At 36.9% G+C, this 115,343-nt stretch carries 85 protein-coding genes, 4 tRNA genes, 2 other RNA genes and 4 pseudogenes (1 of these 95 running past the window's edge); 43 read left to right on the forward strand and 52 right to left on the reverse strand.

Annotated elements, in window-relative coordinates:
- Nucleotides 1-477: 477 nt before the first annotated feature.
- The gene (locus H710_RS04725; protein ID WP_041849686.1) at nt 478-1,893 is read right to left on the reverse strand and encodes a DEAD/DEAH box helicase; all 1,416 of its coding nucleotides are present in this window, start codon (nt 1,891-1,893) and stop codon (nt 478-480) included.
- A 153-nt stretch (nt 1,894-2,046) separates the two neighbouring features.
- On the reverse strand, nt 2,047-2,565 hold the full coding sequence (locus H710_RS04730) for a hypothetical protein (RefSeq protein WP_041849809.1): 519 nt from the start codon (nt 2,563-2,565) through the stop codon (nt 2,047-2,049).
- Nucleotides 2,566-2,808: 243 nt separating this feature from the next.
- On the opposite strand from H710_RS04730, the gene H710_RS04735 reads away from it, so the two are divergent.
- The 4 genes from H710_RS04735 to H710_RS04750 all read left to right on the forward strand — a co-directional run bounded on the left by H710_RS04735 (nt 2,809) and on the right by H710_RS04750 (nt 8,561).
- A tRNA-Leu gene (locus H710_RS04735) sits at nt 2,809-2,894 on the forward strand.
- A 1,058-nt stretch (nt 2,895-3,952) separates the two neighbouring features.
- On the forward strand, nt 3,953-4,249 hold the full coding sequence (locus H710_RS04740; protein ID WP_052472914.1) for a hypothetical protein: 297 nt from the start codon (nt 3,953-3,955) through the stop codon (nt 4,247-4,249).
- Nucleotides 4,250-4,330: 81 nt separating this feature from the next.
- Nucleotides 4,331-6,835: a protein translocase subunit SecD gene (secD, locus tag H710_RS04745; RefSeq protein ID WP_041849688.1), complete on the forward strand. Its 2,505-nt coding sequence runs from the start codon at nt 4,331-4,333 to the stop codon at nt 6,833-6,835.
- Nucleotides 6,836-7,607: 772 nt separating this feature from the next.
- A complete protein-coding gene (locus H710_RS04750; RefSeq protein ID WP_041849689.1) occupies nt 7,608-8,561 on the forward strand; it encodes a lysylphosphatidylglycerol synthase transmembrane domain-containing protein in 954 nt (317 codons plus the stop codon).
- 259 nt (nt 8,562-8,820) lie between these two features.
- On the opposite strand, the gene H710_RS04755 is transcribed toward H710_RS04750, so the two are convergent.
- The gene (locus H710_RS04755; RefSeq protein ID WP_041849690.1) at nt 8,821-10,386 is read right to left on the reverse strand and encodes a TerC family protein; all 1,566 of its coding nucleotides are present in this window, start codon (nt 10,384-10,386) and stop codon (nt 8,821-8,823) included.
- 473 nt (nt 10,387-10,859) lie between these two features.
- On the opposite strand from H710_RS04755, the gene H710_RS04760 reads away from it, so the two are divergent.
- Nucleotides 10,860-10,935, forward strand: a tRNA-Lys gene (locus H710_RS04760).
- Nucleotides 10,936-11,342: 407 nt separating this feature from the next.
- Here H710_RS04760 and H710_RS06210 read toward each other — a convergent pair.
- Nucleotides 11,343-11,561 (reverse strand): hypothetical protein, encoded by a 219-nt coding sequence (locus tag H710_RS06210; RefSeq protein WP_155367628.1) that lies wholly within the window; start codon nt 11,559-11,561, stop codon nt 11,343-11,345.
- A gap of 29 nt (nt 11,562-11,590) precedes the next feature.
- Between H710_RS06210 and H710_RS04765 the strand changes: the two are divergent.
- The 3 pseudogenes from H710_RS04765 to H710_RS04775 all read left to right on the forward strand — a co-directional run.
- Nucleotides 11,591-12,019: pseudogene (locus tag H710_RS04765) on the forward strand (lambda exonuclease family protein); the annotation flags it as partial.
- Nucleotides 12,020-12,138: 119 nt separating this feature from the next.
- A pseudogene (locus tag H710_RS06555) lies at nt 12,139-12,337 on the forward strand (hypothetical protein).
- 58 nt (nt 12,338-12,395) lie between these two features.
- Nucleotides 12,396-12,894: pseudogene (locus H710_RS04775) on the forward strand (tyrosine-type recombinase/integrase); the annotation flags it as partial.
- Between the two features lie 76 nt (nt 12,895-12,970).
- Here the strand turns inward: H710_RS04775 and H710_RS04780 are convergent.
- Together H710_RS04780 and H710_RS04785 are read right to left on the reverse strand one after the other, a co-directional pair.
- Nucleotides 12,971-13,060: transfer RNA gene (locus H710_RS04780), tRNA-Ser, on the reverse strand.
- 651 nt (nt 13,061-13,711) lie between these two features.
- The gene (locus tag H710_RS04785) at nt 13,712-17,599 is read right to left on the reverse strand and encodes a Vomp family autotransporter (protein WP_041849691.1); all 3,888 of its coding nucleotides are present in this window, start codon (nt 17,597-17,599) and stop codon (nt 13,712-13,714) included.
- Between the two features lie 991 nt (nt 17,600-18,590).
- On the opposite strand from H710_RS04785, the gene H710_RS04790 reads away from it, so the two are divergent.
- Nucleotides 18,591-19,991, forward strand: a complete 1,401-nt coding sequence (locus H710_RS04790; RefSeq protein ID WP_041849692.1) for an amino acid permease — start codon at nt 18,591-18,593, stop codon at nt 19,989-19,991.
- Nucleotides 19,992-20,064: 73 nt separating this feature from the next.
- On the opposite strand, the gene ilvC is transcribed toward H710_RS04790, so the two are convergent.
- The 4 genes and pseudogenes from ilvC to miaA all read right to left on the reverse strand — a co-directional run bounded on the left by ilvC (nt 20,065) and on the right by miaA (nt 24,904).
- Nucleotides 20,065-21,084 carry a ketol-acid reductoisomerase gene (ilvC, locus tag H710_RS04795; RefSeq protein WP_041849693.1) on the reverse strand — a complete coding sequence of 340 codons (1,020 nt, stop codon included), beginning with the start codon at nt 21,082-21,084 and terminating at the stop codon, nt 20,065-20,067.
- A 689-nt stretch (nt 21,085-21,773) separates the two neighbouring features.
- The gene (locus tag H710_RS04800) at nt 21,774-22,508 is read right to left on the reverse strand and encodes a pyridoxine 5'-phosphate synthase (RefSeq protein ID WP_041849694.1); all 735 of its coding nucleotides are present in this window, start codon (nt 22,506-22,508) and stop codon (nt 21,774-21,776) included.
- Nucleotides 22,509-22,602: 94 nt separating this feature from the next.
- Nucleotides 22,603-23,724 (reverse strand): ATP-dependent DNA helicase, encoded by a 1,122-nt coding sequence (locus tag H710_RS04805; RefSeq protein WP_041849695.1) that lies wholly within the window; start codon nt 23,722-23,724, stop codon nt 22,603-22,605.
- A gap of 308 nt (nt 23,725-24,032) precedes the next feature.
- Nucleotides 24,033-24,904, reverse strand: a pseudogene (miaA, locus tag H710_RS04810) (tRNA (adenosine(37)-N6)-dimethylallyltransferase MiaA).
- 125 nt (nt 24,905-25,029) lie between these two features.
- Between miaA and H710_RS04815 the strand changes: the two are divergent.
- Complete coding sequence (locus tag H710_RS04815) at nt 25,030-25,290, forward strand: hypothetical protein (RefSeq protein WP_244875593.1); 261 nt, start codon at nt 25,030-25,032, stop codon at nt 25,288-25,290.
- Nucleotides 25,291-25,434: 144 nt separating this feature from the next.
- On the opposite strand, the gene H710_RS04820 is transcribed toward H710_RS04815, so the two are convergent.
- The 5 genes from H710_RS04820 to H710_RS04840 form a co-directional block, all read right to left on the reverse strand.
- The gene (locus tag H710_RS04820; RefSeq protein ID WP_041849697.1) at nt 25,435-26,925 is read right to left on the reverse strand and encodes a Do family serine endopeptidase; all 1,491 of its coding nucleotides are present in this window, start codon (nt 26,923-26,925) and stop codon (nt 25,435-25,437) included.
- A 219-nt stretch (nt 26,926-27,144) separates the two neighbouring features.
- Complete coding sequence (gene hflC / locus H710_RS04825) at nt 27,145-28,017, reverse strand: protease modulator HflC (protein WP_041849698.1); 873 nt, start codon at nt 28,015-28,017, stop codon at nt 27,145-27,147.
- Between the two features lie 2 nt (nt 28,018-28,019).
- Nucleotides 28,020-29,165 carry an FtsH protease activity modulator HflK gene (hflK, locus tag H710_RS04830; protein WP_041849699.1) on the reverse strand — a complete coding sequence of 382 codons (1,146 nt, stop codon included), beginning with the start codon at nt 29,163-29,165 and terminating at the stop codon, nt 28,020-28,022.
- A gap of 120 nt (nt 29,166-29,285) precedes the next feature.
- Nucleotides 29,286-29,795 (reverse strand): dihydrofolate reductase, encoded by a 510-nt coding sequence (locus tag H710_RS04835; protein WP_041849700.1) that lies wholly within the window; start codon nt 29,793-29,795, stop codon nt 29,286-29,288.
- Complete coding sequence (locus H710_RS04840) at nt 29,792-30,586, reverse strand: thymidylate synthase (protein WP_041849701.1); 795 nt, start codon at nt 30,584-30,586, stop codon at nt 29,792-29,794. Before H710_RS04840 ends, H710_RS04835 begins: the two co-directional genes overlap by 4 nt.
- Before the next feature lie 213 nt (nt 30,587-30,799).
- Between H710_RS04840 and H710_RS04845 the strand changes: the two genes are divergently transcribed.
- Nucleotides 30,800-32,107, forward strand: coding sequence for an MFS family transporter (locus H710_RS04845; protein WP_041849702.1), 1,308 nt, complete (start codon nt 30,800-30,802; stop codon nt 32,105-32,107).
- A gap of 89 nt (nt 32,108-32,196) precedes the next feature.
- On the opposite strand, the gene H710_RS04850 is transcribed toward H710_RS04845, so the two are convergent.
- Nucleotides 32,197-32,502 carry a DUF2853 family protein gene (locus tag H710_RS04850; RefSeq protein ID WP_041849703.1) on the reverse strand — a complete coding sequence of 102 codons (306 nt, stop codon included), beginning with the start codon at nt 32,500-32,502 and terminating at the stop codon, nt 32,197-32,199.
- Between the two features lie 93 nt (nt 32,503-32,595).
- On the opposite strand from H710_RS04850, the gene ssrA reads away from it, so the two are divergent.
- The 4 genes from ssrA (at nt 32,596) to H710_RS04865 (ending at nt 36,646) form a co-directional block, all read left to right on the forward strand.
- Nucleotides 32,596-32,950, forward strand: a transfer-messenger RNA (tmRNA) gene (gene ssrA / locus H710_RS06110).
- Nucleotides 32,951-33,116: 166 nt separating this feature from the next.
- Nucleotides 33,117-33,650 (forward strand): SspB family protein, encoded by a 534-nt coding sequence (locus H710_RS04855; protein ID WP_041849704.1) that lies wholly within the window; start codon nt 33,117-33,119, stop codon nt 33,648-33,650.
- Nucleotides 33,651-33,660: 10 nt separating this feature from the next.
- Complete coding sequence (locus H710_RS04860; RefSeq protein ID WP_041849705.1) at nt 33,661-33,843, forward strand: DUF4169 family protein; 183 nt, start codon at nt 33,661-33,663, stop codon at nt 33,841-33,843.
- A 349-nt stretch (nt 33,844-34,192) separates the two neighbouring features.
- Nucleotides 34,193-36,646, forward strand: coding sequence for an ATP-dependent helicase (locus tag H710_RS04865; RefSeq protein ID WP_041849706.1), 2,454 nt, complete (start codon nt 34,193-34,195; stop codon nt 36,644-36,646).
- A 68-nt stretch (nt 36,647-36,714) separates the two neighbouring features.
- On the opposite strand, the gene H710_RS04870 is transcribed toward H710_RS04865, so the two are convergent.
- Nucleotides 36,715-37,344: a DapH/DapD/GlmU-related protein gene (locus H710_RS04870; protein ID WP_041849707.1), complete on the reverse strand. Its 630-nt coding sequence runs from the start codon at nt 37,342-37,344 to the stop codon at nt 36,715-36,717.
- Between the two features lie 235 nt (nt 37,345-37,579).
- Between H710_RS04870 and H710_RS04875 the strand changes: the two genes are divergently transcribed.
- The 3 genes from H710_RS04875 to H710_RS04885 are packed head-to-tail and all read left to right on the forward strand — an operon-like array spanning nt 37,580 to nt 40,901.
- Nucleotides 37,580-38,158, forward strand: coding sequence for an SCO family protein (locus H710_RS04875; RefSeq protein ID WP_041849708.1), 579 nt, complete (start codon nt 37,580-37,582; stop codon nt 38,156-38,158).
- 26 nt (nt 38,159-38,184) lie between these two features.
- The gene (locus H710_RS04880) at nt 38,185-39,060 is read left to right on the forward strand and encodes a 50S ribosomal protein L11 methyltransferase (protein WP_041849709.1); all 876 of its coding nucleotides are present in this window, start codon (nt 38,185-38,187) and stop codon (nt 39,058-39,060) included.
- A gap of 17 nt (nt 39,061-39,077) precedes the next feature.
- Nucleotides 39,078-40,901 carry an aminopeptidase P family protein gene (locus H710_RS04885; RefSeq protein WP_041849710.1) on the forward strand — a complete coding sequence of 608 codons (1,824 nt, stop codon included), beginning with the start codon at nt 39,078-39,080 and terminating at the stop codon, nt 40,899-40,901.
- A gap of 214 nt (nt 40,902-41,115) precedes the next feature.
- Here the strand turns inward: H710_RS04885 and ligA are convergent, their stop codons facing one another.
- The 22 genes from ligA to ettA all read right to left on the reverse strand — a co-directional run bounded on the left by ligA (nt 41,116) and on the right by ettA (nt 69,734).
- A complete protein-coding gene (ligA, locus tag H710_RS04890) occupies nt 41,116-43,272 on the reverse strand; it encodes an NAD-dependent DNA ligase LigA (RefSeq protein WP_041849711.1) in 2,157 nt (718 codons plus the stop codon).
- A 114-nt stretch (nt 43,273-43,386) separates the two neighbouring features.
- Nucleotides 43,387-45,054, reverse strand: a complete 1,668-nt coding sequence (gene recN, locus H710_RS04895) for a DNA repair protein RecN (RefSeq protein ID WP_041849712.1) — start codon at nt 45,052-45,054, stop codon at nt 43,387-43,389.
- Nucleotides 45,055-45,060: 6 nt separating this feature from the next.
- The gene (locus H710_RS04900) at nt 45,061-45,954 is read right to left on the reverse strand and encodes an outer membrane protein assembly factor BamD (protein WP_041849713.1); all 894 of its coding nucleotides are present in this window, start codon (nt 45,952-45,954) and stop codon (nt 45,061-45,063) included.
- 169 nt (nt 45,955-46,123) lie between these two features.
- The gene (gene lpxC / locus H710_RS04905) at nt 46,124-46,987 is read right to left on the reverse strand and encodes a UDP-3-O-acyl-N-acetylglucosamine deacetylase (RefSeq protein ID WP_196295857.1); all 864 of its coding nucleotides are present in this window, start codon (nt 46,985-46,987) and stop codon (nt 46,124-46,126) included.
- 222 nt (nt 46,988-47,209) lie between these two features.
- Nucleotides 47,210-48,988 carry a cell division protein FtsZ gene (gene ftsZ, locus H710_RS04910; protein WP_041849715.1) on the reverse strand — a complete coding sequence of 593 codons (1,779 nt, stop codon included), beginning with the start codon at nt 48,986-48,988 and terminating at the stop codon, nt 47,210-47,212.
- A gap of 69 nt (nt 48,989-49,057) precedes the next feature.
- Nucleotides 49,058-50,356, reverse strand: a complete 1,299-nt coding sequence (gene ftsA, locus H710_RS04915; RefSeq protein ID WP_041849716.1) for a cell division protein FtsA — start codon at nt 50,354-50,356, stop codon at nt 49,058-49,060.
- Nucleotides 50,356-51,282 (reverse strand): cell division protein FtsQ/DivIB, encoded by a 927-nt coding sequence (locus tag H710_RS04920; RefSeq protein WP_196295855.1) that lies wholly within the window; start codon nt 51,280-51,282, stop codon nt 50,356-50,358. The genes ftsA and H710_RS04920 overlap by 1 nt, the downstream gene beginning before the upstream one ends.
- Nucleotides 51,249-52,169: a D-alanine--D-alanine ligase gene (locus H710_RS04925; RefSeq protein ID WP_041849718.1), complete on the reverse strand. Its 921-nt coding sequence runs from the start codon at nt 52,167-52,169 to the stop codon at nt 51,249-51,251. Before H710_RS04925 ends, H710_RS04920 begins: the two co-directional genes overlap by 34 nt.
- A 235-nt stretch (nt 52,170-52,404) precedes the next feature.
- A complete protein-coding gene (murB, locus tag H710_RS04930; RefSeq protein WP_041849719.1) occupies nt 52,405-53,373 on the reverse strand; it encodes a UDP-N-acetylmuramate dehydrogenase in 969 nt (322 codons plus the stop codon).
- On the reverse strand, nt 53,351-54,778 hold the full coding sequence (gene murC, locus H710_RS04935) for a UDP-N-acetylmuramate--L-alanine ligase (protein ID WP_041849720.1): 1,428 nt from the start codon (nt 54,776-54,778) through the stop codon (nt 53,351-53,353). Before murC ends, murB begins: the two co-directional genes overlap by 23 nt.
- On the reverse strand, nt 54,762-55,898 hold the full coding sequence (gene murG, locus H710_RS04940; protein ID WP_041849721.1) for an undecaprenyldiphospho-muramoylpentapeptide beta-N-acetylglucosaminyltransferase: 1,137 nt from the start codon (nt 55,896-55,898) through the stop codon (nt 54,762-54,764). Before murG ends, murC begins: the two co-directional genes overlap by 17 nt.
- A complete protein-coding gene (locus tag H710_RS04945) occupies nt 55,888-57,045 on the reverse strand; it encodes an FtsW/RodA/SpoVE family cell cycle protein (protein WP_196295858.1) in 1,158 nt (385 codons plus the stop codon). Before H710_RS04945 ends, murG begins: the two co-directional genes overlap by 11 nt.
- 121 nt (nt 57,046-57,166) lie before the next feature.
- Nucleotides 57,167-58,573: a UDP-N-acetylmuramoyl-L-alanine--D-glutamate ligase gene (gene murD, locus H710_RS04950; protein WP_041849723.1), complete on the reverse strand. Its 1,407-nt coding sequence runs from the start codon at nt 58,571-58,573 to the stop codon at nt 57,167-57,169.
- Between the two features lie 4 nt (nt 58,574-58,577).
- Nucleotides 58,578-59,648 carry a phospho-N-acetylmuramoyl-pentapeptide-transferase gene (gene mraY / locus H710_RS04955; RefSeq protein WP_041849724.1) on the reverse strand — a complete coding sequence of 357 codons (1,071 nt, stop codon included), beginning with the start codon at nt 59,646-59,648 and terminating at the stop codon, nt 58,578-58,580.
- Between the two features lie 21 nt (nt 59,649-59,669).
- Nucleotides 59,670-61,088, reverse strand: a complete 1,419-nt coding sequence (locus H710_RS04960; protein ID WP_041849725.1) for a UDP-N-acetylmuramoyl-tripeptide--D-alanyl-D-alanine ligase — start codon at nt 61,086-61,088, stop codon at nt 59,670-59,672.
- Nucleotides 61,085-62,536: a UDP-N-acetylmuramoyl-L-alanyl-D-glutamate--2,6-diaminopimelate ligase gene (locus tag H710_RS04965; RefSeq protein WP_041849726.1), complete on the reverse strand. Its 1,452-nt coding sequence runs from the start codon at nt 62,534-62,536 to the stop codon at nt 61,085-61,087. The genes H710_RS04960 and H710_RS04965 overlap by 4 nt, the downstream gene beginning before the upstream one ends.
- A gap of 33 nt (nt 62,537-62,569) precedes the next feature.
- Entirely contained in the window at nt 62,570-64,288 is a 1,719-nt protein-coding gene (locus H710_RS04970; RefSeq protein WP_041849727.1) for a peptidoglycan D,D-transpeptidase FtsI family protein, read from the reverse strand.
- Nucleotides 64,288-64,692, reverse strand: a complete 405-nt coding sequence (gene ftsL / locus H710_RS04975) for a cell division protein FtsL (RefSeq protein ID WP_041849728.1) — start codon at nt 64,690-64,692, stop codon at nt 64,288-64,290. The genes H710_RS04970 and ftsL overlap by 1 nt, the downstream gene beginning before the upstream one ends.
- On the reverse strand, nt 64,689-65,687 hold the full coding sequence (gene rsmH, locus H710_RS04980; protein WP_041849729.1) for a 16S rRNA (cytosine(1402)-N(4))-methyltransferase RsmH: 999 nt from the start codon (nt 65,685-65,687) through the stop codon (nt 64,689-64,691). Before rsmH ends, ftsL begins: the two co-directional genes overlap by 4 nt.
- A gap of 239 nt (nt 65,688-65,926) precedes the next feature.
- Nucleotides 65,927-66,310: RNase P RNA component class A (gene rnpB, locus H710_RS05995), an RNA gene on the reverse strand.
- Nucleotides 66,311-66,784: 474 nt separating this feature from the next.
- A complete protein-coding gene (locus H710_RS04985) occupies nt 66,785-67,144 on the reverse strand; it encodes a hypothetical protein (protein WP_041849730.1) in 360 nt (119 codons plus the stop codon).
- Between the two features lie 940 nt (nt 67,145-68,084).
- A complete protein-coding gene (gene ettA, locus H710_RS04990; RefSeq protein WP_041849731.1) occupies nt 68,085-69,734 on the reverse strand; it encodes an energy-dependent translational throttle protein EttA in 1,650 nt (549 codons plus the stop codon).
- 564 nt (nt 69,735-70,298) lie between these two features.
- Between ettA and pncA the strand changes: the two genes are divergently transcribed.
- The gene (gene pncA, locus H710_RS04995; protein WP_041849732.1) at nt 70,299-70,907 is read left to right on the forward strand and encodes a bifunctional nicotinamidase/pyrazinamidase; all 609 of its coding nucleotides are present in this window, start codon (nt 70,299-70,301) and stop codon (nt 70,905-70,907) included.
- 44 nt (nt 70,908-70,951) lie between these two features.
- On the opposite strand, the gene H710_RS05000 is transcribed toward pncA, so the two are convergent.
- The gene (locus H710_RS05000) at nt 70,952-72,004 is read right to left on the reverse strand and encodes a DUF475 domain-containing protein (protein ID WP_041849811.1); all 1,053 of its coding nucleotides are present in this window, start codon (nt 72,002-72,004) and stop codon (nt 70,952-70,954) included.
- 318 nt (nt 72,005-72,322) lie between these two features.
- Between H710_RS05000 and H710_RS05005 the strand changes: the two genes are divergently transcribed.
- Nucleotides 72,323-72,862: a helix-turn-helix domain-containing protein gene (locus tag H710_RS05005; protein WP_041849733.1), complete on the forward strand. Its 540-nt coding sequence runs from the start codon at nt 72,323-72,325 to the stop codon at nt 72,860-72,862.
- 377 nt (nt 72,863-73,239) lie between these two features.
- Nucleotides 73,240-73,419: a YegP family protein gene (locus H710_RS05010; protein ID WP_041849734.1), complete on the forward strand. Its 180-nt coding sequence runs from the start codon at nt 73,240-73,242 to the stop codon at nt 73,417-73,419.
- Nucleotides 73,420-73,656: 237 nt separating this feature from the next.
- Here H710_RS05010 and H710_RS05015 read toward each other — a convergent pair.
- Nucleotides 73,657-73,733: transfer RNA gene (locus H710_RS05015), tRNA-Ile, on the reverse strand.
- A gap of 170 nt (nt 73,734-73,903) precedes the next feature.
- Between H710_RS05015 and H710_RS05020 the strand changes: the two genes are divergently transcribed.
- Nucleotides 73,904-74,644 carry an SIMPL domain-containing protein gene (locus tag H710_RS05020; RefSeq protein WP_041849812.1) on the forward strand — a complete coding sequence of 247 codons (741 nt, stop codon included), beginning with the start codon at nt 73,904-73,906 and terminating at the stop codon, nt 74,642-74,644.
- A gap of 230 nt (nt 74,645-74,874) precedes the next feature.
- Here H710_RS05020 and rpoD read toward each other — a convergent pair whose 3' ends face one another.
- Together rpoD and dnaG are read right to left on the reverse strand one after the other, a co-directional pair.
- Nucleotides 74,875-76,875 carry an RNA polymerase sigma factor RpoD gene (rpoD, locus tag H710_RS05025; protein ID WP_041849735.1) on the reverse strand — a complete coding sequence of 667 codons (2,001 nt, stop codon included), beginning with the start codon at nt 76,873-76,875 and terminating at the stop codon, nt 74,875-74,877.
- Nucleotides 76,876-77,211: 336 nt separating this feature from the next.
- Nucleotides 77,212-79,149 (reverse strand): DNA primase, encoded by a 1,938-nt coding sequence (gene dnaG, locus H710_RS05030; protein WP_041849813.1) that lies wholly within the window; start codon nt 79,147-79,149, stop codon nt 77,212-77,214.
- A gap of 133 nt (nt 79,150-79,282) precedes the next feature.
- On the opposite strand from dnaG, the gene H710_RS05035 reads away from it, so the two are divergent.
- The 5 genes from H710_RS05035 to carA all read left to right on the forward strand — a co-directional run bounded on the left by H710_RS05035 (nt 79,283) and on the right by carA (nt 85,416).
- Nucleotides 79,283-80,512 (forward strand): mechanosensitive ion channel family protein, encoded by a 1,230-nt coding sequence (locus H710_RS05035; RefSeq protein ID WP_041849736.1) that lies wholly within the window; start codon nt 79,283-79,285, stop codon nt 80,510-80,512.
- A gap of 64 nt (nt 80,513-80,576) precedes the next feature.
- Nucleotides 80,577-82,265, forward strand: a complete 1,689-nt coding sequence (locus H710_RS05040) for a Na/Pi cotransporter family protein (RefSeq protein WP_041849737.1) — start codon at nt 80,577-80,579, stop codon at nt 82,263-82,265.
- A 146-nt stretch (nt 82,266-82,411) separates the two neighbouring features.
- The gene (locus H710_RS05045) at nt 82,412-82,663 is read left to right on the forward strand and encodes a GlsB/YeaQ/YmgE family stress response membrane protein (protein WP_041849738.1); all 252 of its coding nucleotides are present in this window, start codon (nt 82,412-82,414) and stop codon (nt 82,661-82,663) included.
- Between the two features lie 357 nt (nt 82,664-83,020).
- Nucleotides 83,021-83,536, forward strand: coding sequence for a chorismate lyase (gene ubiC, locus H710_RS05050; RefSeq protein ID WP_041849739.1), 516 nt, complete (start codon nt 83,021-83,023; stop codon nt 83,534-83,536).
- 680 nt (nt 83,537-84,216) lie between these two features.
- A complete protein-coding gene (carA, locus tag H710_RS05055) occupies nt 84,217-85,416 on the forward strand; it encodes a glutamine-hydrolyzing carbamoyl-phosphate synthase small subunit (RefSeq protein WP_041849740.1) in 1,200 nt (399 codons plus the stop codon).
- 161 nt (nt 85,417-85,577) lie between these two features.
- On the opposite strand, the gene H710_RS05060 is transcribed toward carA, so the two are convergent.
- Nucleotides 85,578-86,798: a tetracycline resistance MFS efflux pump gene (locus tag H710_RS05060; RefSeq protein WP_041849741.1), complete on the reverse strand. Its 1,221-nt coding sequence runs from the start codon at nt 86,796-86,798 to the stop codon at nt 85,578-85,580.
- A 1,001-nt stretch (nt 86,799-87,799) separates the two neighbouring features.
- Here H710_RS05060 and carB point away from each other — a divergent pair.
- From carB to H710_RS05075, 3 genes are all read left to right on the forward strand, one after another.
- Nucleotides 87,800-91,285, forward strand: a complete 3,486-nt coding sequence (carB, locus tag H710_RS05065) for a carbamoyl-phosphate synthase large subunit (protein WP_041849742.1) — start codon at nt 87,800-87,802, stop codon at nt 91,283-91,285.
- A 249-nt stretch (nt 91,286-91,534) separates the two neighbouring features.
- Nucleotides 91,535-91,744 carry a cold-shock protein gene (locus H710_RS05070; protein WP_041849743.1) on the forward strand — a complete coding sequence of 70 codons (210 nt, stop codon included), beginning with the start codon at nt 91,535-91,537 and terminating at the stop codon, nt 91,742-91,744.
- Between the two features lie 434 nt (nt 91,745-92,178).
- Nucleotides 92,179-93,381, forward strand: a complete 1,203-nt coding sequence (locus tag H710_RS05075) for a pyridoxal phosphate-dependent aminotransferase (protein ID WP_041849744.1) — start codon at nt 92,179-92,181, stop codon at nt 93,379-93,381.
- A 738-nt stretch (nt 93,382-94,119) separates the two neighbouring features.
- On the opposite strand, the gene H710_RS05080 is transcribed toward H710_RS05075, so the two are convergent.
- Nucleotides 94,120-95,025 (reverse strand): LysR family transcriptional regulator, encoded by a 906-nt coding sequence (locus tag H710_RS05080; protein WP_041849814.1) that lies wholly within the window; start codon nt 95,023-95,025, stop codon nt 94,120-94,122.
- Between the two features lie 51 nt (nt 95,026-95,076).
- A complete protein-coding gene (gene trxB / locus H710_RS05085) occupies nt 95,077-96,030 on the reverse strand; it encodes a thioredoxin-disulfide reductase (RefSeq protein ID WP_041849745.1) in 954 nt (317 codons plus the stop codon).
- A gap of 304 nt (nt 96,031-96,334) precedes the next feature.
- Here trxB and H710_RS05090 point away from each other — a divergent pair, with 304 nt between their 5' ends.
- Nucleotides 96,335-97,723 (forward strand): TrkH family potassium uptake protein, encoded by a 1,389-nt coding sequence (locus tag H710_RS05090; protein WP_041849746.1) that lies wholly within the window; start codon nt 96,335-96,337, stop codon nt 97,721-97,723.
- 206 nt (nt 97,724-97,929) lie between these two features.
- Here the strand turns inward: H710_RS05090 and H710_RS05095 are convergent, their stop codons facing one another.
- Nucleotides 97,930-98,988, reverse strand: coding sequence for a glycosyltransferase family 4 protein (locus H710_RS05095; RefSeq protein ID WP_041849747.1), 1,059 nt, complete (start codon nt 98,986-98,988; stop codon nt 97,930-97,932).
- Nucleotides 98,989-98,994: 6 nt separating this feature from the next.
- On the reverse strand, nt 98,995-99,468 hold the full coding sequence (greA, locus tag H710_RS05100; protein ID WP_005767489.1) for a transcription elongation factor GreA: 474 nt from the start codon (nt 99,466-99,468) through the stop codon (nt 98,995-98,997).
- Nucleotides 99,469-99,735: 267 nt separating this feature from the next.
- Here greA and H710_RS05105 point away from each other — a divergent pair, with 267 nt between their 5' ends.
- From H710_RS05105 to H710_RS05115, 3 genes are all read left to right on the forward strand, one after another.
- A complete protein-coding gene (locus H710_RS05105) occupies nt 99,736-100,110 on the forward strand; it encodes an SH3 domain-containing protein (protein WP_080772767.1) in 375 nt (124 codons plus the stop codon).
- A 402-nt stretch (nt 100,111-100,512) separates the two neighbouring features.
- Complete coding sequence (gene uvrB / locus H710_RS05110) at nt 100,513-102,687, forward strand: excinuclease ABC subunit UvrB (RefSeq protein WP_196295859.1); 2,175 nt, start codon at nt 100,513-100,515, stop codon at nt 102,685-102,687.
- Between the two features lie 450 nt (nt 102,688-103,137).
- Nucleotides 103,138-103,659 (forward strand): BA14K family protein, encoded by a 522-nt coding sequence (locus tag H710_RS05115; RefSeq protein ID WP_041849749.1) that lies wholly within the window; start codon nt 103,138-103,140, stop codon nt 103,657-103,659.
- A 50-nt stretch (nt 103,660-103,709) separates the two neighbouring features.
- On the opposite strand, the gene H710_RS05120 is transcribed toward H710_RS05115, so the two are convergent.
- Nucleotides 103,710-104,354 carry an MBL fold metallo-hydrolase gene (locus tag H710_RS05120; RefSeq protein ID WP_041849750.1) on the reverse strand — a complete coding sequence of 215 codons (645 nt, stop codon included), beginning with the start codon at nt 104,352-104,354 and terminating at the stop codon, nt 103,710-103,712.
- Nucleotides 104,355-104,503: 149 nt separating this feature from the next.
- Here H710_RS05120 and H710_RS05125 point away from each other — a divergent pair, with 149 nt between their 5' ends.
- Together H710_RS05125 and H710_RS05130 are read left to right on the forward strand one after the other, a co-directional pair.
- A complete protein-coding gene (locus H710_RS05125) occupies nt 104,504-105,208 on the forward strand; it encodes a response regulator (protein WP_041849751.1) in 705 nt (234 codons plus the stop codon).
- Nucleotides 105,209-105,215: 7 nt separating this feature from the next.
- The gene (locus H710_RS05130; protein ID WP_041849752.1) at nt 105,216-106,556 is read left to right on the forward strand and encodes a sensor histidine kinase; all 1,341 of its coding nucleotides are present in this window, start codon (nt 105,216-105,218) and stop codon (nt 106,554-106,556) included.
- Between the two features lie 59 nt (nt 106,557-106,615).
- Here H710_RS05130 and H710_RS05135 read toward each other — a convergent pair whose 3' ends face one another.
- Complete coding sequence (locus tag H710_RS05135; protein WP_041849753.1) at nt 106,616-107,116, reverse strand: YbjN domain-containing protein; 501 nt, start codon at nt 107,114-107,116, stop codon at nt 106,616-106,618.
- Nucleotides 107,117-107,496: 380 nt separating this feature from the next.
- Complete coding sequence (locus H710_RS05140; protein ID WP_041849754.1) at nt 107,497-107,763, reverse strand: accessory factor UbiK family protein; 267 nt, start codon at nt 107,761-107,763, stop codon at nt 107,497-107,499.
- A 263-nt stretch (nt 107,764-108,026) separates the two neighbouring features.
- Between H710_RS05140 and lgt the strand changes: the two genes are divergently transcribed.
- The 6 genes from lgt to pth all read left to right on the forward strand — a co-directional run bounded on the left by lgt (nt 108,027) and on the right by pth (nt 113,839).
- Nucleotides 108,027-108,884, forward strand: coding sequence for a prolipoprotein diacylglyceryl transferase (gene lgt, locus H710_RS05145; RefSeq protein WP_041849755.1), 858 nt, complete (start codon nt 108,027-108,029; stop codon nt 108,882-108,884).
- Complete coding sequence (locus H710_RS05150; RefSeq protein WP_041849756.1) at nt 108,884-109,984, forward strand: class I SAM-dependent methyltransferase; 1,101 nt, start codon at nt 108,884-108,886, stop codon at nt 109,982-109,984. The genes lgt and H710_RS05150 overlap by 1 nt, the downstream gene beginning before the upstream one ends.
- A gap of 58 nt (nt 109,985-110,042) precedes the next feature.
- Entirely contained in the window at nt 110,043-110,834 is a 792-nt protein-coding gene (gene pgeF, locus H710_RS05155) for a peptidoglycan editing factor PgeF (RefSeq protein WP_041849757.1), read from the forward strand.
- Between the two features lie 360 nt (nt 110,835-111,194).
- Nucleotides 111,195-112,127: a ribose-phosphate pyrophosphokinase gene (locus H710_RS05160; protein WP_041849758.1), complete on the forward strand. Its 933-nt coding sequence runs from the start codon at nt 111,195-111,197 to the stop codon at nt 112,125-112,127.
- Nucleotides 112,128-112,560: 433 nt separating this feature from the next.
- Nucleotides 112,561-113,178: a 50S ribosomal protein L25/general stress protein Ctc gene (locus H710_RS05165; protein WP_041849759.1), complete on the forward strand. Its 618-nt coding sequence runs from the start codon at nt 112,561-112,563 to the stop codon at nt 113,176-113,178.
- Between the two features lie 79 nt (nt 113,179-113,257).
- A complete protein-coding gene (gene pth / locus H710_RS05170) occupies nt 113,258-113,839 on the forward strand; it encodes an aminoacyl-tRNA hydrolase (RefSeq protein ID WP_041849760.1) in 582 nt (193 codons plus the stop codon).
- 163 nt (nt 113,840-114,002) lie between these two features.
- Here pth and H710_RS05175 read toward each other — a convergent pair whose 3' ends face one another.
- On the reverse strand, nt 114,003-114,701 hold the full coding sequence (locus tag H710_RS05175; RefSeq protein ID WP_041849761.1) for a L,D-transpeptidase: 699 nt from the start codon (nt 114,699-114,701) through the stop codon (nt 114,003-114,005).
- 266 nt (nt 114,702-114,967) lie between these two features.
- Here H710_RS05175 and ychF point away from each other — a divergent pair, with 266 nt between their 5' ends.
- Nucleotides 114,968-115,343 carry the beginning of a redox-regulated ATPase YchF gene (gene ychF, locus H710_RS05180; RefSeq protein WP_041849762.1) on the forward strand. It continues 728 nt past the right edge of the window, so only the first 376 of its 1,104 coding nucleotides appear in the window; the start codon lies at nt 114,968-114,970; its stop codon lies off the right edge, out of view.

Here is a 115,343-nt window from a genome sequence, read left to right on the forward strand (position 1 = left end):
AGAAGGAGATCATAGAAGAGGCAATAGACAATTACCAAGAGCTTCTTTGCTTAATCAGTGTGGCAGTGGCAGATGTGCGATTCAATAAAAATTAAAGAGTACTGCAACAATAAAAAAATTTTATGAATCTAAATATGCTGTTTTTAATCTTAATAATTTGATTTTATTTATTTTTCTTTAATATAGAAGCAACAGTGCATCACATTTAAGTTTATTAATAATCACATGGTATGCATTGATTTAGTGCATACCATTAAAGCTTCTTAAAAAACTTCACCATAATCATATACAATGATAATCATCGCTATCCTTCTTATCCCATTGATATTATTCTTCTAAAGAAAAACACCAACTTAATATGAAATCACACAATTTTTCAACATAGAGCTTTGCTTTGTAGTTAAGAGAGAAATGTTAGATATATAACCACCAAGAACGCGTGTGAATTAGTGTTCTTAATTTACAACCTTCACAATTTTAAGCCACCTTCTTTACTGATTTACGAAAACGAAAGAACTTAGCACGTTTTGCAGTCACTTTTGCTTTTTCATGTCTTTCACTTTTATTAAATGAAGGTTTTCTCGTGTGTAACTTTACAGCCTTATCTGAGCGATTAGAAGTCTGCTTATAGCTTTTAGATTTTTTAAAACTCCGTTCTTTACTATTCTCTTTCTCATCACTTTCTAGCATAAATGGCTTTTCTGGATATACTTCAGATTGTAAAGGAATATTTTCACGCGTTAACTTCATACGAATTATGCGCTCTACAGCACATAAACGTGACTTTTCTGACTCTTCATCAAAAAGCGTAATAGCATCACCAGAAGCACCATTGCGCCCTGTACGGCCAATACGATGCACATAACTTTCAGCATCCTCTGGTAAATCATAATTAATAACGTGGCTGATACCTGGTACATCAATACCACGAGCTGCAATATCGGTTGCAATAAGAATTCTCACGGATCCTTCGCGAAAAGCTTTCAATGCAGATTGCCGAGCATTTTGTGATTTATTGCCATGAATCGTTGCAACAGCATGTCCCATATTTTTTAAATAACGTGTAATAGCATCAGCACTATGTTTGGTTCGTATAAAAACAATAACGGAAACCAAATCTGGATTTACCAAAAGTCTATTTAAAATATTTCTTTTTTCATTTTTAGGAACACAATATAGTTTTTGGGTAATTTTTACAGCAGCAGTTCCCTGAGGAACGACCTCTATTTTCACTGGTTCATTAAGCAAACTATTGGCAAGTTCTTTAATTTCCTTTGGCATTGTTGCAGAAAAAAGTGCTGTTTGATGCTCCTTACATAAAAGTTTGGCGATACGCCGTACATCATTAATAAAGCCCATATCCAACATACGATCAGCTTCATCTAACACCAAAAAACGAGACCGAGAAAGATCAATAAATTTTTCACGAACAAGGTCCATTAAACGTCCTGGTGTTGCAATTACAACATCCACACCAGCTCCCATACGTTTAACTTGTTTAAAACGCGACACTCCACCCACAATTAAACATGTTGAAAGATGAGCTCCTTTCACAACAGCACTTATCATTTCCTCAATCTGAACAGCAAGCTCACGAGTAGGAACCAAAATCAAAGCACGTGCAGTCTTAGGATAGCGTTTATCACCAAAAGTCAAAATCTGACTTAAGATAGGGAGACCAAATGCCAATGTTTTTCCAGAACCGGTCTGCGCAATACCTAAAATATCACGCCCTTTCAACATAACTGGAATAGCCTGTTCTTGGATAGGCTTAGGCTCACTGATTCCAGCATTCAATAAATTTTTAATTAAAAGAGTCGATAAACCCAATTCTGTAAAAACATTTTCTCTATCTACGTTCAAAATAAAATCTTTCTTTAGCTCAATCACCATAAACGGATCACAAACCAAATTACACTATTCAAGAATCTAAGCAATAGAGATTATTATCTTTAATTTTGAAAATGAGTGCTTGAAATAAAAATAAAAAATTTTTCGTCAATCTCGTAAAATATTAATCATTAGAAAAAAAGAAATATTTTTTATTTATTTTTTTATTATAGTTTTCCTTGGCAAATTTATTCCATCTAAAGCAGGATAAATTTCAAGAAACACTGGATTTTGTACTGTTTTTTGTCCTCCATAGATTAAATACCATTTGTTATCATCAAAAATTGCTAATGTTTTATATTGCAGGATACGATCTTTTGTCTCAAGCGTAGTTGGAATTAGAGCATAAAAACTGTTATTCTTAGTTTGCAAATAATCTATTTTAGTTTCATCCAAATGGTAAGCACCAGTAGCAATATCCTCAAATTGATCACGCAATTTCTTAAGCAAGCTATTATATAAACTAACCTCTGTCATACCTAATCGACGTGCTACTTCTTTATAGAGCCGATTAAGCGTATGAGCAGCAATAACTGCAAAGTTTTTATCTCTTACAGCATTATTGATATCAGAAACTAAATTTGAAAGCTCAGTTTTTTGCAATATTGTTGGCATATTTGCGAAACTTTGTTTGATAGCACTTAGCAAAAACAGTGCTCCCACAATGAAGCACATAACAGACCTGAGCCTTATATGTTTTATTTTCACAAAAATATTACACAAAACCACCACAAATTTTACGATACATTTGACAAATTCATTCATAGCACCACTCATTATTTTAATTTTTTGATATCGTGCAAATTTTTAACGGTAAGACAAGCATTATCAGTCAAAATTTATTAAAAAATGAAAATTTTTTCTTTTGTTTTAATTCTTGATTCAATAAAAAATATAGCTTATGAAGAGCGCATCGTCGCGGACGTGATGAAATTGGTAAACATAGCAGACTTAAAATCTGCCGGTCAAAGACCTTGCGGGTTCAAGTCCCGCCGCCCGCACCATTTTTATTTCCACAAAAAATAATTTTAAAATAAGTTTCTAGTATTGTTAATTTTGTAATTTCAGATCAATTTTGTATGGAGCTCAAAAGCAAAAACAAGATTAATAAATTAGATATAACAAAAAAACTTTCTCAATAAGCTAATGGTCAATTTATCTCCTTTAATTTTAATTCAAGACATTGAAATAACCTGAGAATTTATTAACTTAATTCTTTCCAAAGAATCTTATTTAGAATCAGATCACTATATAAATTTTCTATTAAAGAAATTCACTTTAATTACAAAAGAATTTTATTACGCTGGTAGATAAAATTGCTCATCTTTTGTGAACATGAAAATAACTAGCTTATGCAGAAATAACCAAAGTTTTAATCTTTTATGATCTATAAATAAAATATTTTCAATTTTTTATATATAAAACTTAATTTATTTTATTCAAAAAAATATGTAATATCATTAATATTACTCATATTTGTTATAAATATCTTATTAGGAATAAGCAACCAATACCATTATATATAAATTGTAACTTGACTGTATGGAGTAAAATATCGGGAATGGAATCAAAAAATTAGAAAATAACTGTAACGCTGAAATTATAAATTAAAATCATGATTACATTATCAAGATTTATATTTTACATAAGCGTTTCAACAATCAATCATTTTTTTGAATAATTTCATCAAATAATTCTGAGATTATTGATTGTTCCATTTTTGCAGTACGTCATGTTATATGACACCATGCACAAGCGCGCAATGAAATTGCTCATCGCAAAGACTAAGAAAAAATGTATAGTTTAAAAATGAATACATATCTGCATTGAAAATCACTATAAAGAGGGTTACTTTTAGAAGAACATACAATAAAATAATTATTTCAATTTTTATAGAATGCACCTATAAAAGCTTTCCTTACCCAATAGAGCGGATAAAAGAGGATAAATTAATTGAAGTTAATTAAGACAAAGAAAGCACTTTAACATGTTTTTTTTGCACTTACATTGCAGAAAAAGAAATTTTTTCTTTTTTACAATCTGGATTCTCCTATCTAACTTTATGTGGCTGACCGATAGTTCAGCATTTCAAAATCGCTTAGATAAAAGACAATATACCAATGATATCATCAATGCTTACACACATTACCTGAAACACAAATACAATCAACCAAATGTAATGACGGCTACAAATAAGAAATTTACAAAGCCGCATACATTTCATCATTTATCTGCTGTAGCTTTTCAAGACATCCTGATATTAAATGTCCCTTTAAAACCTAACACAATTATCTATGTACAGCTTTATAATCTTCAAACGCAATATCTTTCTAAGCAGCGTGCTCCTCCTCTCATTTAATCTATAAAGGTCATCATCTCTGTTCATCTTTTTCACGTTTAACTTTAATAACTTTTAAAATGCTTATTATTGGAACATATCATGCGTACACCCGGCTGGCTTACTACTCTCTATTGTCTTATTCTCTTAAGCGGTATTTATGTCGCATTGCCCAACTTATTTTCACAAGAACAAATCGAAAATTCAAAATTCCTACCAAATACCCAAGTAACACTCGGACTTGACCTGAAAGGAGGATCCTCTCTTCTTCTTGAAGTCGATGCAAAAACATTAAAGCGTGATCAATTACAAACAGTTTTAAGCAATGTACGTGCAAAATTACGCGAAAAAAAAATTCGCACATCAAGTATTCGCATAATCAAAAATAACGTAGTAGTTGTTCTTTCTGACCTTACGAAAAATCAAGAAGCCATTACTGCTTTAGAAACGCTCATTATGCCTATACACAACAGTTTTGGCGTTACAACGAATAATATCTCTATCCATGCTCAAAATGAGACAATTCATGTGACATTAACTGAAGCTGGTATAAAGGATCGCATCAGTAATGCTATAGAACAAAGCTTAGAAATCATCCGTCGTCGTATTGATCAAGTCGGTGTTACTGAACCAGCTATCCAAAAAGTAGGAACAGATCGTATTATGGTTCAATTACCTGGCCTACAAGACCCAAAGCAGCTGCGCGATCTTTTAGGAACGACCGCCAAAATGACCTTCCATCTTGTCCCCGCAAACGTAGATTTTAACAACCCACCTGCAGATGTATCAATTCTTTCTGGATATAACGATGAAAACCAACGTTATGCAATTTACAACCAAATTGCTTTAGATGGCAATGTTCTTAAAGATGCCCGCACAGGTTTTGATCCACAAATACCGGGACGTTCTATCATCTCCTTCACCATGAATGCTATTGGCTCGAGAATATTTGCAGAAATAACACGCCAAAATATCAATCGCCCCTTTGCAATTGTTCTTGATAACAAAGTTTTAACTGCTCCCATCATTAATGGCGTCATTCCCAATGGACAAGGTCAAATTACAGGAAATTTTGACCCCAAAGAAGCCTCTACTCTTGCAGCTCTTCTTCGTGCTGGCTCTTTACCTGCACCACTTACTGTTATTGAAGAAAGAACTGTAGGTCCTAATCTTGGTGCGGATGCTATTAAAATGGGGCTTTATACGGGAATCATAGGGTTTATTCTCGTTGCAATCTTCATTTTTTTTCTATACGGAATTTGGGGAATTATTGCTAATATAGCACTGGCACTACATACTATTTTGACATTCGCTGCATTAAGTCTTCTTGGTGCTACACTCACACTTCCAGGCATTGCTGGTATTATTTTAGGTATAGGTATCGCTGTTGATGCCAATATCCTCATTAACGAACGTATCCGAGAAGAAAGCCGAAAAGGGCTTAGTGCTTTTTCTGCTCTAGATCGTGGCTTTAAACAAGCTTTTACAACGATTATTGATGCCAACGTCACTGCTGTTATTGCAACCATTTTGCTTTTTTGGTTCGGTACCGGGCCCGTCCGTGGTTTTGCTGTAACAATGTTGCTTGGTGTTATTATTTCTATGTTTACTGATATCACCCTAGTGCGCATGATTATGATTTGGGTAATCCGTAAATGGAAAATAAAAATATTAGACATTCAGCCTTTTTTCAATTTTATTCCTAAAAATACAACTTTCCGTTTTATGAACGCCCGTTTTATTGGTATTGGTGTTTCAGTTATTTTATCACTGTCTTCCATTTTTTTGTTCTTCAAACCAAGTTTAAATTTCGGTATCGATTTTATTGGTGGAAGCCAGATGAGTATTACAACATCAACACCAGCAAATTTGGCAATCTTGCGATCACAGCTATCTACCCTTAACATCGGTGAAGTGACGCTACAAAATATTGATAGTAAAAATGCAGTACTCATTCGTATCCCGAAACAAAATGGTGATGAAATACAGCAAACTATAGCTATTGATAAAGTCAAAACTACTGTACAAGATATTTACCCGGATGCTGCATTTGATCAAATAGAGGTCGTTGGTCCAAAAGTTTCAGGTGAACTCGCCACTGCTGGTATTACAGCTGTCATTTTAGCAGCAATTGCTATGTCACTTTATATCTGGTGGCGCTTCGAATGGTTCTTCGCAGCGGGAGCCATTATTACGCTTATCCTTGATACTACAAAAATGGTTGGTTTTTTTGCTCTATGTCAATTTGATTTCAATTTAACCGCCATTGCCGCTCTTTTAACGATTGTTGGCTATTCCATCAATGACAAAGTCGTTGTCTATGATCGCATGCGTGAAAATATGCGCCTTTACAGAACAAAGCCACTGCGTGAAATCATTGACCTCTCAATCAATCAAGTTCTTGTACGCTGTATCTTTACATCAGCGACGACAGTACTTGCTATGTTACCTATGGCGATATGGGGAAGCAGTACTGTCCAAAATTTTGCAGTACCTATGGTCGCTGGAGTTCTTATTGCAACATCATCTTCTATCTTTATCTCAGCTCCCATTCTATTGTTGTTAGGTAATTGGTGGCATAACCATAATGAAGAAACTCACATATAAGATTACTTACATATCCAACAAAAACAGAAATGACGTATCAATCAATATGATACGTCATTTTTATTTATCAAAACTATAATTGGATAATTGGCTATTTTGAGTATATGATTAGGTAACTATTTTAAACCTTATATCTCTACCATTGTACATCTAAAAGTAACTCTTATGTCCTATTAGACCAACTCATCGTACAGAAAAAATTTTACCACCATGATACGTATCGTTATTTGATATAATCAAAATTTCAACTACTCTCTCTCCACAAAAGACATTGTGAATGATAAAATTAGATGAATTTATAGTACCTTTTCACGGTTATAGCCCCTCTCTAATACCTAAAAATTGATCATATTGTTATTATTGGCTACGATATGAAGTTGGTAAATGCGTTATATTATTTCTCTAATAAAAAAGTAAACGTAGACAGAGCGAATAATTTTAGGCAACATCATTAAACAAGAACTTGTTAATACCAAACAAAAACATTTAAAGTGTATATAAAATTGTTTACAACTGCATCATACCATTGAAATAAAACAATGTGTAACTAACATATTTACTTTTTAAAAAATTTAATTATTGACTATGCTTTAGTTGAAGTAGAAATAAGCTATTTTTTAGCATCAATGCAGATATTTTAGTGACGGCCTATAAAGAAATTGCTAATAATATTATTGACCATGTGATTGAATAACGATCTGTACCTATCTCCCTATACAAAAATCGTAAATTAACCTTGAAACATGGATGAAAACAAAATGGATCAAGAAGCATGAAACTAAAGAATTTTATATGGCCATCTATCGGCATCTTAGCAATGTTGCTATCGATCCGTATCCTTTATATAAAACTTTCTGCTATTTCTTTTACTGATGTATTAAATCGTCTAAGTGATTTAGATACACATCATTGGCTCTTAGCCTGCTTATGCTCATTTATCGCTTATGCAGCGCTTGCTGGATATGATAGAATTGCCTTACAACATCTCGGTCATAAAATTTCTTGGTTGTTTATCACTATATGTTCATTCACAACTTATGCGCTTTCACATAATATAGGCGCTTCAATTTTTTCTGGTGCTATTGTACGTTATCGCGCTTATAAAATGAAAGGGTTAAGTGGAACAGAAATCGCAATATTAGTAGGATTTTGCTCCTTTACCTTTGTGATTGGTACAACCCTTCTTTTTGGCATAGTTCTCATTCTACAACCGAACATTATCACTCTCATTCACAACGATCTTCCTGAATGGCTTGGAATAAGCATTGGGGCGCTTTTACTCATGTGTATAGCACTTTATACTTTTGGAAGCTGGCTTCAGTTAAACCCCTTACGCATAGGTAAAAAATTTCAAATTTCTTATCCAAAGCTTAAAATTGTTATCCAACAACTCCTTATCAGCCCACTAGAACTTTTAGGAGCAGCAGGAATTATATATGCTGTCCTCCCACATCATGCTGATATTTATTTTATTTCCGTACTCGGTGTTTTCCTAGCATCCTTTAGTGTAGCTTTACTTTCTAATGCCCCTGCAGGAGGGATAGGTGTCCTTGAAGCTTTATTTATAGCAGGCATGCCCAGTGTAAATCATGCTGATGTTATTGCAGCCCTTATTGTGTTCAGAATGCTTTATCTGATCATACCCTTTATTATTTCATTGATCTTTGTAGCCATTTTTGAGGCTCAACAATATTGGAAACAAACGCAGCACATTCCCCCTAAATGAAAGATAAACTGTACTTTATCTATAGCTATCTTGTAAGAAAATAGATAATAACTTTTTATTTAGAAGAAAATCACTATAGACTTCGTTAACAACGTCAGTTAATTTAATGTAAGCGAAACTACCAAAATGATGAAGATATTTCTGTATACCAAACTTATATGAAAATATAACGCACGTTATTTATATAATAAGTGCGAGTGTGTAATCTTTCACTCTCCCAATGAATAATGATAAGCTTGACTATTTTATCACTACATAATTAGATTTTTTCTGGAAAAATAAGTGGAGAGATAAGAATTTTAGAGATATTCCTGCGATCCATCTCAATCACTTTAAAGGACAAACCTTCAGATTCAAAACTTTCTCCCTCATTTGGTAGATGGCCAAAATGCCAAAGCATAAACCCTGCAAGAGTCGTGTACCGATCTGCTTCATCAACAAGATCACGTTCAAGATAACCACTTAAACGGCGAATATCCGCATACCCTTCAACAAGAAGACTCCCATTTTCGAGTCTTTCTGCCACAACAGGTTCTTCATCATCATCAGGAAAATCACCAGCGATGGCTTCAAGAATATCTGTCGGTGTTGCAATCCCCTCAAAAGAGCCATGCTCATCAACAATGATCGCAAGCTGGATTGAAGAGTGCTGCAATTGCTCCATCAATCGTAAAACACTTGTATTTTCATGTACAACAAGTGGTTCACGCATGGCTTTTTGCCAATTAATTTTTTCGCCCTCAGCTAAATTTAAAAGCAGATCTTTAGTTAAAGCAACGCCAACAAACTCATCTACTTTTTCATATGCAAGAATTAAGCGACTATGTTTAACTTTCTGTAACTCTTTACGCATTTCATTCTCATCACCGTTCAAATCTAACCATTCAATTTCATTACGCGGTGACATAATAGAACGTACAGGACGATCAGCCAGATCAAGAACCCCACGAATCATTTCTTTTTCTTCTGGCCGAAAAATTTCTGAAGCAGCAGCTTGTTCAACGATAACATCGACAGTTTCGCCAAGATTACCATCCTTTTTTCCACCCCCTAAAAGTCTCAGTACAGCATTTGCTGTTCGCTCACGTAAATCGTTTGTTGTAATCATCTTCTCACGATTATGACGTCCAATTTGATTAAAAATTTCAATGAGCACTGAAAAGCCTATAGCTGCATACACATAACCTTTTGGAATATAAAAACCAAATCCTTCAACAACAAGAGTAAAACCAATCATCATGAGAAAGCCAAGACAAAGAATGACAATGGTAGGATGGCGATTAATAAAACGCATGATGATACCAGATCCCCACATCATCACAGCCATAGCAACAATAACCGCTATATACATAACAGCCACTTGTTCTTTGTTGATCATACCTGTCGCAGTAATAATACTATCGAGAGAAAATACTGCATCAAGCACAACGATTTGAATAATCACTTGCCAAAAAACAGCATAAATAACACCTGTTTCTCTTTCATGTGTTGCACCTTCTAAGCGTTCATGTAACTCCATTGTTCCTTTTGCTAACAAAAAGGCTCCACCACTCACCAAAATCAATTTATGCCAACTAAACGCAAAAGATCCGATGGAAAAAATCACCTTATCAAGACTCATCACCCAACCAATAACTGTGAGTAAAAAAAGTCGCATAATTAAAGCTACTGTTAAACCAATTAAGCGTGTACGATCACGCAAATGTAATGGTAATTTTTCCGCTAAAATTGCAATAAAAACAAGGTTATCTACTCCCAAAACAATTTCGAGAAAAATTAACGTAACTAAACCAAACCACGCATGGGGATCAACGATCCACTCCATTACAGTTTATCCTTTTAAAATATTGCAAAAAGCTTAAATGCGCGTTGCTGAAAAAATAAATTCATGAATTTTCGTTTGCACAATTGATCAATAATTCACAAATACGTACAAGATGCTTCCAAAAGCACAGAGCTACAAAATACCGTTTAACCCTATACCACTACTGATAAATTTTATAAAACGCAATAACAACCTGTACTGTTTGATAGTCCAATAAGGCTCTTCTGAATTTTTCTCAGGCATTATGCTCGACAATCCTCCTAATATAACTCCGCATAACAAATCAAAATACTTGTTGCCAGAGTTTCCCATGATGGATCTATTTTTGTAGAAGATCAAGAGGATACAATATTTTTACATCTTATTAATTAAACTATAAACTTTAATCATCTTATAAAAAAACAACAAAATCATCTAGACATCGTTCTTTAGGAACGTTATAGAACCGCTCATTCTTACTTTTAAGAAATTGTGGGTGATTAGCTCAGTTGGTAGAGCAGCTGACTCTTAATCAGCGGGTCGTGGGTTCGATCCCCTCATCACCCACCAATAGAATCAATGAATTAGTGTAAAATATCAAGATATAAATTTTTGTGTAGCTTGCCAGCAGGTTTTGTATCGATTTATTTTTTTTCAAAGAGCCTTCGGGGTCTCTTAAAGGGTCCTCAGAGATCTTTCAAAAATTGTTTAAAACTCTTCAACGGATCTTTTCTCTTTTGCTAAAATTGTCATTGGGAGTGATCAGTGCCTTAGAAAAAAGCATATCATTGAGAAAGAGAAGAACTTCCCTTTTCACTCAACAATCTAATCTGAAAACGCACTATTGCTTAGTTGAGCAATAGGGTAAACTTTCCTCTATTGCTCTAGTGTGCATCATCACTTACCCATCAAAGGGATAAGTTGCCCCTTTAAGTGTCTATTTCTACCAGGTTTCATTTCTCCCTATTTCCTTGCCCTTATTCGACGCTTTTAGGGTAATGGCTATCGTATAGCCCGCTTTTTTTCTCATAGCGATGGATAACGGTTGCAACTTTCCATAAACCATTAATTTTGCTACAAACCCCTTGTAACATAGGAAACTGAGCGGCTATAATTTCTGCTGATCCCTCCAGCAGCAAAGAACCACTGCTAATCGCACGGCAGAGCTTATCTGATCCTGATACCACAGTAGCCAAAGCTTATTTTTGGCATATAATCTATAAAGATTGAGCATAAAGATGAGGCGATTGAAGAATATAGTTTCATCTATGATATCAATGTAATCCGATGCGGTTTCATATCCCATCCAACACTTAAAATGGCTGGAGCCAGTCCTGACGGACTGATTGGGAAAGATGGATTAATCGAGATTAAATGCCTGCACTCAACAACACATCTACGCTTTTCCCTGAATGGCGATATCAAACCTGAATATCTCTTACAAATGCAGTTCCAAATGGCCTGTACGGAGAGAAAATGGTGCGATTTTATAAGCTACGATCCGCAGTTTACAGACCAATCCGTTAGCTTACGGATTAAAGTTCAACGCATGAACCGCAATGATGAACAGATTGAACACATAAATAAAGCTGTCGAGCATTTCTTGACAGAAATCAAACAAGACATGAAGCAGATCTTTATCAAAGCTGCTTAAAATATGGGAGCGCATTTCTTTTCCACCTCAAGCGTCCCCACCCTTCTCACAACTATTTTCAACTGTGCTTGCTTCACGCCACGAACGAATTGCACCCAAACATTAAAAGGATGTTCGACATGGCTCACAGACTACCGACCATAACACAGCCCACTATTAGAGAGGTTAAAAAACAAGGCTGTGAATTGATAGAAATTAAACCAACTGGCAAACTATTAATCTATCTGAAACCTAGGTCGGAGTATCTAATACAGCTTGCATCCAGATAAATTATAGGATCTCTCAAATGACGATTATGATCCTGAAATCATCTTATAAATCGGTTGTATAATGTCTAAACAACGACCACCTCATCTTGTGAAACAAATCACACAATGACAAATATTATTATCATTGGCCATTAGGAACTCATGAACGTGTTTGGATTGATGTTCTTCTATACACAGGATTACGGCGTGGTGATGCAATACGAATTGGCTGGAAGGATGTAACAGATAATATTATTCATTTAAAAACGGAAAAAAGCAAATTTCAAATGGATGTCTTTCTTCCCATTTTACCTGAATTAGCTGACACCCTTGAAATTGGCCCGCTTGGTGAAGAAACATTTATCTGTGGCAAAAGCGGTAAGAAGCTAACCAAAGAAGGTTTTGGTAATGTATTCAGAGAAGCTTGTAACGTAGCCAACGTTAAAAATCAGCTCATGGATTAAGAAAATTAGCAGCGACAAGGGCAGCTAATGCAGGAGCAACAGTAGCACAACAACTAAAAGTAATTTTTGGATGGACTGAAGACAACATGGCATCCCTTTATACCAAGAGCGCAAAAAACTTGCTCTAGAAGCAATAAAAAAACTACAAAAAGGTGCGGGATAGCTTCTAAAAAAGTCAATAGAATCAAGGGGCTTTAAATTCCCTAACCTTGATCTAAGTTATTGATTTTATTGACAAATGGCGGAGAGAGAGGGATTCGAACCCTCGATACGGTTTCCCGCATACACGCGTTCCAGGCGTGCGCCTTCAACCACTCGGCCACCTCTCCAAAGATCTGTCACTATATCCAGAAAGAAATAACACGCAAGCTTAAATTCTACATATAAAATTCAAAAAAATACTTTATTCACTAAAACAATAATCCTGTAAACCAAATTATCCTTACAGTTTCTATTATTGCAAAGGAAAAATACCTCTCTCCAACCATCAAAAGAAGTAACAAAAGAAAATATTTTTCTACTTTTGATCCCAAAAAAATACGGACTTTTCCCCTCTACTCTATTTGGTGACTCAAAATCAACCCTAAAGGTGATTGGGCTAAACAAACCTTATCATTATCATCGCACTGCGTGTAATGAATAAGGATAAGTTTTACACCCCCTCTACAAACACAAAAAGCGGCATTAGTAAAGACATAACGGCTGATCACTGGCCTATATACAAAAGACCAATTTAAAATCGTATGATCACCTTTATCGTAAATTACCTAAATCACATTATAGATACCCTGCTTAACTGATCAGCTTTCATCACAAATCAAAGTTCAATAACGAAAATTGTGTAATGATACGACGTTTTTCATCTGGTGTGCTACAAGGGAACAGATAGTTGCGATGGATTACTACATCAGAAAAATTTTTGCCCTTGCCTAATAGACAAGGGCAACAAAAAACTTACAAGAATATTCTGATCTCTTATATTAATTCAATGTAATACTTACTCCTGCACCTATACCCCAATGGCCTCCAGCAGTAGTCGCAGAAAAATTAGAGTGGATCCTTCCGTCTTCAGATGTATAACCCGTACCCAAAGCAAATGCGGATTGACTGCGCCACATACCACTTCCAAATGCAAAACTTAATCTTCCAGGTGTATCATTATAACGCAAGTTAGACACTGCCAAACCAATTGCTGCAGCCTGTCTAGCCTCTTTGCGTGCACCTTCAATCCCATAACTTAAGGCCTCAAATTTCATATCTGTATAGCCCTTAGCCTGAGAAACAGCATCGTCGATGGCATCAACAACAATATTCTTTATTTTGCCATCAGTATATTTTTTTGCATCATTGAGAACAAGTTTCATCTGTTCCTGAGTATAATCATGCAGCTGACCACCGTTAACTGCTTCTTGTGATCCTTTTTCAATTTTACCATCAGCAACATTGTCAATAGTTACAGGTTTACCAGAATCTCCACCTTGTAAAACAACTTTATTAGTCTTTTTGCCATTCTCATCTCTTTGATAGCTAACAGCTCCATCGGCAAAATGGTTAACCGCATTTTCAATACTATCAACCCTATCCCCCATATCAATAACTGAGTTATTAATATCAATAATCGTATTTCCAATCTTATCAACCTGTTTACTAACATCATTTACTTTATTTTCAACGTTAGTAACACGCTCATTAGTTTCCCAAAGCTGACCACCATTGACAGCATCTCCTGAACCTTGCGCGATTTGACCATCGGCTACATTAACAATCTTACCGGGCTTACCGTCATGACTAGCATCATAAGCTCCTTTATCCTTGTTCCAACCTAAAGAATCTGACTCTGCCTTATTTTGATCTACCTTGTTTTCAACTTCCTGAAGGCGATCATTCATGCCAGACATACTCTCATTCACACCACCAAAAGCATCAGAAACATTGTTATAGGCCTTCTCACTAGAGGCACCATTAACATCGAAGTGAGAAACCTCGTAAGTAGGAGCTGTCCATTTTCCATTATTATATCCGGCACCACCGCCAAAATAATGAGCAAATATATCGCTTATAGTATAAATCTGGCCAAAGTGTCTGGAAATCTCATTCTGAATATTATCAAGAGAATCATTAACAGCAGAAAAAGCAGAGCCAACATTATTATATTGCTTTCCTTCAATAGTGTAAGTTGGTGCTTTACCACTACTTATGTCTGCACCACCGCCGAAATATTGCGATACGTTTGTATGAGTTTCATCAACACGATGATTTAAATTATGAACCTCTTCATTAGTTTCCCAAAGCTGTGCACCATTAATAGCTTCAGTTGATTCTTCTGTGACTTTACCACCTGAAATACCAGAAATAGTCCGCCTTACACCATCTTTATTCAAGATATTAATTTCAGTGCTACTATTTCCTGCACCAATGGTGATACGACCATTGTCATCTTCATTTTCTCCTTGCTGAATAAGGCCACTTCCTTTTATTACCTCTTCTTTTACCTTGTTTAACTGTGCAACATTAACGGCATCACCGTCTAAAACACCATCTGCTAATCCTGTTAGCTTTTTATCTCCAGCATTAATACCACCAGCAGTTACTGATGGACCATTCTTACAGGCAGTACCATCATTACAACCTTTAATCACCAAACCAGCATTACTTAAGCTGCTCAATCCTGTTGTTATGCGACCAACTTCAATATGCTCAGCCAAATCAAAAGTTACCGTATCACCTGTCCTTACAATACTCAGATTAGGATTAGCCCACTTGGGATTTTGAACTGAAAAATCTAAACCATTTTCACCTACAGACATAGCATTCTCACCGTTAATACTCAGCATCCAACCTTTGTTTACCGTATCTCTTAACGCTTTCAGCTGTGCAACATTAACGGCATCACCGTCTAAAACACCATCTGCTAATCCTGTTAGCTTTTTATCTCCAGCATTAATACCACCAGCAGTTACTGATGGACCATTCTTACAGGCAGTACCATCATTACAACCTTTAATCACCAAACCAGCATTACTTAAGCTGCTCAATCCTGTTGTTATGCGACCAACTTCAATATGCTCAGCCAAATCAAAAGTTAGCTTGTTTTTGTTATCTTTTGTTATAACAAGATTACTACTTCCAACTGAAAAATCTGCGCCATCTGCACCAACAGGCGTGGCATCTGCACCATTAACAGTAAGCATCCAACCTTTGTCTACCGTTTCTTTTAATGCTTTTAACTGTGAAAAATTAACAGCATCACCGTCTAAAACACCATCTGCAACCCCTGTAAGTGTTTTATCTCCAGCGTTAATACCACCAGCAGTTACTGATGGACCATTCTTACAAGCAGTACCATCATTACAACCTTTAATCACCAAACCAGCATTACTTAAGCTGCTCAATCCTGTTGTTATGCGACCAACTTCAATATGCTCAGCCAAATTAAATGTTACCGTATCACCTGTCCTTACAATACTCAGATTAGGATTAGCCCACTTGGGATTTTGAACTGAAAAATCTAAACCATTTTCACCTACAGACATAGCATTCTCACCGTTAATACTCAGCATCCAACCTTTGTTTACCGTATCTCTTAACGCTTTCAGCTGTGCAACATTAACGGCATCGGTCATTTCACTACCAGCTGAAACTCCTGTAATCTGTCGTGTAACACCATTATTAACATCACCAATGCTAACTGCACCCCTTGTACTCACCCATACGTGATCACTACTCTTTGTCATAGTATTATTAGTCGCAGGATTATAACCAGAAACGTTATACTCGGTACTAGCAATGGATGCAGTACCCAAAGCAACACCAGTCTCAACAATTACATGTGCACTTGCACCAATAGCAACCCCAGCACTTCCGCCTTGCCTAACGACAGCTCCTCTGCCCAAAGCAACACCAGCTTCATCACGCACCTGCGCACTTAGCCCAATAGCAACCGCCTCTTTAGAATTTTCTGAAGCATAAGATCTAACACCTATAGCAATAGCATTTTCAGCTTCCACCATTGCTCCAAATCTCTTACCTTGATCATCTTCTTCCTGTGGGATATCACCGCCTATTGCAATAGAACCCCGCTGCGTGGCTAAGGCTTCTGTACCTAAAGCAACCCCATAATCGCCACTTGCCTTTGCTTTGGTCCCTAAAGCAACACTATTTTTACCAAGTGCACTCGCACGCCCACCAACAGCAACCGCAGATGTATCCCATGCCTCCGCTCCGACCCCCATAGCAATAGTTGCTTGCCCTTTAGCAAGCGCAGAAACACCATAGGCTTGTGCTCCACCGCCATTTGTAGTTGCACCTGCACCAAAAGCTGTTGAATAATTACCTGATGCATAAGATCCACAACCAGTTGCAAAAGAATAAACCCCATAAGCAGTAGGCATAATATTACTATGACCACCGGTAGTAGAATTCCCCATATAACCAGTGTTGGAGGATGTTATACCATCACCACCCCACTGAACTTGCTGCGTCGTAACGCCATAAGGATGACGGCCGAAAAATTCTTCATTATTCACAAATCTCTCATATTGCTCCTCTGCACTGATTTCTTTCACTCCTCTTGATGATTGTGGTAAGTGTTTACCACGATCGGCAACATTATCCACACCACACCAATTATCATCACCAGCCAAAACAATACTTCCATGACTCCCATATGCATACTTTATATTATCGCTACCTGTGCTTTGAGTAGTTGATCCTAAAATAGCAACATTAGCAGAGAAAACAGGAGAAACACTTGATAAAAGTGTAGCCATAACAGTTCCTAATGAAACTGTTTTAACCAAAGGTGACCAACGAAGAGAATGATGACAATTCAAATCATCCTTCTTTGGTATTAAATCTAATTTTTTCATAACAACCCCCTCAATAATAAAATATTTTTAAACGCTAAAACAAAGTTCAGCACTATAACAGCAAACAAAAGAGAACCTTTCGCAAAACCACTCTTGCGCACCAGAAAATTAATAAAAAAGACAAATTTCGTGACCTCGATGCCAAATTTACAAAGGCATCATCTTACAATCTCTAAAAAGAGACTAGATCTCAGAAAAAACTAAAAGTTCTCCTGCTAAACATATCAAAGTAAAAAAGAAAAACATACAATTTATATGAAAATATTGTATACCTCCTATCAAAAAATAGTGCGGCCAACCTTTTGATAAAAACGGCCTTTATTAATAATCTATCTTCCCTTCAGATAAAGCGTGTCAAAAAAATGGCAAGAGTATGATCAATAATTTTTTAATCTATTTTTAATAATGTATCTTAAGAGACCTTTAAACATATGAGATAAGCATAACTGCGTAATGTAAGCACCGATAATATGAAAAAATAACTACACAACAAAGCTTTCCATCTTCCTTTTATCTGGAAATGGTTGATAATCACCCAATAATCAACTTTGGAATGCTGCAATACCTTAACTTAAGATAATTCAAAGGAAAATCACATATCAAATGACTTAAACTTATAACAAGAACATTTATAAAATAAAGCCCATTCATAAATATTCGGTATCTTGCTGCAAGCTTTGCGCTGGCTTATTCATTATTGGCATAACACGCGAAGTCTACATCATTTGACATCATAGCTTTAACACATTAGAGTATTCTACCGTAGCCTCATATTCCTTTAAAAGATTTATCTTAAATTTTGATCAAATTTTTGAACAAATAACATAAACCTCATATCCATTGTCTTCTGTATATAAACCAATATGAAAGCATCAAAATCATTGCAACGTTTTTCTTCTTTACGACTCACTTTTATCATGCTTTTATGTGTGTGACTGCCTTTTTTGTTAGCTTATTTGTGTCTTAAATAATTAAAGGGAATCCTCTAAAAATGGATCACAAACGAAATTTAGATGAAGGGTATAAAAGAAAATTGCAACGTGGCTTAGATAACCGCCATGTGCAGCTTATCGCTATTAGTGGTGCTATTGGCACAGGTCTTTTTATGGGCTCAGGGAAAACAATCAGTGTTGCTGGTCCTTCAATTATATTAGTTTACTCTATTATTGGTTGTGTTTTATATTTCATAATGCGCGCGATGGGAGAGCTGCTGCTTTCTAATACGCAATATCGGTCTTTTATCGACTTTTCAGCTGATTTATTGGGGCCAAGCGCTGGATTTTTTATTGGCTGGACTTACTGGTTGTGCTGGATTGTAACCGGAACTGCGGATATTATTGCTATTGTCAATTATACGCAATTTTGGTGGCATGAACTCAACCCCTGGATCCCTGCTCTTATCTGTATCTTTTTCTTTTTAGTATTTAACCTTGTAGCAGTTAAATTATTTGGTGAACTTGAATTTTGGTTTGGTCTCATTAAAATCGCAGCAATTTTAGTATTAGTCTTTGTTGGATTATATATGATCCTTGTTGGCGTTACCTCTCCCAATGGGACTATCTCTTCTTTTAATCATGTATGGAACAATGGGGATATTTTCCCTCGAGGTATGATGGGATTTTTTGCGGGTTTTCAGATTGCTATTTTTTCTTTCGTTGGTATTGAACTTGCTGGTACAGCTGCAGCTGAGGTAAAAGAACCTGAAACAGTCTTGCCAAAAGCAATCAATTCAATCCCTATACGTATTGTATTCTTTTATATTGTTTCTCTCATTGTGATTATGTCGGTCACCCCTTGGAATCAAATTATGCCACATAAAAGCCCATTTGTAGAAATGTTTCTGCTTATTGGTATTCCAATCGCTGCTGGCTTAGTTAATTTTGTTGTTCTAACATCGGCAGCATCTTCAGCAAATAGTGGTGTCTTTTCTACCAGTCGTATGATATATGGACTTGCTATTAAACGAGGAGCACCTAGCTTTTTAGGAAAGCTCTCCAATAACTCTATTCCTTCTAATGCATTACTCTTTTCTTGCTTATGCATTTTATTAGGATATACAATTTTATCATTATCCCCAACAATCATAGATGCGTTTACAATCATCACTACCATTTCAGCAATTTTATTCATGTTTGTATGGTCTTTAATTTTGGTCAGCTACATTGTCTACCGTCGTAACCGCCCTACACAACATGCTATGTCAATCTATAAAATGCCAGGAGGCGTTTTCGTTTGCTGGAGTATTCTGGCCTTCTTTGCATTTATCATTTTTTTATTGACATTAGAACCCGATACCTTAATCGCTCTAAAATATACCCCATTATGGTTTGTTTTTTTGGGTGTCGTATATTTCATATTTGGAAATAAGAATTTTAGTTCACATAAAAAATAAAAAAGCATATCTAAAAAGTTTCTTTTTAGCCTTTTACACATTCTGATCTTTTTTACATAAATCTGATTGGAATTCAGTTGTGTTCTTTATCAACCGGAGCATTAGATTTAGTTAAAGCCATCATAGAGCGAATTTTATCTCCAGTCTGTTCAATGAGATGGTTGCTACTTAATCGCCGCATATCCTTAAAACGGGCTGCACCTGCTCTATATTCCTGAATCCAATCTGATGTAAATTTACCTGTCTGGATATCTCTTAAAATGCGTTTCATTTCTGCTTTTGTTTCATGGGTAATTACACGTGGACCAGACACATATTCACCCCACTCAGCTGTATTAGAAATCGAATAATTCATGTTCGCAATACCACGTTCATAAATGAGATCCGCAATGAGTTTAATTTCGTGCAAACACTCAAAATACGCTATCTCTGGTGCATAACCTGCTTCAGTTAATGTTTCAAAACCTGCACGAATAAGTTCAACAAGCCCACCACAAAGAACCGCTTGTTCACCAAAAAGATCTGCTTCACATTCTTCTTTAAAGGTCGTTTTCATTATACCAGAACGTCCACCCCCAATACCACAAGCATAGGATAATGCTAAATCATGTGCATTACCTGAAACGTCCTGCTCAACCGCAATTAAGCAAGGAATACCTCTACCATGCTGATATTCACTGCGTACTGCACGACCTGCACCTTTAGGAGCAATCATCACAACATCAACTGCTTTTTTAACTTCAATTAAACCAAAATGAATACTCAAGCCATGAGCAAAAGCAATAGCTGCTCCAGCATGTAAATGATCACAGATATGTTCTCTATAAATGTCAGCTTGCAATTCATCAGGTGTTGCCATCATGATAAAGTCAGCCCATTGTACCGCTTCAGAAACACTCATAACTTCAAAACCATCTGCTTCAGCTTTTTTCGTTGTCACTGATCCTGAATGCAAAGCAATTCGTAAATTTTGAACACCAGAATCTTTTAGATTTAACGCATGCGCATGTCCCTGTGCACCATAACCAACAATCGCTACTTTTTTGCTTTTAATCAAATTAACATTAACATCACAATCGTAGTAAACACGCATAAAAGTGCTCCATTATATCTAAATTGAAATTCAGACTTTTTCTATCTAATTAAGAACAAAAAATTCTTTTCAAAAATTAAACTGTTACTCATCAAAAACATAAATATTAAATTTAATGTTTTTTCTATTACAAACAAAAAAGTAATAAACCTAAAAAATCTTTAAAAATACCCTAATATAAAAATATAATTTATCTGATATTCTATAAAAAAATATACTATTCAAAATAATACTTCTGAAGAGAAATATATAATCTAAAATCTTAGATTTTATTCTTTTCATAATGTCATCAAAAAATATCATAGAAAAAGCATAAACAGTTATACTTTGCTCAATTTTTTATATTTCTGAATTCATACAAAAATTCTAAACAAACTTTATTTCTTATATGCAATAGACAAATCGTATAAACCCAATACAAACAAAAACTCTTTTAATCGAAATTTCTTCAAACAGAATGCTTGGCTAACCAAACAGACCTTGAGCAAATATAGTTATGATGGCTATTTATATTCACATTCGAAAAATTTAGCTGTATATGACTAAAATCAATCAAAGTAAAAGCAGTTCAACAATATTTTTTTATAAAGAGAAATATTGACTAATTATATAAACATTACAGTATATTGTTTTTCTAAAACAGAACCAATTCAATGATACTATATATAAAATCCAATTAAAAAAAAGATTTACACCAATAATTTAGTAAAACGCTGGACTGTTTCATGCATCCCATATTTTAAAGCATCAGCAATAAGTCCATGACCAACAGAAACTTCATCAAACCAAGGGATCTGACTAATAAGAGCAGGAAGATTAGCAACAGTTAAATCATGCCCTGCATTGATACCTAATTTTAACTCTTTAGCTTTTTTTGCTGCTAAAAAAAGTTTATTCAATTCGTGATCTTGTGTTTTTTTGTCTTTAAACGCACCACCATACAACCCAGTGTAAAATTCTACACGATCAGCACCAATTTCTTTAGCAATATCAAGACCTTCTAAAACCGGATTAGCAAATAATGATACACGAATTTTTCTTTCCTTCAAACGCTGAATAATAGGTGTCAAAAATTCTGCATCTTTGGCAAAATCCCAACCGTGATCAGAGGTTGACTGATCTGGACTATCAGGCACAAGAGTGATCTGATCAGCATATTTTTCTGCTAAACTCAAAAATTTATGACTTGGATAACCCTCAATATTCAATTCAGCAGCAGGAAAATTATGATTAATTAAAAAACGTATATCCGATAAATCAGAAAAATGAATGTGCCTTTCATCTGGCCGTGGGTGAACCGTTAAACCTGCTGCACCAGCCGTAAGCGCTATATGTCCCATATCGATAACATTAGGCCATGGTAAATGACGCCGATTACGCAAAACAGCAATAGCATTGAGATTAACTGAAAGTTTCACTGCCATTTACAGTCCTCTTTCCATAAATATTCAATAAACAAAAAAGAATTGATGCCTAGTACACTAGTACAAAATATCAGACAATGAAAATATTTTTGTCTTATCGAACAATTGTTAAACGTTCTGCTGAACGTGTAATACCTGTATAAAGCCAACGTTTATACATATCACGAAATGCAAAACTTTCATCAAATAAAACGACATTATCCCATTGTGATCCTTGAGCTTTGTGCACAGTTAATGCATATCCATAATCAAAATCATCATATCGTTTTCTTAATTGCCACGAAATTGTATTATCAACGCTCTCAAATATTGCTTTTAAAAGCTTAATTTTCACTACCCCAAATTCGCTCTCTTCTGGTTTAACAAGAAGATTGATACCTGGCTTAACAGTTTCTTTCTGTGAAGTCAGAACTTTCCATAAAGAACCATTCAACAAGTTTTTAGCAGGATCATTGCGCAAACACACGAGCTTATCTCCAACCTGCGGATAATTGGCTGTAAATCCTTTTAACTCACGCAAACGCCTGTTATAAAGATAACGTGTTCGATTAATCCCTACCAACAGCTGATCAGCGTCAAGGACCAATTTCTGATCAACTTCTTTACGTTTAATAACACGTGCCATCCCATAATCACCATAAGCGATATCACGCCCCTCACGTACATCCATTGCTAAACGAATAATCGGATTATCACGTGCTTGTCGGTGAATTTCTGATAAAAGGAAATCCGGTGTACCTTTAGAGAAAAAACCACCCCCAGATATAGGAGGCAACTGACCTGGATCACCAAGAACAAGAAGTGGTACCCGAAAACTCATTAAATCATGCGCCAATTTTTCATCAACCATTGAACATTCATCAACAATAACCAATTTGGCTTTTGCAATCGGACTCTGTCGATTCAAAGCAAATGTTGGCGCAATCGATGTCTTCCCTGTTACTTCATCAGAAACTTCTTCTTCTCCACGAGGACAATAAATCAATGAATGAATAGTACGAGCATTATTCGCGCCCTTAGAACGCAAAACTTGCGCTGCTTTACCTGTAAATGCAGCAAATTGAACAGAACCATCAATTGTTTCCGCAAAATAACGAGCAAGCGTCGTTTTCCCTGTCCCAGCATAACCAAAAAGGCGAAAAACAGGAAAACGTCCATCTTTCAACCATGCGGCAACAGCCTTCAATGCACTGTCTTGCTCCAACGAAAACTGCATAACTCACCAAGATAAGATTCGCATATAAAAAGCAAATATTGTGAAAATAACACAACTCTTAAAAGAAGATTTGATTGTTACGATATTTTCTGAAAAGTAGTTCATTTTTACTACTCGCTGAATATTCTTCAATTCTTTTACCAATAACAAAGTAACCAACCACAACCAATTGTTCCAAAGCTATTAAAGATTATCTAATCATTTTAATCAATCAAAATGACAATAATTCCTTTTATCTTTAATATTTCTTTAAGACTTCCATTCAAAATGCCCCCTATTTTTGAAGCTTTTGGTGCTCTTTAATTGTATTAAGAGATGATTTTCCATTCTTCATCCAATTGGTGACGAAACCACGTCATCTGCCTTTTTGCATATTGTCTGGTTCGAGTTTTAGCGACTTCAATAGCATTCTCAAAATTTCTACATCCGTTTAAGTAATCCGTAAATTCGAGTACACCAATAGCTTTCATCGCTGGTGATAAAGGAGAAATTGTAAGCTGCTTCATAAGCTCTACCTCTTCTAAAGCTCCTTTTTCAACCATATGAGTAAATCGCTCATTAATACGCTCATATAGTAATTGACGTGGAGGAAGGAGAAGAATTCGTTCTAAACAGTCTTGTGCAATCAAAGATTTTTTTTTTTACTTTGCCACCAACTTAGCTTCTTGCCAGTTGCCTCATACACTTCTAAAGCACGTACAATACGTTGACCATCTTGTGAAGCAATACGCTCAGCTACAACAGCATCAACCTGTAATAATTCACGATAAAGACTTTCAGCTCCTTCTTTAGAAAGCCTCATCCGCCATTTTTGCCGTAAAATATCTGGAATATCAGGAATCTCTGAAATTTTTCCTAAAAGTGCACGAAAATACAATCCTGTTCCACCAACAAAAATGAGTTGTTTTAACTTGATCGTACTTAAAAGCTTAGTCACATCACACAACCACTGTCCTACTGAATAGCTAAGAGTGGGACTTACATAACCATAAAGATAGTGCGGAACAATCATAGTATCAGCGTTTGTTGGCCTTGCCGTTAAAATATTCAACACATCATACACTTGCATTGAGTCAGCATTGATAATAACTGCATTCCTTTCCTGCGCCATTTTCAATGCAAGCTTTGATTTTCCACTTGCAGTTGGACCAGCTATCAATGTAATCATTCTGTGTGTCATGAACGAAAACCTTTATGACTATCAATCAACAAGTTATTGCAGCATTCATTACTGAACCTAAAGCATAATATAAAGGATAGAGCTCTTCTCCTCAAATTGCCCTTTGAGAAGTATTTATGCACTCCATGGCAGCTTTTTACTGCAACGTTTCTCTATCTTTTGAGAAAATAAAAAAGCAATATAATGAATTTAAATCTGAAAATATATTGAAGTACAACCTTTTAATATTGTTGCAAGAACAAACATCCAACACAAAAATTCTTACTTCAAAATATAAACCCTACCACATTGACCACTTAGCTGATGAAGCAGAGTTGCGTGAAGATATGCCCTTATATCAAGATATCAAAGCATTAGCCGTGAATAGTAACATTCTCTTGCAATGAACACTGCATAAACACATTTTCTTATCAAGCTGATACTTGAAACGTAAAAATACTAAAAACATCACCTTAACATAACAAAAATACATTAATAAAACCCATAAAAATTCTATTTCATAGAAATAAAAGAAAGATTTATTAAAAAAATCAATCCATTTGAATCGTTACAAACCGTAATTCTCCATCTGGACGAGCAACAATAAACAAAGCGTTTTTACGCCCAGCTTCACGTAATTTATGAAAACGTTTTTTGGCATCATCAATTGTAGTAACCGCACTTTGATTGATATCAATGATTACCTCACCAACTCGAATACGCTTTTTATCAGCCTCACTATTCTTTATAATAGATGTTACAACCAACCCATTAACTTTATCAACAATTGAATAACGTTGGCGTAAATCAGCCGTAAGTGCGGATAATCTCATTCCCATGAATTCCATTGCTACATTCTCTAATGTAACATCGCCTTTTTTATCATTAAATTTTTCTACTGCATTTTCATTTGAATCTGTTTCAGCCAAACGACCAAGCTTAACTTTTACTATTTTTTCCTCCCCATTACGTAAAATTGTAACGTCCACCACCTGCCCCTCTAAGCTTTCTGCTATTAAACGTGGCAAATCACGTGCATTCTTAATTTCAGTTTTCCCAAAACGAAGAATAATATCACCAACATGTAATTGGCTATTATCCACCCCTGTATTTTCTATTTTACCTGCAACCAGCGCTCCAACAGCTTTGTCTAATTTTAGACTTTTCGCAATATTATCTGTTATTGGTTGAATCCGGATAGCCAACCAACCACGCCTTACTTCCCCAAAATCACGCAATTGATTAATAATAGAAATGGCTATAGCAGACGGTATAGAAAAACCAATACCAATCGATCCACCAGAAGGAGAAACAATCGCTGTATTAATCCCAATTACCTCACCGTTTCCATTAAAGAGTGGTCCCCCCGAATTACCTTGATTAATCGCTGCATCTGTTTGAATAAAATTATCATAAGGACCAGCATTAAGATCACGATTGCGTGCGGAAATAATTCCTACCGTTACGCTACCACCAAACCCATAGGGATTCCCGATAGCCATAACCCAATCACCAATACGTGCCTTTTCCGAATCACCAAAACGCACAGCTGTTAATTTTTTATTTTCTGGTTTTACCTGTAGCAAAGCTAAATCTGTCTTACTGTCTTTCCCAAGCAATTTTGCTTTTAACTTTGTACCATCAGAAAAATTAACCTCAATATCATCAGCATCAACAATAACGTGGTAATTTGTAACGATAAGCCCCTTTTGCGCATCAATCACAAAACCTGATCCCAGAGAGCGCATTTTTTGTAACTGGCTGTTTTTCTTACCATCTTTTGGCACGAAAAAATCATCAAAATATTCTTGTAATAGTGAATCTTTGGGAATAGCAGGCATAAGAGTATGTTCATCCTGCTCAGTACCATCAACTTTTTGTACTATAGAAATATTCACGACCGTATCTAAAAGTGTAGCTACTAAATCAGAAACTGATAACGGTACATTTTTCTGCAAAATATTACTGGACCAACTGATTGACCCTGACAAAAATAAGACCACACAGACGGTAATTATTGTATAAAAACGCTTCAGCAACATATTTTTACCTGAGACATACGTTTGATCAATACTACTGATCAAAAATTATTAAATTGATTTATACAACCAGCATCCTACCTTACAACATCATGCCATCTTCATCTGAAAAAAGAAACCATGGACAAAAATTTTAATAAAAAACCTCACCCATAATCTATTCTTTTATTTATGAGCTACCAATTACTATATTGTTTTCTATCAACGGTTGATGCAGATATTCTATCTACTTTGCGACAAATTACGAAAATAGAAAAAGAAATCTTCTTTGGGTGAAATCACCATTGATGTACTCTCTAAGTTCTTATATTGTTCCATTGCTAACCAAAAATCATAAAATGATGGATTGGCTTTCCTTGCATTTAGTAAAAGGCGAATACTTTCAGCTTGACCTTCACCACGCGTAATTTCAGCATCACGCTTTGCTGCCGCTACAATTTCCTCATATTCGCGATTAGCTTCTGCTATAATCCGATCCCGTTCTTGCTGACCACGAGCACGAATATGCTCTGCCACTGCCTCACGTTCAGCTGCCATTTGTCGATACACATCTTCTAATACGGCATCAGTCAAATCGGTTTTGCGAATGCGTACATCAACAATAGAAATACCTAATGAGCCGGCATCTACAGAAAATTGCCGCTGGACTTCGGCCATCATTGCTCCACGTTCATCTGATAAAGCTGCTTTGAATTCTCGTCTCCCATAAACGGCGCGTAAAGCGTCAATAAAACGTGGTGCAAGATTTTCACGTGCAGCAATTTGTGGCCGCCCTGATGCAATACGCTGCAAAAATAATTTAGGATCTGCGATACGGTATATAAAAAACGCGTCTACTTCATAATAAGCACCACCACGAACCTGTACAGACTGGGTAGGTAAATCGTAACGTAATAATCGATTATCAATGATAACTGTCTGATCAAAAAAAGGAACTTTAAAATAAATTCCAGGATTAAGTTCTACGTTAACAATTTGCCCGAAGCGCTTAACTGCTACTTGCTGACGAGGATAAACAATAAAAACAGATGACCACAAAGAAACTAAAACAAGCACTATAGTACCCAAAATAAAAAAGAAACGAGACTGCTGCATAATTAACGCCCTCCAGCAATATCAGAACCCAATCGCGGTGCAGGATGTTCTGATGTTATGGTTGCTTTTTCCGATGCACTACGCAACAATTCATTCAGCGGTAAATAAGATACAGCTGAAGAATCTACTTGATCTAAAACTAATTTATTGGGTGAAGAGAGAATACGACCCATTGTTTCCATATAAATACGATAACGAGCAGCTTCTGGTGAAACTACAGCTTCACGATTTATAGCTGCAAAACGCTCAGCACGTCCTGTCGCTTCCTCAATCATTTGTACTTTTTCACCTTTAGCGACTTCCCGTGTACGAGAAGCTTCACCATTAGCTAAACCAATCTTAGTAAAACGTACACGATTACCCTCTTCAATCATCCGCCCACGCGCTTGCTCTGCTTGTTGAACAAAATTAAATGCAGCAGCAACTTTAGTCGGAGGAGCAGCCTCACTGATCGATACACGATTTATATCGACACCAAGCTGATATTTATTCACTGTCGACTGAATAATCTTCTTAACATCATCAGCCACTTCCTCTTTTTTGTCACGTAAAACATCATCAACCGGTCGAGAACCAATCACTTCACGCATTGCACTCTCTGCAACCTGACGAACTGTTCCTTCTTGGTCATTCACATTAAACAGGAATTGGCTTGGACTGGAAATCCGATAATACACAGAAAAATTAACATTCACTATATTCTGATCACTTGAAAGCATTAAGCCTTCACTTTGTTGTACCTGACCAGAAGAACCACCAATTGCAATTGTTTTTTCAGTTAAAGGCACTTTCATATAAGCTTCAATCGGCCACAAATGAAAATGCAGACCATCACTAATGATCCCTTTTTTAGGTACACCAAAACGTAATTCTACTGCTTGTTCATTTTGCTGAACAATATAAACAGACTGAAAAAGCCAAAAAAGCACAACAAGAAAAAACAATATAATAAAAACACCACTATCACCGATTTTTTTAAACTGATGCTGCCCTTTGCGCAAAATATCATCAATATCAGAACCACTACCACCGCTGCTGCTGTTACCACCGGAACCAAAAGGATTCTTTGGTAGTGTGTTTTTATCACCACTGGCTTTACTTTTACTGCCATCCCATGGGCCACCGCCATTTTGATTTGTCCAAGGCATTATCACCTCTTTAAATTAGTGTGTCTTTAATTAAATACTCAAGCATGCAAGCCAGCTACTTATAGAGTACTTCTTCGCTCACCATGCAGTCAATCAGCTACTTTTAACAATCTGAAACGGTCAATGCCGTTCATAAATCACAAAGCGCGTTGGATAACTGTCTTTATCCTGTTCCGAAATATACTGTGTTTCCACAATAGTCCAGTTTTCTTTATCAAAAACAGGAAAAAAACTATCCCCTTCGATAGAAGCTAGAATTTCTGTAAAAAATATTTTATCAGCAATACCTAACCCTTCTTTAAAAATCTCACCACCACCAATAATAAAAATTGCATCTGCACCAGATTGAGACGCCACTTTTTGTGCAATATCATGAGCTTGAGATAAAGAACCTGCAACCACAGCTCCCTCAGCTGTGAACGTGTGATTGCGGGTAATAACAATGTTTGTGCGCCCTGGTAGAGAACGCCCAAGAGAATCCCAAGTCTTGCGACCCATAATAACAGGCTTGCCTAAAGTCAAAGCCTTAAAACGCTTCAAATCTGTTGATAAATGCCAAGGCATCTGACCTTCACGACCGATAACACCGTTTTGTGCAACAGCTGCAATCAAATAAACTGGAAAGGTCATACTGCTACCGGTGCCTTGATGTGTGGTTGAGCTTCATAATTAAGCAACTCAAAATCTTCAAATTGAAAGGAAAAAAGATCTGTTACTTTTGGATTTATGCGAATCAACGGTAAAATACCCGGTGTACGCGATAATTGCTGCTTTGCTTGTTCAAAATGGTTAAAATAAAGATGAGCATCACCAAGAGTATGAATAAAATCCCCTACTTTCAAACAGGTAACTTGAGCAATCATCATCGTCAACAAAGCATAAGAAGCAATATTGAATGGAATACCTAAAAAAATATCTGCTGAACGCTGATAAAGTTGACAGGATAACTTACCATTAGCGACTTGAAATTGGAATAAACAATGACAAGGTGGTAAAGCCATTTCATCTATTAATGCTGGGTTCCAAGCTGTCACAATCAAGCGGCGTGAATTAGGATTATGATTAATCATAGTCAAAAGATTACTAATTTGATCAATATAACGCCCATCAGATGAAGGCCAAGAACGCCACTGATAACCATAAACAGGACCAAGATTCCCATCTTTATCGGCCCACTCATCCCAAATGGATACGCCATGTTCCTTTAACCACGCAATATTTGTATCACCTTTAAGAAACCACAACAGTTCATAAATAATTGATCGCAAATGCAATTTCTTTGTCGTTAACAGAGGAAATCCCTCTTGCAAGTTAAACCGCATTTGATATCCAAAAACTGATCGTGTTCCAATACCTGTTCGATCTGAACGATCGATGCCATTATTTAAAACATGAGATAAAAGATCAAGATAAGTTTTCATAATAATATTATGACTGATTCTACCTAATTATAAAAAATAGAAACTTTAAAAATTAATAAAAATACAATTTAAATAAACCCATGCAAAGAATTTTTCATTAGAAAATTGCCATTATACCATTTAAATTGTGATGACGTAAAAGACAAAATGTTGTAAAAAAAATCAAGTGTTTAAGTAAATGGTAAAAATGATAATATAAATAGGGATGATTTTATGGGAAATGAAAAAATTTTAGCACCAAACGATTCAAAGAAGCGTGTTTTATCTATTGTATCTAGTGCGTCAGGTAATTTAGTAGAGTGGTATGATTTTTACGTCTATTCCTTTACATCGATTTATTTTGCATCACAATTTTTTCCTTCAGATGGTGATGTTATTGCGCAACTTTTAAAAGCTGCGGGTGTCTTTTTTGTAGGCTTTCTTATGCGCCCAATTGGTGGATGGCTCTTCGGTTCCATCGCTGATCGTTACGGTCGTAAACACTCAATGCTCATTTCCGTCATTATGATGTGTAGCGGTTCGTTCTTAATCGCTATACTTCCTACCTATGAAACCATTGGAGTAACAGCAGCAGTTCTTTTGCTCTTACTCAGAATGCTTCAGGGACTATCAGTTGGTGGTGAATACGGAACGACAGCAACTTATATGAGCGAAATTGCTATCAAAAATCACCGAGGTTTCTTTAGCTCTTTTCAATACACTACACTGATTGGTGGACAGCTTCTCGCTAGTCTTGTTATATTCATTTTAGCACTTTATCTCACAGAAGATCAATTAAGAGCATGGGGTTGGCGCATTCCATTTGCTATTGGTGGATTAGCAGCAATTGTTGCAATTTATCTACGTCGTTCTCTCCATGAAACAACAACAAAAGAAAGCCGTTCTAAAGAACAAGCCGGTAGCCTTAGAGGGATTCTGCGCAATCATCGAAAGGCTTTTTTCCTGGTTATTGGTTTTACAGCTGGAGGATCATTAACGTTCTACACTTATACAACTTACATGCAGAAATATCTTATTACGACTACGGGGCTTGATAAACACACAGCAACAACTTTGATGACTGCTGCACTGTTTGTATTTATGTTGATTCAACCAGCATTTGGTGCCCTAGCTGATAAAATTGGAACAAGAACTTCTCTTCTCATTTGGAGTGGTTTGTCAATTATCTTTACAATTCCTGGGCTTCAAATAATTGGAAGTACTGATAACACATGGGTTGTCCTGATAACTATTATCGGAATGCTATGCATTATAAGCTTTTATACCTCTGTCTCTGGCATCGTGAAAGCAGAAATGTTCCCTTCCTCAGTCCGAGCAATGGGAGTTGGATTTTCTTATGCTATTGCTAATGCAATATTTGGTGGATCCGCTGAATCTGTAGCACTTGGGTTAAAAAATATGGGTTATGAATCTGTGTTCTATTTCTATGTAACTGGTATAATGATTATTGCGTTTATTGCAGTTTTCTTAATGCCTGATGCCCGAAAAGAAGGGTACCTTCAAGGTGATGATATTCATTAAACCTACTATAGTAAATTCTAAACGAAAAAAGCGCAGAAATCTGGGCTTTTTTCATGATCACGATACAGAAAATTCAGTTGAAAAATTATTTAAATTTTATCTAGCATATTTAATTGTTTGGCAACACAATAGTAAAAGATTACACGACTTTTCCTATTATCTCCTGACATCATTTCAGCAACTTTTGAAACAGCGTTTTTAGCATTTTTTTCATTAGCGCCTAATGCTTTTTGAGTCCATTTCTCAACACGCTCTAGCTCTTTTTTATCCGATGTAGAAACTAACGATGCATCTTTATTTCTCATAACTAAGGCTAAACGACGCCTGAGCCGTCTTACTGCGTCTTCATCAGGCTTAGGATCATATAATTTAATATCTGCTAGATCATTTGTCATTTTATACCACCTCCAAATAATTAGCGACCACATTACACAGCCGCATCGTAAAGCTTTTAGGGTAATTAGAGGATTTAAAATATTAACAACCCCCCCCTTCCCCAAAAACTATTCTTCCTCTATACTTAGAAAGCTGGTTTTCTAGCTATGGTAATAAATGGACAGTGAAATAAGCTCATTGGACCCGGGGGCGGTACCCGGCGCCTCCACCAAAATATAATTCCTTTAATTATACTTTGGCGGGGGCGAAATAGGATCGACAAGAGTGTAAAGATTGCTCTTTTACTCGGTATTGTACCACCGTTATCGGACTAAATGAGTAGTTGCAAACGACAACTATGCGGAAGCACGTCTCGCCGCTTAAGCGGTGCGAATGTTTCAAACTAAGTCTTAACCTGTCGCAAGGTTAAGCGGGGTTCGAAGGCACCTGGCAACAGAAGCCTTCACTTTTCATGCATTGCTTCTAACCTGTTAAATATTATTTATAGAAAAATTCACACTTCCTCTTATTAATAAGGTGCATAGTGGAAAAAATATTGCTAACTTAAATGAATATTTCATTTCATATGTTGCTCGTACTAAATTACCTTATAAAATAAAGGAAATAAACTTCGATGGTTCAAGATAAAATCCGTTACGACATTCTCGTTCAGGATGCGCTCCGTGGAGTTATCCGAAAAGTTTTATTAGAAACTTCTCAAGCTGGTCCCCCAGGTAATCATCACTTTTTTATCACCTTTTTAACAAATGCGCCAGAAGTGCAGATTTCTGATCGACTCAAAAACCGCTATCCCGATCAGATGACGATCATATTGCAGCATCAGTTTAAAGATTTAAGTGTATCGGAAACTTCCTTTGAAGTAACACTCTTTTTTGAAGAAATTCCTGAAAAACTGGTTATTCCTTTCTCTTCTATCCAAGTTTTTTATGACCCTGTTGCAGCATTCGAAGCAGCGTTTGATCTGCCCTCAAATCTTATTTCTGGAGAAAGTGAAAATTCAGAAAATATTCTGCATGAACCTACCACTCTTTCAAATGAACAAACAAAAGAAAAGCTGTTTACAAAAAAAATAGATAAAGATCCTTCCAACAGCGATACCAAACAAAGTGCTGATATTGTTTCTTTAGATTCTTTTCGAAAAAAATAAGTGAACTATCATGGCCACACTGATTAATCTTCGTCAATTTCGAAAACAGAAAAAACGTACTGAACGAATGGTTCATGCGGAAGAAAATCGTTATCGTTTTGGGCAAACAAAATCTGAGAAACTGTTAAATAAAAAAGAATCTCTCAAAGCCCAAAAATTCCTCGATCAAAATCGTCTGTCAAATCGTGAATGAAAATAAATTGATATGTTTATATTGCTTGATTAAAAGCAAGCTTTCCAAAATATCCATTCGCATTGATAATTTCTCTGTAAGTGTATTTTTACAAAGAAAATTCCTAAAATATCTCTTACCAACAAGAGCTTCTATAGGCATCGATATTGATAAAAAAAACATATATAATAATGTTTTAGATATCATTGTATATTGAAGCAATTTATAGCATGCTCATACAGAAAGCTTTAATATCTTTTTTCCTATTCTGCAATCTTTACATTCCTGTTTAATTGCAAGAATTGTGATTTTTCTAAGAAAAAAATTTTAGACCTAGCGTTCAAATCAAAAAAATAATACAGAAAATATAATGAATGACTTTTCCAATCATATACCATTTTTCGATGATGAAGAGCCTCTTTACAGATCTGAAGATAATTCTGAACCGGCAGGTAGTGCTATAGAAGAAAAAGAACAAATACAATACGAACCCGACTATTTAAAGAAACTCAACCCAGAACAGCGACAGGCAGTTATAAATACAGAGGGACCTATTTTAGTTCTTGCAGGTGCTGGTACTGGAAAAACCCGTGTTCTCACAACTCGCATTGCTCATATTTTGCATCTCAGCCTTGCCTGCCCCAGACAAATACTTGCTGTTACTTTCACCAATAAAGCAGCACACGAAATGAAAATTCGTATTGGTAAACTTATAGGGAAAACTGTTGAGGGTATGCCTTGGCTTGGAACATTTCATTCAACTGGTGTAAAAATTGTGCGTCGTCATGCAGAACTGGTTGATTTAAAAAGCAATTTCACAATCCTTGATAGTGATGATGTACTTCGTCTTCTGAAACAGCTTATTCAAGCTGAAAACTTAGACGATAAACGCTGGCCAGCGCGTAGCCTTGCAATGATGATTGATTCTTGGAAAAATCAAGGGCTTTCACCAGAACATATTCCAGAAAGCGATGCTCACTCTTTTGGTAATGGTGTAGGACGTAAGCTTTATCACAGCTATCAAAATCGGTTAAAAAGTCTCAATGCCTGTGACTTCGGTGACCTCTTACTTCACCCTATCCACATATTTCAACATAATCCAGATATTCTTCGTAAATATCAAGATAAGTTTCGCTATATTCTTGTAGATGAATATCAAGATACAAATACAGCACAATATCTTTGGCTTCGTCTTTTAGCTCAAAGCTCTAAAAAATCACAAGTCAATCTTTGTTGCGTTGGCGATGATGACCAATCCATTTACGGATGGCGTGGTGCTAAAATTGATAACATATTGCACTTTGAAAAAGATTTTCCTCCTGCAAAAATCATTCGCCTAGAACGTAACTATCGTTCCACATCGCATATTCTAAAAACCGCTTCTCATCTTATTTCTCATAATCAAGGAAGATTAGGAAAAACACTATTTTCTGACCAAAACAATAACGAAGAAACAAAGGTAAAAATTCATGCAGCATGGGATTCAAAAGAAGAATCTCGTGCTATTGGGAAAGAAATAGAACACACACAACAAAATGGACATTCCTTAAATCAGATAGCTATATTGGTAAGAGCATCATTTCAAATGCGCGAATTTGAAGATCGTTTTGTTGCACTTGGTCTTAATTATCGTGTTATTGGTGGTCCACGCTTTTATGAACGAATGGAAATACGAGATGCTATGGCTTATCTGCGTGTTGTCGTTCAACCAGCCGATGATTTAGCCTTTGAGCGCATTCTGAATACACCTAAACGCGGTTTAGGAGATGCAACGCTACGCCACCTTTATAAGAGTGCACGTGCACGCACTATCCCCCTCTTTTTTGCTGCTGCTGAAATTATTGAAACAGACGATTTAAAACCCAAAGCACGCAGTGCCTTGCGAAGCGTTGTTGAAAATTTTCACTGCTGGCAAAATATGCTGAAAAACACACCACATACAGAGCTTGCTGAAACAATCCTTGAAGACTCAGGCTATATAACTATGTGGCAAGAAGATCGTTCTCCAGAAGCGCCAACACGATTAGAAAATCTGAGGGAAATGATCCGCTCTATGGAGCAATTTGAAGACCTTCATAGCTTCTTAGAACATGTTTCGCTGGTTATGGATACTGATAACAATGAAAATATGGATGCCGTTAATATCATGACCCTTCATTCAGCTAAAGGGCTTGAATTTGATACAGTCTTTCTTCCTGGTTGGGAAGAAGGGCTCTTTCCTCATCAACGCTCATTAGATGAAGGTGGTCGTTTAGGATTGGAAGAAGAGCGGCGGCTTGCTTATGTAGGCATAACAAGAGCAAAAAAACATTTGCATATATGGTTTGTATCCAATCGACGCATTCATGGACTTTGGCAATCTACGCTTCCTTCTCGTTTCCTTGATGAATTACCTGAACAACATATAGAAGTAGAAGATATGAACACATCTTATGGTGGTTATAGCCAACCACACTTTAGAAAGCAGGACTCTTTTCACAATAATTATTCAACACCAAGATGGCATCGTACACAACAAAACCAAACAGAATCAACACGCAATAATTGGGGAAGACAATCAAATGTTCACACACAACAAACCAATTATGATGATAATGATTTAAATTTTGGGCTCACCCACCCTCGTCAGACAAAAAATATTGAAAAACAAACCATCACCAAATCAGTATCGGATATACCATCAACTTTTGTAATTAATGATCGAGTTTTTCATATAAAGTTTGGTTATGGTCATATTTTAGCAATAGAGGATAATAAACTAACCATTTTATTTGAAAAAGCTGGAGAAAAACGTGTTCTCGACAATTTTGTTACCAAAGCTTAAAGCTTAATGTAACACAATAAAAATCTTCTTTTTGGAGAAAAGTCTTTTTCTACTATTTCACTTTAATATTATTTCCATTTGTCAATAAAGGTTTTAATTGGCAAATTTTGCATATCAGATAATGCATTATAAATCTTACTCAGCGGCCAATCCCACCAGGTCATATTCAAAAGTTCCTGAATTACATCATCGGGAAAACGCATACGCAAAAGCTTTGCAGGAACACCAGCAACAATTGCATAAGGCATAACATCTTTCGTTACGACAGCGTTAGCACCAATGACGGCACCGTAACCAACTGTTACTCCAGGCATAATAACAGCACCATGTCCAATCCATACATCATGCCCAATAACCACATGCTTTGCACGACGCTTCACACGAAAGCCCTGATCCAAAGCCATATGGTAGAAATATTCATTAGGGCGATAAGTCATTTTATGCGTTGTCAGCCGTTCCATTGGATGCTCTAATGCATTTATACAGACATGAGACGCTATGGAGCAAAAACGCCCAATGTCACTATAAACAGCCTCACTATTACGTTCAAAATAAGAAAAATCACCAACGCTTACATCATGTAAAAGAACGCGCTCATTCACTTCTACATAACGCCCTAATTTACAGCCACGCAATCGCGCTGTTGTATGGATGCGAGGTTCACTATCACGGAATTGGAAATTCTGTTGAATATTCATTCACCTTAACCAACTGTACTTATCGAATGAACATGAAAAGTATATCAACTAAATTGACAAAATTGATTACAAACTATTCCCATATTCTCAATCATCAATCGTAATACACTATTGCATCGTATGATATGCTTTTATAATATTCATAATATCATATCTATTTTTCAACACTGAAACAAAGATTGCAAAACTAACCTGCCAATGTTATCATTTTTTAACCTTGCAAGGAAGTGAAGTCATGAAAAATGTGTTGTATATCCTAGGCCTAAGCGTCGTATTTTTAGCGGGTGTTTTTATTTATGATGCATTGAAAAATAAACCTTTAGGGGATAATTTTACACTCACTTCTTCCAATGAACAAATCGTTACTGAAGCCGATATTCGCAGTAGACCTGCCGTCCTTTTCTTTGGCTACACGACGTGCCCTGAAAGCTGCCCGACTACGCTTGCTGATCTTAGCCGGTGGCTCACAGCAATTGGCCCCAACGCTGATAAATTAGGCATATGGTTTGTTACAATTGATCCTGAACATGACACTCCGGAAATACTCCACGAATATCTAAGTAACTTTACTGATAAAGTCGTCGGGATCAGTGGAAATCCTGAAAAGGTTCATGCAATGGTAAATTCTTTTAATATTGTTTCTGAAAAAATCCCTGGAACAAATGATGATAACTATACCTACAATCATACATCTGCAATCTTTTTGCTTAAAAAAGGTGGAAAATTAGCTGGTATTATCCCTTATAATGCTGAAGAAGACGAATTAAAAGATGATATAGCGATTACACGGCTTAGGAAGCTTGCCTCAAACTAATTAAAAAAACTTCATAGAAAAATAATATGTCACAACAAATTCGCCTATATTGTGCTGCTTATAAAAAAGAAGCTGAGCAGTTTTATAATCTCATAGAAAATGCTTTTGATGAAGAAGGATATCCTCTTGTTCTTGCTGAAATAGACGAAGAAAAGGCTCTTTATGAACTTTCACTTTATGTTGATAAAAATAATCAAGACAATGTTCGTAAAGACTTTGCACGCATTCTATCTTTGGATCCAAGTAAAATTAATATAGAAATTTTACCTGACATTGATTGGGTAAAAAAGAGTTTTGAAGAGCTAAAACCCGTGCATGCAGGCCGTTTCTTCCTTCATGGACATCATGACCGAGATAAAATTCCTTCCAATGTTTTTTCCATTGAAATTGAAGCTGGTCAAGCCTTTGGTACAGGCCATCATGGAACAACATCTGGTTGTTTAGAAATGATTACCAAAGTCGTTCAAAATGAAAACCCACAAAATGCTCTTGATCTTGGTACTGGCAGTGGCGTATTAGCCATTGCTATTGCTATGCTCAAGCCTATTCCTGTACTTGCATCTGATATTGATCCAATTGCTATTCAAGTCGCACAACACAATATTAAACTTAATGGCGTAGAAAAACATGTCACAGCCGTTATAGCGTCAGGCTTTAACTATGATGATAAAGAGACTGTACCGTGTGTGCCTTTTGATCTCATTGTTGCCAATATCCTAGCGAACCCTCTCATTGAACTTGCAGAAGAAATGGTAAAGGCACTGCAAAAAAATGGATCTATTATCTTGTCTGGAATTCTCGAAGAACAACAAGACAATGTTTTACAAGCTTATGTACAGCAAGGCCTAAAACATATTGAAACATACCACCGCCAAGGGTGGGTTACTGTACATCTACAATAAAAGAAAAGAATGTCGTTGTGTATCAATCTTTTGAAGCCATAACAAATCCAGCCCACGCTGCAGAACGTATTTCTGCTCTTCGCATGCAGCTTGATCACTTTGGATTAGATGGCTTTCTGGTACCACGTACAGATGAACATCAAGGAGAACATATCCCCCTGCATGCTCAACGCCTTAGCTGGCTAACCGGCTTTACTGGATCAGCTGGCATAGCACTAATTTTAAAAAATAAAGCCATCATATTCACAGATGGGCGTTATACACTCCAAGTTCGCCAACAGACTGATCCTCATATTTTTGATTATGAAGATTTGACAACTTGCTCACTATCACAATGGCTTGAAAAAAATGGGCAAAAACTTTCTATCGGCTTTGATCCGTGGCTTCACACTATTTCTGCCACAGCAACGTTAAAAAAAGCATTAGAACAAGGAAATGGCAAACTTGTAGAAAGCAAAACAAATCTGATTGATCTCATTTGGCATAATCAACCATCCTTACCTCAATCTGCTTTATCGCTTCATCCTCTCGAATATGCAGGATGTAATACTCATGAGAAATTAGCACTAATTTGCAAAGATATACAGAAGGCCGGTGCGAATGCATTTATTTTCACAGATCCTGCCTCTATTGCATGGACATTTAACATACGTGGCAATGATATTTCCAACACACCTTTTACTCTTTGTTTTGCACTCATTCTCATTAAAGAAATGCCAATCCTATTTATTGATGACAAAAAACTTGGTGTGGAACAAAAAGAATATCTAAAACGCCATGCAAGATTATGTGAACCAGAAGAATTCATTCCAACAATCAAAGACCACGCTCAAGCAGGAACGATTTTTGCCTTAGATCCAATGCTTACTTGTGAAAAATTGCGTACCGTTATTGAGGAAAGAGGCAGTCCTTTCATTACACTTTCTGATCCTGCTTCCTTACCACGTGCTATTAAAAATAACACAGAGCTGAATGGAGCACGCAAAGCACATTTACGCGATGGCTTAGCACTTATCCGTTTTTTGTCTTGGTTAGATAAACAAATACCAGGAACAATCAGTGAAATTTCTGCTGCCCAAAAATTAGAAGAATTTCGCATAATAACAGCAAAAGAAATGGGTGTAAAACTTGAAGATCTTTCCTTTGATACCATTTCAGCAACAGGGAAACATGGCGCCATTATTCATTATCGTGTAACGACTGAGACAAATAAATTACTAAATGCTGGTGAACTTTATCTTGTTGATTCCGGCGGACAATATCGTGATGGCACAACAGATGTCACCCGTACAGTAGCTATCGGTCATGTTGGAGAAGAAGAAAAATGCTGTTTTACCCTTGTTCTCAAAGGTATGATTGCTCTTTCAACGGCACGCTTTCCAAAAGGAACACGCGGACAAGATATTGATGTTTTAGCACGTATTGAATTATGGAAAGCTGGTTTTGATTATGCACATGGGACTGGTCATGGAGTTGGTTCCTATCTTTCTGTTCATGAAGGACCACAAAATCTCTCATGTCGTGGCAGCCAAGAACTCATCCCTGGAATGATCGTCTCTAATGAACCTGGCTATTATCGTGAAGGGACTTTCGGTATCCGTATTGAAAATTTGATGATTGTAAAACCAGCACAAACAATTATTTCTGGCGATATAGACATGCTGTCGTTTGAAACACTGACAAATTGCCCTATTGATCGCCGGTTAATTTTACCAGAGCTTCTAACAATGCAGGAACGACAGTGGCTTAATGATTACCATACCCACATTTATCAAGTCAGTGCACCTTATCTAAATAAAGAAGATAGACAATGGCTGAAAGAAGCGACAATGCCTCTTTGATCAAATAAAATTTATATGCATTTCCTTTATTCAAAAAACACTTTTTTGAGAAACAGTTTTTAATTTCTTAAAATACGATAACTTCACAGCAATGAGAAATAAAAAGCTGATCTTAGAAAGAAAAATTAAAAAATTACCAGAATTTTTGGTGTACTCACATAGCCAATAGCGCTAATGTATAAGCGTATCATCAATATTATTTTGCAAAAAATCTTTAAATATGATGCTGATTGATTAACTGAAGCCAACTTTCTTCATCCAGAATTTCAATACCTAACTCTTTTGCTTTCGTTAATTTTGATCCGGCTCCCATCCCTGCAACCAAAAGATCAGTCTTTTTAGAAATGGAACCAGATGCTTTGGCTCCTAATCGTTCTGCTAACACTTTTGCTTCATCACGTGACATATGCACCAAAGTTCCTGTAAAAACAATCGTCTTTCCTGAAACAGGAGAATAATCTGCTACTGCGGCCTCCTCAGGAAGAGGTGTTACTTCTTGAAGCAAACTCGATAAAACATCACGATTATGAGTTTCCTGATAAAAATCAATAATCGCTTTACCAACACGAGCTCCAATCCCTTCGATACTCGTCAGTTCTACCCATTCCTCATTGCCTTCATTTTCCTTATTGCATGGCATTAGTGCTGTCATCGCTGCAGTCTCAAAAGCATTATAATTTTGATAGGCCCGTGCAAGACGCCGTGCATTGACTTCTCCAACATGACGAATGCCTAATGCAAATAAAAAGCGGTTTAAAGGAATTTTTCGGCGAGCATTAATAGCATCATAAAGTTTGCGAACAGAAAGAGTTCCAAAACCTTCCATATTTTCTAAGCGTGTTAAAGATTTTTCTTGGCGTTTTTGTAAAGTAAAAATATCAGCTGGTGAGTGAATACGTAGCGTCTCATCTTGAGCATGAAAAAAAAATGCTACCTGTTTTTCACCAAGCCCCTCAATATCAAAAGCATTACGTGAAATAAAATGACGAATACGTTCAATCGCTTGCGCTGGACAAATAAGCCCACCCGTACACCGGCGCACCGCTTCACCTACTTCACGAACAGCGTGACTCCCACAAGCAGGACAAAGAAAGGGGAAAATAAAAGGAGAGGCATCTTTTGGACGCTTTTCAATTATAACATCAATAATCTGAGGAATGACATCACCCGCACGCTGTACAATAACTGTATCACCTATACGTATATCACGCCCTTCGCGAATAGATTCACTTTTACTCCCAACCCCCTTAATATAATCTTCATTATGCAAGCTTGCATTAGTAACCACAACTCCACCTACCGTAATAGGTGCAAGACGCGCGACGGGCGTTAATGCTCCTGTTCGACCTATTTGAATATCAATATTTTCTAGAAGCGCCATTGCTTTTTCTGCTGGAAATTTATGTGCAATCGCCCACCGTGGTGAACGAGACACATTGCCTAAACGCGTTTGCAACAGCAAATCATTAACCTTGTACACAACCCCATCAATATCATAGTCTAAGTGTTGACGACATTCTTCGAGAAAATGATAATATGAAATAAGGTCTTCTAATGCCTTAAAAACCTTTGTTAATGGGTTGATAACAAAGCCATATTCTTTTAGCTTCTTTACCATCTCCATTTGGCTTTCAGCTGGCATTTTACTCACTTCACCCCAACCATAAGCAAAAAATTTAAGTTTTCTACGAGCAGTCATTCGCGTATCGAGTTGGCGCAAAGAACCTGCAGCAGCGTTTCTAGGATTAGCAAAAATCAACTTTCCTTTTTCTTGTTGATCCACATTAAGGTCTTGGAAATCACTGTGTTTCATATACACTTCACCACGAACCTCAAGAATATCAGGAAAATCACCTTGTAAAACCTGAGGAATATCAGGAAGTGTTCGTGCATTCACAGTGACATTTTCGCCTACATACCCATCACCACGGGTTGCTGCACACACAAGCTTTCCTTTTTCATAACGTAAAGACAAAGACAGACCATCAATTTTCGGTTCAGCTGTCATCTCCAATGTTTTTGTTACTGGAAGTCGTAAAAAACGACGAACACGCTCAACAAATTCATGAACATCCTCAGAACTAAACGCATTATCAAGGGATAACATCGCCTGTGCATGAACAGATTTTTCAAATCTTTCAGAAATCGGAGCACCAACTTTATATGAAGGAGAATCTGCTCGAACCAATTCAGGAAATAGAGTCTCAATTTCCATATTACGACGACGAAGAGCATCATACTGTGCATCAGAAATTTCAGGCTGATCATGATTGTTATAAAGCACATCGTGACGTGCAATTTCTTTTGCTAACCACTCTAACTCACGTTCTGCTTCGAGAGCAGTTAAATTTTTGATCGCATCCTTATCCATAAATTCTCTTCTAATCACGTACTATAATCAGTACAAATTTCCACTTTTTGAGCGACAAAAGTCTAAAAATATTGCTTACCTGTATCACTATCGATCATTTATCAATGATAATCATTACATCTGTGCTAAAAGCTTTTGTGCTGCTGCACGTGCCTCTTCCGTGATCTGTTCTCCTGCTAACATACGTGCAATTTCTTCTGCACGTTCATGCTTCTCCAATTTACGAATGTCCGTAACAAAATGCCTTCCATCACTCTCTTCAATTTTTGAAATAAGAAAATGACTATGTGCTTTAGAGGCTACCTGTGGTGCATGTGTAACAGCAAAAACCTGAACATCTTTTGATAAACGTAGTAACCGTTGGCCAATTGCGGCTGCAACAGCCCCACCTACCCCTGTGTCTATCTCATCAAAAATCAGTGTAGGTGCTGACCCGCAATCAACTAATACAACCTTTAATGCCAATAAAAAACGAGATAGCTCACCACCAGAAGCCACATTTAACATGGGCCCAGCTCGTGTTCCAGGATTTGTTTTCACCCAATATTCAACACGGTCTATACCATCTGCACTACGCTTTTCAGCATCACTTTGTATTTTAACAATAAATTCGGCCTTTTCCAATTTCAAAGCTGGTAACTCAATCATAACACTTTCAGATAAACGACGTGCGACTTCCTTGCGTTTTACAGAAAGATCTTGTGCTAATGTGTCATAATTTTTTTGTGCTTCCTGCACTTCCACTTCTAGATGCTCCAATGTGATCTGAGCAGTCTCAAAATCTGCAAGATCCGTATTCATTTTATCTCGTAACTGAGCTAATTCATCTACAGAAATATGGTATTTGCGCGCTAATCCCCGAAGTGCAAAAAGACGCTCTTCTATACGTTCTAATTCACTAATATCAAAATCCAATGCCTGCATTGCAGTTTCAATACCTTCTTGCGCTATTTCAAGTGCGCACAATGCATCATCAATGGATTTTACGATAGGTTCAATTAATACTTGCGCTTCATCAATTTTTCGCTCCAACCGTCTCATTAAATTTGATAAAACAGGAATTGGTGATTTTTGACCATTGAAGAAATCATTGGCTTCTTTTATATCTGCCGCTATTTTTTCTAATTTAAGCATATCTGAACGGCGTAAAGATAGCTCTTCTTCTTCACCAATTTTAAACTCAAGCTTATCAAGTTCCTCTATACTTGCACGAAGATAATCAGCCTCACGTGCAGCATTTTCCACTCTGACACGCTGTTGTTGCACACGTTGTTCCAACTCACGCCATATCTGATAACATTTACGTACATTGCTTACATCACCGTCAAGCTGGCCAAAAGAATCTAATAACTGACGATACGTGTTCGCATCAACAAGCGCACGATCATCATGTTGGCCATGAATTTCAACCAACATACGACCAACATTGCGCATTAAAGAAATGCTAACTACTTGATCATTAATAAAAGCACGACTACGACCATCATTTGATTGTACACGTCGTAAAATTATATCACCTTTATCATCAAAACCGTTTTCACGTATCAGCTGACGCACAGGATGTGAAACGGGAACATCAAAAACAGCTATCACCTGCCCTTGTACTGCACCATGACGCACAAGCGAAGCATCTCCACGCCCACCAAGAGATAAGGATAAAGAATCAAGTAAAATAGATTTTCCAGCCCCCGTTTCCCCAGTTAAAATCGATAAGCCCGCTGAAAAATTAACATCGAGCTTTTCGATTAAAACAATATCATAAATCGAAAGCTGCACCAGCATATGAAATCAATGCGCCTTATCTTTATCACCACTCAAAGCATGTGAGATCCAAGAAGATTTATGCTCTCGTGGCACCACATTATTCTTTTTTAACAAATCAATAGCAAATTTATACCAGCTACTTTTGGGATAATGACGCTCTAACATAACCGCAGCTGTTTGCGCTTCCTCAATTAAACCAAGAGAAAAACTCACTTCTGTGAACCGGAAAAGTGCCTCCTCAATTTGCTTTGTATCTGAATATTCTTCAATGACCGTACGGAACCTCCTACTGGCTGCTAAATACTGCTGACCTTTTTCATAATAACGACCAATTTGCATTTCTTGGCCAGCTAACTGCTCTCGACCAAAAAGTATTTTAGCTCTAGCATCCTTGACGTAACCAGATTCCGGATAGCGTTCTATGAGGAGTTGCATAGCAGCAATAGCACGCTTGGTATCTTGTTGATCACGCGTAACATCAGAGATCTGCTGGAAAGAAGAAAGACCAATCAGATAATAAGCATAAGCAGCATCACCTGCAGTCGGATAAAGAGTAATATAACGTTGTGCCATACTAATTGCATCATCATATTTAGCAAGCCGGTAATTTGTGGAAGCACTCATTATCAAAGATTTACGACCCCACTCAGTATAAGTATGTTGCTCTTCAATAACAGAAAATTTCTTCAATGCTTCATCAAATTTCCCTGAATTAAAATGAGAAAGAGCTTGAGCATACAATACATCCAGCGAATCGTTTTTTAAAACATGTACAGCTGGATCAAGGGCATTTTTATCTTTGAACCAACAGCCGGCCAATAAGAAAATTCCTCCTCCACAAACTCCAATTAAGATCTTACGCACAATGTTAGATTTCCTACGGACCATATTTCCAACATATACACTAGATTTCGTCATAATTTCCCTAGCCTCACGAAAATACTATCTTGTAATAAAAGCCATACATTAAAAAGCTTTATGTTACATCATATCAAAAGTCATTAGCGCATTTAGCGTTTTTAGATCAATTATCTTCTTTAAAATCAAATATACTAAAGAAAAATTTTTAAATTTTCTTTTATTCTACTTATAAAGTAATTTTCTCATAACATGATTCATCCGCCAAAACAGCTTTAACTAATTGCGAATTAAGCGCATGTCCACTACAGTATGAGCGAAATAACCCAATAAAAGGCGCTCCAAGTAAAGAAGTATCGCCAACTGCATCAAGCATTTTATGTCGAACAAACTCATCATCAAAATACGTACCTTCTGGATTAATGATTTGATTATCAAAACCAATGATAAGAGAATTTTCTAAAGAAGCACCTAATCCCTTTCCAGAAGCCCATAATTTTTCTACATCTTTAACAAAACCAAAAGTACGTGCACGTGATAAGTCATTTAAAAACCCTTGTGAGCTGAGATCAAAATTAAGCTGTTGTTTACCAATAGCAGGTGAAGAAAAATCAATCATAACGTCAAAACAACATCCATCAAACGGTAAAAACTCTGCAAAACCACTCTCTGTTTCAACCCGCACTGACTTTTTTATGATAAAATAAGAACGCAATGCTGGCTGCTGCACAATACCAACTTGTTCAAAAGCTTGACAATACTGCCATGAGGCTCCATCTAAAATCGGCATCTCACTGCTCGATACCTTAATAACAAGGTTATCTAAACTATAGGCAGCAATAGCTGCCATCACATGTTCAATAGTCTCAACTCTTACATCCCCAGACCTAAGGGTTGTTGATAATTCAGTTTCTCCTATCTGCAGTGCATGTGCTCGCAATATTTGTTCACTTTTACCTATTCCACAACGCTTAAAAATAACACCATCATCGACATCAGCGGGATAAATCCTAACCACAGATACATTGCCACTATGAACACCATATCCTTCAAATGTTACTGCATTTTTCAAAGTTGATTGATATTTTTTCATCACTGTATCACATCACTTCATAGAGCTTTTACAGTTTTTGAAGATTTGAATAAAATCTCTAAAAACTATCTTCAATAATAAATATAAACCCGTTTATTATAAACGGGTTTACAATAAGGATTAAAAGCCCTTATAAAAGCTCAATATGTCTTTTAAGAACAAAAAATCTTTGCTTCATTATAAAAAATACAAAAATCTTCTCTCTTTCAACTTTTTTATTCATTAATTCGCTTGGCGACGCAAAAATGCTGGTATTTCCAATTGATCTTCTTCACTGACAAAAGTACGCTGGTCTTGTAGCGCATGTGACTGCGACTTTATAGAACGGTGTGGAGCATAAACAGAAGAATCCTGAGAAAACACTTTTTGCATGTTTTTATTGAAAACGTGAGACTCTTCATTCTGGAGAGGTTTCACAGCAGGCTCTAATCGAGCTTCTGGCTCAATTTCTTCACGGTATGTTAAGCTTTGCTTTAAACGCTGCCAAAGACTGCGTGGTCCTTGTTCTAAACCAGAAGAATGTATCCCCTGACCATGAGTAAAGGGAGGAAAGTCTTTCAACTCAGGTACACGCGTTGGCACTACATAAGGCTGAACCTGGACTTTTTTTTCCTCACTTTGCTCTACAATATTAGTCATTTCACTAAGAATATGCGTCGTTGCTTCCATACTCACTGCTGCTGCCGTAGACTGCTGAGAAACACTGTTAACCTGCATACGTGGTGCATTTGATATCTTCCCATAAATATCACTTTGTCCATGTCCAAAAGGATAAGTAGCAGCACCCCTACTTGAGGCAGCAGTTGTATTTATAGGTTTAGAAAAAATTTGGCTCTTTGGAGAAAACATCTCTTCAACTGGCTGACTCTGGCTCACTTCAACTTCAAGAGATTCAATTGTCTCAACCATTGATTCAGGACGCAATTGTGATGACTGAGGATGAGAAACTGTCTGATTGATTCCAGAGTCATTTTTACGAACTGAAGATACGGACTTCTGAAATTTAGAATGAGAAGGCTGAGCTACATCACTAGCCAAACGATCAATACCTGTTGCAACAACCGATACACGAATAACACCCTCAAGCGACTCATCATCAATAGCACCAAAGATAACATTCGCATCAGCATCAACTTCTTCGCGAATACGATTAGCAGCTTCATCTACTTCAAATAAAGTCATATCACGGCCACCAGTAATGGAAATCAAAAGACCACGAGCTCCACACATAGAGGTTTCATCTAATAGAGGATTTGCAATAGCAGCTTCAGCAGCAGCTAAAGCACGCCCTTCACCAGATGCCTCACCAGTGCCCATCATTGCACGACCCATTTCATGCATAACAGAACGAACATCAGCAAAATCTAGATTAATTAAACCCTCTTTAATCATCAAATCTGTAATAGAAGCAACCCCAGAATAAAGAACCTGATCAGCCATAGCAAAAGCATCAGCAAATGTTGTCTTTTCATTCGCAATGCGAAATAAATTCTGGTTAGGAATAACAATCAATGTATCAACGGATTTTTGTAATTCCTCTATACCTACCTCTGCTGTCTTCATGCGACGCGCACCTTCAAACTGAAAAGGCTTTGTCACAACGCCGACGGTCAAAATACCTTTTTCACGTGCTGCACGAGCAACAACAGGCGCTGCTCCCGTTCCTGTCCCTCCTCCCATACCTGCTGTAATAAAAACCATATGAGAATCTGCAATGTGATCAATAATTTCATCAATACATTCATCTGCAGCAGCTTGCCCAACTTCTGGTAAAGCACCAGCTCCTAATCCCTCTGTCACTGCCGCACCAAGCTGGATCACACGTTCAGCTTTTGACATAGCTAAAGCCTGTGCATCCGTATTAGCAACAACAAAATCAACACCTTGAAGACCCGCATTAATCATATTATTTACAGCATTTCCACCACCACCCCCAACGCCAAAAACGGTAATGCGCGGCTTTAATTCAGCAATATCTGGCCGGTGCAGATTAATTGTCATTTTCTTTTCCTTCCTATACAACACCGCAATCCAAAGCGATGGAAATTAATATTTCTAAAACAAATTTACTCAAAAAGTCTTACATAACCACTGACCAACACGCTGAAAATACTTACCTCTCCCTGTCGATAAATATTTAACTGCAGTTTGAACTGTCTTTTTCTCAAAACCCACCAACTGAGGATAAATTAATAATCCAACAGCAGATGAAAATGTCGCCCCTTTTGCAAAGGAAGGAAGCCTAGAAATACCTAAAGGCCGTCCTATACGAACATTTCTTCCCAATATATTACGTGCCATCTCTGGCAATCCTGTTAACTGACTTGCTCCCCCAGTCAAAATAACACGTTTACCGATGATGTGCCCAAAACCAGAACGGTTCAAACGATCACGCATCATCTCCAATATTTCTTCAACACGTGCACGAATAATACGACCAAGAACAGCACGTGGATACTCAGTTTCATGATGTCCATTGCCAATTTCTAATACATTAATCATACGGCGATCATCGGCACTTACTAAAAACGTTGAACCATATACAATTTTTAAACGCTCTGCTTCTTCAATAGACATAGAAAAACCACGCGCAACATCAAGAGTCACGTGATGTCCTCCAATTGGAAGAACATCCGCATGAACGAATTTTCCTTCAGAAAACACTGAAAGTGTTGTCGTTCCACCACCCAGATCAATACATGCAGCTCCTAAACGCGCCTCATCATTAATTAAGACCGAAAGACCACTAGCAAAAGGTGTTGCTACCATTGCTTCAACGCTCAAATGAGCACGGTTAATACAAGTTTCTAAATTACGCAAAGGTGCTGTTTCTGCTGTTACAACATGTACATTCACACCGAGTGTTTCTCCTATCATCCCAATAGGATCAACAATCCCTTTATTACCATCTAATGCGTAAAAAGCTGGAACTGTATGCACAATATGATGTTCAGCTTCAAAAGCTTTGCGAGAAACATCTGCTAATGCCATACGTACATCGTATGGAGTCACTTCACGCCCATCTAAACACACTGTACCATTGATAAAGCTACTTTTTAAACGACTTGAGGAAAAATTCACAATCACTGAATCCACTACTAAACCAGCCATCTTTTCTGCTGCATCAACAGCTAAACGTATTGATTGCTCTGCTGCAACCATATCCATTATGATACCAGATTTAATGCCACGTGAACGCTGCATACCAAAACCTAGAATTTCTATAGAATGCGTACGACCATGCAAATGCCGTACATGTTCTAAAGGACGCAAACAGGCAATAAGACAAACGATCTTACTTGAACCTACATCAAGAACTGTTAGAAAACGCGTTTTGCGCCATCCTCCATGATGTGAGTTAAGAAACATTATACACTCCCTGCTTTCAGCATCTTCAAAAGCCGCTCTTCTTCTAATACAACAGCACGACGACGTGTTAATGCTTGATCCGATAAAGAAACTGTTATTCGATCAGAAAGACGCAAATCAATATTTAAAACATCACGCGAAAAAAGATCCTTTGCTACCCCCTGTTCAATAAAAGAAGCAAGCCTTTCAATAGCACCATTTTCAGGCAACATAATACGCACCCCATTCGCCAAAAAAAGATCCCAACGTCGATCACCTACACGCACATAAGCACGAATACGATTTTGTAGTTGCGGATACACTGAAAGCGCTTGAATAAATAATTTGGCTGTCTTATGCGCACCCTGGCCAACTACAAATGACAAATTCTGAACGAGATCTGCTTGAAATGGTGCAATCACATACCCCGTATCATCAATAATATTTATTTCGCCATTATGCTGCCAAACCGCATAGGGTTCGCGCTCTACTAATGAAATACGTAATCGATTAGGATAAATCTTTTGAACATCAGCTAATCGTACCCAAGGCTGCTGTTCCAAAATAAAACGGGCTCTATCAATATCAAAACTAATCATTGATGGATATTCATCAAGCCCCAAAATTTTTAAAATATCCTGTTCCATCATATGCTTATTGCCACTCATATCAACATGAGTAACTAAAAAGCCAGAATTTGATACTGCGACTTTCATGAAATGGTTCATATAACCACCAGATGAAATGCTATAAAGTATAGAAAGAAAGAAAAAAGACAAAACAGCAAAAGAACCTGCATGACGAGGGACATCAATACCAGCAACACACTTAAATAAAAACCAGAATACGCGACGGTAAAGACGTTGCAAAACCGTCACTGATAATATTCTCAGAAAACCTGTTTTTTCAACATTCAGCGCATACACGATGCGTCCTCCACTATCCATTTAACAATATCGCCATAAGTACGACCACTCGCTTTTGCAATATCAGGAACAAGAGAAGTCGATGTCATACCCGGCTGCGTATTAATTTCAAGCCAAATTAATTCCCCTGTCTCTTCATTAAAACGAAAATCAGAACGACTAACACCCCGACAACCAATAGCTTGATGTGCCGCCAAAGACATTCTTTGCACATTTTGGTAAATATTTGGTGAAAGTTTTGCAGGACAAATGTGAAAAGAAGCACCAGATTTATATTTTGAGTTATAATCATAGAACTGGAAACACTCTTTGGGTACAATTTCACAAACATCCAAGACTTCATCCCCTAAAACAGCGCAGGTAAGTTCACGCCCTGGAATATATTTTTCAATCATTATCTCGTCATCATAAACCCACCCATTACTCATAATGTCATGAAGTGGAATAGTCTCATCACTCCCCACAATCATGACACCAAAACTTGATCCTTCACGTACAGGTTTAATTACATAAGGGGGCTTCATAGGGTGTTCTTCTCCCAAACTAAAGCGGCTCATCACACAAGAAGGAGCAACAGAAACACCCGCACTGGCAGCAATAATTTTTGCACGTCCTTTATCCATTGCCAAGGCTGATGCCATCACTCCAGAATGCGTATAAGGAATTTTTAAATATTCAAGGATACCTTGAATACAACCATCCTCACCAAACGGCCCATGCAATGCATTAAAAACAGTAGTTGGCCGCAATTCCTTAAGAATAGAAACAATACGATCATCGACATCTACACGAACGACATTACACCCCTGTGCTTCCAAAATATCTGCACAAGCAGTACCTGAAGATAAACTAACAAACCGCTCAGATGACCACCCTCCCATCAAAACGGCTACATGCTTATCTCTCATGAGACTTATCCTTCTTTAGATACTATATATATACCCTGCAAAACAACCAATCACTATATATTAGAAAAAACTAGATTTATCATTTTGAATCAACAATCTAGCGATTTCTCTAATGAATCAGAATCTGGAGAATGAAGCAAGAACTTTTCTATTAATTTATTGATTCTTTATAGAAAATTCTGCTTATCTTTTTGAAATGACTCAATTTTTTAATGATGTGAATAAATCAATGAAATTAATCAAAGGGAAGAACAATACGATCTTGCTCAAATTGACCAATACGTCGTATTTCCCACTCTAAATGATGGGCTGAATGATTGAAAACACGAGCACGCACTGTTTCACCCAATTTTTCAAGATCATAACCTGTAGCTTCACCCATATTAATCATAAAATTACAATGCATTTTGCTCATCTGAGCACCACCTATTTGCAAACCACGGCACCCTGCTTCATCAATAACCTTCCATGCAGAAATATCTTCAAGATTGCGAAAAGTTGATCCACCTGTTTTTTCACGAATGGGTTGCACTGTTTCTCGATGAAGAGAAACTTCATGCATAGCGGCACGAATATCGTCTTTGTTCCCTACCTCTCCCTCCAGCAAAACAGCAGTAAAAACAAGATCTTCAGGAATATTACAATGACGATAAGCATAATTCATATCTCTCAAATTTAAGATATGACGCTTTCCTTTACGATCAAGTGCATAAACCTCAACAACACGCTCAGCCGTCTCAACACCATTAGCTCCAGCATTCATTTTCAACGCTCCCCCCAAGCTACCTGGAATCCCATGATAAAAGTGAAAACCAGAAAGCTCTGCTTTTAAAGCTGCTGATGCCAAATGCTTATCCGCTGTAGCAGCACCAACCAAAAACCGTGTTGAAGAAACCTGTTTTATTTGCCCAAAACTTTTTGTTGAAAGACGAATAACAACACCAGGAATTCCCCCATCACGCACAAGAAGATTAGAACCTATCCCTACAATTGTTACAGGAACGGATTCAGGTAACACTTTAAAAAATAAAGCTAAATCAGCTTCATCAGCAGGCTGATAAAAAAGCTCAGCCAACCCACCTGTGCGAAACCACGTTACCTTGCGCATTTCGACATTGGGCGTTATTTTTCCCCTTATATCACTTAATACAGGCTGCAACCAGGCTAACAGTTTTTCACCATCAATTGGCTGAAAATTTATCATTGTTATCAAGCTCCGCTAACCGCTTAGGCAATGCATAAGCCCATTGTGTAATACTACCAGCACCAAGAAAAACTACATAATCACCAGACTTAGCGATTGTAGATACAATCGAAACAACATGTTCCAGATCGTCAATCAAACGTACATCACGGTGGCTTGCCATTTGTATGTGCTCTACAAGTTCTTTAGAACCAAAACCAGTGATAGGCTCTTCACCTGCTGCATACACCGGTGCAATCATGACTGTATCAGCATCATTAAAACACGTAGCAAAATCATCAAATAAATTGCACAAACGCGAATAACGATGCGGTTGAGCAATTGCAATTACCTGCCCATTTGTGCTCTCACGAGCTGCACGTAAAACAGCTTTGATTTCAACGGGATGATGCCCATAGTCATCAAATACATCAATACCACGCCAACTTCCTGTTTGGGTGAAACGCCGCTTTACCCCTCCAAATTCTGCTAATCCTTTTCTAATAACTTCATCTGAAATTCCAAGCTCATGAGCAATCGCAATCGCTGCAGTAGCATTAGAGACATTATGCTTTCCAGACATTGGCAAAACCAAATCTCTCAATTCAGTTTGTATACCTGTCTTTCGTGATCGAATAAGAACATCAAAATGTGCTTTTTTATTTTTCATTGAAAAATTTAAAAAACGAACATCTGCTTGTGGATTTGCACCATACGTGATTACCCAACGATCATCAATCCGACTAGCTAACGTCTGAACCTCTGGATGATCAAGGCACACAACAGCAAAACCATAAAAAGGCACATTTTCTAAAAATTGTCGAAAAGATTCACGCATAGCATCAAAACTCCCATAATGGTCTAAATGCTCAGAATCTATATTCGTCACCACAACAATGTCAGCAGGCAATTTTAAAAATGTACCATCACTCTCATCAGCTTCAACCACCATCCAATTACCGTTCCCCATACGTGCATTGGTTCCATAAGCATTGATAATACCGCCATTAATCACCATCGGATCAAAATTACCAGCATCAAGAAGTGCAGCTACCATTGACGTAGTGGTTGTTTTGCCATGTGTACCACCAATAGCAATTGCCTGGCGAAAACGCATCAATTCAGCAAGCATTTCCGCACGCTTAACAACTGGTAAATGCTTTTCCTTGGCAGCTATATATTCAGGATTTGTTTTTTTAATCGCAGTGGAAATAACAACAACTTCTGCTTCTCTTAGATTTTCAGCCTGATGACCTATATGAACGCTGACCCCTTTACTTCGTAAACGCTCAATATTTGTATTGTTAGCTTGATCAGATCCTTGAACTTTATAACCAAGGTTATGCAAAACCTCAGCAATTCCGCTCATACCAATACCACCAATGCCTACAAAATGAATAAGGCCGATATTAAGTGGTATTTTCATCAAAAAACTCCCTTTTTATGTCTGATAATGATCTTCCTACAATTAACGCTTCAGCCATATCTGCAAGAATTTTTGTTGCTTGAGGTTTTCCAACTTTTTTCGCAGCAAGCGCTCGTTGTTCCAATGCATATGGTTCATAACAAACTTTTGTTAAAAGAGAGGAAAGCATCTGTGCATTTAAATCTTTTTCTAACATAATTTGTGCTCCACCTCTTGCAGCAAATACCGCCGCATTTTCAGCTTGATCATGATCGAGAGCATGCGGATACGGAATAAGTAAAGCTGGCCGACCAATGATAGCTATTTCACAAACTGTTGAAGCACCAGCACGCGACATAATAAAATGAGATCGAGCAATATGCTCAGCCATATTATCAAAAAAAGGGGCAACTTCTGCCTGTATTCCTATTGCTTGATAAGTTTTCATCAAATCCATCTCTTCACTGCGAACTTGCTGAACAATATACAAACGCTGACGTATATCATGATCAAGCAACTTAACAGCTTCAGGAACAATACGTGAAAAAGTGGAAGCCCCTTGACTACCGCCAAATACCAGGAAATAAAATGACTTTGTACCAGTAGAAACACAATAAGGAATTTCTGCTGCTTTAAGAATAGCTTCACGAACAGGATTACCTATAACAAACGTTTTATGAGCATGTATTTTGTTGTTGAGCAACAAACCACTTGTTATTGCATTCACTCGAGCTGCTAACATCCTATTAGCACGCCCCATAACAGCATTTTGTTCATGAATAAATGTTACATGCCCAGTTAAAGCAGCAATCCAAACTGGAGGAATAGTGGGATAGCCACCAAATCCACCGACAAGAACAGGACGCAATTTACGAAAAAGCACCCATGACTGAACCATTCCTCTCAGCAAAAGCCAAAATGTTTTTATAAGTGCAAAAGGGTGACGTCGCACCAATGTTGCTGATGAAATTATATGGACATGCTTTTCATCAAAATGGCGTACAAAACGCTTAGCTCTTTCATCTGTTGCTAAATGCACATCATATCCGCGCTGCCTTAACTCAACAGCAAGCGCCTCTGCAGGAAAAAGGTGCCCACCTGTACCACCAGCAACTAAAACAATAACTTTTTTATTTGTCATGAATAACATCCGAAACGGTAGATGGAACAAAGACTGAAAATCGTGCTTCTGGCCAGCGGCGTGTTAAACTTAGCAAAATACCCATCGAAATAGCAATCGCCAACATAGATGAGCCACCATAAGAAATAAATGGCAATGTCATACCCTTTGGAGGTATTAAATGCAAATTAACTGCCATATTAATTGCTGCTTGCAAACCAATTACCATTGATACACCAGTAATACCCAAACATGTAAATGAGTCACGCGTATTTAATGCTACATAAAGTGAGCGTATGATGATAAAACCAAAAATTACCATAATCAATAAACAAAAAATAATGCCATATTCCTCGGCTGCCACAGAGAAAACAAAATCTGTATGACCATCAGGAAGAATACGTTTAATCGTACCTTCACCTGGCCCTTGGCCAAACCATCCGCCATTCAAAATGGCTTCACGCCCCATATCAACCTGAAATGTATCACCTTCACCTGTCAAAAAACCATCGATGCGCTCACGCACATGGTGAATAAAAAAATAGGCTAGAAAACCTCCCAAAATACCTAAAGCAAGCAATAGAAAAACAATAATAAGAGGTAAACCCGCAACAAAAAACAAACCACCCCATGCGGCACTAATTAAAAGTGTTTGACCAATATCAGGTTGTAAAATAAGAAGGATACAACAAACGGTATAAAGTGTAACGGCTAACGTATAATGAGGAATACCACGACGTTGTACCTGATCTGAAAAAAGCCAAGCAGACATAACAATAAAAGCCGGCTTCATAAATTCTGAAGCTTGTACAGAAACACCAAACACGGAAATCCAACGTCGTGCTCCTTTGACTTCAATACCAAACAATAAAGTTGTAACCATAAGAATAAGCGTTACAACTAACAAAAGAGCACATAGACGGCAAATATTGCGAGGCGAAAAAAAAGAAATAGTTATCATGGTAAAAAACGCGGGAATGCAAAAAATGATATGCCAACGCACAAAATAAAAGCTATCACTAATCCCTATTCTCTTTGCAACAGCAGGGCTAGCTGCAAAAGACAACATGATACCAATTCCCATTAAGATTAAACAAGCAGAAAGGATAGAGCGATCAATTGTCCACCACCAATTCGTGATTGGATCTCGATTTGCGCGAGTAAACATCATTGCACTTTATCCTTTTCACAATTCTATTTACAGAGGTATGGTCCTTTATTTTTTGACAAGTACCTCAAAAATTGAATTACACTGAAAAAGATTCCAGTTTCTTAACGTAAAATATTTTTTACAATTCGTGTTTATTTAACTGCATAACAAAAGATATGAAAGCCTCTCCACGCCTTTCATAATTCTTAAACTGATCATAACTTGCACACGCTGGGGACAATAAAACAACTGCCTCTTTCACCTTTTCATGAGACGCATCAATAGCAGCTTCACGCACAGCATTCTCTAAGGTTAAACTCATTGAAATAGGAAAAGAAGAGCCAATAACGCGAACAAAATCTTCTGCTGCTTCCCCAATCAAATAAGCTTTACGGATTTTAGGAAAAAATTTTCTCAAAGTATCAATTCCACCTTCTTTTGCTTTCCCTCCCAAGATCCAAAAAATATCATTAAAGGTAGCAAGAGCAACAGCGGATGCATCTGCATTGGTAGCTTTACTATCATTGATAAACAAAACCGACCCAATTTTACACACCTGCTGCATACGATGTGCAAGCCCTGCATAACTAACTAAATGTTTTTCTAAGTGTGAATCTGTAATTTTTAATGCCTGCAATGTTGCCAAAGCCATAAGAGCATTTTGTGCATTATGACTACCGCGTAATGAAGTAACCGCAGCAAGATCAACAAGCATATGGCGCTGTCCATGACGAACAGAAAAAAGTTTCGTTCCTTCTGCATAAAAACCATTTTCAACACAATATTTCTTAGAAATAGCCTCAACTTGATGCTTCTTATCCACAAGTTGTTGATACAAAATTTTACAAGCCGCATCATCAACTGAAATTAAAGCATGAGACGCTCTAGAAACTAAAAGCCCTTTTACCTGAGCATAATGAGCAAAGGTACCATGACGATCAATATGATCCGATGCTAGATTTAACAAAATACCGATAGTTGGTTGAAGAGAAGGTGCTAAATCGATCTGAAATGACGAACATTCAATAACATAAATACGTTTTTTAACAAATGGCTTCAGTGTTAATATTGCTGTTCCAACATTCCCCCCCATCTGCACATCATAACCCATTTGTTCTAAAAGATGAACAAGCAAAGTCGTGGTCGTCGATTTACCGTTTGTACCAGTAATAGCAATAAATGGAACATCCCAATCGCAAAAACCATATTGTCGCAAAAAACGATTTCGCGCGCGGACAAATAATTCAATATCACCAATAATTTCTACATTTTCTTGACGCGCTTTATCAACAACCCAATGGGGCTTCGGATAAAATAAAGGCACTCCAGGTGCTAAGATTAATGCAACAAATTCCGACCAATCCTCATGATGAAGATCCCTCGTTGCAATATTTTGCTTACAAGCAGCTTCCACATCAGCAAGATTATCATCCCACGCAATAATTTCTGCTCCACCAGAGATTAGCGCTTGTGCTGTTGCTAAACCTGATTTCCCTAATCCAAATAGAGCAACTTTTTTACCTTTATAACACTCAACAGAAATCACGATCTTATCTCAACTTAAGTGTTGAAAGGCCAATCAGCGCTAACACAATAGCAATGATCCAAAAACGTACCACGATCTGACTTTCAGTCCAGCCTTTTTTTTCAAAATGATGGTGAATCGGCGCCATAAGGAATACACGCTTTTTTGTCAACTTAAACCAACCGACTTGAATGATAACGGATAATGTTTCCAAAACAAAAAGCCCTCCAATAAAAATGAGAACAATTTCGTGCTTTGTCGCAACAGAAACAACCCCTAAAAGCCCTCCAAGCGCCAATGAACCAGTATCCCCCATAAAAATAGCTGCTGGAGGCGCATTGAACCATAAAAATCCGAGACCTGCACCAACAACTGCTCCTAATAAAACCGCCAATTCTCCTACCCCTGATACATAATGGATTTGTAAATAATCAGCAAAATTTATATTACCAGAAAGATAAGCAATCAGAGCAAAAGATAAAGAAGCAACCATCACAGGAACAATGGCAAGCCCATCAAGACCATCAGTCAAATTAACAGCATTACCAAGCCCTACAACAACACAAGCAGAAAAAGGAATAAAAAACCAGCCTAAATTAATAAAATATTCTTTTACAAAAGGTAAAGCCAATCCCGGTGAACTAACTTGTAAGATAATAAAAGAAGCAATAGATGCTACTAAAAATTCTAAGCTTAACCGTGCCTTACCAGAAAACCCCTTATCTGTTTGCTTTGTCACTTTAAGATAATCATCATAAAAGCCAATCGCCCCAAAAAAAAGCATGACAAACAAAGATACCCAAAGATAAATATTGAACAAATTACCCCATAATAGTGTTGATATGACAACCCCACTTAAAATCATCAATCCACCCATAGTGGGTGTTCCAGCTTTTTTAAAATGTGTTTGAGGACCATCAGCTCGAATGGGTTGTCCCTTGCCTTGTCTCACTCTTAGAGAAGAAATAATGCTAGGACCAAATAAAAAAACTATTAAACCCGAAGTTAGCATCGCCGCCACAGTGCGAAACGTAATGTAACGAAAAACGTTGACACCTGGAAGCCAATCATAAAGCAAAGAGAAAAATAGCATCATAGTATAAAAATCCCTTTTTAATTATAGAGATATAACTTTATAGCGGTCAAGAAATGCAGCCACAATATGCGACGAATGAGTGCTGTAGGATGATTTCACCATAATAAGATCCCCCTTTGAAATTTCAGTAAAAATAAGTGGTAAAATTTCCTCAACATGTTCTGCATAATGAACCTCAACATAAGAAGAAAGATCAATAGCTAAAAATTTCATTTCCTTGCCAAATAAAAAAACTGAATTAGCACCAGAAACACATATTGGCTTTACTAAATCACGATGAAACTTTTCACTATCAACTCCCAATTCAAGCATATCTCCTAAAACAGCAATTCGTCGACCACAGGCACCTACTGGTCCTATAGAGAGGAGGTTAAGAGCAGCACGCATAGAAGCAGGATTGGCATTATAACTTTCATCAATCAAATGAAATTCTCCACCATCTGGTAGAGATAATCGATAACGGGTACCACGACCTTGTGTAAGAGAAAAATGGTTCAAAGCAGGTGCAATACGTGATAAATCAGCACCGACTGCATCACAAGTTGCTATGACGCCTAAACTGTTATTCACAATATGTCGACCAGGAGCACCAATTTTAATCATCACATCTCGCCCAAAAAATCGTACAGTCATACAAGAGTGATTTTCTAAAAGACAAATCTCCTTTGCTTGATAATCAGCACAGTTCGATTCACCAAAGCTCAAAATCTTTTTCACATTGCATTGTTCTGCCTTTTGAACTAAGTAAGAAAAGAAATCGCTATCTGCATTTAAAATAGCGACTCCCTCATTATCCAATCCTTCAAAAATTTCAGCTTTTGCATCTGCAATTTCTTCAAGATTCTTGAAAAATTCCATATGTGCAGCAGCAATATGAGTAATTAAAGCGACATGTGGACATACCAACTTTACAAGAGGACGAATTTCATCTTTATGATTCATACCAATTTCAAAGATACCATAGTCACTCTCTGCGGGCATCTGTGCTAAAGTCAGCGGAACACCCCAGCAATTATTAAAAGAAGCAATATTGGCATGAACTTTTCCAACAGTTTGAAGGACTTGCTTAAGAGCTTCTTTTGTTGTCGTTTTTCCAACAGAACCTGTCACCGCTATAATCTTAGCTTTAGAACGCTTACGTGCTTCTTGTGCAAGCTTTTCTAGGGCTTTCAAAACATCAGGAACAACAATAAGTGGAGCCAATAATTGTTTCATTTCATCTAAACGATTTTGCGCAATGACAAGAGCTCCTGCGCCTCTTGCAAGAGCCTGTGCAGCAAAATCATGTCCATCTAGACGATTTTTAATACAGAAAAAAATATCACCTTTTACAAGAGTTCGGCTATCAATCGAAACCCCAGAAAAACTCTCTGGTAAGCACCCCATCGCAACACCATCCATTGCAGAAAGCAGTATTTTTTGATCCCACAACACTGTCATTTATTCAATTCCTTCAAAGCAGCAATTGCTTCTAAACGATCTGAAAAAGGACGTGTTTTCTGCCCTATAATCTGACCATTTTCATGACCTTTTCCTGCAATAATTAATATATCTCCAGCCTTAAGTAATCCTACGGCATAATAAATTGCTTCCCTACGATCTGCTATTTCTAGTGCCCCCGGTGCTGCTTGTAAAATATCCTGTCGAATTTTTTCTGGCTCCTCTGTGCGAGGATTATCATCCGTGACAATAACAATATCAGCCTTATCAACTGCAATTTTTCCCATCAACTGTCTTTTTCCTTGATCACGATCACCACCACAACCAAAAACAACAATCAAACGCCCTAGAGTAAAAGGACGAATCGCAAGCAACACTTGCTCTAAAGCTTCTGGCTTATGAGCATAATCTACATAAACAGGTGCATTGTCTTTCGCCTTGCCAACTAACTCTAGCCGACCAGGTGCTCCCTTCAATTTTTTAAGAGAGCTAAAAACCTTATCTGAAGAACTCCCTGTTGCAATTGCTAAACCTGCAGCCATGAGCGCATTAATAACCTGAAAATGTCCGATAAGTGGCAAATCAAACGTGTAAATATCATTTTCTATATAACACTCAACACATTGTTTTGAACGTCGATGTTCAATACGATTAATTTTGATAAATTGCCCTTTACGCCCAATTGTTAAAGCCCGGCGACCTGCTTGTGTGACATGATCAATTACTTCTTGTGAATAACCATCATCGGCCATAATCAAAGCAGGTGCATCCGGTGGCAACAATGTATCAAACAACCTCATCTTAGCACGCAAATAATCTTTCACACACGCGTGATAATCCATATGATCACGCCCTAAATTAGTAAAAGCAGCTGCTGCTAAATTTACTCCATCAAGCCGACTTTGATCTAGCCCATGTGAAGAAGCTTCAAGCGCTGCGTGCGTCACACCCTCATCTGCAAGTTCATACAACAGGCGATGTAACATCACCGGATCAGGAGTTGTTAGAGAACCATAATCATTTCGCTGAGGAGAGACAACACCTACTGTGCCAATACTAGCTGCACAAAATCCAACATGTTGCCAAATTTGTCGAATAAACGAAACAACCGATGTTTTACCACTAGTTCCCGTAACAGCCAAAACAGTTTCCGGCTGAGTATTATAAAAACGTGCAGCTGCTAAAGCCAAGCTATGGCGTACATCTGAAACCTGCAAAACTGGAACGGATAAATTCTCGGCAACAAAATCAAAATCTGTAACCACAACCCGCGCACCTCGCTTTATAGCATCATTCACATAGTATCTGCCATCACTCTGGTTTCCTTTAAGAGCGACAAAAACATAGCCCGGCAATATCTGCCGAGAATCTGCACTGATTCCTGTAATTTTAATTGAGGAAAGATTATTATTATAAATACATTCTGTAAATAATGCTCCAAGAAACATATTTCCTCACATTCATACGGTATGATTTTCGCGCTATTGTTTTTTTGATAATTCCAAACCATCAAAAATCGTCTCATGTTCTTTCTTGAAATCTGATTTTATTCCAAGAAAACTAGCTGAACGGCGAATAATATTGGCAAGCATTGGTGCTGCATTCATTCCAGCTGTTGCTGAATGTTTTCCCTCTTCAGGTTGTGGTTCATCAATAATTGTTAAAACAACATAAGAAGGATCATCAATAGGAAAAGCAGCAAGAAAACTATTAAATTTTTTTGTTTTAGAATATTTTCCATTTTCAATTTTTTCAGCCGTCCCTGTTTTACCACCAATACGATACCCTTCTACCTGTGCATTACGTCCAGAACCAATAACACTATTCAATTTATAGAGATAACGCATCTCTCGACTTATTTGAGGATGAAGGACCTGTTTGGCATGTTTCATAGCTTGCGCTTCAGTGCGTTTTAATAATGTCGGTTCAATCAACCAACCATTATTCATTAAAGCAGCTGCACCTACTGCCGTTTGTAATGGCGTTATGGCTATACCGTGCCCAAAAGAAATCGTCATAGAATTAATATCACGCCACTGACGTGGCAAAATAGGATTAGCAACTTCAGGCAATTCTACTTTCACACGATCTAATAAACCAAACCGTTTTAAAAAATCGCGATGTCCATCAACCCCTACCGCTAATGCCTCCTTAGCAGAACCAATATTAGAAGAATAAACAAAAATCTCCCATAATTTTAATGGGCGATTCTTTCCATGAAAATCGTGAATAAAATAGTTCTTACTTGCTTGAAGTGGTTTGGACGCATCAATGACACTGTTTAGGTGAAAAATTTCTGAATCAAGCGCCATCGCTGTTGTGAAACTTTTGATAATGGATCCCATTTCAAAAGCTCCAGCTGTTATCCGGTTTAAGCGATCACTTTTAAGAGCATCAACAGGATTTCCAGGATCAAAATCAGGAACAGATGCCATAGCTAAAACTTCACCGGTATGAATATTTAAAATAACAGCTCCTGCAGCAAGCGCTTTGTAAATCTTCATCGCCTTTATAAGTTCATCGCGCACAATTGTCTGAACACGCACATCAATCGAAAGTTGAACAGGATTCAATGACATATCTGTTGTAAGACCAGAAGTATGCAGAACACTCAAACCAGCGTCATCAATATATTTCTCTATTCCCGCTATGCCTTGATTATCAACATTAACCATGCCAAGAATATGCGAAGCAACAGAACTACCTGGATAAAAACGACGTATTTCTGTGCGGAAACCAATACCTGGAATACCAAGTGCCATAATTTGCTGTTTTTGTGTTGGAGTTAACCCACGTTGAATCCAAGAAAAACCAGATTTGCTCTTTAAACGCTTATAAATTTCCTGAAAATCAAGCTTTGGTAAAACTGTTGAAATCAATTCTATTGTTTCGTCTACGTCAATAATACGCCGTGGTTCAGCAAAAAGCGAGTAAGTTGTGATATCTGTTGCTAATAAACGCCCATTACGATCAATAATATCAGGTCGAGTAGCTAATTGCAGTGTTCCTGGATCTTTTGCTTCTTCAATGCGATTACTTTCAAGCCCATAAAAAATAAGGCATTTCCCCATAATGCTATAAAGAATAAGAGCGCATATTAACGAAAAAATCAAACGTGAACGACGGATAGAAAAACCTAAATTATTCACTTGACTATTTAAGCGCTTTTTTTTTCGAAAAAACAGACGAAATAATTTCATTACCGCATGCCTTTTTGAACAACACCATTCATGGGAGGAATACGATTATTAGCAAAAAAAGGCTTATTTTTTTCAAAATCATGTTGTTTGATTAATTCTTCAATTGGATCATGCAAACGTACCGGAATATCTTCTAATTCAACAACTTGGCGAGGTTGTATAATCTCTAAATTTAGTTCTTTTTTATAACGCTCTGCAAGTATTTCCATACGTGAGGGCTCTATCATCGTAGCCCATTCAGCACGAAGAAGTTTTACCGTATTTTTTTCTACCGCAATTTCATGTTCAATACGAAGCACTTCACCAATTTGTTTTTGAGCATCATATTTTACTTTATACGTAATAGCTGCCATAAAAATCATAATTATGACAAAAATGACATCTAATGTACGAAAGACTATCATTGTTTATTGCTTTTTAAATTAGCCATTTCTTTTAAGCCAAACAATTTTATATCTGCTTCCATTGCATCTACTTGAGTACGGATTCCTATACGCAACCTTGCAGAACGTGCACGAGGGTTTTTCTGTAATTCCTCTTCACTTGCTGTTTTCCCACCTTTAAATAAAGGAAAAAACGTCGCTGAAACAGATTCTACTTCTGGAAGATAGCGTGATCTTTTACGACTTCCTGAACAAAAAGAAAAAAAATTTTTTACCATGCGATCTTCAAGTGAATGAAAACTCACTACTCCCAAACGCCCCCCTGCTTTTAAAACCCGTTCAGCAGCAAATAAACCGCGTGCAAGTTCATTAAGCTCATCATTAACGTAAATGCGAAGAGCCTGAAATACACGTGTTGCAGGATGAATACGATCTCCTGGCTTACGGCCTATTAAAACCTCAATTTCATTAGCAAGATCGCGTGTACGCAAAAAAGGGCGAATACGACGACGTTTTTCAATCATTTTTGCAATTCGACCTGAATAACGCTCTTCTCCTAATATCCTAAATATCTGAATCAAATCATCTATTTTAAAATGATTCACAACATCGCTGGCAGATAACCCCGTCTGTTCCATTCTCATATCTAATGGACCATCTTTTTGAAAAGAAAATCCTCGTTCAGCCTCATCAAGCTGCATAGAAGAAACACCGATGTCAAGAATAACTGCATCTACCTTTTCTTCAATCACACGATCCAACCGTGAAAACTCTGTTTGTATTAAACGAAGACGTGGAAAAAATTGATCGACAAGTGGTTTTCCTTCACGAATTGCATGCGGATCACGATCAAGAGCCGTAACATTCGCACCTGCATTCAGAAGAGCACGCGTATAACCACCAGCACCAAAGGTTCCATCAATCACTGTTGCACCAAACAATGGCGCAAGCCCAGTCAAAACCGGCTCTAATAATACTGGAATATGGCGTTTAGTTCCGTTATCTCGTTCTATCACAATAACCCAATCTTGATTTATATTTTTGCAGATCAATAACCATCAATGGTGGATAACATCATCATAATCAAAACTTTAACTTTCATGTCTATTTATAAGCTAAAATTGATCCAACGTGCTACGTTAGCTCATGATACTTAAAAAAATATTATGATTTTAAAAATCACATCCTCTTAAGCGCGCAATTCAAAAATAAAAAACAAGCCTTCAAAAAAACTTATATAAACACCGTATATATAAATATCAGTCGGCCTATAAGCCGGGTTCTGTAGTAAAGTTTATACTTTACATGGCAACCATTCATCTAGGACGGATGTTACCATCCGCCTCGTGCAACCTACCCAAATGACTCGCCTGGAAACTGGCTGCAAGCCAAACCTTGCACGTCATTTCTATTTGGTCTTGCTCCCGGTGGGGTTTACCTTGCCACACCCATTACTGCGTGCGCGGTGAGCTCTTACCTCACCTTTTCACCCTTACCTATAAAAATAGGCGGTTTGCTTTCTGTGGCACTTTCCCTGGGGTCACCCCCGCCGGGTGTTACCCGGCACCGTTTTCCCATGGAGCCCGGACTTTCCTCACCTATCTTAACATGAGACAAGCGCGGCTGCCCAGCCGACTGATTTGATATTTATAAAACATTTTTCATAACGTGAAAATAGATGCTAAAAATGTTTTACATATTGTAGTAAAAGAATTGATTACATCCGCTGATTGTTTATTTATTTTTGTAGAGCTATAAATAGTAATTTTATGCACAATTTAATATTTTCAGGCTGGTAGCCTAAAACATATTACCATTTTATAAAGCTAAAAAGATTTTAACTTTTAAACAATGTTTTATTAAAAACGGCATTCACTTTTTTATTTCATAATCCATATCATGTTTAAAAATTATAGAGCACACATTGCTAATACTTAATTTATGCACTTTGCGTATCCATGATACCATTAAGAAAACTTCTGTCTACATATTATTTTATGATCAAACTTCACTGACCATTTTCACCATAGGCTTAATAGAATAAGAAGATTCTTCACATAGCAACAAAACGAAAATACTCTTAAACCAGTTTCAAATAATGACCAAAATATGATTACAAATTAGTATCTATAACAGAAGAACGAGAAATTGCTTCTAATGCAATTGCAGTAACAGTTTTACCAAATTTTTGTGCCTGTTCATTGTTCTGACCACTCGCAAGAACAGCAAAAATTGCATCTCGACGTGCTTGGTCAATAATATTTTGTTTTTTTTGAGCATCTATTTTAGAAAAGCTCATTGGAACACCTGAAAAAAACGTCGCCAGATCTTCTGAAAGTACACCTTTTGTTATCACTATCTGGTGAGAAAAAATCATTTTTTTTACAGATTGATAAGCCCAAAAACTAACAGCAAGAACTAATAAAAAAAATAAAATGAGAAAAATAATACGACGCCAGCAGAACTTTATCATTTTTTGTCCTAAATACTACAAATATAAAGTCTGCATATTATACATAAAATGTTTTTATATTTTCTTAACCTAAAAAATAATGACTCATATTGGATCTTTTAACCATTCTCGATGCGTTATACATAACGCGTTACACAATACTGATTCTTAATGCCTTTTTTAGTGACATAAGAATTTGTGTAATCATGAAGTAGATTATGATTGAAATAAAAAACCCGACTGAAAAATTTCAGTCGGGCCAGACACACTCAGGGATCCACGCGGGGGGGAGGAGAGAGGCTCCCTGATTGTCCTTATCACATCGATTCTAGATTATCGATGAGACGCCCCTGCTATGGAATAAAATATTTTAAACAACAAGAAATTCTTGTTATATTTTCCAAAAAAAAAGTAAAAATTGCTACTAATTTTGTAAAAATGAAAAAAATTAGGCAAAAAATACTAAAATCGGCCCAATTTGAAGCAATTTTTCTTTAAAATATATCCATAAGATTTTTCTGCTCATTTTGAATCTATATTATAATTTTTACAAAAAATCTTTTGCTATAGTATTAAAAACAATAAGTATTTTTACGAATCAAATCCTAATTAATCGATAAATCACGCAAACTAAATTAGCATGCTTTAAAATATAAAAATGAAAATCCTCAATACCATGTTTTACTATACAAGCACTTTATTCCAAGAATAGTGCATCAACATATCAACCGCATAACCATATAACAGTATGACTAATAATAATTGCTTTCACACACCATCGCTCTATAAAACACAGATTATTTACTTTGCGAAAGCCATGATCAAAACTCGTTCTCTTTTTATCTCCCATGCAATGAAGAGACACCAGCAACATGGAATATAACTTGCTTTTGAAAAATTTAGACGACACAAACATATCGATACTTTTAAAATTCAAATCGCTTACACAAGAAGAAGAATATTAGCGTGTGAGTGGCTTATAATTCACACGCTTAAGATTAAGCGCATCTGAACCAAGACGGCGAATCTTATCCGCTTCATAGTCAGCAAAATTACCTTCAAACCATTCTACATGACCATTACCTTCAAAAGCCAAAATATGCGTTGCTAATCGATCAAGAAACATACGATCGTGCGATATAATAACAGCACAACCAGCAAAATTTTCTAAAGCGTCTTCCAATGCACCTAATGTTTCCGTATCAAGGTCATTAGTTGGTTCATCGAGAAGAAGAACATTGCCTCCTTCTTTTAAAAGCTTAGCCAAATGTACACGATTACGCTGCCCACCTGACAAATTAGCCACTTTTTGCTGCTGGTCCCCACCTTTAAAGTTAAAAGCACCACAATAAGCACGACTGTTCATTTCATATTTGCCTAACTTGATAACATCATTGCAGCCAGAAATTTCCTCCCAAACAGTTTGCTCATCCTGCAACATATCACGACTCTGGTCAACATAACTTATCTGAACTGTCTCCCCAATGCGTATTTTTCCTGAGTCTGGTTGTTCTTGCCCTGTTAACATCTTAAATAAAGTGGATTTTCCTACACCATTGGCACCAATGACCCCAACAATCCCACCAGCAGGAAGCTTGAAAGAAAGAGAATCTATCAACACGCGATCACCATAAGCTTTTGACAGATTATCAACTTCAATAACAACCTGACCTAATCTTTCACCAACAGGAATAATAATTTGTGCATCACCAGGACGACGTTCATGTGCAGCCTGAACCAATTCATCATAAGCCTTGATACGAGCTTTTGATTTTGCTTGACGTGCTTTTGGGCTAGAAGAAATCCATTCTTTCTCGCGTGATAACGCACGCTGACGAGTAACCTCTTCTCGACCTTCCTGCACCATACGTTTAGCTTTAGAATCCAAATAAGCAGAATAATTCCCCTCATAAGGAATGCCTTTGCCACGATCCAATTCTAAAATCCAACCTGTTACATTATCGAGAAAATAACGATCGTGCGTAATCAAAAGGACTGCACCTGGATATTCACGCAAATGTTTTTCAAGCCAAGCCGTTGTTTCAGCGTCTAAATGGTTTGTAGGTTCATCCAAAAGCAATAAATCAGGTCTTGATAAAAGCAATTTACAAAGTGCAACACGCCGCTTTTCACCGCCTGAAAGTTTTGTTACACTCCCATCTGTTAGTGGACAATTAAGAGCGGCCATAGCCATTTTCACTTGGCTTTCTAAGTCCCAAAGATTCTGGCTATCGATGATATCTTGAAGTTTAGCGCTTTCATCAGCTGTTTCATCACTATAATTCATTATTAATTCATTATAGCGATCTATGATCGCCTGCTTATCTGCAACGCCTTCCATCACATTGCCATACACATCCTTGTTTTCATCAAGAACGGGCTCTTGCGGAAGATAACCACAACGCGCTCCCTCAGCAAGCCACGCTTCCCCAGTATATTCTTTATCCAATCCAGCCATAATGCGTAAAATAGTTGATTTACCTGCACCATTTGGTCCTAAAATGCCAATCTTTGCATCCGGATAAAAAGACAGATGAATATCCTCTAAAATTTTTTTATTACCGTAAGCTTTACTGACCCCATTCATATGGTAGATAAATTGGCGTGCCATAAATTTCCTTTTGATATGTATGTGATTAAAGAGATTAGAATTCCAAGAACATTGTTTTTGCCTGTCTCAAATTTTGCAATAAACAATTTTTACAGGCACTAACAGCTTCGCGCCATACTGATACATTTTCTTCTCTCATCTCACAAGCCCTTCATAATTTCAAATACAAAAAAACATCCCTTAATGCAAAAAAGGCTTTCTTTTTTGTATCTGAAATGTGCTAAAGAACTAGCCTCCTTCCTAATCTTATATACAAAGGTTATCAATCAGCTTAAACTATCCTGCAAATCAACAGACAACCACACCGCAACTAAACTTCTTATTCTCTTTTATCTTTATGAACATTACACTATGTCTCCTATTCATTAACATTGACAGACAGTGATACGTAATTGCAATTAGCAAAAAATAAGCAATATTATCGCAATAATTTATCTATATCTCTCTTTTGCGACCTGATATTAGAGAATCCTGAACTTTAAACTAAATCATCTTACAGATTCAAAACGAAACAGAGCCTTAAAATTACTGAAAAAATAATAAGTTGCCTACAGGAATAGATTGATGAAAAAGAAAGCTTTAATCGTTGTAGACGTTCAAAATGATTTCCTTCCAGGTGGAACACTTGCAGTACTACAAGGCAATACTATTCTACCAACTATCAATGATCTCATAACCCGCTTTGATCATGTCATTTTAACCCAAGACTGGCATCCAAAAGGGCATCTCAGCTTTGCTTCTTCCCATCCTGATAAATCCCCTTATGATATGATTAATGTTGATTATGGTCCTCAAATACTCTGGCCTGACCATTGCGTACAAGGAACAAAGGGAGCAGATTTTCATCAATCTCTCAACATTGATAAAGCACAGCTTATCATTCGCAAAGGCCATAACCGGAAAATTGACAGCTATTCTGCTTTTTTTGAGAATGATCAAAAAACGCCAACAGGCTTACAAAATTACCTCAAAGAACATAGTTTTACAAAATTAATCATGTGCGGTTTAGCAACTGACTTCTGTGTTGCATTTTCTGCACTTCACGCTGTACAATGTGGTTTTCAAGTCAGTGTCGTATTAAATGCTTGTGCTGGTATTGATGTCAATGGGTCACTTAATATCATGCTTAAAACTATGCATGAAGCCGGTGTAGAACTTTTAATGACCTACTAAATCCTTTCCTAACGACTATAGAAACAAAATAAATTCATGTCATATCACTTAGATACAACATGTTGACTTGAAAAATCACGTTTGAAACGAAGAGAGGAATAAAATGCCATTCCAATCACAAATATACCAATAAATCCTGTTAATACTTCAGGTACCGGCATAATAATTTGCATATACATAATAACTGCAAGAATTAAGATCGCATAAAAAGCGCCATGTTCCAGATAACGGTAACGCAATAATGTTCCTGTTTCAACAAGCATGACTGTCATAGAACGTACATAAAATGCGCCAATACTAAGACCTATAGCAATAATAAAAAGATTATGTGAAAAAGCAAAAGCGCCAACAACACCATCAAAAGAAAAACTAGCATCCAAAATTTCTAAATAAAGAAATGAGCCTAGCCCTCCCTTAGCGGTCGTTGTCAAGGCCATTTCTTTAGAATCTAAAAACGCACCAACTGCTCCAACTACTAAAAATGCCAAAAGCCCATAAAGCATAGCTAGTAAAACAGTCAGCTTATCTGCTGTGACAACTTGTCCTGAAAAAAATAATACCAAAATTAAAACAACTGCAATATCAATCCCTGCAAAGGAACCAAATTTCTGAGCTGGTTTTTCTATAAACGGCAGCCAATGTACTTTTTTTTCAGGATCGCAAAAGTATTTTAAACCAACCATCATGAGAAAGGTTCCTCCAAAAGCTGCAATTGCTGCATGAGAATCCGCTAAAATTGCAGCATATTGACCTGACTCCCATATTGCTAATTTGACTGCTGCAATTGGGCTAATCCAAGCAGCAAAAGCAACAACCAACAATGGGAAAATGATCCGCATACCAAACACTGCTATGATAATGCCCCACGTCAAAAAACGACGCGACCATAGCTGGTTCATTCTTCCAAGAATCCGTGCATTAACAATAGAATTATCAAAAGATAAAGAAATTTCTAAAATTCCCAAGGTACAACAAATGAAAAAATATTTCAGAATCCCAATAATACTGTTCGTTTCGAACCAACCAATAATCCCACCTAAACAAACACCAATAATTGTAAAGGAAAAAGCCCATTTAAAATAGCTGAATAGAACCATCATTATTTCTCAAAATTCATCTTCTAGAATCTATTTTTTAAATTAAAAACTACATCTATCAATAATAAAATAGTATGCACATAGAAAATTCACACGCCCCTCCCTTAATAGAAGAATCAAGAAAATAGAATTAGTAAGTCTATATTCCTTTCAATTCAAATATTATTCTTAAAATAAAAAATGAAAATTCGTTCTATATTTATTGAATTTAAAAAAGTAGAGGACTAAAAGCCATTGACATTGAATAATGAGATATTAATACAATGTGTAGTTTTATTGGTATAAAGCTCATACCATACTTACTGAGGGAGATAATTCGTGGCACGTCCTGAAACTGAAGCAAAAACCGTATTTGGAAAGCGTTTGCGTCATATTCGCCTCGCTTTAGGTGATCCATCACGTGAAACATTAGCTAAAAATTTTAACATGACAAAGAACTCCATTGCTTTTTATGAGCGAGGAGAAAGAGAACCTAATCTTAGTGTATTACAAGCATATCGGACATTATATGGAGTCAATATTAATTGGCTTTTAACAGGCCAAGGAAAAATGTTTGATACTGAATATACCAGAAGTGAATTTGACTGGAATTACTTTATTAAAAAAATTGAAGCGATTGAAGATATTCTTGCTAACAGCGATTACAGTGGTATACTCAATCAAAATAAACTTAAAAAATCTTATGAAAAATTGCAAAAATACCCACTCGCACAGAGTATATCGAATAATCTTAATCCCAAAGCAATTGCCTCCTTGGTCAATATGAAAGCAAATATGGCAAATTCTTATGCCCTTAGTTTATTTATAGAGCTCCTTATTCGAAGCATATCGCATAAAGACACTATAGCTAATCAATAAGATCTTATTACAAAAAAACATTAAAATTTAAACTCTATCAATATAAAAATGCTGTATTGATAGAGTTTGATATGCTTTATTATTTTGTCATGAAAGCTTGAGCATATCTGTGTACCATGATCAAGAGAAGCCTCCTCCTATTTAGAAAGAAGGCGGTATTGCTATAATTTTCCAACAATCTGCTTAATAGCATAAAATATTGTTTTCTTCGAAAAGTGTTTTCTTTTTGAAACACTGACATATATTATGAAACATGTTTTTGCAAACTAAGAAAAATTTAAGGGATATGTTGATCTTTCATTGAAAGCGTGTTTGGCACTCATGTTAGAAACTGAGTACTTATCTTAAAGCTAATTGTTATTTATGAGGTAGAAAACATGTATTTTGAGGTGTTTCGGGGTATCCACAATCAGTGGTATTGGCGTTTAATTTCAACAAATGAGCAGAAAATTGCTTTTTCTAGTATAGGTTACCCAACAAAAAAAGATATCCTGATAGGTATCGAACAAATCAAAAAAGTCACACGTAGTACATCTGTCGTAGAATTAAAATCTTAATGTTTTCGCTATCTAAATGAAAATTTTTATTTTAGAGAGTGAATTTCGCTCTTTTTCACCACTGCAGTAAGACTACTTTTCGTGCAGACAACAGAATTCTTTGTATTTTAATACACAATAAGCAACAACTCGTGCGGTAATATATATAACCTAGTATTAAGCTCTAAGTGGCTCTATTAAACTCTGGTGCATATGAAAATTTTTCCTTACAGACTGAAAAACTCTTTCCAAAGGAAATGGTGGGCCCGGAGGGACTCGAACCCCCAACCAAGCGGTTATGAGCCGCTGGCTCTAACCAATTGAGCTACAGGCCCCACAAGACTGCTTCTCTCTAAACTAAAATACCTTATAATACAAGAGATTGCCTCAACTATAATTCATATTTTTTCTTTCTTCTCGCTTTTTTTGCTTTCAGCACCCTACTCACTTTACAATCATTCCTGAAAATGAGAAAGTAATGAAGGCGCAAATGAAACGAATGAATATGACAAAAGCAATTTCCCAACTTCTTGATATCTATTGGACAAAAATCACTATATTGACAATTCTAGCACTGTTAACCAGCTCTCTATCTGTATACGCTGAAAAAAGTACAATAAAAAATTCCACTATTATTGTTACTGCAACCGGTACAAGCCAAGCAACTCCAGATATGGCAGTTATGAATTTAGCCGTTATTACACATGATAAAACGGCTCAAAAAGCATTAGAAGCCAATAATAAATCTATAAATAACATTATTGATTCTTTTAAAAAGGAGGGTATTCAAAAAAAGGATATACAAACATCAAATTTATCTATTTATCACATCAATCCTGATAAACATCAAGAACAAAGAAATGACGAAAGCCTCTATCAAGTTTCACATTCTTTGACAGTGCGCATCCGTGATCTTTTAAATGCTGGCATGATATTTGACCAGGCAATGGGGCTCGGTATGAATTCTGTCAGAGGCATTACTTTTACCAATATTGATACAAAACCATTTTATACAGCAGCGCGTAAACAAGCTATTGCTGAAGCTATTGAAAAAGCAAAAACTCTAGCACAAGCAGCTAATGTAAAATTGGGGAAAATTATTGAGATTAATGAAAGTAATGATTCTTCTCATCTCATGCCACACCTTATCAGCAGAGCGCAAACTGCAAGCTATGCGGATACACATTTTTCAAATGGTGAATTGAACTATAGTGTTAATGTCACTGTAACATTTGCTATCGACTAAGACACTTTCTGATTTTTTTGAAACATTCCCTGTCGCATTACAGGCTCTCTCAAAAAAATGCTCGTGATATGTTAGAAGGAGTGAAATATTGAAGCTAGTTTCAATAAACCAATAAATATAACTTTCCAGAGGCGAACATGAACTGTTTCAATCATTCAAAATTGAAAATACACAATTTTTTACAGCTGATTTAAGGATAACTGAGCATAAAAAAGCATGCTCTCATCACATTATGAATCAAGAAAACTACGCAATTTACGTGAACGACTAGGATGCTTCAATTTACGAAGTGCTTTTGCCTCAATCTGACGGATACGCTCACGTGTGACTGAAAATTGCTGACCAACTTCTTCTAACGTATGATCAGTATTCATCCCAATACCAAAACGCATTCTTAAAACACGCTCTTCACGTGGCGTTAATGAAGCAAGTACGCGAGTCGTTGTGTCTCGCAAATTAGCCTGAATAGCTGCATCAATTGGCAATAAAGCATTTCTATCCTCAATGAAATCCCCCAAATGAGAATCATCTTCATCACCAACAGGCGTTTCAAGTGAAATAGGCTCTTTCGCAATTTTAAGAACTTTTTGCACTTTTTCTAAAGGCATAGAAAGTTTACTGGATAATTCTTCCGGTGTAGGTTCACGCCCAATTTCATGTAAAATTTGGCGCGATGTACGAACAATTTTGTTAATAGTTTCAATCATATGAACAGGAATACGAATGGTACGTGCTTGGTCAGCAATTGAACGCGTAATCGCTTGACGAATCCACCATGTTGCATAAGTTGAAAACTTATATCCACGCCGATATTCAAATTTGTCAACGGCCTTCATCAAACCGATATTGCCTTCCTGAATAAGATCAAGAAATTGCAAACCACGGTTTGTGTATTTTTTTGCAATTGAAATAACAAGACGCAAATTCGCTTCTACCATTTCTTTTTTAGCAATCGTCGCTTCGCGCTCACCCTTCTGTACTTGGGTAACGATCCGACGAAATTCCTCTATCGAAATAGCAGTTTCTTGTGCAAGATTTTGTATTTCACTACGCAAATTACGAATGACTTCAACTTCACAAGTTGAAAATTCTTTCCAACCAGATCCTGGCAAAGTTGCAATATAATTAACCCAATCTGAATCCAATTCACGGCCTTGATATTCTTTTAGAAAATCTTCGTGCCTAATTCCATAACTGTTCGCAATCCGCTTTAATTTACCTTCATTATGAACCAACCTTTTATTAATATCATAAAGTTGCTCAACCAATGCTTCAATACGATTTTGATTCAAGGAAAGAGACTTTACTGCTTGAATCAAATCAGATTTCAATTGAATAGATTTTTTCTTCTGAGAAGAAGAGAGATCACTTGCTTTACAATCTGCTAAACTACTTTCAACATGCTGATTTTGCAATTTTCTCAATTTGATATAAGTTTCAGCAATAAAGTTTAAAGTTTCCATAATCTGAGGATATAATTCATTTTCCATTGCTGCAAATGACAAATTAACTTCATCATCTTCATCATCCTCAGAACCTATATCCTCTGCAATAGTGTCCACATCATCTTTATCAGACAGAGATGCTGCTTTTTTAATTTTTTCTACTTCACTCCGTTCAATAATAGGGGCTTGCTTGGCTTCTGGTCCAGCGTAAGTCATTTCAAGATCAATAATTTCACGAAGAAGGATACGCTGTTCTTTCAACTCTTCACGCCAAATAATAAGCGCCTGAAATGTTAAAGGACTTTCACAAAGCCCCAAAATCATTGTTTCACGTCCTGCTTCAATACGCTTAGCAATGGCAATTTCCCCTTCACGAGAAAGAAGCTCAACCGCTCCCATTTCACGCAAATACATACGCACCGGATCATCTGTTCTATCTGCTGCTTCACGTTTAGGTATTGTCGCAACTTCACGGCTAGTGGTCTCTACCAAATCACCACCTTCTACTATAATTTCCCCTTCATAATGCTCAGCTTCTATCTCATCTTCATCGTCTACAACGTTAACACCCATCTCAGAAAACATCATCAATATATCTTCAATTTGTTCGGATGTAACTTCATCAGAAGGAAGAACCGCATTTAATTCATCCATTGTTACGTAGCCATTTTTTTTTGCAAGCTTTATCATTTTTTTGATGGCGTCATCAGAAAAATCAAGAGGAGCATTGTCTAAGCCTCCTTGACCCATTACTTCTAGATTGTCTTTCTTTTTAACCTTTGCCATACCGTCACTCCAACTTGATCACTATACAGACTTCGTGCGATCAAATTCTTTTGCATTCTCACTTAGCACATCAATCATGTTTCATCTTCTTAAGGTAATCCTCACTGAAAATGAATACATCTTCATATACACTCTTACTTGTATAAAAACATGGAAAAACTCCAAAAGTCTCCTTCGGTACTCTCAGCCTTTCTGAGACAACCTTTACACTACATAGTTTAAGAGCCACTTTTTGATTATTCCTGAAACTTAGTCACCATTTTAAAAAATACTATTTCCACAATAGATTAATCCTATCATGAAGCTTTGGTGACTGATTCTCTTTTAAAAAGCGAATCATTTTATCTTATTTTCCTCACTCTCGTCTGTTCTTTCATTAAACCAACAGCCAAATCCTTCAATTAAAGCTTCTGTTGCGTGTGTCTGCTCTAATTCAACCTTTATTTCACGCAACAGATCAAAAATTGCGCTACTAGGATTATTCAAGAGTTGCTCCTCAATATCTTGTAATCTCTTATGTAGGTGGTGTTCCTGAAGATGCAAGTAGATAGCTTGCTTCAACACAGAACGAGCATCTTCTATAGGAGCTTTAGCAAAGAAAGTACGCATACCAACCTTTTGTACAAGATTCATCATATGCTCTAAAATAACCTTTTGTCCTTTTTTTTCTAAAGCTATGATCATCGTCTCTTCAGAAGGAAGACGCTGACTACCAAGAATTTCTAACATAGATTGATGAAAATTCATTAATTGAGTATTTTTCAATTCTAACTCAGCAAAAACTTCAAAATTTTCATGCCAAAGATCAGGATAGTATGCTAAGATTAGCAAGATAACTGCTTCCCGTAAAGGAATAGAGTGTGACGAAATGCGTACCATGTCGGAATTTTCTAAAGCAGAAAAAATTTTTCCTTGAAATATCCCATTTTTTTGATTTTCACTGTACCCTTCTGTGCTCTTCTTTTTTGAAAAAGATGAATGAAAAAAATCAAAAAGTCGCTTTTTTATATCTTGCAAATAATAACGACGTACACTTTCATCTTTAATCGTAAAGATATCCTGTTTCAGTTCTCGTTCTAACGCTGCTCGCTCTTCTGGTGTTTCAAAATGCTTTCCATAAGTGGCACGCAACCATAAAAGTTCAATTAGTGGAATTGATTTTTGCACATAAGAATCAAAAAATTTTGCACCACCAATACGAATAATCTCATCAGGATCTTGTCCTTGTGGCAACAAAATAAAGCGCACAGATAGCCCTGCTTTCAAAAGGGGCAAAACACGATCGGGAACACGAAAAGCAGCTTTTAAACCAGCATCATCCCCATCAAAGCATAAAATTGGATCAGGACCCATCTTCCACAAAAGCTCTATTTGAGCTTCTGTTAACGCTGTCCCCAGAGGTGCAACTACTTTCTCAAAACCAGCCTTAATTAAACTGATAACATCTATATAACCTTCAACAACAAGGATGGAAGAGGCTTTTTCTCCGCTCGTAAATGAGTTCTTTTTGCGAGAAGAAGCTGCATTATAAAGTATATTTCCTTTATGAAACAGCACCGTCTCAGGACTATTGAGATATTTTGCCCGGACATCTTGATCTAGCGTACGTCCTCCAAAAGCGACAACGCGTCCGCGTAAATCTTCAATAGGAAATATAATACGATTTCTAAATCGGTCGTAGGGAACCGCAATATCCTCACCTGATATAAGAAGACCACAATCCTCCATCTGCTTAACTGAAACGCCACGTGCACTCAAAACCTCTTTCAAGGCTGTGCGCTTTGCTGGTGCAAAACCAATCCGAAAACGTTTTGCAAGTTCTGGTGTTATACCACGTTCATCAAGATATTGGCGTGCTTGCGCTCCTCCCTTATCATACAAACTATTTTGAAAAAAATCTGTAGCTATTGCCATAACATCATACAGATCCTCTTTTTGCATTTCGCGTTTATAACTTTGTGGATCAAGAACAGGTAATTTCATACCAGCCAACTCAGCTAAACGTTCTACAGATTCTGAAAATTTCAATCCATCAAGTTCACAAAGAAAATTAAAAATGTCACCACTCACACCACAACCAAAACAATGGTAGTATCCTTTACGATCATCACAGTGAAAACTTGGAGTTTTTTCACCATGAAATGGGCAACAACACCAAAAATCTCCTCGTGAGGACTTGCTTTTTCGAGAATCAAATGTCACCCTTTGACCAATAACTGTTGAAATTGGTAATCTTGAGCGGATCTCATCAAGGAAATCAGAGGGAAAACGCATCATTTTTCACAAAGTTTAAAATTCTTTTTTGCATGTTTAACGACTTTGGAACATAATGCCAATACCTCTCTTAAGAATTTGCCAAATTTTCAATAATCCACCGCAAATAATTCAAAAATGGAGATAACGCAAAGTGACCAATTTTTTTGTTGAATATCCATTGCTAGAAAATATTTCTTGGTTAATTATTCTCACTTTTATTGCATTTCTAGTTAATCTCTTAGCACGAAAACTTCTCATTCATGGAGAAAAACGGCTCTCTTCTTTTCTTCCCCAAAATACAACCAATGATATTGAATGTGCTATTCGGCACATAGCAAGTATTGCTTCAGCTTTTATTATCTCAACTGGTGTTAATTTGATACCAGCATTGCCCAACGTGCTCAGTACTATTATCCGCAATGTTTCCAATGCTTTTATTATTTTTATTGTTGTCTTAACAATTTCTGCTCTTTTCAATGTCATCAACACTCTTTACGAACAACAACCAGCAGCACGATTAAAACCGATAAAAGGTTATATTCAGATTGCTAAAATTGCACTTTTCGCGGTTGCTACTGTTTTAATGCTAGCTACATTGATCGATCGATCGCCCCTTATCCTTTTTTCTGGTCTTGGTGCGATGGCAGCTGTCTTACTTTTGATCTTTCAAGATACACTGCTTTCTCTTGTTGCAGGCCTTCAAATTTCATTTACCGATATGGTACGTGTCGGCGATTGGATTGAAATTCCCAATCTCGGTGCAGACGGTGATGTTATTGAAATTGCCCTGCATACCGTCAAAGTTCAAAATTTTGATAAAACAATTACTACAGTTCCTATTCGTAAGCTGGTCACAGATCCTTTCAAAAATTGGCGTGGCATGCAAGAATCAGGTGGTAGACGCATTAAGCGATCTTTATTCATTGATCAATCAAGTATCCGCTTTCATACAGCAGAAGAACAAGCATATCTTGCGCAATTTAACTTATTAGAAAACTATTTTGCAAAAAAAATACCGGAAATCAAAAAATGGAATACTCAATTGAGTAAAAACCACAACATCCCAGCGAACACCCGACGTTTAACAAATATTGGAACTTTCCGCGCTTATATTTTATCTTATTTACGAGAGCACTCTCACATCAAAAAAAATATGACTCTCATGACACGGCAATTACCTCCAACACCGGATGGTTTACCCTTGGAAATTTACTGCTTTACCAACACAGTTATTTGGGCAGAATATGAACAAATTCAAGCGGATATTTTTGATCATCTTTATTCTATCCTCCCTGATTTTGGTCTAAAAATCTTTCAAAATCCAAGTGGTTACGACTTTATTCATGCATTTAAAAGCATGCATTTAAAACAAAGAAAATGATAAGCCCCTCCTGATATTCATCCTTTGAATAAACCTACATTCAAACAAAGAAAGAAAAAGTATCATGAATGGCTCGCTGGTACTCCTTCATCTTGCAGGCGCTGTTTCTTTACTGCTTTGGTCTACACGCATGGTAAGAACAGGAGTTGAGCGTGCCTATGGTGATAAACTCAAATCTAAATTACGTCATGTCATGTCTAATCCATTTTTCGCTGTAAGTTTTGGGATTTTCATGGCCGTGATCTTACAAAGCTCGACAGCGGTGACACTCCTTGTTGGCTCTTTTGTTGGCTCAGGCTTTGTTTCTAGTTTAGCAGGACTTATGGCAGTACGTGGAGGAGAATTAGGGTCAGCCCTTGTTGTTAAAATTCTCTCTTATGATCTTACCCTCGTTGTCCCTTTATGTCTTTTGATTGGCACTTCCATCTTTATGACAACTGAAAAACATCATTGGCGCCAAATGGGGCGTATCATTATTGGTATTGGACTTTTAATTCTATCTTTACAAATGACAAGCGCTACGACAGAATCTTTACGCGATAGTGCGATCCTGCCTAATATCATTAGCTATCTTTCAACAGACCCTATTTCGGCTTTTTTGTTAGCAGCAGCTTTAACGTATCTTTTACATTCATCCATTGCAGGAATTATTTTGCTCGTTAATTTTGCTAATTATGACCTGATTCAATCTCAATTATGTATCGTGATGGTTCTAGGTGTCAATCTGGGTTCTTCTCTTATTGCACCAATTCTAACACGTAATGCCGCTCCTGATACCCGTCTTATCCCGTTGGGTAATTTACTTATGCGCGGTGCTGGTTCAATCGTGATCCTGGTCTTATTCCTCTTTTTTCAATCACCAACCACATGGCTTGGCAACAATGCTGCTACTCAAGTCATCAATGCTCACATCATTTTTAATATTCTTATTCTTCTTGCTGGCATTCCACTATCAAAGTGGATTTTAAAACTAACCACAATCATCGTCCATATGAGTGCAAAAACACCGCAAACCGATAATACTCTTGATCTAGCTAATCAAACAGCTCTTGATGACAGTGTGCTGAATCGCCCAATGCTAGCACTCTCTAATGTTATGCGTGAAGTAATTCATATTTGTAATCTTGTTGATATAATGCTGGAAAAAATTATAAGACTTTACAAAAATCCTGATCCTGCAGTCATACATGAGCTCAACCAACTCAATACTATATTAGATAAAAAACATATCGCAATTAAACTGTACCTTGCACAGCTTGCCAGACAAAAGCTATCTGATCAAAAAGCTCTTCGCACACAAGAGCTTTTAAGTGCATGTATAAAATTAGATCAAACAGGAGATATTATTATCCATATGCTGACACTCGTTAAAAAGAAACAGCAAAAAGGCTTACAATTCACCACTGACAGTTGGAATGACTTGCTTCACTTCCACACCATTGTTTTAGCTAATGCACACATTGCATTTAATGTTCTTGTTTCACGCGATACCCATACCGCACATTTATTGGTACAAAAAAAAGACTGGCTGCGTAATTTAGAAAAAGAAACAAGCTTAAAATATTTTAAACGTTTACGTGAAGGTGACGCTCTAAACGTGGAAGCATCTAACCTTCATCTTAATACTATACATGATCTTGAACAAATTAATTCTCTTCTAACCTCCATGGTCTATCCTGTTTTAGAAGAACAGGGACTATTGCAAAGTTCCCGCTTAAGAACCTCTCCTGAACAACAAACAGCTACCTCTTAATTTTGAACAGAAAGATGAAACTAAAATTCATCGAGAAATATGGAATGAAATTCCCAATAGTGATAAACTTCTGAAAATAGACAAATCTTGACCTTAAAAAAGCCCACTCTAATTAAGGTTGCAAGTTTAAATTGAGGGAAAATATAATGGAAAATGTGCAAATTGGCTGGATTACAGCTATTATTATCGGTGGTCTAGCAGGTTGGGCTGCACAATATTTTATGAAAAGTCAAACAGGAGTATTATTAAATATTGTCTTAGGAATTATTGGTGCTACATTGACGAACTTCTTTTTTAGCTTTTTAGGCATTAATGTTGTTGGTTGGTTCAGCTATCTCATCTTTGGCTTTATTGGAGCGTGCATTCTTATATGGCTCGGTCGAAAAATCCGATCATAGTTTGCTCATAAATTCTGCAAAAAACACTTTCCAGTGCCTTTTTGCAACTGCTACGAAAATTTTATCTTAATTTTTGAAAGTATAGCCAAAATTTTTGCTCTGCAGCATTAATTAAATGTTTACTCTGCAAGCAGACAATCTTTTGTTGGCAAATTTCGTTCCTGTATTCAATCATCTTCGATGAAGAATTTTTTCATTTTGAGATAAACAATAAATCTACTCTTAAGCAATATTCCTTTTAAAACACTCTCGCATCTAACCCCTTTCCACATATCCATTTCTGCATTACAAAGCAATCTTTGGATGACTTTTTCATCTGAAAAGCAGCGTGCTAATATAATTTAGGTAAGTAAGACAATGTTTAAGACTGAAGACTCTATTTTTCCATCATTAAAATGGTTATCTGACAGTAACAGCTCTGTACCCCCTACTATTTATAACTGGCTGATGGAATTAGGTTCCATGACTCTTCGTTTTGAACGTTATTGCACTCGTGTTCACGTTGAACCACAACATGAATGCTTTATTGCTCGGAATGAATTAAAAGAAGAAGCTGAACACCTCCCTGAAAGCTCGCTTTATTGGCTACGCGAAGTTGTTCTTATGGGAGACAATCAGCCTTGGCTTTTGGGACGTACAGTCATCCCGCAGGAAACTTTAGCCCATCACAATAACGCATTGATGAATTTAGGAACTTTACCGCTAGGGCGCTATTTGTTTAGCAATGGTGAATTAACTCGCGATTATATTCACATTGGCCGGAAGAATTCTTTGTGGGCACGTCGTTCTCGTTTACGATTATCTGGAAAACCACTTCTACTGACCGAGTTATTTTTGGCAGATTCGCCACTATACACAAAAGATCATTCTTAATTATTGGTATTGCATTATAATTTAATTGTCTGATCGCAATAGAAAATACTATAAGTGTTTTTGCAAGTTTTGCAAAATTTATTTTGGCTTTTTCACATAGGCTATTAGCTAACTTTAGAAAATTGTTCACATAACATTCTTTTAACGACACGACTCCTCTCCTTATTCTTACCGTCGTATAATGTTTCACTTTTATATTTACACGAAAATTTTATAACATCTTGTTCAACAATTATCTCACCAAACCAATAAAGAAACAATTTATGAATAATAACTAATTTTACCTGTCGTTTAGCACTTTCAAGAAACTACACTTCTTCATGAATGAGCACAAATTTTTCATAAATTAGTTACTGTAGACTGTAATCATCATTATTTTTTGCTAATTTTCTGATTACAATGAAAAATATCACGATTCTTTATCTGAGCATTCATTAAACAAAGCACAACGAGATGCGCCTTACTTTGCTTTTTCTCTTGCAAAGTCATTGAACATGCTATGGTAATTAAACACGCAAAATAATAAACAACATAGTCTTATGAAAGACCAAAATTAAGTCTTTACCTATTCATGTAATATACTTATAATTCTAAATCTAAGGCAGAACATTCCAAGAACGATATGCGGCAATCTATTATAGCTGTAGTTTCTTTGCGATATTGAATTGTGAGCATATACTATGATGAAAACCACCCTATTTTCTGATCCTTGGAATGTCAAAAAACCTACAGCTCTCTTAGTATTAGCAGATGGAATAGTCATTGAAGGTGAAGGGATAGGTGCTACAGGTATTGTTGAGGCTGAAGTGTGTTTCAACACTGCGATTACAGGCTATGAAGAAATTCTTACTGATCCATCATATACCGGACAAATTATTAATTTTACTTTTCCCCATATTGGTAATGTAGGAACAAATAGTGAAGATATTGAAGATCTTACGCCTCTCCATCACTATGGTGCAGTCGGTGCCATTTTTAAAGCACATAGCCAACCTTCTAATTACCGTGCAAACGAAAATCTAAATCAGTGGCTCAAAAAACGTCAAATTATTGCACTCTGTGGAATTGATACACGAGCATTAACTGCCCTTATCCGAGAAAAAGGTGCACAAAACGCTGTCATTGCTCATGATCCCAATGGGAATTTTGATATCAATGCTCTGAAAAAACGTGCACAAGAATGGTCAGGTCTCCTCAATCTTGATCTTGCAAAAGAAGTGACATCGAAGCAGTCAATAGAGTGGAATGAAACGCCATGGATATGGAATAAAGGTTATACTATTAATAATGAATATAACTTTCATATCGTTGCGATTGATTATGGCATCAAGCGCAATATTCTTCGTCTTATGGCTGCACAAGGTGCACATATAACTGTTGTACCAGCACACACGAGTGCACAAGAAATTCTAGCAATGAAACCTGATGGAATTTTTCTTTCTAATGGCCCAGGAGATCCAAACGCTACAGCTGCATATGCTGTTCCAACGATTAAAACATTTATTGAGTGCAATATACCGCTTTTTGGCATATGCCTTGGCCACCAGCTCCTTGCTCTTGCTGTCGGAGCTACAACCATAAAAATGCATCAGGGACATCATGGTGCTAACCATCCGGTTAAAAATCTTATCACTAAAAAAGTTGAAATTACATCTATGAACCATGGTTTTACTATAGATTCTACATCTCTACCGCAGCATGTTGAAGAAACGCATATATCTCTCTTTGATGGTACAAATTGTGGTATTCAAATTATTGGAAAACCCGTTTTTTCTGTTCAATATCATCCGGAAGCTTCCCCTGGTCCACAAGATAGTCACTACCTATTTCAACATTTTCATGATCTGATTGTCAATTACAAAAAACAGTCCAACAAATAGCTTTATCTTTTAGGTCTTCATAGGCATTGCACCTTCTCCTGCTCTTGAAGAGCATTGCTTCAATAAGGCATGAATGCAATGATCTATTACTCTACACACAGAGCTCACGAGCTTCTTTTAAATTATCTTTGTAAAGTATTTTCATGCTTCACGTTAAAAGCTTACCTCACCCGTAAAGCAAAAACAAAAATTGCCACAAGAATCATAAAAAAACTACCAGCAAAAGGTGCACCAGAAAAATGAAATACAGCGTCTTCATATGTAAATTTTTCGAAGAGAAGTGTATAAAAAATAGGCCCAATGATTGAACTTAACGAGGTAATAGAAGTCATTGCGCCCTGTAATTCCCCTTGTGCATTCGCTGGCACTTGTGCTGCAGCAATAGAGCGCATAGGTGCATGAACGAGATATTCAAGCATTGTAAAAGAAAAAATAGCATAAACCATCCACCCTTGTATTGCAAAGGTATAACCAAGCATACCAGTCAATGCAAAAAAGAGCCCTACCATGGAAATATGCCAATCACTCCAACGCTTGGAAAAATAAGGTAATATAAGACCTATCACGATAATCTGTCCTGCTCCGAAAACACTATAAGACAACCCAATAGAAAATGAGCTCCAATCGTAGCGTTCTTTAGCAACAAATGCCCAAACACTTGGCCATACAGATTCCGCAAGCCAATAAAGAAAAAAAGCGAACAAAACCCAAAAAACCTTTGGATATTTTTTAAGTTGCAAGAGAGCACCTAGGGGATTAGCACGTCTAATGTCAAAACAACGTCTATTACGCATAGGAAGAGTTTCTGGCAGCATCACCCATGCAAAAATAAAATTAATGAATGAAAAACCAGCTGCAAAATAAAACGGAATACGTGGCCCAAATTGACCTAAAAAACCACCAATAAGGGAACCTAAAATGAATCCCAATCCAAATGCCATCCCTATTAAGCCAAAATTACGTGTGCGTGTCCGATCATCTGATATATCTGCCAAATAAGCCGAACAGACTGCAAAACTAGCACCACTTATCCCAGACAACAAACGCCCAATAAATAAAACAGAATAACTCCACGCTATAGCGCATATAAGATTATCAATAGCAAAACTAATGATAGAGATAAGTAAAATAGGGCGGCGACCATAACGATCAGAAAGATTGCCAATAAGTGGGGCAAATAAGAATTGCATCACTGCATAAGTTGCCAATAACACTCCTGCATTCACAGAAGCCTTGCTAATATCCTCTCCTGTCAACTGAGAGAGATACTCTGGTAAAATAGGACTGATAATTGCAATCCCAATAATATCCAATAACAAAGTGATAAAAACTAAAATAAGCCCAGAACGAACAAATTTTGGATTAAGTTCTTTATCTTTCATTCCCCCACACTCACTACTCTTTAAGCTTTACCTCATTCAAAGTAGCTCGCATAGTATAACGCACTTTTATATAAAACTACAAAAAATTTCAAAAAACTAAAAATAGTCCTGCAAGTTTTCATCTTACTAGATAATGAAAATTTAGGCCTTTTTCCACATTATACAGATAAATAATTAGCACGCTATTGAAAATCATATATTTCGTATACACTCTTAAGGCCTTATCATCATTTGATGATGATCCACATTCAGTCTCACTGAACTATCATCATTTTAAAAAATTTTTAACTGATTAAATCAGCTAAAAAACTCCTTCAGCGTACACCAAACACGTTATCGAATTAAATCGATCATCACAATCACCCCCCCCAGCTAACTGAATAATAACACATGTCGATAACAAAAACTTAAAGCTGTGTGCTTAACAGATACTGAATAAATAATAAACAAAAATATGTAATCGGCTAAATAAAAATTTTTAACTGAAATAATATTACAGTTTAGCAGAAATTTCTAATCTAAACCTCTTTGGTATAAAATATTTAGTCACCCTTTATGTAAGGCGTCACCCTTAATATAATTTTCATAGGGAACGAGAACACATGAAAATTATAATCTCAAGAATTTAAAATCATGAGTGTCAAAATCAGCAAACTGATTCCACCATACTGCATTAATAACCCTAGTTTATTCCATGAAGTTTCATGTCCATCAACAATGACCAGTATTTATCACCCACAGTAATTTTCAACATTTTTGAATTTGTGTACAATTTCCACCAGAGTATAATTATTTACTTTATCAAAAATGCATTTTTTCACTTAACACAGAAGTAATTCAAGACAAAAAAGACCTTAATTTTCAATTCTACGAAAAAAAGAATAAAAGAAGTATTTTATGGCTTACTTTCTTCGTTTATTAACCTATAAGCTAAATTTAGCCTTAAATTTCAAATTCTGCCTGCTGCAATTGTGCGCAGATGTTTGTGATAGGAACAAACCATGCCAAAACGTACAGATATAAAATCTATTCTTATTATCGGAGCAGGACCTATTGTTATTGGTCAAGCATGTGAATTTGACTATTCAGGAACTCAAGCCTGTAAAGCTTTAAAAGAAGAAGGGTATCGTATTATTTTGGTTAACTCTAATCCTGCAACCATTATGACCGATCCCAATTTAGCAGATGCTACTTATATTGAACCTATCACCCCAGAAGTTGTTGCCAAAATTATTGCTCATGAACGCCCTGATGCACTTTTACCAACCATGGGAGGACAAACAGCACTTAATACTGCTTTATCCCTAAAGCGTATGGGGGTTTTAAACCGCTATAACGTTGAAATGATTGGTGCTAATGCTGACTCTATTGATAAAGCTGAAGATCGCGCTTTATTTAGAGAAGCAATGGAGAAAATCGGTTTGGAAACACCGCGCTCTATGCTAGCCAACGCAACCGAACTCAAAGAAGAAGATCGCCGGATCCATGAACAAGCACGTGATAAACTGAAAACTGAACTTTCCGGTGATGCACTTGATCAAGCACTAGAAGAACTTGAATGTAATTGGCGCCAGACAGAATCTGAACGCAAACAACATTATATAGCACATGCAACTGCAAAGGCAGTGCAAGCCCTTGATATTGTTGGATTACCAGCCATTATCCGCCCTTCATTTACGCTTGGCGGTACAGGGGGCGGTATTGCTTACAATCGCTCTGAATTTTATGAAATTATTGAACGAGGCCTCGAAGCTTCACCAACAACAGAAGTTCTCATTGAAGAGAGTGTTATGGGATGGAAAGAATATGAAATGGAAGTTGTCCGTGATAAAGAAGACAATTGCATCATCATCTGTTCCATTGAAAATATTGATCCTATGGGTGTTCATACTGGTGATTCTATCACCGTTGCTCCTGCCCTTACTTTAACTGATAAAGAATATCAGATTATGCGCAACGCCTCAATCGCTGTGCTACGCGAAATTGGTATTGAAACTGGTGGATCTAATGTGCAATTTGCTGTTAATCCTGAAAATGGGCGTCTTATTGTTATCGAGATGAATCCGCGTGTTTCTCGTTCTTCAGCACTTGCTTCAAAAGCAACGGGTTTTCCAATCGCTAAAGTAGCCGCTAAACTAGCCGTTGGCTACACACTTGATGAACTGAAAAATGATATCACAGGTGGAACGACACCAGCATCGTTCGAACCTTCCATTGACTATATTGTTACCAAAATCCCTCGTTTTGCTTTTGAAAAATTTCCTGCTTCATCCTCTGCTTTAACTACGGCAATGAAATCTGTGGGAGAAGTCATGGCAGTTGGCCGTACTTTTCAAGAATCACTACAAAAAGCACTTCGTGGACTTGAAACAGGTCTTACCGGTCTTGATGAAATTTTGCTTCCCGAACATGCTGAAGGCGATGAAAAAAACTCCATCCGGTCAGCCATTGCAATTCCAAGCCCTGATCGCTTACGCTATATTGCACAAGCAATGCGGATGGGCTTACCTCTCAATGAAATTTACCAAATTAGCAAAGTTGATCCATGGTTTTTGGAACAAATAGCCTCTATCGTTAAAATGGAACAGCGTATTCAAACTCATGGGCTTCCCCAAGATGAAAATAACCTGCGCATGTTAAAATCTATGGGCTTTTCTGATGCACGTTTAGCTAACCTTACTGGACAAAAGCCAGATGATATTGCTGCTTTGCGTAAATCCCTTAATGTTACACACATTTTCAAACGTATTGATACATGTGCAGCTGAATTTTCTTCATCTACAGCTTATATGTATTCAACATATGAGCCTCCCTTCGCAGGGGTAAAACGCTCAGAAGCACAAGTTTCTCAGCGTAAAAAGATTGCTATTTTAGGTGGAGGTCCTAATCGCATTGGTCAGGGTATTGAATTTGATTATTGCTGCTGTCATGCCGCTTTTGCCTTGCGCGATGCAGGCTTTGAAGCCATCATGATTAACTGCAATCCTGAAACCGTATCGACCGATTATGATACATCTGATCGTCTTTATTTTGAACCTTTAACAGAAGAAGATGTTTTAGCTATTTTAGAAACAGAGCAGGAAAAAGGTGAGCTGGTTGGAGTTATTGTCCAATTTGGCGGACAAACGCCACTAAAACTAGCAAGCGCATTAGAAAAAAATAATATTCCCATTTTAGGAACGTCACCTGATGCTATTGATTTAGCAGAAGATAGAGATCGTTTTCAAAAATTATTATTCAAACTTAATTTAAAACAACCCAAAAACGGTATTGCTTACTCAATTGAACAAGCGCATCTCATTGCTCATGAACTAGACTTTCCACTTGTTGTACGCCCTTCCTATGTTTTAGGTGGACGTGCGATGCAAATTATCCGCGATGAGCGTAGCTTACAGAATTATTTTCTTGAAATAGTTCATGAATTAGTACCAGAGGATATTAAAGCCTATTACCCTAACGACAAAACAAAGCAAACCAACACATTGCTCAGCAAAAATCCACTTTTGTTTGATACCTATCTAACAGAAGCTATTGAAGTTGATGTTGATTGTCTAAGTGATAGCAAAGAAACACTCATCGTTGGTATTATGGAACATATTGAAGAAGCAGGTATCCATTCTGGTGACTCAGCTTGTTCCTTACCAGTACATACACTTTCACGCAAGTTGGTTACAGAGTTAGAACGTCAGACAAAAGCTTTAGCTCAAGCACTGCATATTTGTGGTCTTATGAATGTACAATATGCTATCAAGGATGAAACAATTTATGTCTTAGAAGTTAATCCCCGTGCTTCACGTACTATCCCATTTGTAGCAAAAGCTATTGGTCAACCAATAGCTAAAATTGCTGCACGTATTATGGCAGGAGAAAGTCTCCACCAAGCACTAGAAGCTTATGGTGGATTACCATCTGTATCGCAAAAATCACATATTGCTGTCAAAGAAGCAGTCTTTCCTTTTGCTCGTTTTCCAGGTGTAGATACATTACTTGGTCCTGAAATGCGTTCAACTGGTGAAGTCATGGGACTTGACTATGATTTTGCACTCGCTTTTGCTAAAGCACAACTTGGAGCTGGTATTGAACTCCCACAAGAAGGAACTGTGTTTGTTTCTGTTAGAGATGAAGATAAAAAGCGTCTTTTAAAGCCCATCCAACGTTTAAAAAAGCTTGGTTTTTCAATCTTAGCAACAAGTGGAACACAAAAATTTCTTATAGAACATGGCATTGAAGCCCAAAAAATCAATAAAGTGCTAGAAGGACATCCTCATATTGAAGATGCTATTCGTAATCGAAAAATCCAGTTAATTTTCAATACAACGAGCACCGCTAGCGCTATTTCAGATTCTAAATCATTACGCCATGCAGCATTAATGCAAAAAGTGCCCTATTATACAACAATGGCTGGAGCTGAAGCTGTAGTACAAGCGATTGAAGCACTCAAAATGAATAATCTTGAAGTGCGTCCTTTGCAACACTATTTTAGTTGATAGTTTTGCTATTAATTAAGATACCATTTTTTTGTTTTTTCGATAATCTTTTCTCTATATAGAACCGATTAAATCTTGCTTTTATCTAAAACTTCTCTATAATTACCCTGATCGGACTTTCGGTTATGCGACTTTTTTTCCTGTGCGACATGCACTTTTGACAAAACTTCTCCCGCCCAATTTCGATTTTAAATTGTATTGAAAGCTTTTAGCTTCAATACGCGATAGCTAATATATAAGGAGTTTCCTATGTCTACAGGAATAGTTAAATGGTTTAATGCAACAAAAGGTTTTGGATTCATCCAACCTAATGATGGTAGTGCGGATGTTTTCGTACATATCTCTGCTGTTGAGCGTTCTGGCTTGAACAACCTTAACGAAGGACAGAAAATTTCTTATGAAGTTCTTAAAGACCAGCGTTCAGGAAAATTTTCTGCGGGAAATCTGTCAGCTCTTTAAATTTTACTCATTTCATTTTTAAAAGCCTCGCCTATAAAAGCGAGGTTTTTGCTTTTTCAATTACAGTTTACCTTTGTAACAAAGAATCTTTCTGCTTTATCGGCAAAATAATAAGCAATTTTTGCAAAATTTAAATGAAAATACGATCTTCATTATAATCTGAAAAAATTATTGTTAACACTAAAGGTAAGAAAATCCTTATTAAGAGATTAATCGCAACTTTACATAAAGAAGATGAAATCATTATTCCATCTCTTTATAGTATTTTATAGTAGATGGGTATTTTTAGAAATACTCCCAAATATTCAAATAAAAGTTATAAAAATTACCATAAAATAAAATTTTCTAAGAGTTTTCTTGCAGTTTTTTATGACTTACGACATACTCTTCCATAATTACATTAACCTACTCTTATATCACATAAGGAAAAAATTATGGCTTTTATTGCCGATAAGCTTTCTCTCATTAAACCTTCTGCAACGATTGCTGTTGCCCAAAAAGCGCGTAATTTAATAGCCTTGGGCCGTAATATTACTTCTTTAAGTGCTGGAGAACCGGATTTTGATACACCAGATAATGTTAAGAATGCTGCTATTGAAGCCATTCGACGCGGTGAAACAAAATACACTCCTATATCTGGTATTCCAGAATTGCGCCAAGCTATTTCAGCAAAATTTAAACGAGAAAATAATCTTGACTACACACCAGACCAAATTATTGTCGGCACTGGTGGTAAACAAATTATTTTTAATGCATTAATGGCAACTTTAAATAAAGGGGATGAAGTCATCATTCCATCTCCTTATTGGGTTAGTTATCCTGAAATGGTGGTTATCAATGAAGGGACGCCTGTTTTTGTAGAGAGCAAAGCTGAGTTTTCTTATAAACTCCAACCGCAAGATCTGGAAGCCGCTATCACCCCAAAAACAAAATGGTTCATTTTTAATTCTCCTTCCAACCCATCCGGTGCTACGTATACACATAACGAATTAAAAAAGCTAACAGATGTTTTAATAAAATACCCTCATGTCCATATTCTCTCAGATGATATATATGAGCATTTAACATATGAAGACTTTACCTTTGTTACTCCAGCTCAAGTAGAACCAAGACTTTATGACCGGACTCTAACAATGAATGGTGTTTCTAAAGCTTATGCTATGACTGGTTGGAGAATTGGTTATGCAGGAGGTCCACAAAAATTAATTAAAGCCATGGATATAATTCAAGGTCAACAAACATCTGGCACAAGTTCTATTTCACAATGGGCAGCTGTTGAAGCACTCAATGGCCCACAGGATTTTGTTATTCAAAATAAAAAGATCTTCAAAACACGTCGCGATCTTGTTGTTTCTATGCTCAATCAGGCTCCGGGTCTTAGCTGCTCAACACCTGAAGGTGCTTTTTATGTTTACCCTTCTTGTGCAAATCTCATTGGTAAAAAAACTCCAACAAATAAAATTATTACCAACGATGAAGATTTCGTAACAGAGTTATTAGAAGTTGAATCTGTTGCTGTTGTTCATGGATCTGCCTTTGGACTTGGACCGGCATTTCGTATTTCTTATGCAACATCCGAAAAAATACTCGAAGAGGCTTGCTTACGTATTCAGCGTTTTTGTAACAATCTGCTCTAAAAAATCCTCAATCATCATTTTGGAATTTTAGTTTCTCCTAAGATGCCGATATTTATATCAATTGAATGAAGGGGATGAAGAGAACATAAATTTGTTCTAAAAACCTGATATAAAAGAGAATTGTATGAGATCATGTGATCATAGCCAACATCACAGTAATTTTTTTGAGAACCTTATTAAATTGGTGATGCACTTAAATTCGTGATGCACTGGCAATGCACACAAATGATACTCTCATATACATACTTCTGTTTGCTATTTTGGGCTTAAATATATTCCTGCAAAAGTAAAGATTTTTGGATTTATTGTTATCACATTAACTGAATAAAAAATAAGCAAAAGCCTACCAATCAAAGAGAACCTATAATTGCCCAATAGATAAATCCTCTGATAAAAAACTATTGGTATTACTGAATAGATTATAAAGCTGGCTATTCTATTCATTTAATCTGTAATATTTGGAAGTGTCTCATTTTCTCTTATAAAGACTTAATCTTAACCAACGTGGATATTGATAATTTTGTTATTTTTCATTGATTTTCATCAAGTCTCAATACTTAAAAAAATTGCCGAATATCCCTAAAACTTTATTTTTTTCTTTATTATTATCTACCATATTTCATTTTTTAAAAATCTTCGCAAAAACTAAAAAAGATCATAATAGAAAACTTAGGCAGGTCTCTTAAATAGCTACATGAATATTCTATATTTTTGTAAATAATTGGTTCACCCACTTCATTAAAAAGACCATTTGCGTGCTTTTAAAAAAATATAATCTCGAAAAACGTTCAGCTTTGCTGAATTTCTTAAAGCATCAGGATAACAAAAGAAAGTATCAAAGGAAGGGATATCAGTCATATCAGGAAAGAGTCGCACAAATTTTTCATCATTATTTACAATATAATCAGGAAGTACAGCGATACCAAGATTGCTCATCAGTGCATTTTTAATAGAAACAATATTATTAATTTGTAATACTGGAGTACGTAGAGAACCGTTACTTCTCCCTGCCCTTTCCAACCAATTCAGACCAGATAAATAAGGCGGAACCGTTTCACCGAATGAAATAATACGATGTACATCTAAATCAGACAATTTTTCTGGCTTGCCATAACGTACAATATAATCTTCTGAAGCATAAACATGCATATGAACTGTAAACAATTTTCTTTGGATAAGATCAGGCTGTTGAGGTTGATGTAATCGAACAGCACAGTCGGCATCACGCATAGTCAAATCAAGCGCTTTATCATCAAGTAAGATCTGAATCCGCATATCAGGGTAAAGGTTAAGGAATTCAGGTATACACTCCGCAACCCATTTTGCTCCCATTCCAAAGGTTGATGTAACACGTAAACGCCCTGCTGGCTTTTCGCGGCTTTCAGTTAACTGTGAGCGTGCATTTTCAAGTTTTATCAAAACATCATGAGCCGTGCGGTAAAGAATTTCACCCTGCTCTGTTAAAATTAAACCACGTGCATGACGCTGAAACAAAGGAGCACCGACATCCTGTTCTAAAGCTGCAATCTGTCTTGAGATTGCTGATTGAGATAAATGCAGTCTTTGAGCTGCATGCGTAAAAGATCCTGCCTCTGCTGCAGCATGAAAAACCCTTAACTTATCCCAATCTAATGGTGGCGCCACAATCTTTTCTCCATTTTTTGGCATTCATTAACAAGCGTCTCTGTAAAACCTCTATGTCTGCAAATCTAAAAATCTCTCTACCTCCAACGCTGCCATACATCCTCTCCCAGCTGCAGTTATAGCTTGACGAAATACATCATCTGCCACATCCCCTGCAGCAAAAACACCAGGAATACTCGTTGCTGTTGAATCTGGCTCTGTCCATAAATATCCTCCTGGTTTTTGTTTCAATTGCCCCTTAAACAAAGAAACAACAGGATCATGTCCAATAGCAATGAATATTCCTTCTGCATCTACCTTCAATTCTTGATTTGTTTTAACATTTTTAAGACGCACACCTGTCACAACAGAACCAGTTTGCGCATGAGTTTGCAAACCAACAATTTCTTCTACAACATGACCCCAAATGATGTGCACATTATTACATAAACGTAACCTATCTTGTAAAATTTTTTCTGCTGTAAAATGATCACGCCGATGAACCACAACCACTTTTTTAGCTAAGCGCGATAAATAAAGTGCTTCTTCAACGGCTCTATTTCCACCACCGACAACAATAACTTCCTTATCACGATAAAAAAAACCGTCACAGGTAGCACAGGCAGAAACACCACCCCCCATAAAAGTCTGCTCACTTTCTAAGCCAAGCCAGCGAGCTTGCGCTCCTGTTGCAATAACTAAAGCATCACAACAATATTGCGTTCCTGAATCTCCACACAAAATAAAAGGACGTCTTGATAAGTCAGCTTTTACAATACTGTCATAAATAATCTCTGTGCCAACATGTTGAGCTTGTTTTTCCATTTGTTCCATCAACCATGGTCCTTGAACAGGCTCAGCAAAACCTGGATAATTTTCAATATCCGTTGTAATTGTAAGCTGTCCTCCCTGCTGCAATCCCGTAATCAAAACCGGTTTAAGCATTGCTCTCGCCGCATAAATTGCCGCTGTGTAACCAGCTGGCCCTGAACCAATAATAAGAACACGAATATGCGGTCGTTCCATGAAATCCCTTTCTTTTTCGGGCATTTATACTTATAAATTGTGGTGATATGCATCCTTTTAAAATACTTTTTAAAAACATAGATTATGGTGTACTGATATTTTTTTCAAGCTTCGCTAAAAGGCCAATTGCTAATTCACCACAGCTTGCTTAGTATAAAAGTTAATTTTTTACTTTAGAAGCATTCAATATGTAAATTCTAATAAGCATAAAATTACAAACAAAAATAAAAAGAGATAGGAAACGATCATTCTTCAATTTGTTATTAATGTCTGCGCACGTTTTGCATTAATCATGGGAGTAACCATGATTCTGCCAGCTCTTATAGATTTGCGTGATGGCAGCCAAAATTGGACAGCTTTTCTTTACCCCTGTACTATAACCACCATGTTAGCAACGCTAATCCTTTTAGCAACCAGGGGAGCTACCTGCCGTTTTTCAGCACGGCTCGGCTTCACGCTGACTGCTTGTCTTTGGCTAACAGGAAGTATAGTAGGTGCTCTACCTCTTTATCTCTCTCCTCTTTCGCTTTCACTAGCAGAAGCAATTTTTGAATCTGTTTCTGGAATTACAACAACTGGCTCTACGGTTATTACTGGCCTTGATAATTTATCACGAAGTATCTTGTTATGGCGTTCTCTTATGTGCTGGATTGGAGGTATTGGCTTTATCGGCTTAGCCTTGCTCCTTTTGCCTTCACTGCGTGTTGGAGGAATACAGCTCTTTCATATGGAATCATCAGACAAATCTGAAAAAATATTGCCGCGTATCAACCAAATCGCCAATGGAATTATCATCGCATACGTTGGACTAACTCTCGCTTGCATCTTCTCCTATTTTGCTGCTGGTATGACTTTATTTGATGCTATAAATCACGCAATGACCACAATAGCAACAGCTGGATTTTCAACCCATGATGCCTCCTTTGGCTATTTTTCTAATAAACCAGCTATCTTGGTAGTCTCTACAATCTTTATGTTGCTTTCCGCCTTGCCTTTTGTGCTATATATTAAATTACTGTTTCCTAGCTCTTCAAAACGCTCTATCGATCCACAAATTATCGTTTTTCTTAATATTGTTTTCCTTTTTAGCTTTTCTCTAGCAGTATGGTTACGATTTAATGACCATCTCTCCTTTCATCAAATTTTTCTTGATGTCATTTTTCACCTTACATCAATCATCACCACAACCGGCTATAGTGCTCAAAACTATCAGCTTTGGGGCCCCTTCGCACTTGGTCTTTTCTTTATTCTTTCTTTTACAGGAGGATGTGCTGGTTCTACCTCTGGCGGTATAAAAATTAACCGCCTTATTATCCTTTGGCGTATTGCACAAACAAATATGGCAAAACTTCTCTCTCCTAATGCAGTTGTAAAAGTTCGCTACGACAATTCAAATATATCAAACGATCTTGCCCAATCAGTCTTACTTTTTGTCTGCCTTTACATGTTCTGCCTTCTTATCGGCACTGTACTGCTTCTCTTTACTGGACTTGATTTTATTTCTTCTTTTACAGGTGTTTTAACAGCACTTTCAAATATTGGTCCAGGTTTTGGAGATATTATTGGCCCTATTGGTAATTTTTCGACAATTAACGATAATGCCCTATGGATTTTGAGTTTTTTAATGCTGGCAGGCCGTCTTGAAATCATAACCATATTTATTCTTCTCACCCCTGCCTTTTGGAACGAATAATTTTAATATATTGAAGTTTAACTCTCATAGGGAAAAACTATATACCATACCTCGTCTTAGGTGCATTTACCACCAAAGATTAGATTCCTCTTTCACAAAGGTAAATACTAATTAAATAATTAAAGGCTTCTGAATAACTCTGAAAATTTATAAAATTCACTACCTACCATCTCATGATACCCTGTTTAACTCTACACAGGTCATTCTTAAAGCATTTTTGCAGCAAATATTTTTTCATAAACAGCACCAATTTCAGCTGCTTCTTTTTCTAAAGGAAAATGAGTACGAACGTGAGCTAGAGCTCTTTTCCCTGTTGCAAATGTTTTGTCTAAATCAGCAAAATAAGGTTCAATGGCTTCCGTGAAAACCAATGCGTTCAATTCTTTAACAACCGTCCCTGTTCCCTCTACAACCAATTTTTCATAAATACCTGCATCACTGGTTACTACAGCTGTTTGTGATGCCATTGCCTCCAAAGGTGTCAAACCAAAACCCTCTGTGCGTGAGGGTGCTACATAAAGTGACATACGACAATACCATAGAGGCGTATCCAATATTTCACCCAGCATAATAATGCGATCATTTAAGCCAGCAGCAGCAATCTTTCGATGTAATTCTTTTTCAAAATCACAGTGTTGCATTGTCGTACGACCAGCAATAATTGCTGTCCAATCAGGATAGCGTGGTAGTAATGCTAACATTGCATCTACAAACAGATCAGTACCCTTCAAATAGCGGATACGTCCAAAACATCCTACCGCATACTTACCTGGCAAACCAGTCGCTGAAAAATAATCAGCAGCAGTTTTTGGGGGTGAAAAATTTTCAAGATTTACTCCATGTTTGATAACTGTATAGGGAACATCTAGATAAGTTCCAACACGTGGACTAACGGCAATAACTTCATCCATGCGACGTATCAACCATCTTGTGGAAAATTTATGATGACGCTCAGAGGCGGATGTAAAGACGAGCCTAAGCTTCATGCGCAAAACATCCCGTAGAAAAACTCCAACCAGCATCTCTATATTACGCCGTGCATGCCATATACGAAATAATTTTCCTGCTGGACTTTTCCAAAGCCCGAAAATATCTCTTACACGAAGAGTGGGTAAACTTTTTGGTAAACCTACTCCAAAAGAGGATATCCGTATACCCTGTTTCCGTTGCAAAGGAATAAGCTGAATGACTGTCGACTTTACCCCTGATAAACGCTTTTTAAAGTGAGGAACAATAATATCAGTTTCTTCTAGAGATACATGCATGATAACTCAGATATACTGAATTTTAATAATCTCATAATTATGCGCTCCCCCTGGTGCATTTACCTCAATAACATCACCCTCTTCCTTGCCGATAAGTGCACGTGCAATAGGCGAAGAAATAGAGATTTTACCAATTTTTACATCAGCTTCTTGATCACCAACAATCTGATATACTTTTTTCTCTTCAGTATCCTCATTTAAAAGCTTGACAGTAGCACCAAATTTAATCTGGTTCCCTGAAAGGCGTGAAACATCAATAACCTCTGCCCGTGCGATATAATCTTCAAGCTCATTGATACGCCCCTCATTATAACTTTGCGCTTCCTTGGCAGCATGATATTCAGCATTTTCTGATAAATCACCATGTGCACGTGCTTCAGAGATTGCTTCAATAATCCGTGGACGTTCTTGCTGTTGGCGCCAACGCAACTCCTCTTTAAGAGTTTCAAAACCAGCTGTAGTCATTGGCACTTTTTCCATGATCCATCCCTTTCTTTTACACGGAAAGTTTTTGAAAATATAAAAAACGGCTTCCAGGATAACCTCTGGAACCTGAAAATTACAATCATCTTCACTATATAGAGCAGTCCTCTCATTTTCCATAGAAAAAATGAATGAAGAGCATACGCTACCCTCTAAATATTAAAGATAATTTATATATTAAGTTCTAAAATTAAATTTTATCATAACGTAAACAAAAAACGTGATTCAAAAGTAAGTTTATACAAAAAATTTTATGAGGGGAAAATGAAAAAATTAATGGGTCTTTTTATATTCAGCTCCCTTTTTTTAATAACAACAGTAAGCCACGCTGTACATGCCATTGCAACAAAAAATCTTAATTTTAGAGCAGGACCAAGTACTCAATATACGATTCATGGTTTGATTCCTGCAGGTCAAGCCATATTTGTCCAAAATTGCAAAGGTAATTGGTGCCAAATTTATTATGACTCACGAACAGGCTGGGCATCAGCATATTATCTTTCATTTAAAGATGGAAATGATCTTTATCATGCATATACTACACTATCAACCGAAGCACTCATTATAACAACAAATAAGGTAGCCCGTGATAAACGCAGTAACGATCACTCTGTTCAACACAACCATTGCTCGCCTTAACATTGAAACGACGTCATTCTAAATCTTGATGATATTCCACGATCTATAAGAAATAATAGCTGTCAATTACGAAAACTTTCATAAAAAGAAACAAAAATTGCTATATTACATCTCAATAATAGACCGTACACACACGCTAATAAAACTGAAAACCTCTTGTAATAACTAGTAGTATATTCGAAATTACAGCATGAGAATCCCTTTTATCTTTTTTATAATATAAATGTTCCTATAATGTCTTGCAAAGAACCCATAATCACTCCTAAAAAAATCAATAAAGCATCAAAAACAGGAAGCTGTGTTTCAGCAGCTGAAAGACTTTTTACCTCTTATTCTCATAATAAAATTGCAGAACCTAATATCTCTCGCAAAATCACAAATGTCCCTATATCTCAAGAGATCATGACAGAGAAAGGAGTTACAGCAACTGTTGAAGCTCTTTCTGCACTCATTGCATCAGAGAATCCTCTTGTAAAAAATGGGGAATTATGGACACCCCATCGTCCCATTCGTCCTGAAAAATCTGAAAGCGGCACCCCATTTCAAATTAAGGCTCCCTTTGAGCCTGCAGGTGATCAACCTACAGCCATTGAAACTCTCGTTGAAGGAATAAAGAAAAATGAGCGCACTCAGGTACTTTTGGGTGTCACGGGTTCAGGTAAAACCTACACAATGGCCAAAATCATTGAAATAACACAACGCCCCGCGTTAATTCTAGCACCCAATAAAACTCTGGCAGCACAACTTTACGGAGAGTTCAAAATTTTTTTTCCCCACAATGCTGTTGAATATTTTGTTTCTTATTATGACTATTATCAACCAGAAGCCTATGTTGCACGCTCTGATACTTATATCGAAAAAGAATCCTCTATTAATGAACAAATTGATCGTATGCGCCACGCCGCAACACGCGCTGTACTTGAACGTGATGATGTCATTATCGTTGCATCTGTATCCTGCATTTATGGTATTGGTTCAGTAGAAACTTATACAGCTATGACCTTCCAAATAAAAAAAGGTGATAGGCTTAATCAACGACAATTATTGGCTGATTTGGTCGCCCAACAATATCAACGACAAGATATAAATTTCGTTCGTGGTTCTTTCCGTGTTAGAGGTGACACGATCGAAATTTTCCCTGCTCACCTGGAAGACCGTGCTTGGCGTATTTCATTATTTGGTGATGAAGTTGAAACGATTACTGAATTTGATCCTTTAACGGGGAAAAAAACAGATGATCTCCAATCTGTTAAAATTTATGCCAATTCTCACTATGTAACACCACGACCAACATTAAATCAGGCAATTAAATCAATAAAAATGGAATTAGCTGCACGCCTCAACGAATTAAACTCTGCAGATCGTCTTTTAGAAGCACAACGTTTAGAACAACGGACAAGATTGGATTTAGAAATGCTGGAAACAATTGGATCTTGCTCCGGAATTGAAAATTACTCACGCTATTTAACAGGACGAAAACCTGGTGCTCCCCCTCCAACTCTTTTCGAATATATTCCTGATAACGCTCTTGTTTTTATTGATGAAAGCCATGTGACTATTCCGCAAATTAGCGGTATGTATCGAGGTGATTTTCGACGAAAAGCCACTCTAGCTGAATACGGATTTCGCTTACCTTCTTGTATGGACAACCGTCCCTTACGCTTTGAAGAATGGGATGCGATGCGCCCACAAACTATTGCTGTTTCTGCAACACCTGGCCGCTGGGAAATAGAACAAACATGCGGTACTTTTGCAGAACAGGTCATTCGCCCAACAGGACTTGTTGACCCTTTAACAGAAATACGTCCAGCACGTACTCAAGTCGACGATGTTGTGCACGAAATTCACACAACAATCAAAAAAGGCTATCGCACATTAGTAACCGTTCTGACAAAACGGATAGCTGAAGATTTAACGGAATATCTCCATGAGCAAGGTATTCGTGTTCGTTATATGCATTCTGATATTGATACATTAGAGCGTATTGAAATTCTTCGTGACCTACGACTGGGCACCTTTGATGTTTTAATCGGCATCAATTTGCTTCGAGAAGGCTTGGATATTCCAGAATGTGGTTTTGTTGCTATTTTAGATGCCGATAAAGAAGGCTTTTTGCGTTCAGAGACCTCACTTATTCAAACCATAGGACGAGCTGCTCGTAATGTAGATGGTCGAGTTATCCTTTATGCGGATACGATAACTGGCTCTATAGAACGAGCCTTGCAAGAAACAAAACGTCGTCGACAAAAACAAATAGACTATAATCAAAAGCATCATATCACACCAACTAGTGTTAAGAAAAACATCAGTGACATTCTCAATTTAGTTGGTGATAACAACCATATCCGTAAAGATATTCCTAATTTTGTTACACAACAAAACAGAACTGGTGATACTCTAGCCAACCATATTCAACGTCTTGAAAAATTGATGCGTGAAGCAGCTGCTGATCTTAATTTTGAAGAAGCTGCTCGACTTCGTGATAACATTAAACAGCTACAGAAAATAGAGCTAACCATTACCGATGATTCATTGGCACAAAATAACCAGAGCTCTACCAATGAAGAGAGAAAATAAAGAAAATCCTTTACAATTATTATTTCCCAATTTTAAGTAGAGATTAATTAAAAGAGAGCATATTTTGACATTAAGCTCACCCACATATATTGTTGTGCATATAATACATGAAGTGGTTTTATTATCTATTCTTATGAAAAAAACTCAATAAGAAACCATTTTTTATGGATAAAGTTAAATTTTTAAGTATACTAACATTTTTATATAATACCGAGTTGAAAATAATAGGCACAACATCATTTATATAGAAGCTAAAGCAAATAAAAAACTGCAAAAATGTTATGGGTTCATGAATGCATAATATGTTTAAAATCAGATTTGTGCTCTATCTATTCTGTCCTAAGCAGATCCTTGCTCATAATATTGATATTTTCAAAATTGTTCAGATTATATTCAGCTTAATGCGTGTAAAGTGCATGCAAATATAAACTCATACTAAGGAATGTTGCTATGAAAAAATTGGTTAAATTTGCGGTATTATCGGCAGTATCAACTATAATCATTTCCGCGCCACTAACCACAGCATTTGCTTACGAAGGTTATGAGCGCATTCAAAAAAATATCACTGTCCATCAGTCTCATCAAAAACACTCAACACATCATCACCATCATTATCATCAAAACAGTAAAACAGAGACCCGTACTCGTACTCGCGAATATCACATACATCATAACAATAACAATTCAGAAGATACGTTAGCAGCAAGTGTTCTTGGCCTTGCTGCAGGTGCCCTTCTCGGAAATATTTTGCAAAAACCTACACAACCGCAAGTTATCTATCAACCTATACCGCAAAATCAGGTGATTTATCAAGCACCACCAATAAAAGTGTATCGGCCTATCCAACAAGAACAGGTATCTCAATGGCTTCAATATTGCTCACAAAAATACCGTTCATTTAATCCCAAAACAGGAACTTTTCGTGGTCATGATGGTTTAGATCACTTTTGTTATGCTCCAGTAAATGATTAAAAACATTGGAAAGACCTGCTTTAAAGCAGGTTTTTCCATATATTTCCCTTTTACATCCCTTTAAGAAAAGGATTGTGCTGACGTTCATAGCCTATAGTACTTCTTGGTCCATGACCACAAATAAAGTTAACGTCATCACCTAATGGCAAAACTTTTTTCTTAATAGAATGCATCAATTGTTCATGGGAACCTAATATAAGGTCTGTGCGACCCACCGACCCACGAAATAGAACATCGCCCAGTAAAGCAAAGCGTTCTTTTTCATTAAAATAAATTACATGGCCAGGAGCATGCCCCGGTGTATGAAAAACACGAAATATATGCCCAGAAAAATCAACGCTATCGCCATCTTTTAGCCATTGATCAGGAATACAAAGGCGCACATCATCCATAGAATAGCGTTTTGCCTTTTCAACTACATCATCCATCACTGGCTTATCATCAAGATGTGATCCCATAATTTTAACATTGAGCGCCTCTTTAGCTTGCATAGCTGCTCCTACATGATCAATATGACCATGAGTTATCCAGATAGCTTCAACGATGACGCCTATTTCTTGAATCGCTTCCTCGATTCGAAGCCAATCACCACCAGGATCCACTAAAACGCCCCTCTTACTTTCATTATCAAAAAGTAAAGTACAATTTTGTTGGAAAGATGTAACCGGAATAATATGTAAACTGAGATCGCCCATCATACCCTTTTCAAGAATTATGTGTGTTTAACCCTATAAATAGCAATTTTTACTCCGTTATAAAGTAAAAAATTGCCTGCTCGACAGCTTTGTATAACTTATGTAAACTAGATTTCATATTAACTGAATTTTTGTCAAGGTTTTGAATAATGACCGATCCCATTCAGGTCTTATGTGATGATGCACCTCACCTTCTCGTCATTGACGATGACACTCGTATTCGTAGCCTCTTATCCCAATTTCTGATTAAAAATGGCTTTCGTGTTTCTGTTTCTGCTAATGCTGATGAAGCTAGACAGCTCCTCAAAAGCTTAGACTTTGATCTTCTTATTGTTGATGTGATGATGCCCGGTGAAAACGGCATCGACCTCACTCATTCGCTTCGCCAAACGAAAAATGTTCCTATTCTCATGCTAACAGCTTTATCGGAAATAGATCATCGTATCTACGGATTAGAAGCAGGAGCAGACGATTATCTCGCTAAGCCCTTTGATCCTCGTGAACTTTTACTTCGTGTTAACGCCATTTTACGGCGTGGTTTCTCATCTAACCAGCTCAAAATCGAACAAATTGTTTTTGGACCTTATGTGTTTTCAATTTCACGGCGTGAACTTAAAAAAGGAGAAGAAATCATTAAATTAACAGATAAAGAACAGGAAATGATGGTGATTTTTGCAAAATACGTAGGAGAGACAATCCCGCGCCATAAATTTGCAACAACTGACAAAGATATCAGTCAACGCTCTATTGATGTACAAATTAATCGTCTACGTCGCAAAATAGAAAAAGATTCTGCAAACCCTATGTGGCTTCAAACTGTACGAGGGATCGGTTATAGACTCTCGATTGAATAGGCGTATAATGATTAAATCTGCAAAAAAATTTGCCCGATGGTTAACGAGGCAAATGCCTAAACGGCTTTATGCACGCTCTTTGATTATTATTATTGCCCCTATGGTTCTCCTACAAACAGTGATTGGCTACGTTTTTATGGAACGTCATTGGCAAATGGTCACTGAACGTCTTTCAACAGCTGTTGTCCGTGATATTTCCGCTATTATTGATATCATTGAAACATATCCACAACAGCATAATTACGAAGATATAACACGCATTGCACAACAACGCATGGGATTAAACATTTCTATCCTTCCCCCTGATCCCCTTCCTGCTCCAGGGCCTAAACCATTTTTTGCCATTCTGGACTATTTTCTCAGTGAAGAAATCACTCGTCAAATTAACCGTCCCTTCTGGATTGATACAGTAGGCGATTCCGATCTTATTGAAATTCGTATTCGTCTTGATAAGAGTACTTTGCGTGTCTTTGCCATGCGTAGCCAAGCCTATGCCTCCAATACTGATATCTTTCTTAGCTGGATGGTAGGGACTGCTCTTGTTTTACTGCTAATTGCTATTTACTTTTTGCACAGACAAATCAAGCCAATCCAACAACTTGCTGAAGCCGCTGAAAGTTTTGGACGCGGACGTCCCTTACCTGAAGGTTTTCATCCACAAGGTGCTGATGAAGTACGTCGTGCCGGCATTGCTTTTTTGCGCATGCGTGAACGTATTGAACGCCAAATCGAACAGCGCACCATGATGCTGTCAGGCGTTAGTCATGATTTAAGGACCATTCTTACACGCTTTAAACTTCAACTTGCTATTGCAAGTACTGACTTTGATAGTAGTCTTCTTGAACAAGATGTCAACGATATGCAAAACATGTTAGAAGACTATCTGGCTTTTGCACGTGGTGAAGGCAGTGAAAATGTTAAAAACTTTGATTTACAAGCTCTTATGAAAAAATTCTCCGCCAATGCTAATCTTCATCAACGTCACTTCTCTTATACCATTGAAGGCCCAACACAGATACAAGTGCGTCCACATGCCTTTACACGCTTGGTTAGTAACCTTGTGTCTAATGCATTTTATTACGCAGACACTGTTGAGTTAACAGCTACAACCCAGCAAGAATCTTTTATCATAATCATTGATGATAATGGACCAGGCATTCAAAAAGATATGCGCACAGAAGTGTTTAAGCCATTTTTTAGACTTGATAAAGCACGCAATCAAGACGCGAGCGGAACGGGGCTTGGACTTTCTATTGCCCAAGACATTGCTCGTAGCCACGGAGGCAACATCCAATTAGACGATAGCCCACTCGGAGGTTTGCGTGCTATTATTGATATTCCCCTATAAAACACATTAACACATTCCAAAAGCTTTACAAACAACCATACCTTAAATTGTTGAAAGGCTTAAGCATTTCCTACAGTCTCAAATAAGGCATATTGTAGCGCTTTATAAGCGCTTGTACCAGCCCAAGCAACCATTTGAAAAGCAGCATAATAACTTTCACAAATTTTAAGCGCATTCATCAACAATGTCTCAACTTGTATATGAGATGGATGCACCCCTCCAGCAAGCAGAAGGCCCTGTCGGTAAATAACAGAATTATCCCCTTGCCAGTAATCAAAATGTCCTAACAATAATTTTTCATTAATTGCCAATAATAACTGACTTATTTCCATTGTTCGAGCATTTTCAATAGAAAGATCAAACGCGCAAGCTAAATGAAGAGCCTCTTGCTCTTCAATCCATGAAAAAGAAAGGTGATAATTAGCCTGTTTTCCTTCGATACAAACATTAATTTCATCTTCTGCACTGCGCTCAAAAGACCAATCACATTGGTAAGCAATCTGTTCAATAAAATCTACCGGATGCTCTTTTCTTTCTGCGATGCTAAAAGCAAACCCCATCATTAACCCTCGATGACAGAAAAATATTATTAACAAAAGCGCAAACTAATTATAATCGTAACAACATTTGTTATAATTATAGCCTTTACACTTAACAAATACGCACTAAAATATTAGACAAACCACACACAAAACTGAGAAGCAAAACAGAGCATGCTTCCTACAACAAATAAACCTGATAAAAACAAAACGAATCATCAAGCTTTTTCAGTGTATTCATACAATCTCATAGCACCAGCCCCTTTACTCAAAAAAAATGCTTTTTTATTAAAAATATATCGACTATCTGCTCTAACAGACTCAAGATTAAGCATTTTTCAGTTTTATGCTTAACATCGAAAAATTGGGGATTATTTTTAAAGAATATAATTTTTCTATACTTAGGTCGTTTTAGATTTTTTCTGATTTTGTTTTTCTAAATCATCAAGACGTTTTATCAAATCAGCGTTGTCAGCACGTAATTTAAGTAACATTTCCTTCATTATTTCAAATTCCTCGCGTGAAACAAGATCAAGCTTATGCACTATCTTCTCAATTTGCGAACGAAAAAATATTTCAGCTTCATACCGTATACCTTGTGTAGCACCTGCAACATCTGTCATCAATTTTGCCAATTCATCAAGAATACGGTTTGATCCATTACTCATGATATTTTCCTTTAATGTTAGCTACTTATGCAATATGTCATTATAATGTATTTTTATCATATGTAGATACTGTATTTTCTTTTAGCAACATAGATTTATTTTAGCCTTTTACCACTATACCAACAGCAGACGATCTTTACCCCTAACTTAACTACCTTTGGCTTAATCATCCGCTGAATCGACTGTCTCTGACTTGACCATTGCGCATTCGTCTGTCATGATTTTATAATATTATATTCTCTTAAAATTTAATGCCTGACTTCATGAACAATTTCCCTTCTTGTCCTGCTATTCCTTTTCCTGATTTTCTTGATCCTATTATTATTCAATTAGGACCTATAGCACTCCATTGGTATGGTCTTGGTTATGTCGTAGGCATTCTTTTTTCTTGGTGGTATGTACAAAAATTATCGCACAAAAAATCCTTGTGGTATGCAAACCATCCTCCCCTGAATGCAGAAAAAACAAGTGACTTTGTCGTTTGGGCTGCTATTGGTATCGTTGTTGGTGGTCGTTTAGGACAGGTACTGATATGGGATCCTACTTATTATTTTAACCATCCAAGTTCTATCATTGCTGTATGGGATGGAGGAATGTCCTTTCACGGTGGCCTAATTGGTACCACTATCGCAATAATCTGGTTTGCACGGAAACACAACATCAATATTTGGGCAATGTTCGATACAATTGCTGCAGGCGCTCCTTTTGGAATTGGCGTCGTGCGAATATGTAACTTCATTAACCAAGAGTTATGGGGCAATGTTACGAATGTTCCCTGGGCCGTCTGCTTTTCCCTTGATCCTCAATATTTGCCACGTCATCCAAGCCAACTTTATGAAGCCTTCATGGAAGGATTTCTTCTATTTATTGTACTTGCTTTTATTATTTTTGCTTTCAAAGCATTTAAATGCCCGGGTACTGTAGCAGGCACATTTATCATAAGCTATGGAATAGCGCGCATCATTTCAGAAATTTTCCGTGTTCCTCAAGAGGATCCAGAATGGTTTTCTGCTTTCTTTTATGGCTCTGGATTTACCTACGGTATGGCCTTATCTCTTCCTATGATTTTATTTGGTTTTTATGCTATTTTCCAATCCTTCAGAAATCATTTTATAAAATAATGGCAACCTTAAAACATAAAATTCAAAAAATTATTGCTCTCGAGGGACCAATAACTGTTAGCCAATTTATGTCTTTAGTCCTTACAGATTCACAATTTGGCTATTACCAAACACAAACACCCTTTGGACGTACCGGCGACTTTGTTACTGCACCTGAAATAAGCCAATTATTTGGAGAAATGATTGGTATTTGGACTATTGCAAACTGGGAAGCTCAAGGCTGTCCACATCCCTTTATTCTCGCAGAAATAGGTCCAGGACGTGGAATACTTATGGATGATGTTTTACGGACTATTCAGAAACTATGTATAACAGCATTTAATGCTGCAGAAATCTTTCTTGTTGAAATAAGCCAAAACCTTGCAACAGAACAAAAAAAGCGCCTCTCATCCTATCAAAAAAAAATTCACAACATTGAGAGCTTTGATCAGATACCCCCAGGCCTTTTACTCCTTATTGCGAATGAACTCTTCGATACCCTTCCCATTCATCAATATATCAAAATCAATGGAGAATGGAGAGAACGCCTCATTACCCTTAATCCCAGTGGTCATCTTATTTTTATTGCTGACTCACATCAACTTTCTTCTGAAAGCTTACCAAATTATTGTGCTGAAATGCCTGATGGAACTATTTGGGAATATGCACCTTTACGCAACCAATTGATGCAAAAAATCAGCAATCGCTTAATGCAAACGCAAGGTTCTGCCTTACTTATTGATTATGGTGCTTCTAACATTGCATTTGGAGACACACTGCAGGCTATTTCAAAACACCAATTTCGTGATATTTTTTCTGCTCCAGGAGAACATGATTTAACATCACATGTTGATTTTTTCTCTTTGAAAGAGATAGCCCTTCAAAAAGGCTGTTTTGCTACCATTTTGGAACAAGGAGATTTTCTCTTTAAAATGGGAATTCTGGAACGTGCAAAAAAGCTTAGCTCTGATAAAAATTTTGCAACTCAGAATAGAATTCGTCAAGATGTTGAACGGCTAACCAGCTCAAATCAAATGGGAAAACTTTTTAAAGTTCTCTATGCTAGTGATAAAAACATACCCCTATTTTCATTCTTGAGTGCTAATAATAACAACCATTAACGTAAATTATCCTCTTGCTTAACCATTTTCATTCAAAATTTCATCATGTGGAGCTTTTATGAAGTCTATCCCTGAACCTATTCTCGCAAATAATCTTTTTTCTTTGCATATACAGGGAATAAAGCACGGTTTTTTTACACGTCAGGGAGGTATTTCAAAAAATATTTATCAGAGTCTCAATGTTGGCCAAAGCTCAAAAGATTATTCTGAACACATTGCACAAAACCGTACTTTCATTGCTAATTATTTTAACATTGAAGTACAAAATTTAATCACTGTCAATCAAATACATTCTTGTGAAGTCGTCGTCGTTGATCAACCTTTTATCGGTGAATGTCCTAAAGCTGATGCTCTCGTCACAACGACAAAAGGTCTGGCAATCGGCATTCTTACAGCTGATTGTGGCCCCGTTCTTTTTGCTGATCCGCAAGCAGGTGTCATTGGTGCCGCGCATGCTGGTTGGCGAGGAAGCTTGAACGGAATTTTAGAAAAAACAATTTCAGTTATGGAAAAACAAGGAGCCAAACGACAATCAATAACAGCAGTTCTTGGACCCTGTATTGGTCCTCACCATTATGAAATAACAGGCGAATTCTACGATCAATTTATGGATTACCAAAACCAATTCCAAAAGTATTTTTTAAAAACAGATAAAGAAAACCATTTTAGCTTTAATTTATGGGCATTCATTATGGATAAGTTACAACAAGAAGGTATCAATGCTTCTTGTCTGCATCTATGCACTTATCAAAATGAACAGCGTTTTTTTTCCTACCGCCGTGCAACACATCGCAATGAACCTGACTATGGACGGCAAATTTCTGCCCTTATGCTAACACATAAAAGGTAAGCTTCTTTGCTACAACCTTAAATCGTTGTGATCTGAGTATACACACAGCCTACCAATAACCATAAATCCTCAAGTGATATCAACCGTAGCATAAAAAGATACCGTTTACTGAGGCAGAAATAGATAGTTTTTACAATTTATAATGGTGTGAATAACTTCCATGATTCCCTTTCCAAAATAATTGAAATCATATTGAAAACTCCATTTTAAAAATGACAATATTAAAAAAACAATGAGGTATCAGCTCTTTTAACCAAGGATAGATAAAATTGTGATGCTTTGTCATTGTTCCCTTGCAATCTGGTAACAAAAAGCTAAAACGTTGCTAAATTTCATCATGATTACTCAGAGGCTTTTATCATGAAACTTTTCTGTGGCAATTCTAATCCACGCCTTGCTGAAGATGTTGCAAATTATTTAAAAATTACCCTAGGTGAAGCAACTGTAAAACGTTTTGCTGATCAGGAAATTTTCGTAGAATTACATGAGAATGTACGTGGTGAGGATGTATTCGTTCTGCAGTCGTCATCCTATCCAGCCAACGATCACTTGATGGAACTTCTCATCATGATTGACGCTCTTCGGCGCTCTTCAGCACGCCGCATCACAGCTGTTATACCTTATTTTGGTTATGCTCGCCAGGATCGTAAACCTGGACCACGCACTCCTATTTCAGCAAAACTCGTTGCTAACTTGATTACCCAAGCAGGTGCTCATCGCGTGTTAACATTGGATCTGCATGCAGGACAAATCCAGGGTTTTTTTGATATTCCAACTGACAATCTCTATGCTGTTCCTGTCATTTCTCGTGATGTTAAAGAGCATTATTCTCTTGAAAATGTCGTTGTTGTTTCACCTGATGTTGGTGGTGTTGTACGTGCACGTTCCTTAGCTAAACGCTTAAATAGTCTGCTTGCTATTGTCGACAAACGCCGTGAACGCCCAGGAGAATCAGAAGTTATAAATATCATTGGCAATGTAGCTAACAAAGATTGCATTTTGTTAGATGATATTGTCGATTCAGGCGGAACTTTATGCAACGCAGCAAGTGCTCTTCTCGAACAAGGTGCAAACAGTGTCACGGCTTATATTACACATGGTGTCCTTTCCGGAAAGGCTATCGAACACATTACACATTCAAAAATGAAAGAATTAGTCATTACCGACTCGATTATGCCAACAAAAGAAGTTAAAAAAGCACATAACATCCGTGTTCTAAAGATTTCTGACTTAATCGGAGAAGCCATTGCAAGAACAGCAACAGAGCAATCTGTTTCAAGTTTATTTGACTAAACAGCGCCTTTATTTCTTCTAAAACCTTTCTTAGCTAATATCAAAAAACAGAGGATACTGACCACTAAAATTGCATGGATAATAACAAATTTACACTCATTAAAATAAGTTTAACATCAGTTAGCATACACGATAAAAATGGACTTTCAGGTTAGCAAAAAGTGCACTGACTGTTCAATTATCCATCAACAATGTTTACTTGTGCATCTTGTGTTATATTTGTCACACACCTTCAGTGGTAAGAACGACGGATTTCACTGACAACTCTTGCATCTCCAAATGGTTTGAATTATAAATATAGCCTCTGCGTAGACACCCTTGGAGGCAACGCAGAATGAAGAAATTACTACTTTGCAGTGCATATCTTCATATTCATGCAAAAATTGTTATTGATTTTTGATGAATCTCCAATCATGTAAATAAGGACTTAATCATGAGCAAAAGCTACACTCTTAAGGCCGAAGTACGCGAACGGGTTGGTAAGGGGTCCTCCCGTGAACTCCGTCGTAATGGTCTTATTCCAGCTGTCATTTATGGTGACAAACAGCCTCCTTTGGCAATTTCGGTTCCCTACAAGGAAATTTTCTATAAAATCCACGGTGGTGGTTTTCGTACCACTATTGCTACTCTCGAAATCGGCAAGGAAAAAATTCAAGTTCTTCCAAAAGATTATCAACTTGATCCGGTTCGTGACTTCCCTATACATGTGGATTTCTTACGCGTTTCAGCGAAATCAATCGTACATGTCAATATTCCTGTGCATTTCCTTCATGAAGACACAGCCCCAGGTATTAAACGCGGCGGTGTTTTGAACATTGTTCGCCATGAAATTGAATGTACTGCACCAGCAAATGCTATTCCTGATGCGATTCAGATTGATCTTTCCAGTTATTCTATTGGTGATTCCATCCACATCTCAGCAGTACAATTACCAGAAGGTGTAACTCCAGTTATTCAAGATCGAAACTTTACCATTGCAACGATCGCAGCACCAGCTGGCATAGATGATACTTCAGAAGAAGAAAACAACGAAAGTGATGCAAAAAAATAGTCAATTTTCGTAGGCGGGAGAAACTTCCCGCCTTTTTTGAAGCGTTTTTCTAATCTTTTATACTTTACCAAAGGCGCATATGTTACTTATTGCTGGTCTTGGCAATCCCGGTTCACACTATCAAAATAACCGTCATAATATCGGTTTTATGGCTGTTGATGCCATTCATGAAGCTTTTTCCTTTTCTCCATGGTCAAAAAAATTTCAAGCTGAAATCTCAAATGGTCTTATCAATGATGAAAAAATTCTTCTTATAAAACCGCAAACTTTTATGAATTTATCTGGTCAAGCCATTGGAGAAGCTTTACGATTTTATAAATTAGATTTAGATCACCTGATTGTTCTTTATGATGAATTAGATTTACCACCAGGAACAGTGCGTGTAAAAATTGGTGGAAGAAGTAATGGACATAAGGGTATAAAATCAATCGACAGTCACTGTGGTAATAATTACCACCATGTACGCTTAGGGATCGGGCGCCCTATCGCTAAAGAACTGGTTGATCAATATGTTTTAGGAAATTTTACACAATCTGATCAAAAATGGTTACCGACTTTATTAGGTATAATTGCAAACAATGTTGCTATACTTATAAAAGGAGATAGCAATTGCTTTATGAATAAGGTCTCGTTAACAATGAAAAACCAAGGTCTACAGTAAAGCGTGATTTCTCACGAAAACATGAAATGCACCTAAATTCTTCCCCATATTTTTTTATGTTTGATATCCCCTTTCTTTTTAAAAGGAAAGGCAAGCGCATATATATTGGGGAAAAATATAGAATCTATAAAATAAAACTGTTCAAACTCATAATTATTTTGAATCAAAAGAATCCTGTCGATTGACCCTTAAATGAATCTCTCGGTAAAACCACCACATGTGAACCATTAGGAACACGATCATAAAGATCAATAATATCTTGATTGAGCAAACGGATACATCCACTTGATATAGCCTGACCAATCGACCATGTTTCATGTGAGCCATGAATACGGAAGAACGTATCTTGTCCATCTTGAAAGAGATAAAGTGCTCGTGCACCCAATGGATTATCAGGACCCGCTGGCATACCTTCCCCTAAGTGACCGTAACGTTCTGGCTCACGAGCCATCATTGCTGCAGTCGGCCTCCAAGAAGGCCACTGGCGTTTATATTGTATAACTCCTGTACCTTGAAAAGCTAACCCTTCTTTACCAACGCCGATACCATAACGCAGAGCTTTGCCATTTTCACCAATCAGATAAAGAAAACATTTTTCTGTATCTATAACCAACGTACCAGGTGGATAAGTTGTTTCATAATCAACTTGTTGGCGCCAAAATTTTGGATGAATTGTTGTAAGATCAATGGCAGGCAAAAAGTGAGATTCATTCGTTACAGCTCCGTATAAAACCTGCATTTTCTCTGGAACATACCAAGCTTGTTGAGAAGGAAAACGCGATACATTCGACTGAGGTGTAAGACAACCAACTAACGCTAATGGTGCTGCAATCAAAAAAATACGACGAAATAATAACCCCATATTTTCTCCAAATTATTTTATGTTGTCACTTATCATATTACAAGAAACTTAGCATATTATTAAAATTTATTTATAATTTTATTAACACTAAAAATAAGAATATTCAGTATTTGATGATTAAACAATTATAAGAATTACGCAATATGTTCTTTTGTGCACAATCATAAAAATTAGAGACTAGAACTCTTTCTAAAACATGCTATAAAAATACAAATGAAGCTTTATCTGAATTATAAAACAACTTAAAATCAATAGAGAGAGAGCTTATGGGTTTTAAATGCGGGATTGTTGGACTACCCAATGTCGGTAAATCAACCCTTTTTAATGCATTAACAAAAACAGCTGCAGCACAAGCTGCCAATTATCCTTTTTGTACGATTGAACCGAATACTGGTGAAGTTGCCGTTCCAGATCCAAGGATGAAAAAAATTGCCTCTATCGCCGATTCAAAAGAAATCATTCCTACGCGTATCAGTTTTGTTGATATTGCAGGACTCGTCCGTGGTGCTTCAAAAGGTGAAGGCTTAGGCAATAAATTTTTAGCGAATATTCGTGAGGTTGATGCTATTATCCATGTGCTACGGTGTTTTAAAAATGAAGATATTACACATGTAGAAGGACGAATTGATCCCGTTTTTGATG

It is taken from the genome of Bartonella bacilliformis Ver097 (genome assembly GCF_000709795.1).
In the GTDB taxonomy this organism is placed as follows: Bacteria; Pseudomonadota; Alphaproteobacteria; order Rhizobiales; family Rhizobiaceae; genus Bartonella; species Bartonella bacilliformis_A.

Coding starts and splice junctions, on each gene's coding strand:
- mraY (WP_041849724.1), bottom strand. CDS start 59,648: ATGATGCTATTTTTCTCTTTGCTTTATGATTGGCTTCCAGGTGTCAAC.
- H710_RS05070 (WP_041849743.1), top strand. CDS start 91,535: ATGTCTACAGGAATAGTTAAATGGTTTAATGCAACAAAAGGTTTTGGA.
- ligA (WP_041849711.1), bottom strand. CDS start 43,272: ATGGATAAGGATGCGATCAAAAATTTAACTGCTCTCGAAGCAGAACGT.
- H710_RS05120 (WP_041849750.1), bottom strand. CDS start 104,354: ATGGGCGATCTCAGTTTACATATTATTCCGGTTACATCTTTCCAACAA.
- H710_RS04900 (WP_041849713.1), bottom strand. CDS start 45,954: ATGACGAAATCTAGTGTATATGTTGGAAATATGGTCCGTAGGAAATCT.
- H710_RS04845 (WP_041849702.1), top strand. CDS start 30,800: ATGGGAAATGAAAAAATTTTAGCACCAAACGATTCAAAGAAGCGTGTT.
- hflK (WP_041849699.1), bottom strand. CDS start 29,165: ATGCCTTGGACAAATCAAAATGGCGGTGGCCCATGGGATGGCAGTAAA.
- H710_RS04820 (WP_041849697.1), bottom strand. CDS start 26,925: ATGTTGCTGAAGCGTTTTTATACAATAATTACCGTCTGTGTGGTCTTA.
- rpoD (WP_041849735.1), bottom strand. CDS start 76,875: ATGGCAAAGGTTAAAAAGAAAGACAATCTAGAAGTAATGGGTCAAGGA.
- H710_RS04870 (WP_041849707.1), bottom strand. CDS start 37,344: ATGAATATTCAACAGAATTTCCAATTCCGTGATAGTGAACCTCGCATC.
- H710_RS04925 (WP_041849718.1), bottom strand. CDS start 52,169: ATGAGAGATAAGCATGTAGCCGTTTTGATGGGAGGGTGGTCATCTGAG.
- H710_RS04750 (WP_041849689.1), top strand. CDS start 7,608: ATGAAACTAAAGAATTTTATATGGCCATCTATCGGCATCTTAGCAATG.
- H710_RS04840 (WP_041849701.1), bottom strand. CDS start 30,586: ATGAAAACTTATCTTGATCTTTTATCTCATGTTTTAAATAATGGCATC.
- trxB (WP_041849745.1), bottom strand. CDS start 96,030: ATGGAACGACCGCATATTCGTGTTCTTATTATTGGTTCAGGGCCAGCT.
- H710_RS05165 (WP_041849759.1), top strand. CDS start 112,561: ATGAGCAAAAGCTACACTCTTAAGGCCGAAGTACGCGAACGGGTTGGT.
- H710_RS05010 (WP_041849734.1), top strand. CDS start 73,240: ATGTATTTTGAGGTGTTTCGGGGTATCCACAATCAGTGGTATTGGCGT.
- secD (WP_041849688.1), top strand. CDS start 4,331: ATGCGTACACCCGGCTGGCTTACTACTCTCTATTGTCTTATTCTCTTA.
- H710_RS04960 (WP_041849725.1), bottom strand. CDS start 61,088: ATGACAGTGTTGTGGGATCAAAAAATACTGCTTTCTGCAATGGATGGT.
- H710_RS05160 (WP_041849758.1), top strand. CDS start 111,195: ATGAAACTTTTCTGTGGCAATTCTAATCCACGCCTTGCTGAAGATGTT.
- H710_RS05095 (WP_041849747.1), bottom strand. CDS start 98,988: ATGCATGTATCTCTAGAAGAAACTGATATTATTGTTCCTCACTTTAAA.
- H710_RS04790 (WP_041849692.1), top strand. CDS start 18,591: ATGGATCACAAACGAAATTTAGATGAAGGGTATAAAAGAAAATTGCAA.
- H710_RS05090 (WP_041849746.1), top strand. CDS start 96,335: ATGATTCTGCCAGCTCTTATAGATTTGCGTGATGGCAGCCAAAATTGG.
- H710_RS05060 (WP_041849741.1), bottom strand. CDS start 86,798: ATGAAAGATAAAGAACTTAATCCAAAATTTGTTCGTTCTGGGCTTATT.
- lpxC (WP_196295857.1), bottom strand. CDS start 46,987: ATGAAAAAATATCAATCAACTTTGAAAAATGCAGTAACATTTGAAGGA.
- hflC (WP_041849698.1), bottom strand. CDS start 28,017: ATGCAGCAGTCTCGTTTCTTTTTTATTTTGGGTACTATAGTGCTTGTT.
- H710_RS04725 (WP_041849686.1), bottom strand. CDS start 1,893: ATGGTGATTGAGCTAAAGAAAGATTTTATTTTGAACGTAGATAGAGAA.
- H710_RS05125 (WP_041849751.1), top strand. CDS start 104,504: ATGACCGATCCCATTCAGGTCTTATGTGATGATGCACCTCACCTTCTC.
- H710_RS04880 (WP_041849709.1), top strand. CDS start 38,185: ATGTCACAACAAATTCGCCTATATTGTGCTGCTTATAAAAAAGAAGCT.
- H710_RS04785 (WP_041849691.1), bottom strand. CDS start 17,599: ATGAAAAAATTAGATTTAATACCAAAGAAGGATGATTTGAATTGTCAT.
- murC (WP_041849720.1), bottom strand. CDS start 54,778: ATGAAAATACCACTTAATATCGGCCTTATTCATTTTGTAGGCATTGGT.
- H710_RS04860 (WP_041849705.1), top strand. CDS start 33,661: ATGGCCACACTGATTAATCTTCGTCAATTTCGAAAACAGAAAAAACGT.
- H710_RS04805 (WP_041849695.1), bottom strand. CDS start 23,724: ATGCAGTTTTCGTTGGAGCAAGACAGTGCATTGAAGGCTGTTGCCGCA.
- H710_RS04835 (WP_041849700.1), bottom strand. CDS start 29,795: ATGACCTTTCCAGTTTATTTGATTGCAGCTGTTGCACAAAACGGTGTT.
- H710_RS05045 (WP_041849738.1), top strand. CDS start 82,412: ATGGAAAATGTGCAAATTGGCTGGATTACAGCTATTATTATCGGTGGT.
- uvrB (WP_196295859.1), top strand. CDS start 100,513: ATGACAGAGAAAGGAGTTACAGCAACTGTTGAAGCTCTTTCTGCACTC.
- H710_RS04865 (WP_041849706.1), top strand. CDS start 34,193: ATGAATGACTTTTCCAATCATATACCATTTTTCGATGATGAAGAGCCT.
- H710_RS05075 (WP_041849744.1), top strand. CDS start 92,179: ATGGCTTTTATTGCCGATAAGCTTTCTCTCATTAAACCTTCTGCAACG.
- ftsA (WP_041849716.1), bottom strand. CDS start 50,356: ATGTTTCTTAACTCACATCATGGAGGATGGCGCAAAACGCGTTTTCTA.
- H710_RS04815 (WP_244875593.1), top strand. CDS start 25,030: ATGGCAGCTTTTTACTGCAACGTTTCTCTATCTTTTGAGAAAATAAAA.
- H710_RS05175 (WP_041849761.1), bottom strand. CDS start 114,701: ATGGGGTTATTATTTCGTCGTATTTTTTTGATTGCAGCACCATTAGCG.
- pgeF (WP_041849757.1), top strand. CDS start 110,043: ATGAAGTCTATCCCTGAACCTATTCTCGCAAATAATCTTTTTTCTTTG.
- dnaG (WP_041849813.1), bottom strand. CDS start 79,149: ATGCGTTTTCCCTCTGATTTCCTTGATGAGATCCGCTCAAGATTACCA.
- H710_RS05000 (WP_041849811.1), bottom strand. CDS start 72,004: ATGGTTCTATTCAGCTATTTTAAATGGGCTTTTTCCTTTACAATTATT.
- H710_RS05040 (WP_041849737.1), top strand. CDS start 80,577: ATGAATGGCTCGCTGGTACTCCTTCATCTTGCAGGCGCTGTTTCTTTA.
- greA (WP_005767489.1), bottom strand. CDS start 99,468: ATGGAAAAAGTGCCAATGACTACAGCTGGTTTTGAAACTCTTAAAGAG.
- H710_RS05115 (WP_041849749.1), top strand. CDS start 103,138: ATGAAAAAATTGGTTAAATTTGCGGTATTATCGGCAGTATCAACTATA.
- lgt (WP_041849755.1), top strand. CDS start 108,027: ATGAACAATTTCCCTTCTTGTCCTGCTATTCCTTTTCCTGATTTTCTT.
- H710_RS04875 (WP_041849708.1), top strand. CDS start 37,580: ATGAAAAATGTGTTGTATATCCTAGGCCTAAGCGTCGTATTTTTAGCG.
- H710_RS04945 (WP_196295858.1), bottom strand. CDS start 57,045: ATGTTTACTCGCGCAAATCGAGATCCAATCACGAATTGGTGGTGGACA.
- ftsZ (WP_041849715.1), bottom strand. CDS start 48,988: ATGACAATTAATCTGCACCGGCCAGATATTGCTGAATTAAAGCCGCGC.
- ettA (WP_041849731.1), bottom strand. CDS start 69,734: ATGGCACGCCAATTTATCTACCATATGAATGGGGTCAGTAAAGCTTAC.
- H710_RS04965 (WP_041849726.1), bottom strand. CDS start 62,536: ATGTTTCTTGGAGCATTATTTACAGAATGTATTTATAATAATAATCTT.
- ilvC (WP_041849693.1), bottom strand. CDS start 21,084: ATGCGTGTTTACTACGATTGTGATGTTAATGTTAATTTGATTAAAAGC.
- H710_RS05020 (WP_041849812.1), top strand. CDS start 73,904: ATGACAAAAGCAATTTCCCAACTTCTTGATATCTATTGGACAAAAATC.
- H710_RS04740 (WP_052472914.1), top strand. CDS start 3,953: ATGTGGCTGACCGATAGTTCAGCATTTCAAAATCGCTTAGATAAAAGA.
- ftsL (WP_041849728.1), bottom strand. CDS start 64,692: ATGATAGTCTTTCGTACATTAGATGTCATTTTTGTCATAATTATGATT.
- H710_RS04800 (WP_041849694.1), bottom strand. CDS start 22,508: ATGGCAGTGAAACTTTCAGTTAATCTCAATGCTATTGCTGTTTTGCGT.
- carB (WP_041849742.1), top strand. CDS start 87,800: ATGCCAAAACGTACAGATATAAAATCTATTCTTATTATCGGAGCAGGA.
- H710_RS05150 (WP_041849756.1), top strand. CDS start 108,884: ATGGCAACCTTAAAACATAAAATTCAAAAAATTATTGCTCTCGAGGGA.
- H710_RS04985 (WP_041849730.1), bottom strand. CDS start 67,144: ATGATAAAGTTCTGCTGGCGTCGTATTATTTTTCTCATTTTATTTTTT.
- H710_RS04920 (WP_196295855.1), bottom strand. CDS start 51,282: ATGGATAGTGGAGGACGCATCGTGTATGCGCTGAATGTTGAAAAAACA.
- ubiC (WP_041849739.1), top strand. CDS start 83,021: ATGTTTAAGACTGAAGACTCTATTTTTCCATCATTAAAATGGTTATCT.
- H710_RS05135 (WP_041849753.1), bottom strand. CDS start 107,116: ATGGGGTTTGCTTTTAGCATCGCAGAAAGAAAAGAGCATCCGGTAGAT.
- pth (WP_041849760.1), top strand. CDS start 113,258: ATGTTACTTATTGCTGGTCTTGGCAATCCCGGTTCACACTATCAAAAT.
- H710_RS05140 (WP_041849754.1), bottom strand. CDS start 107,763: ATGAGTAATGGATCAAACCGTATTCTTGATGAATTGGCAAAATTGATG.
- H710_RS04730 (WP_041849809.1), bottom strand. CDS start 2,565: ATGTGCTTCATTGTGGGAGCACTGTTTTTGCTAAGTGCTATCAAACAA.
- carA (WP_041849740.1), top strand. CDS start 84,217: ATGATGAAAACCACCCTATTTTCTGATCCTTGGAATGTCAAAAAACCT.
- murG (WP_041849721.1), bottom strand. CDS start 55,898: ATGACAAATAAAAAAGTTATTGTTTTAGTTGCTGGTGGTACAGGTGGG.
- H710_RS05105 (WP_080772767.1), top strand. CDS start 99,736: ATGAAAAAATTAATGGGTCTTTTTATATTCAGCTCCCTTTTTTTAATA.
- H710_RS04970 (WP_041849727.1), bottom strand. CDS start 64,288: ATGAAATTATTTCGTCTGTTTTTTCGAAAAAAAAAGCGCTTAAATAGT.
- H710_RS05130 (WP_041849752.1), top strand. CDS start 105,216: ATGATTAAATCTGCAAAAAAATTTGCCCGATGGTTAACGAGGCAAATG.
- murB (WP_041849719.1), bottom strand. CDS start 53,373: ATGATAAATTTTCAGCCAATTGATGGTGAAAAACTGTTAGCCTGGTTG.
- pncA (WP_041849732.1), top strand. CDS start 70,299: ATGAAAAAGAAAGCTTTAATCGTTGTAGACGTTCAAAATGATTTCCTT.
- H710_RS04850 (WP_041849703.1), bottom strand. CDS start 32,502: ATGACAAATGATCTAGCAGATATTAAATTATATGATCCTAAGCCTGAT.
- H710_RS04855 (WP_041849704.1), top strand. CDS start 33,117: ATGGTTCAAGATAAAATCCGTTACGACATTCTCGTTCAGGATGCGCTC.
- H710_RS04755 (WP_041849690.1), bottom strand. CDS start 10,386: ATGGAGTGGATCGTTGATCCCCATGCGTGGTTTGGTTTAGTTACGTTA.
- recN (WP_041849712.1), bottom strand. CDS start 45,054: ATGCTGGTGCAGCTTTCGATTTATGATATTGTTTTAATCGAAAAGCTC.